72 protein-coding genes and 1 pseudogene are annotated in these 89,271 nt (G+C 73.7%); 34 read left to right on the top strand and 39 right to left on the bottom strand.

Features of this window, described 5'->3' with window-relative positions:
* The first annotated feature begins 130 nt into the window (after positions 1–130).
* Positions 131–1,381 (top strand): MFS transporter, encoded by a 1,251-nt coding sequence (locus tag ACIQU6_RS25840; protein WP_403484050.1) that lies wholly within the window; start codon positions 131–133, stop codon positions 1,379–1,381.
* A 97-nt stretch (positions 1,382–1,478) separates the two neighbouring features.
* On the opposite strand, the gene mgtA is transcribed toward ACIQU6_RS25840, so the two are convergent.
* The 6 genes from mgtA to ACIQU6_RS25810 form a co-directional block, all read right to left on the bottom strand.
* Entirely contained in the window at positions 1,479–4,223 is a 2,745-nt protein-coding gene (mgtA, locus tag ACIQU6_RS25835; RefSeq protein WP_403484049.1) for a magnesium-translocating P-type ATPase, read from the bottom strand.
* Between the two features lie 1,013 nt (positions 4,224–5,236).
* Positions 5,237–6,427, bottom strand: a complete 1,191-nt coding sequence (locus ACIQU6_RS25830; RefSeq protein WP_403484048.1) for an XdhC family protein — start codon at positions 6,425–6,427, stop codon at positions 5,237–5,239.
* Positions 6,428–6,461: 34 nt separating this feature from the next.
* Positions 6,462–7,928, bottom strand: a complete 1,467-nt coding sequence (locus tag ACIQU6_RS25825; RefSeq protein WP_403484047.1) for an NCS2 family permease — start codon at positions 7,926–7,928, stop codon at positions 6,462–6,464.
* Between the two features lie 252 nt (positions 7,929–8,180).
* Positions 8,181–10,571 (bottom strand): xanthine dehydrogenase family protein molybdopterin-binding subunit, encoded by a 2,391-nt coding sequence (locus tag ACIQU6_RS25820; RefSeq protein ID WP_403484046.1) that lies wholly within the window; start codon positions 10,569–10,571, stop codon positions 8,181–8,183.
* 4 nt (positions 10,572–10,575) lie between these two features.
* On the bottom strand, positions 10,576–11,166 hold the full coding sequence (locus tag ACIQU6_RS25815) for a (2Fe-2S)-binding protein (RefSeq protein ID WP_403484045.1): 591 nt from the start codon (positions 11,164–11,166) through the stop codon (positions 10,576–10,578).
* The gene (locus tag ACIQU6_RS25810) at positions 11,166–12,059 is read right to left on the bottom strand and encodes an FAD binding domain-containing protein (RefSeq protein ID WP_403484044.1); all 894 of its coding nucleotides are present in this window, start codon (positions 12,057–12,059) and stop codon (positions 11,166–11,168) included. Before ACIQU6_RS25810 ends, ACIQU6_RS25815 begins: the two co-directional genes overlap by 1 nt.
* A gap of 263 nt (positions 12,060–12,322) precedes the next feature.
* Between ACIQU6_RS25810 and ACIQU6_RS25805 the strand changes: the two genes are divergently transcribed.
* The 3 genes from ACIQU6_RS25805 to ACIQU6_RS25795 all read left to right on the top strand — a co-directional run bounded on the left by ACIQU6_RS25805 (position 12,323) and on the right by ACIQU6_RS25795 (position 16,378).
* Complete coding sequence (locus ACIQU6_RS25805) at positions 12,323–14,035, top strand: PucR family transcriptional regulator (protein ID WP_403484043.1); 1,713 nt, start codon at positions 12,323–12,325, stop codon at positions 14,033–14,035.
* A 366-nt stretch (positions 14,036–14,401) separates the two neighbouring features.
* Positions 14,402–15,229, top strand: coding sequence for a hypothetical protein (locus ACIQU6_RS25800; RefSeq protein ID WP_403484054.1), 828 nt, complete (start codon positions 14,402–14,404; stop codon positions 15,227–15,229).
* A 273-nt stretch (positions 15,230–15,502) separates the two neighbouring features.
* Positions 15,503–16,378, top strand: coding sequence for a hypothetical protein (locus ACIQU6_RS25795; RefSeq protein ID WP_403484042.1), 876 nt, complete (start codon positions 15,503–15,505; stop codon positions 16,376–16,378).
* Between the two features lie 32 nt (positions 16,379–16,410).
* Here the strand turns inward: ACIQU6_RS25795 and ACIQU6_RS25790 are convergent, their stop codons facing one another.
* Complete coding sequence (locus ACIQU6_RS25790) at positions 16,411–17,172, bottom strand: GntR family transcriptional regulator (RefSeq protein ID WP_403484041.1); 762 nt, start codon at positions 17,170–17,172, stop codon at positions 16,411–16,413.
* 195 nt (positions 17,173–17,367) lie between these two features.
* Between ACIQU6_RS25790 and ACIQU6_RS25785 the strand changes: the two genes are divergently transcribed.
* Positions 17,368–18,219: a (2Fe-2S)-binding protein gene (locus ACIQU6_RS25785; protein WP_403484040.1), complete on the top strand. Its 852-nt coding sequence runs from the start codon at positions 17,368–17,370 to the stop codon at positions 18,217–18,219.
* Between the two features lie 212 nt (positions 18,220–18,431).
* On the top strand, positions 18,432–19,511 hold the full coding sequence (locus ACIQU6_RS25780) for a DUF2637 domain-containing protein (protein ID WP_403484039.1): 1,080 nt from the start codon (positions 18,432–18,434) through the stop codon (positions 19,509–19,511).
* Between the two features lie 42 nt (positions 19,512–19,553).
* On the opposite strand, the gene ACIQU6_RS25775 is transcribed toward ACIQU6_RS25780, so the two are convergent.
* Positions 19,554–19,964 (bottom strand): ATP-binding protein, encoded by a 411-nt coding sequence (locus tag ACIQU6_RS25775; protein WP_403484038.1) that lies wholly within the window; start codon positions 19,962–19,964, stop codon positions 19,554–19,556.
* Between the two features lie 327 nt (positions 19,965–20,291).
* Here ACIQU6_RS25775 and ACIQU6_RS25770 point away from each other — a divergent pair, with 327 nt between their 5' ends.
* Positions 20,292–23,417 carry an alpha-mannosidase gene (locus ACIQU6_RS25770; protein WP_403484037.1) on the top strand — a complete coding sequence of 1,042 codons (3,126 nt, stop codon included), beginning with the start codon at positions 20,292–20,294 and terminating at the stop codon, positions 23,415–23,417.
* A 34-nt stretch (positions 23,418–23,451) separates the two neighbouring features.
* Here the strand turns inward: ACIQU6_RS25770 and ACIQU6_RS25765 are convergent, their stop codons facing one another.
* Both ACIQU6_RS25765 and ACIQU6_RS25760 read right to left on the bottom strand, forming a co-directional pair.
* Positions 23,452–25,194: a pyruvate dehydrogenase gene (locus ACIQU6_RS25765; protein ID WP_403484036.1), complete on the bottom strand. Its 1,743-nt coding sequence runs from the start codon at positions 25,192–25,194 to the stop codon at positions 23,452–23,454.
* Positions 25,195–25,329: 135 nt separating this feature from the next.
* Positions 25,330–26,694 carry a protein phosphatase 2C domain-containing protein gene (locus ACIQU6_RS25760; protein WP_403484035.1) on the bottom strand — a complete coding sequence of 455 codons (1,365 nt, stop codon included), beginning with the start codon at positions 26,692–26,694 and terminating at the stop codon, positions 25,330–25,332.
* A gap of 186 nt (positions 26,695–26,880) precedes the next feature.
* Between ACIQU6_RS25760 and ACIQU6_RS25755 the strand changes: the two genes are divergently transcribed.
* The gene (locus ACIQU6_RS25755) at positions 26,881–27,363 is read left to right on the top strand and encodes a DUF456 domain-containing protein (RefSeq protein WP_403484034.1); all 483 of its coding nucleotides are present in this window, start codon (positions 26,881–26,883) and stop codon (positions 27,361–27,363) included.
* Between the two features lie 18 nt (positions 27,364–27,381).
* Here the strand turns inward: ACIQU6_RS25755 and rsgA are convergent, their stop codons facing one another.
* Positions 27,382–28,569, bottom strand: a complete 1,188-nt coding sequence (gene rsgA, locus ACIQU6_RS25750) for a ribosome small subunit-dependent GTPase A (protein ID WP_403484033.1) — start codon at positions 28,567–28,569, stop codon at positions 27,382–27,384.
* Between the two features lie 490 nt (positions 28,570–29,059).
* On the opposite strand from rsgA, the gene ACIQU6_RS25745 reads away from it, so the two are divergent.
* The 4 genes from ACIQU6_RS25745 to ACIQU6_RS25730 all read left to right on the top strand — a co-directional run bounded on the left by ACIQU6_RS25745 (position 29,060) and on the right by ACIQU6_RS25730 (position 33,302).
* Entirely contained in the window at positions 29,060–29,926 is an 867-nt protein-coding gene (locus tag ACIQU6_RS25745; RefSeq protein ID WP_403484032.1) for a nucleic acid/nucleotide deaminase domain-containing protein, read from the top strand.
* A 35-nt stretch (positions 29,927–29,961) separates the two neighbouring features.
* A complete protein-coding gene (locus ACIQU6_RS25740; RefSeq protein WP_403484031.1) occupies positions 29,962–30,555 on the top strand; it encodes an SUKH-4 family immunity protein in 594 nt (197 codons plus the stop codon).
* 96 nt (positions 30,556–30,651) lie between these two features.
* On the top strand, positions 30,652–31,512 hold the full coding sequence (locus ACIQU6_RS25735; RefSeq protein WP_403484030.1) for a nucleic acid/nucleotide deaminase domain-containing protein: 861 nt from the start codon (positions 30,652–30,654) through the stop codon (positions 31,510–31,512).
* Positions 31,509–33,302 (top strand): hypothetical protein, encoded by a 1,794-nt coding sequence (locus tag ACIQU6_RS25730; protein ID WP_403484029.1) that lies wholly within the window; start codon positions 31,509–31,511, stop codon positions 33,300–33,302. The genes ACIQU6_RS25735 and ACIQU6_RS25730 overlap by 4 nt, the downstream gene beginning before the upstream one ends.
* Before the next feature lie 59 nt (positions 33,303–33,361).
* Here ACIQU6_RS25730 and ACIQU6_RS25725 read toward each other — a convergent pair.
* The 4 genes and pseudogenes from ACIQU6_RS25725 to ACIQU6_RS25710 form a co-directional block, all read right to left on the bottom strand.
* Positions 33,362–33,736, bottom strand: a pseudogene (locus ACIQU6_RS25725) (MerR family transcriptional regulator); the annotation flags it as partial.
* Positions 33,737–33,862: 126 nt separating this feature from the next.
* Entirely contained in the window at positions 33,863–34,291 is a 429-nt protein-coding gene (locus ACIQU6_RS25720) for a hypothetical protein (protein ID WP_403484028.1), read from the bottom strand.
* 165 nt (positions 34,292–34,456) lie between these two features.
* A complete protein-coding gene (locus ACIQU6_RS25715; RefSeq protein ID WP_403484027.1) occupies positions 34,457–35,146 on the bottom strand; it encodes a response regulator transcription factor in 690 nt (229 codons plus the stop codon).
* A gap of 84 nt (positions 35,147–35,230) precedes the next feature.
* Positions 35,231–35,587, bottom strand: a complete 357-nt coding sequence (locus ACIQU6_RS25710; RefSeq protein ID WP_403484026.1) for an ArsR/SmtB family transcription factor — start codon at positions 35,585–35,587, stop codon at positions 35,231–35,233.
* A 69-nt stretch (positions 35,588–35,656) separates the two neighbouring features.
* On the opposite strand from ACIQU6_RS25710, the gene ACIQU6_RS25705 reads away from it, so the two are divergent.
* Entirely contained in the window at positions 35,657–36,772 is a 1,116-nt protein-coding gene (locus ACIQU6_RS25705) for a cation diffusion facilitator family transporter (protein WP_403484053.1), read from the top strand.
* On the opposite strand, the gene ACIQU6_RS25700 is transcribed toward ACIQU6_RS25705, so the two are convergent.
* The 3 genes from ACIQU6_RS25700 to ACIQU6_RS25690 all read right to left on the bottom strand — a co-directional run bounded on the left by ACIQU6_RS25700 (position 36,730) and on the right by ACIQU6_RS25690 (position 40,867).
* Positions 36,730–37,779, bottom strand: coding sequence for a sodium:calcium antiporter (locus tag ACIQU6_RS25700; protein ID WP_403484025.1), 1,050 nt, complete (start codon positions 37,777–37,779; stop codon positions 36,730–36,732). The genes ACIQU6_RS25705 and ACIQU6_RS25700 overlap by 43 nt on opposite strands.
* 282 nt (positions 37,780–38,061) lie before the next feature.
* Positions 38,062–39,498 (bottom strand): SufS family cysteine desulfurase, encoded by a 1,437-nt coding sequence (locus ACIQU6_RS25695; protein ID WP_403484024.1) that lies wholly within the window; start codon positions 39,496–39,498, stop codon positions 38,062–38,064.
* Positions 39,485–40,867 (bottom strand): family 2B encapsulin nanocompartment shell protein, encoded by a 1,383-nt coding sequence (locus ACIQU6_RS25690; RefSeq protein ID WP_403484023.1) that lies wholly within the window; start codon positions 40,865–40,867, stop codon positions 39,485–39,487. Before ACIQU6_RS25690 ends, ACIQU6_RS25695 begins: the two co-directional genes overlap by 14 nt.
* 430 nt (positions 40,868–41,297) lie before the next feature.
* Here ACIQU6_RS25690 and ACIQU6_RS25685 point away from each other — a divergent pair, with 430 nt between their 5' ends.
* On the top strand, positions 41,298–44,162 hold the full coding sequence (locus ACIQU6_RS25685; protein WP_403484022.1) for a SpoIIE family protein phosphatase: 2,865 nt from the start codon (positions 41,298–41,300) through the stop codon (positions 44,160–44,162).
* Positions 44,163–44,350: 188 nt separating this feature from the next.
* Positions 44,351–44,836: a hypothetical protein gene (locus tag ACIQU6_RS25680; RefSeq protein ID WP_403484021.1), complete on the top strand. Its 486-nt coding sequence runs from the start codon at positions 44,351–44,353 to the stop codon at positions 44,834–44,836.
* Between the two features lie 27 nt (positions 44,837–44,863).
* Here the strand turns inward: ACIQU6_RS25680 and ACIQU6_RS25675 are convergent, their stop codons facing one another.
* On the bottom strand, positions 44,864–45,403 hold the full coding sequence (locus ACIQU6_RS25675) for a hypothetical protein (RefSeq protein ID WP_403484020.1): 540 nt from the start codon (positions 45,401–45,403) through the stop codon (positions 44,864–44,866).
* Between the two features lie 552 nt (positions 45,404–45,955).
* On the opposite strand from ACIQU6_RS25675, the gene ACIQU6_RS25670 reads away from it, so the two are divergent.
* Positions 45,956–47,926, top strand: coding sequence for an amino acid transporter (locus tag ACIQU6_RS25670; RefSeq protein WP_403484019.1), 1,971 nt, complete (start codon positions 45,956–45,958; stop codon positions 47,924–47,926).
* Positions 47,927–47,962: 36 nt separating this feature from the next.
* On the opposite strand, the gene ACIQU6_RS25665 is transcribed toward ACIQU6_RS25670, so the two are convergent.
* Complete coding sequence (locus ACIQU6_RS25665; RefSeq protein WP_403484018.1) at positions 47,963–48,184, bottom strand: hypothetical protein; 222 nt, start codon at positions 48,182–48,184, stop codon at positions 47,963–47,965.
* Between the two features lie 299 nt (positions 48,185–48,483).
* Between ACIQU6_RS25665 and ACIQU6_RS25660 the strand changes: the two genes are divergently transcribed.
* Complete coding sequence (locus tag ACIQU6_RS25660) at positions 48,484–49,113, top strand: TetR/AcrR family transcriptional regulator (protein WP_403484017.1); 630 nt, start codon at positions 48,484–48,486, stop codon at positions 49,111–49,113.
* A 43-nt stretch (positions 49,114–49,156) separates the two neighbouring features.
* Here ACIQU6_RS25660 and ACIQU6_RS25655 read toward each other — a convergent pair whose 3' ends face one another.
* Positions 49,157–50,377, bottom strand: a complete 1,221-nt coding sequence (locus tag ACIQU6_RS25655) for an acyltransferase family protein (protein ID WP_403484016.1) — start codon at positions 50,375–50,377, stop codon at positions 49,157–49,159.
* Entirely contained in the window at positions 50,374–52,737 is a 2,364-nt protein-coding gene (locus ACIQU6_RS25650; RefSeq protein ID WP_403484015.1) for a glycosyltransferase, read from the bottom strand. Before ACIQU6_RS25650 ends, ACIQU6_RS25655 begins: the two co-directional genes overlap by 4 nt.
* Before the next feature lie 908 nt (positions 52,738–53,645).
* On the opposite strand from ACIQU6_RS25650, the gene ACIQU6_RS25645 reads away from it, so the two are divergent.
* Positions 53,646–54,281: a transcriptional regulator gene (locus tag ACIQU6_RS25645; protein ID WP_403484052.1), complete on the top strand. Its 636-nt coding sequence runs from the start codon at positions 53,646–53,648 to the stop codon at positions 54,279–54,281.
* 53 nt (positions 54,282–54,334) lie between these two features.
* On the opposite strand, the gene ACIQU6_RS25640 is transcribed toward ACIQU6_RS25645, so the two are convergent.
* Entirely contained in the window at positions 54,335–55,846 is a 1,512-nt protein-coding gene (locus tag ACIQU6_RS25640) for a nucleobase:cation symporter-2 family protein (protein WP_403484014.1), read from the bottom strand.
* A gap of 290 nt (positions 55,847–56,136) precedes the next feature.
* Positions 56,137–57,462 (bottom strand): streptophobe family protein, encoded by a 1,326-nt coding sequence (locus ACIQU6_RS25635; RefSeq protein WP_403484013.1) that lies wholly within the window; start codon positions 57,460–57,462, stop codon positions 56,137–56,139.
* Positions 57,463–57,726: 264 nt separating this feature from the next.
* Between ACIQU6_RS25635 and ACIQU6_RS25630 the strand changes: the two genes are divergently transcribed.
* The gene (locus ACIQU6_RS25630; protein WP_403484012.1) at positions 57,727–58,902 is read left to right on the top strand and encodes an Ig-like domain-containing protein; all 1,176 of its coding nucleotides are present in this window, start codon (positions 57,727–57,729) and stop codon (positions 58,900–58,902) included.
* 98 nt (positions 58,903–59,000) lie between these two features.
* On the opposite strand, the gene ACIQU6_RS25625 is transcribed toward ACIQU6_RS25630, so the two are convergent.
* From ACIQU6_RS25625 to ACIQU6_RS25590, 8 genes are all read right to left on the bottom strand, one after another.
* Entirely contained in the window at positions 59,001–59,573 is a 573-nt protein-coding gene (locus ACIQU6_RS25625; protein WP_403484011.1) for a hypothetical protein, read from the bottom strand.
* A gap of 122 nt (positions 59,574–59,695) precedes the next feature.
* Positions 59,696–60,763, bottom strand: coding sequence for an aldo/keto reductase (locus ACIQU6_RS25620; RefSeq protein ID WP_403484010.1), 1,068 nt, complete (start codon positions 60,761–60,763; stop codon positions 59,696–59,698).
* A gap of 120 nt (positions 60,764–60,883) precedes the next feature.
* Positions 60,884–62,941, bottom strand: a complete 2,058-nt coding sequence (locus tag ACIQU6_RS25615; RefSeq protein ID WP_403484009.1) for a phosphocholine-specific phospholipase C — start codon at positions 62,939–62,941, stop codon at positions 60,884–60,886.
* 266 nt (positions 62,942–63,207) lie between these two features.
* On the bottom strand, positions 63,208–63,765 hold the full coding sequence (locus ACIQU6_RS25610; protein ID WP_403484008.1) for an ATP-binding protein: 558 nt from the start codon (positions 63,763–63,765) through the stop codon (positions 63,208–63,210).
* Between the two features lie 171 nt (positions 63,766–63,936).
* Positions 63,937–66,051, bottom strand: a complete 2,115-nt coding sequence (locus ACIQU6_RS25605; RefSeq protein ID WP_403484007.1) for a xanthine dehydrogenase family protein molybdopterin-binding subunit — start codon at positions 66,049–66,051, stop codon at positions 63,937–63,939.
* 33 nt (positions 66,052–66,084) lie between these two features.
* Positions 66,085–67,071, bottom strand: a complete 987-nt coding sequence (locus ACIQU6_RS25600) for an FAD binding domain-containing protein (RefSeq protein ID WP_403484006.1) — start codon at positions 67,069–67,071, stop codon at positions 66,085–66,087.
* The gene (locus ACIQU6_RS25595) at positions 67,068–67,667 is read right to left on the bottom strand and encodes a 2Fe-2S iron-sulfur cluster-binding protein (protein ID WP_403484005.1); all 600 of its coding nucleotides are present in this window, start codon (positions 67,665–67,667) and stop codon (positions 67,068–67,070) included. The genes ACIQU6_RS25600 and ACIQU6_RS25595 overlap by 4 nt, the downstream gene beginning before the upstream one ends.
* On the bottom strand, positions 67,667–68,080 hold the full coding sequence (locus ACIQU6_RS25590; RefSeq protein ID WP_403484004.1) for a hypothetical protein: 414 nt from the start codon (positions 68,078–68,080) through the stop codon (positions 67,667–67,669). The genes ACIQU6_RS25595 and ACIQU6_RS25590 overlap by 1 nt, the downstream gene beginning before the upstream one ends.
* Before the next feature lie 195 nt (positions 68,081–68,275).
* On the opposite strand from ACIQU6_RS25590, the gene ACIQU6_RS25585 reads away from it, so the two are divergent.
* Entirely contained in the window at positions 68,276–69,103 is an 828-nt protein-coding gene (locus tag ACIQU6_RS25585; protein ID WP_403484003.1) for a lipase family protein, read from the top strand.
* A 29-nt stretch (positions 69,104–69,132) separates the two neighbouring features.
* Here ACIQU6_RS25585 and ACIQU6_RS25580 read toward each other — a convergent pair whose 3' ends face one another.
* Positions 69,133–69,729, bottom strand: coding sequence for an isochorismatase family protein (locus tag ACIQU6_RS25580; RefSeq protein WP_403484002.1), 597 nt, complete (start codon positions 69,727–69,729; stop codon positions 69,133–69,135).
* Between the two features lie 201 nt (positions 69,730–69,930).
* On the opposite strand from ACIQU6_RS25580, the gene ACIQU6_RS25575 reads away from it, so the two are divergent.
* From ACIQU6_RS25575 to ACIQU6_RS25565, 3 genes are all read left to right on the top strand, one after another.
* On the top strand, positions 69,931–71,148 hold the full coding sequence (locus ACIQU6_RS25575; protein ID WP_403484001.1) for a serine hydrolase domain-containing protein: 1,218 nt from the start codon (positions 69,931–69,933) through the stop codon (positions 71,146–71,148).
* Positions 71,149–71,264: 116 nt separating this feature from the next.
* Positions 71,265–71,516 carry a hypothetical protein gene (locus tag ACIQU6_RS25570; protein WP_403484000.1) on the top strand — a complete coding sequence of 84 codons (252 nt, stop codon included), beginning with the start codon at positions 71,265–71,267 and terminating at the stop codon, positions 71,514–71,516.
* 283 nt (positions 71,517–71,799) lie between these two features.
* On the top strand, positions 71,800–72,858 hold the full coding sequence (locus ACIQU6_RS25565; protein WP_403484051.1) for a PP2C family protein-serine/threonine phosphatase: 1,059 nt from the start codon (positions 71,800–71,802) through the stop codon (positions 72,856–72,858).
* Here the strand turns inward: ACIQU6_RS25565 and ACIQU6_RS25560 are convergent.
* The 4 genes from ACIQU6_RS25560 to ACIQU6_RS25545 all read right to left on the bottom strand — a co-directional run bounded on the left by ACIQU6_RS25560 (position 72,834) and on the right by ACIQU6_RS25545 (position 76,477).
* Complete coding sequence (locus ACIQU6_RS25560) at positions 72,834–74,036, bottom strand: 4-hydroxybenzoate 3-monooxygenase (RefSeq protein WP_403483999.1); 1,203 nt, start codon at positions 74,034–74,036, stop codon at positions 72,834–72,836. The genes ACIQU6_RS25565 and ACIQU6_RS25560 overlap by 25 nt on opposite strands.
* Positions 74,036–74,854 (bottom strand): 3-oxoadipate enol-lactonase, encoded by an 819-nt coding sequence (gene pcaD / locus ACIQU6_RS25555; RefSeq protein WP_403483998.1) that lies wholly within the window; start codon positions 74,852–74,854, stop codon positions 74,036–74,038. The genes ACIQU6_RS25560 and pcaD overlap by 1 nt, the downstream gene beginning before the upstream one ends.
* A gap of 319 nt (positions 74,855–75,173) precedes the next feature.
* Positions 75,174–75,770 (bottom strand): protocatechuate 3,4-dioxygenase subunit alpha, encoded by a 597-nt coding sequence (gene pcaG, locus ACIQU6_RS25550; RefSeq protein ID WP_403483997.1) that lies wholly within the window; start codon positions 75,768–75,770, stop codon positions 75,174–75,176.
* Positions 75,770–76,477, bottom strand: a complete 708-nt coding sequence (locus tag ACIQU6_RS25545; RefSeq protein WP_403483996.1) for a protocatechuate 3,4-dioxygenase subunit beta — start codon at positions 76,475–76,477, stop codon at positions 75,770–75,772. Before ACIQU6_RS25545 ends, pcaG begins: the two co-directional genes overlap by 1 nt.
* A gap of 236 nt (positions 76,478–76,713) precedes the next feature.
* Here ACIQU6_RS25545 and ACIQU6_RS25540 point away from each other — a divergent pair, with 236 nt between their 5' ends.
* On the top strand, positions 76,714–78,390 hold the full coding sequence (locus ACIQU6_RS25540) for an IclR family transcriptional regulator C-terminal domain-containing protein (protein WP_403483995.1): 1,677 nt from the start codon (positions 76,714–76,716) through the stop codon (positions 78,388–78,390).
* 18 nt (positions 78,391–78,408) lie between these two features.
* Here ACIQU6_RS25540 and ACIQU6_RS25535 read toward each other — a convergent pair whose 3' ends face one another.
* On the bottom strand, positions 78,409–79,380 hold the full coding sequence (locus ACIQU6_RS25535; RefSeq protein ID WP_403483994.1) for a YihY/virulence factor BrkB family protein: 972 nt from the start codon (positions 79,378–79,380) through the stop codon (positions 78,409–78,411).
* A gap of 18 nt (positions 79,381–79,398) precedes the next feature.
* Here ACIQU6_RS25535 and ACIQU6_RS25530 point away from each other — a divergent pair, with 18 nt between their 5' ends.
* Entirely contained in the window at positions 79,399–81,042 is a 1,644-nt protein-coding gene (locus tag ACIQU6_RS25530; protein ID WP_403483993.1) for an acyl-CoA dehydrogenase family protein, read from the top strand.
* 166 nt (positions 81,043–81,208) lie between these two features.
* Here ACIQU6_RS25530 and ACIQU6_RS25525 read toward each other — a convergent pair whose 3' ends face one another.
* Complete coding sequence (locus tag ACIQU6_RS25525; protein WP_274912675.1) at positions 81,209–81,625, bottom strand: hypothetical protein; 417 nt, start codon at positions 81,623–81,625, stop codon at positions 81,209–81,211.
* Positions 81,626–81,923: 298 nt separating this feature from the next.
* Between ACIQU6_RS25525 and ACIQU6_RS25520 the strand changes: the two genes are divergently transcribed.
* The 9 genes from ACIQU6_RS25520 to cysD all read left to right on the top strand — a co-directional run.
* Positions 81,924–83,324, top strand: a complete 1,401-nt coding sequence (locus ACIQU6_RS25520; RefSeq protein WP_403483992.1) for a GAF domain-containing protein — start codon at positions 81,924–81,926, stop codon at positions 83,322–83,324.
* 148 nt (positions 83,325–83,472) lie between these two features.
* The gene (locus ACIQU6_RS25515) at positions 83,473–84,357 is read left to right on the top strand and encodes an LLM class flavin-dependent oxidoreductase (RefSeq protein WP_403483991.1); all 885 of its coding nucleotides are present in this window, start codon (positions 83,473–83,475) and stop codon (positions 84,355–84,357) included.
* Between the two features lie 87 nt (positions 84,358–84,444).
* A complete protein-coding gene (locus tag ACIQU6_RS25510) occupies positions 84,445–85,035 on the top strand; it encodes a GNAT family N-acetyltransferase (RefSeq protein ID WP_403483990.1) in 591 nt (196 codons plus the stop codon).
* A 193-nt stretch (positions 85,036–85,228) separates the two neighbouring features.
* Positions 85,229–85,312, top strand: a complete 84-nt coding sequence (locus tag ACIQU6_RS25505; protein WP_383424235.1) for a putative leader peptide — start codon at positions 85,229–85,231, stop codon at positions 85,310–85,312.
* A 218-nt stretch (positions 85,313–85,530) separates the two neighbouring features.
* Positions 85,531–87,225 carry a nitrite/sulfite reductase gene (locus ACIQU6_RS25500; protein WP_403483989.1) on the top strand — a complete coding sequence of 565 codons (1,695 nt, stop codon included), beginning with the start codon at positions 85,531–85,533 and terminating at the stop codon, positions 87,223–87,225.
* Between the two features lie 28 nt (positions 87,226–87,253).
* The gene (locus ACIQU6_RS25495) at positions 87,254–87,478 is read left to right on the top strand and encodes a hypothetical protein (protein WP_403483988.1); all 225 of its coding nucleotides are present in this window, start codon (positions 87,254–87,256) and stop codon (positions 87,476–87,478) included.
* On the top strand, positions 87,475–88,161 hold the full coding sequence (locus tag ACIQU6_RS25490; RefSeq protein WP_403483987.1) for a phosphoadenylyl-sulfate reductase: 687 nt from the start codon (positions 87,475–87,477) through the stop codon (positions 88,159–88,161). Before ACIQU6_RS25495 ends, ACIQU6_RS25490 begins: the two co-directional genes overlap by 4 nt.
* A 23-nt stretch (positions 88,162–88,184) precedes the next feature.
* The gene (gene cysC, locus ACIQU6_RS25485; protein WP_403483986.1) at positions 88,185–88,718 is read left to right on the top strand and encodes an adenylyl-sulfate kinase; all 534 of its coding nucleotides are present in this window, start codon (positions 88,185–88,187) and stop codon (positions 88,716–88,718) included.
* The coding region (gene cysD, locus ACIQU6_RS25480) for a sulfate adenylyltransferase subunit CysD (protein WP_403483985.1) at positions 88,715–89,271 on the top strand (557 nt) is incomplete at its 3' end. The genes cysC and cysD, both read left to right, overlap by 4 nt.

Below are 89,271 nucleotides of genomic sequence, written 5' to 3'. Positions count from 1 at the left end.
GCGCGAGCCTGATGAGTCATCACAACCCAGACAACTCATAGAAACCACTCCATGTCCCCAACCGTGAGCAAGATCATCAATCGTGGGGCGACCCGATAGGTTTCCGCGGCCGCCCCCGCAGACTCCGGCCATGGACTCCCGGCCCGCCCGCACTCCCGCTCCCGCCTCTCCCCTCGCCCAGCCCGCCTTCCGCTGGTTCCTGACCGGGCAGGCGGTGTCGCTGCTGGGCAGCGCGATGGCCCCGGTGGCGCTGGCGTTCGCGGTGCTGGACGGTTCCGGCGGCCGGCCCGGCGACCTCGGTGCGGTGCTCGCCGCCCGGATGCTGCCGCTGCTGGCGTTCCTCCTGGTGGGCGGCGCCACCGCGGACCGGTTCCGGCGGCGGAGGGTGCTGGTGGCCGCGAACCTCGGGGCCGCGGCCGCCCAGGGCGCGGTCGCCGGGCTGCTGCTGACCGGCCGCTATGCGCTGCCGGCGGTCGCCGGGCTGGAGGTGTTGGGCGGGACCTGCGCGGCGTTCGCCACCCCGGCGCTGCGCGGGCTGCTCCCGGAGTTGGTCGGGGGCGCGGCGCTGCGGCCGGCCAACGCGCTGCTGGCCACGGTGCGGAACGTCGCCAAGGTGCTGGGGCCGAGCCTGTCGGGGCTGTTGGTGGCGGCCGCCGGCAGCGGGCCCGCGCTCGCCGGCGACGCGGTGAGCTACGCGGTCGCCGCCGGGTGCCTGCTGCGCCTGCGGGTCGGCGGCGGCCGGCCGGCGCACCGGCCGCGCTCGGTGTGGTCCGAAATCCTCGGTGGCTGGCGGGAGTTCCGGCGGATCCGCTGGCTGGGGCCGCCCACACTGGCGTTCTTCGTGATCAATCTGGTGCAGACCGGGACCTGGCAGATCCTGGGGCCGGCGCTGACCGAGCGGACCGCGGGGCGGGCGGCGTGGGGGCTGGTGCTCAGCGCCCGGGGCGTCGGGCTGCTGCTGAGCGGGGCGGTGCTGTACCGGCTGGCGGTCGGCCGGCTGTTGGCGCTGGGGCAGGCGGCGAGTGCGCTGGGGGCGGTGCCGTTGCTGGTGCTGGGCTGGCGGCTGGACGCGCCCTGGCTGGTCGCCGGCGGGTTCGCCGCCGGACTCGGGGTCTGCGTCACCGGCATCGCCTGGGACACCTCGTTGCAGGAGCACGTGCCCCCGCACGCCCTGTCCCGGGTCGCCGCGTACGGCGATCTGCTGTCCTACGCGGCCATCCCGGTGGGGCAGTTGTGCGTGGGGCCGCTGGCCCGGGCGTACGGCGGCTTCCGGGTGGCCGCGGCGGCCGGCGCGCTGGCGGCGCTCGCCGCGCTGCTGCCGCTGGCCTCCGGCGCGGTGCGCGACCTCCGGCACGCCCGGCCGACCGGGGACAGCCGCTGACGGCGCCGGCGAACGGCCAACGCCCGGGCCCGCGGCCCCGGTCCGCAACCGACCGGGGCCGCGGGCACCGGGCGCCGTCACTCCCGCTCGGCCCGGCTCACAGCCACTCGCCGAACCGGCGGACGTACCACCGCTTCACCCCCTGGGTCAGCAGGCAGTACGCGGCCAGCGTCGCGACCAGCCACGGGAAGTAGGCCAGCGGCAGCGCCTGCATGCCCAGCGCCCCGGCCAGCGGCGAGAACGGCAGCCACACGCCGACGGCCATCACCACCGCGGTCATCAACAGCACCGGCCAGGTGGCGCGGGACTGCACGAACGGGATCTTGCGGGTGCGCAGCATGTGCACGACCAGGGTCTGGGTCAGCAGCCCCTCGACGAACCAGCCGGACTGGAAGAGCGCCTGGTGCAGCTCGCTGTTGGCGCCGAAGACGTGCCACATCAGCGCGAAGGTGGTGATGTCGAAGACCGAGCTGGTCGGGCCGAGGACGAGCATGAAGCGGCCGATGCCCTTGGCGTCCCACTTGCGTGGGGTGCGCAGGTAGTCGGCGTCCATCCGGTCCCAGGGCGTGGCCAGTTGGGAGACGTCGTACATCAGGTTCTGCACCAGCAACTGGAGCGCCAGCATCGGCTGGAACGGGATGAACGCGGACGCGACGAGCACCGAGAAGACGTTCCCGAAGTTCGACGAGGCGGTCAGCTTCAGGTACTTGACGGTGTTGCCGAAGGTCAGGCGGCCGCGCAGCACGCCCTGCCCGAGGACGGTGAGGTCCTTCTCCAGCAGGATGATGTCGGCGGACTCCTTGGCGATGTCGACGGCGGTGTCGACGGAGATGCCGACGTCGGCGTCGCGCAGCGCGGCGGCGTCGTTGATGCCGTCGCCGAGGAACCCGACGGTGTGCCCGTCGGCCTGGAGGGCGCGCACGATGCAGGCCTTCTGCACCGGGTTGACCTTGGCGAACAGGGTTGCGGTGCGGGCCCGGTCGAGCAGTTCGAGGTCGTCGAGCCCGTCGACCTCGGCGCCGGTGACGGGTGTGCCGGGGTCGATGCCGACCTGCTCGCAGACCCGGACGGCGACCAGTTCGCTGTCGCCGGTGACGACCTTGACCGCGACGCCGTTGTCGGCGAGCGCCCGCAGCGCCTCGGCCGCGTCCCGCTTCGGCGGGTCGAGGAAGGCGAGGAAGCCGAGCAGGGTCAGCTCCGCCTCGTCGGTGACGGCGTAGCCCTCCCGGTCCGCGGGCAGGGTGCGGGTCGCCACCGCGAGCACCCGCAGGCCCTGCCGGCCGTGGTCCTCGGCGGTACGCAGCACCGACTCCCGCAGTGCCGCGGTGAGTTCGACCCGCTCGCCGGCGCGCACCACCCGGACGCAGCGGTCCAGGATCTCCTCCACGGCGCCCTTGGTGATCAGCAGGTGCTCGTCGGCGGGGCCGTCGAGGTCGTTGCGGCGCAGGACCACCGACATCCGGCGGCGCGCGAAGTCGAAGGGGATCTCGTCGACCAGCGTGAAGCGGGCGTCGACGACAACCTCCTCGGCCTCGTGCATCCGATCGATGACGGCCTGGTCCATCAGGTTGCGCAGACCGGTCTGGAAGTGGCTGTTGAGGTAGGCGTGTTCGAGGACCTCGGTGTCGGGCCGGCCGCGCACGTCGAGGTAGCGGTCCAGGACGATCCGGTCCTCGGTGAGGGTGCCGGTCTTGTCGGTGCACAGCACGTCCATGGCGCCGAGGTTCTGGATGGCGTTGAGCTGCTTGACGACGACCTTGCGGCGGGAGAGGGCGAGCGCGCCGCGGGCGAGGTTGGTGGTGACGACCATCGGCAGCATCTCGGGGGTGAGGCCGACCGCGACCGCCACGGCGAAGGTGAACGCCTCCGCCCAGTCTCCCTTGGTGAGCCCGTTGATCAGGAACACCACCGGGACCATCACCATCATGAAGCGGATCAGCAGCAGGCTGACCTTCTTGACGCCGGTGTCGAAGCTGGTCTCGGGGCGCTCGCCGACGAGCGCGCCGGCCATCGAGCCGAGGTAGGTGTCCGAGCCGGTGGCGACGACGACGCCGGTGGCGCTCCCGGAGGTGACCGAGGTGCCGGTCAGCACGAGGTTGTCGGCCTCGACCGGGTCGCCGGTGGCGTCCTGGCCACGGTCGGTGGCCAACCGGATGTCGGCCTTGGCGACCGGCAGCGACTCGCCGGACAACGCGGCCTGACTGACCATCAGGTCCTTGGCGGTCAGCAGCCGCAGGTCGGCCGGGACGAGGTCGCCGGCGGCCAGCTTGACGAGGTCGCCGCTGACGACGTCGGCCATCGGGATCTCGACGGTGGCCGGCATCCGACCGCGGCCGGCGCGGCGCTGCACCGCGGTGGTCGTGGTGACCAGGGCGCGCAGCGCGTCGGCCGCGGCACCGGAGCGGAACTCCTGCCAGAACCGCAGCCCGACGCTGATCAGCACCATCGCGCCGAGGATGGCGATCTTCGGGTCGAACGGCTCGGTGTCGGCGACCTGGAGCCACTGGCCGTACATCACGGCCACCAGCACCACGAGGACGAGGATGAACGGGTTCCGAAACGCCTTGGCCAACTGGACGTACCAGCGCGGCGGGCGCTCCTGGGCGATGGCGTTGGCGCCGTCGCGCTCCAGGCGGGCCGCCGCCTCGCGGTGGGTCAGGCCGGCCGAGGTGCCGCCGAGGTCCGCCAGGGCCTGCTCGGCGGGGCGGGCGCTGAACTCGATCAGCCGGCCTCCGACCCGGCGGGTGCGGGTGGCGAGCTCGGCGGCGCGGCGCTCCCGTCGAGCGCGGCGGCCCGGCGGGGCGAGGGTTTCGGGGGTGGGCGGGGTGGTCATCGTGCTCATGGCGAAACCTCCTGACGCGCACGCGGGCGGGCACGGCTCGGCCACCGCCGGAAGGCCCCGGAAGCCCCGGAGAAAATCCGGGAGGCGACGGAAGAAGACCGGAAGGGGCTGGTGGAAAATCGTTCGAAAACCGGGAGCAAACCCAGGGAGAACGCGCCGGAGAACGTGCCGGAAAACGCGGAACAACACCCCGGAGGGGAAAGTCCCGCGTCCGGAACGACATCCGGTGGATTCGTCCGCGGAATGCTTTCCGACAGGCCGAAAGAGCCGGTGCGCACGGGCGCTGAGAATGAGGGGGAATTACCGGTGCCAGATATTCATCGGTGAACCGGACCGCGAACCGGACCACACGGGAAAACCGTGGAGGCCCTTGGAGCGCAGGCGAACGGGCCGGACCCGGAGGGCGGCGGAACGCGCCCGGGATTCATCGGTGACGGCACACAGCGGGATGAAGAAGGAGCCCGGGATTCACGCGCTGAATGGCGTGATCAGCAATGGGCAGCGCTGCGGCAAGGACTTCCTTCGGGACTCATCCCGATCACCTCCTCGCTCGCGCGGACATCGCCGGGCACCCGCCAGAGGAGCGCCCTCGCGGCCCCATCCTGCCACACGTCAACCGACGCCTTCTCGTCCCATCGGCCATTTATTGCCCGTGGACGATGTGAGCTACGTCGCATTTTGCCCGCTATGCACGCCCTTCGGGCCGTTCATGCCCTTCGCGTCATCCCCGTTGTTCGCGCGCGATCCGGCCCCGGACGCGCGTCGGCACGGGCGCGGCCCCCACACCGTGCCGCGCCCGTGCCGTGACGGACGCGCGGTCCGCCCTCCCGCGGAACCGGCGGCGTCAGGTCCACCGGCTCCGTAGGTCTCGTAAGCGCCGTAGGTCTCGCGTCTCGTGACCCCGTAGGTCCCGAAGGTCTCGTACGTCCCCTCCATCCGCTACGTCCCGCAAGTTTCGTGCTCGCCCGCCCCGGTCGCCCAACGGGAGCCGGGCCGGGCCCCGTTGGCGCCCGTCAGGCGACCTCGCCGATCCGGCCCAGGCGCGGGGCGTCGCGGTGGATCGGGGTGTGGGCGCCGGTCAGCGGGGCGCCGGTGCCGCCGCGGCGGTTGGCGACGATCTCGGCGGCGATGGACAGTGCGGTCTCCTCCGGGGTGCGGGCGCCCAGGTCCAGCCCTATGGGCGAGCGCAGCCGGTTCAACTCGATCTCGGTGAGCCCGACTTCGCGCAGCCGCTGGAGGCGGTCGAGGTGGGTGCGGCGGGAGCCCATCGCGCCGACGTAGGCGACCGGCAGCCGCAACGCCCGTTCCAGCAGCGGGACATCGAACTTGGCGTCGTGGGTGAGGACGCAGAGCACCGCGCGGGAGTCCAGCTCCTGGGAGTCGAGGTAGCGGTGCGGCCAGTCGACGACGACCTCGTCCGCGTCCGGGAAGCGGGCCCGGGTGGCGAAGACGGGGCGGGCGTCGCAGACCGTGACGCGGTAGCCGAGGAACGTGCCGACCCGGACCAGCGCGGACGCGAAGTCGATCGCCCCGAAGACCAGCATCCGCGGCGGCGGGACGGACGACTCGACGAGCACCACGACCGGTTGTCCGCACCGCGCGCCCTCGGCGCCGATCTCCAACGTGGCGGTCCGGCCGGCGTCCAGCAGCGCCTGGGCCTCGCCTATGACGGTGCGGTCCAGGGCCGGGTGTCCGCCGAGGCCGCCGGTGTGGCTGCCGTCGGGGCGGACCAGGACGGCGCGGCCGAGGAGTTCGGTCGGGCCGTCGATGATCCGCGCGACCGCCGCCGCCTCGCCGGAGGCGGCGGCGGTCAACGCGGCGGCGAGCGGCGCGGCGTTGCTGTCCACCAGGCTCCCCGCGGGGCCGCCGCCGGCGACGGCCGCGGGGGTGCTCGCCCGTACCGGGGTGACGAAGATGTCGATGATCCCGCCGCAGGTCAGGCCCACCGCGAAGGCATCCTCGTCGCTGTAGCCGAAGCGCTCCAGGACCGGCCGACCGGTCTCCAGGGCCTCCCGGCACAGCTCGTAGACCGCCCCCTCCACGCAACCGCCGGAGACCGACCCGATCGCCGTGCCGTCGCTGTCGACGGCGAGCGCGGCACCGGGCTGGCGGGGGGCGCTGCCGTTGGTGGCCACGACGGTGGCCACGGCGAAGGTGCGTCCCTGCTCCATCCACCGGTTCAGCTCTTCGGCGAGGTCCAGCACGTCGGTCTCCTTATGGACGGGAGCAGGGCGGGCGCTACTTGACGCCCAGCCACTGCTCGATCGGATGGAGCGAGAAGTAGACGAGGAAGACGCCGGTCAGCACCCACATGAAGGCGCCGATCTCGCGCCACTTGCCCTGGGCCGCCTTGATGGCGGTGTAGGCGATGACGCCGGCGCCGACGCCGGTGGTGATCTGGTACGTGAACGGCATCAGGGTCACGGTAAGGAACACCGGGATCGAGGTCGCCCGGTCGCTCCAGTCCACATGCCCCGCAACACTCATCATCATCGACCCGATGACCACCAGCGCGGCGGCGGCGACCTGGGCCGGGACGAGCTGGGTGACCGGGGTGAAGAACAGGCAGGCCGCGAAGAGCAGCCCGGTGACGACGGAGGACAGGCCGGTCCGGGCGCCCTCGCCGACGCCGCTGGCCGACTCGATGAAGACGGTCTGGCCCGAGCCGCCGGCCAGGCCGCCGATCGCGCCGCCCGCGCCGTCCACGAACAGGGCCTTGGACAGCCCCGGCATCCGGCCCTTGTCGTCGGCCAGTTTGGCCTCGGTGCCGACGCCGATGATGGTCGCCATGGCGTCGAAGAACCCGGCCAGCACCAGGGTGAAGACGATCATGGTGACGCTGAGCACGCCGATGGAGCCCCAGCCGCCGAACTCGACGTGCCCGAAGAGCCCGAAGTCGGGCATCGCGACGGCCTTGCCGGTCAGGGAGGGCGGGGTGCCGCCCCAGTCCTTGGCGGTCAGCCCGCCCAGCTTGGTGGCGCCGATGGCGGCCGCGGAGCCGACGACGATGCCGACGAGGATGGCGCCGGGCACCTTGCGGGCCTGCAGCATGAAGATCAGCAGCAGGGTGAAGCAGAAGAACAGCACCGGCCAGCCGACGAGATGGCCGGAGAGGTCGCTGCCCAGGGTGACCGGACCGCCGGCGCCCTTGCCCACGAAGCCGGCCTTCACCAGGCCGAGCAGGGCGACGAACATCCCGATGCCCATGGTGATCGCGTGCTTCAGGGCGAGCGGGATGGCGTTCATGACCATCTCGCGCAGGCCGGTGACCACCAACAGGCAGATCACCACGCCGTAGACCACGCACATGCCCATCGCCTGCGGCCAGGTCATGTGCGGGACCACCTGGGTGGTCAGCGCGGCGGAGACGTTGAGGCCGGCCGCGAGGGCCAGCGGGACCTTGCCGACGAAGCCCATCAGCAGGGTGCAGACCGCCGCGCCCAGGGCGGTCGCGGTGACCAGGGCGCTGTGGTCGAGGCTGTCCTTGTGGACGTCCTGGACCGACCCCAGGATCACCGGGTTGAGCAGGAGGATGTAGCACATCGCCATGAAGGTGGTGATGCCGCCGCGGGTCTCCCGTGCGAGGGTCGAGCCTCTCTCCGAGATGTGGAAGTACCGGTCGAGCCAGGACCGGCCGGCGGGTTGGCGCGCGCCGTCGCCCGCGTCTTCCGCCGTGGTCCTCGGCTCGGTGGACTGCTGGGTCATGGTGCCTAACTCCCAAGGTTCAAAGGGACACTCGCCGAGGGGACGAGATTTGGGATGGATCTTCGGCTGCACGACCCGGGGGACGGCCCGAGACGAACGGGGTGCTGACTGCCCGGAGTTGGCGACAGATCAGCCTGTGGGTGGGGCGGTGAGGCTCCGGGCGGTGCGCGGGAGGACGGACAGGACACCCCTTGATGCGCACCGCCCGGAGGGCCGGTGGCCTGGGGAGGTGGCCCCAGGCGGCTTGCCGCGTTACGTGCCCGTCAGGTGCTCGGGACGTACCGGCGTCTTGGTGAGCTCCAGCCCGGTCGCGTTCCGGATCGCCGCGAGGACGGCCGGGGTGGACGACAGGGTGGGGGCCTCGCCGATGCCGCGCAGCCCGTACGGGGCGTGCTGGTCGGCGAGTTCGAGCACGTCGACCGGGATGGTCGGGGTGTCGAGGATGGTGGGGATGAGGTAGTCGGTGAAGGAGGGGTTGCGCACCTTCGCGGTCTTCGGGTCGACGACGATCTCCTCCATCACCGCCACGCCCAGGCCCTGGGTGGTGCCGCCCTGGATCTGGCCGACGACGGAGAGCGGGTTGAGCGCCTTGCCGACGTCCTGGGCGCAGGCCAGCTCGATGACCTTGACCAGGCCCAGTTCGGTGTCCACCTCGACGACCGCGCGGTGCGCGGCGAAGGAGTACTGGACGTGGCCGAAGCCCTGGCCGGTCTCCAGGTCGAACGCCTCGGTGGGCCGGTGGCGCCACTCCTCCTCGATCTCGACGGTCTCGGCCTCCAGCACGTCGACCAGGTCCGCGAGGACCTCGCCGCCGTCGGTGACGACCTTGCCGCCCTCCAGCAGGAGTTCGGCGGTGGCCCACGCCGGGTGGTAGCTGCCCATCTTGCGGCGGCCGATCTCCAGGACCTTCTCGCGCACCAGCTCGCAGGCGTTCTTGACGGCGCCGCCGGTGACGTAGGTCTGCCGCGAGGCGGACGTCGAACCGGCCGATCCCACCTGGGTGTCGGCGGGGTGGATCGTCACCTGGTGGACGCCCAACTCGGTGCGGGCGATCTGCGCGTGGACGGTGACGCCGCCCTGGCCGACCTCCGCCATCGCGGTGTGCACGGTGGCGACGGGCTCGCCGGCGATGACCTCCATGCGCACCTTGGCGGTGGAGTAGTCGTCGAAGCCCTCGGAGAAGCCGACGTTCTTGATGCCGACCGCGTAGCCGACGCCGCGGACGACGCCCTCGCCGTGCGTGGTGTTGGACAGGCCGCCGGGCAGTTGGCGGACGTCGGCGCCCTCACTGGACTCCCACTGGCGCTCGGGCGGCATCGGCATCGCCTTGACGCGGCGCAGCAGTTCGGCGACCGGGGCCGGGGAGTCGACCGGTTGGCCGGTCGGCATGATCGTGCCCTGCTCCATGGCGTTGAGCCGGCGGAACTCGACGCGGTCCATGCCCAGTTTGTCGGCCAGCTTGTCCATCTGCGCCTCGTAGGCGAAGCACGCCTGGACCGCGCCGAAGCCGCGCATGGCGCCGCAGGGCGGGTTGTTGGTGTAGAGGGCGATGGCCTCGATGTCGACGTCGTCGATCACGTACGGACCGGCCGACAGGGACGCGGCGTTGCCGACGACCGCCGGGGAGGCGGAGGCGTAGGCGCCGCCGTCCAGGACGATCCGGCACTTCATGTGCGTGAGCTTGCCGTCCTTGGTGGCGCCGTGCTCGTAGAAGAGCTTCGCCGGGTGCCGGTGAACGTGCCCGAAGAACGACTCGAACCGGTTGTAGACGATCTTGACCGGCTTGTTGGTGCGCAGCGCGAGCAGGCACGCGTGGATCTGCATCGAGAGGTCCTCGCGACCGCCGAACGCGCCGCCGACGCCGGAGAGCGTCATCCGCACCTTGTCCTCGGGCAGGCCGAGCACCGGGGCGATCTGCTTGAGGTCGGAGTGCAGCCACTGGGTGGCGACGTACAGGTCGACGCCGCCGTCCTCGTCCGGCACGGCGAGGCCGGACTCGGGGCCGAGGAACGCCTGGTCCTGCATGCCGAAGGTGTACTCGCCCTGGACGATCACGTCGGCCCGCTCGGCGGCCGCGGCCGCGTCGCCGCGGAGGATCGGCTGGCGGTGCACGATGTTCGGGTGCGGGACATGGCCGCTGTGGTGGTCGTCGCGGCCCTCGTGGACGAGGATCGCGTCCGGCGCCAGCGCGCTCGACTCGTCGGTGATGACGGGCAGTTCGCGGTACTCGACCTTGATCTTGGCGGCGGCGCGGCGCGCGGTCTCCGGGTGGTCGGCGGCGACCAGGGCGACCGGCTCGCCGTGGTGGCGGACCTTGCCGTGGGCGAGGACCGGGGTGTCCTGGATCTCCAGGCCGTAGTTCTTCACCTCGGTCGGCAGGTCCTCGTAGGTGAGGACCGCGTAGACGCCGGGGGTCGCGAGCGCCTCGCCGGTGTCGATGGAGACGATCTCGGCGTGCGCGACGGTGGAGCGCAGGATCTGGCCCCACAGCATGTCCTCGTGCCACATGTCGGACGAGTAGGCGAACTCGCCGGTGACCTTCAGGGTGCCGTCGGGGCGGAGCGTGGACTCACCGATGCCGCCCTGGGTCTGCGACCCCTGGGTGACCTTGGACGGGATGCCGGTGGTGCGTGTGTCGGCCATGGCGTCAGACCCCTTCGGGCTCGGACTGGCGGGCCGCGGCCAGGCGCACCGCGTCCATGATCTTCTCGTAGCCCGTGCAGCGGCACAGGTTGCCCGACAGCGCCTCGCGGATGTCCGCGTCGCTCGGGTTCGGGGTGCGCTCCAGGAGCTCGTCGGAGGCGACCAGCAGACCCGGCGTGCAGAAGCCGCACTGCACGGCGCCGGCGTCGATGAACGCCTGCTGGATCGGGGCGAGTCCGGCGCCCTCGCCGGTCTGCGAGTCGGTGCCCTTGGCGGACCAGCCCTGGGCCTCCTGGAGGGAGGTCCCACCGGCGCCACGACCCTCGTGACCGCCGCAGGCGCGGTTCCTGGCGAATTCGGCGAGGCCCTCGACGGTGACGACGTCGCGGCCCTCGACCTGTCCGGCGGCCACCAGGCAGGAACACACCGGCACCCCGTCGAGGCGGACCGTGCACGAACCGCACTCGCCCTGCTCGCAGGCGTTCTTGGAGCCGGGGAGGCCGAGCCGCTCGCGCAGCACGTACAGCAGGGACTCGCCCTCCCACACGTCGTCGGCTTCCTGCTTGCGGCCGTTGACCGTGAAATTGACGCGCATTACGCGACTCCCTCCGTGCGCGGGGCCCGGCCGCGGTACGACTCCCAGGCCCAACCGAGCGTGCGGCGGGCCATGATGCCGACCGCGTGACGGCGGTACGAGGCGGTGCCGCGCACGTCGTCGATGGGGTTGCAGGCGGCGGAGCACAGGTCCGCGAACTGCTTGGCGACCGACGGGGTGATCACCTTGCCGTTGTCCCAGAACCCGCCCTCTTCGAGCGCGGCGTTGAGGAACGTCTCGGCCTCCTTGGCCCGGACGGGCGTGGGCGCGGCCGAGCCGATGCCGGTGCGGACGGTGCGGGTCGCGGGGTGCAGCGCGATGCCGAAGGCGCACACCGCGATGACCATGGCGTTGCGGGTGCCGACCTTGGAGAACTGCTGCGGGCCGTCGGCCTTGGGCAGGTGGACGGCGCGGATCAGCTCGTCGGCCTGGAGGGCGTTGCGCTTGACGCCGAGGTAGAACTCGTCGATCGGGATCATGCGCACGCCGCGCGCGGCCGACTCGACCTCGACCTCGCAGCCGGCGGCGAGCAGCGCGGGGTGCGCGTCACCGGCCGGCGAGGCGGTGCCGAGGTTGCCGCCGACGCCACCGCGGTTGCGGATCTGCGGGGAGGCCACCGTGTGCGAGGCCAGGGCGAGGCCCGGCAGCTCGGCCCGCAGGTACTCCATGATCTTGGTGTAGGGGACGGAGGCGCCCAGGCGTACGGTCTTCTCCCCGACCTCCCACTCGTCCAGGTCGCCGATCCGGTTCAGGTCGAGCAGGTACTCGGGGCGGCGGTGGTCGAAGTTGATCTCGACCATCACGTCCGTACCGCCCGCGATGGGCACAGCGGTCGGGTGCTCTGCCTTGACGGCGAGCGCCTCCTCCCAGCTGGCGGGGCGAAGGAAGTCCATCGTTGGCCTCTTCTGAGAAATTTGGGTCGTCCGCTGCTCGCGGTGGGGACCTTGGGCCCTCGTTGCCGGTGAGCCGTTCATGACTCGTTAACGCGGTTGGGGTTAGTGAACGCGCCTGGCACCCACCCGGTGCAGTCACCGAAACCATGAAGCGGTTGGCTGGCCACGGTGCCCGTCTTGTAGATTCGAACGAAAGACGAGGGATCAAAACCTCGCGGCATTCCACCGGCAACACGAGACAGCACAGAACGGCGGGCGAGGTCATGCGGCTCCGCGCACTCCTGGACACACACTCTCTGGGCCTCACGCTACTCGGGGGCGACGAGGAGCTGGACCGCACCGTCCGTGGCGTGATGACCACCGACCTGCGGGACCCCAGCCGCTACCTCTCCGGCGGCGAGCTGGTGCTCACCGGGCTGGCCTGGCGCCGGGAGCCGGAGGACGCCGAGCGGTTCGTCCGCATCCTGGCGACCGCGGGGGTCGCCGGGCTCGCGGCCGGCGAGGCGGAGCTGGGCGCCATCCCCGACGACCTGGTGCAGGCGTGCGCCCGGCACCGGCTACCGCTGTTCTCGGTCGACGAGAAGGTGTCGTTCGCCTCGATCACCGAGCACGTCGTCCGGCAGGTCTCCAGCGAGCGGGCCGGCGATCTGGCCGCCGTGGTGGACCGGCACCGGCGGCTGATGACCTCCGGGCCGGCCGGCGGCGGCCCCGAGGTGGTGCTGGACCTGCTCGGCTCCGACCTGGACCTGCGGGCCTGGGTGCTCTCCCCCACCGGCCGGCAGATCGCCGGCTCCACCCTGGCCGGCGCCGGTCCCGAGCTGCCCGCTCCGCTGGCCGCCCGGCTGGCCGGCGAGCACCTGGCGGCCGCCCGCAGCGGGCGCCGCGGCCCGCACCGGATCACGCTCCAGGACACCGGTGCGCACCCGCTCGACGAGGGCCGGCCGGGCGACGGGCCGGGGGCGACCTACTCGCTCTTCCCGATCCGCCACGGGAGCCGTGACCTGCGGCAGACGCTGCTGAGCGACTGGCTGTTGGCCGTCGAGGCGGACGCCGGTGACTGGTCCGAGGAGCGCCTGGACCTGCTGCACGGCGTCACGCAGTTGATCGCCGTCGAGCGGGACCGCCGGGACGCCGCCCGCACGGTCCGCCGGCGGCTGGCCCAGGAGGTCCTGGAGCTGGTCCAGACCGGCGCGCCGCCGGCCGAGATCGCCGCCCGGCTGCGGGTGGCCGCCCCGGTCCTGCTGCCCGGGCTGGGCGCCGCCCCGCACTGGCAGATCGTGGTGGCCCGGGTCGAGTGGGAGGGCGGCGACGTGCCCGGCGGCCCGGTGGCGCAGAGCCTGCTGGAGGAGGTGCTGGTCGCCCCCGGCACGTCCGGCCCGGAGCCCGCGGACCGGATCGCGGTGGCGCACACCGGCGACGAGGCGGTGGCGCTGGTGCCGCTGCCGGCCGTCCCGGAGGACGCCGCCGACGCCGCGGCGGACGGCCTGCACGCCGACCAGCTGCTGCGCGTCATCCGGGAACCGCTCGCCCGCGGTCTGGCCGACGACGGCCGGCTGACCGTCGGCGTCAGCGCCTCGGTGCACTCCGCCGAGGGGCTGCGCGGCGCCCTGGAGGAGGCCCGGCACGCCCGCCGGGTCGCCGCCGCCCGCCCCGGCCAGGTCTGCGCCGCCGGCCACGAGGAACTCGCCTCGCACGTCCTGCTGTTGCCGTTCGTCCCGGACGACGTCCGCCGGGCCTTCACCGCCCGGCTCCTGGACCCGCTGCGCGACTACGACCGCCGCCACCGTGCCGAGCTGATCCCCACCCTGGAGGCGTTCCTCGACTGTGACGGCTCCTGGACCCGCTGCGCCACCCGCCTCCACCTGCACGTCAACACCCTCCGCTACCGCGTGGGCCGGATCGAGCAGCTGACGGGCCGTGACCTCTCGCGCCTGGAGGACAAGCTGGACTTCTTCCTGGCGCTCCGGATGAGCTGACGGGCCTTCAACGCGCCGCGCGGGGCCGCCGGTTCACCGGTCGCCCCGCCGGGCGCGGGCGGCCGCCGCGCGGCCTGCGCCGTCCGAGGTACCACGATCGGGCGAAGTCGGGTCAACGCCCTTGGTGCGCAGGGCGAACGACCCGCCCCGTGGCGCCGCCGAACCGCCGGTTACCAGCCACGCGAGCCGCCCCACCCGATTGTGAAATCTTTCACCCACCCCCTTGGCCCGGTGCCGGGATTCGTGCTGTGATGCGCCCCACAGCATCCTGAATTCCCGCTCAATGGCGCTCGGGGAGGCACTGTGGCGGACACCGCCATGCCCGGATCCGCGGATCCGGCGGATTCCATGAGTCCCGCGGATCGGATGGCGGTCCCGGCTCCACGCCCGGGCGCCGCGCCGGCGCCCGGCGGCGCCCCGGGGGACGATGATCCGCTCGACCGCGCCGTGTGGCGGCTGCGCTCCCGCGGCTGCTGGCTCGACGCCGCCGCCCTCCTGGCGCCGCACGCCGCCCGGCAGGCCCCCGCCGCGCTGCACCGCGCCGCGCTCCTGGTGGAACGCTGCATGTTCACCGCCACCGGCTGGGCCGAGGCGGAGGACGCGCTGCGCACCGCGGAGGCGCTCGCCGGCGACGACGACGAACGCGGCGGAGCGGCCTGCGAACGCGGCCAACTCGCCTACGCCTCAACGGTGTTGGGCGTCCGCGACCGCGCCGACGAGGCGCGCTCCGCGCTGGGCCGGGCCGCCGCGCTGCTCGCCCCGGGCACGCCGGGCCGCCCACTGCTGGACTACCGACGCGGCCTGATGGCCGAGCACCTCGCCGACAGCCCGGACGCCGCCCGCGCCGCCTACCGCCGCGCGCACGCCGGTGCCGCCGCCCACGGCGACAGCCTGCTGCTCTCCTTCACCTGGCGCCACCTGGCCGGACTGGCGCTGCGTGACGGGGAGTTGGCGGAGGCCCGGCACGGCTTCGCGGAGTCCCTGCGGATCCGCGAGGAGCTGGGGTTCCTGGTCGGCACCGCGCCGGCGCTGGCCGCGCTGGCGGAGGCCGTCCCCGAGGACGAGGCGGCCCGGCTGCGCACGGAGGCCGCCCGGCTGTTCCGTCTCATGGGCGGCGTGCCCACCTGGCTCGCCGGCCAGCTCCCGCAGCCCTCGCCGGAGCGGCCCGCGGAGGCCGGGGAGCCCGCCGGGTAGTCGCCGCGCCGGCCGACGGCGCCTCACCGGCCGTCAACCACCCGACATCGGCCATGCCGCGCCCCGCGCCGTTTGGCCGGAATATGACCCCACCGGTCGCGGATCGGCCGGGCCGCGGTGGCTGCCGCCGCCGCACAGTCCACCGACCGGGCGGTAGCGCGGCACCCCTGCGACCACGAGAATGGCCACAAGTCGCACTGCGACGGGGCGGCCGCGGCCTGGATCCTGGTCCGGGTCCAGCTCCCTCTGGCAGCGCCTTTCAGGAGGCCCACCGTGGCAGGAGTCACTCCCACGAGCACCGGAACCGACTGGGGCAAGGCACATTTCGAGTCGATCTACAACTGCCCTGATCCGCGCCGCTACTTCGACACGCTCCACCCGCTCGCGTACCAGATCCCGCACCACGGCCAGGCGGTGTTCCGCGCGCTGGCCGACGCCCTACGGCGCCGCCGCGGCGACCGACCGCCGCTACGCGTCGTCGACCTCTGCTGCTCCTACGGGGTCAACCCGGCCCTGCTCAACCACCGGGTCACCCTCGACGACCTCTACCACCACTACGTCACCACCGACCCGCACGCCCTCAAGGGCGACGCCCTGGCCCGCGCCGACCGGGCCTATTACGCCGCCCGCCGGCTGCCCGGCGCGGCCCGGGTGACCGGCATCGACGCCGCGGACCGCGCGGTCGGCTACGCGGTGGCCGCCGGCCTGCTCGACCACGGCTTCGCGGAGAACCTGGAGCGCGACGCCGCCAGCCCCGCGCTGCACCAGGCGCTGGCCGGCACCGACCTGATCACCGTCACCGGCGGCGTCGGCTACATCACCGCCCGCACCTTCGCCCGGCTCTTCGACTGCCTCGCCGAGCCGCCCTGGGTGGCCGCGTTCGTGCTGCGCACGGTGTCGTACCGGCCGATCTCCGCGCTGTTGGCGCGGGCCGGGCTGGTGACCGAGCGGGTCACCACGCGCACGTTCCGCCAGCGCCGGTTCGCCGACGAGGCCGAGCGCCGGGCGGCGTTCGAGGCACTGGCGGCCCGTGGGCTGCCCGTCGGCGGCAAAGAGGCCGACGGCTTCTACCACGCCGAGTTGTACGTCTCCCGGCCCGCCGCCGACGTCGCGGCGCTGCCCCTGGCGGAGTTGCTGCCCGCCTTCTGACGCCGGCCGTCGCCGCACGGCCGGCCCCGCACTCAGTGCGGCCGCGGCGCCGCCGAAAGGTGCGCCCGGGCGATCCGCTCCACGACCGCGTGCTCCTGGGCGATCAGCGCGTCCAGCAGAGCGGTGTGCTCGGAGGCGTCGGCCAGCAGCTCGGCCGTGCGGAGGCGGGAGCCGCCGCCCGCCGACCACTGTGCGCGGCGCAGCAGTTCGCCGGCGACCTCGGTGAGCCGGCGGTTCCCGGTCAGCGAGATCAGCGCCTCGTGGAAGGCGTGGTCGGCGTCGGCGTACCCGACCCGGTCGCCCCGGGCGGCGGCGGCCACCCCGTCGTCGGCCAGCGGCCGCAGCTCCTCCCAGCGGTCCGCGGGCACCGCCCGGGCCAGCCGCAGCAGCGCGGGCACCTCCAACATGGTGCGGACCTCGGCGAGTTCGGCGAGGTCGCGGGAGCTGCGCTCGCGGACCCGGAAGCCGCGGTTGGGCACCACCTCGACGGCACCCTCGCCGGCGAGCTGCTGCATGGCCTCGCGGACCGGGGTCGCGGAGACGCCGTACCGCTCGGCGAGGGCCGGCGCGGAGTAGACCTCGCCGGGGAGGAGTTCCCCGGCGGTCAGCGCGCGGCGCAGGGCGGTGAGGACCTGGCCGCGGACCGAGTGCCGGCGCGGTCGCTGCCGGGGCAGGCGCAGGCCGGCGGCGGCCGCCTCCGGGTCGCCGTCGCCGACACCACGCGGTGCGCCGCAGGTCGGTGCGGGCGGCCACGCCCCGGCCTGCGGCCGCGGTTCCGCCGTGCCCTGCTCCATTGACGCTCCTCCTGCTGACGACTGCCGACGATCGGGAACCCGGTCGACACCGGGGCCGGGTGGCCGGTCGGGGCCGGACGATCGAGCTAGCACTCTAAGCGGCCAAAGCCGCGGTTCACACGCCCGCGGGGGCGGGTAGGGATGTCGGATAAGGTAAGGCTTACCTGTTAACGATCGCGATTCGGTGGTCCCCGCATGCCTTCTGCCACTGCCGCCGCGCCTGCCGTCCCCTTCGCCGGCCACCCGGCCGAGGACGCCTACGCCCGGCTCGCCGAGGTCTTCCCCGACCTCCGGGTGACGCTCTGGGACGACGAGCCGCCCGCCGGCGACGGCTGGTGGGCGGCGTCCGCGCTGGCCGTCGGCGACCCGGTGTTGGACGCCTTCCTCGCCGACGAGGCGACCCGCATCACCACCGAACACGGCCGCCCCGCCCGCCCCGACGTGGTCGCCAGCTTCGCCCTGCACCGCTACGCCTGGCCGGTCTGCCTGCTGATCACCGTCCCGTGGTTCCTGCTCCGGCGGGTGCCGCACCTGCCGGTGGCGGACGTCCGCTTCCACCGCGGACTGGGGCAACTGGCCGTGCGCACCGCCTCGTTCAGCTGCCTCCCGGACGACCCGGCGGCGGCCCTGCCCGGCGCCCGGGTGGTGCCGGACGAGGAGGCCCTGCGCGCCGAGGTCCGCGCGGCGGTCGCCGACCATCTGCGGCCCGTCCTGGACGGCTTCCGCACCCGGGTGCGGCGCGGGCCGCGGGCACTGTGGGGGATGGCGTCCGACGAGATCGTCGAGGGGCTGTGGTACGTCGGGCAGTTGCTGGGCGAAGGGCCGCGCGCGAGGGCCGAGTTGGCACGTCTGCTGCCGGGGGCCACCGCGCCGTACGCGGCCGGCGCCGGGTTCCGCGAGCTGACCGGGCCGGACGGCGCCGCGCTGCCGACCCGGGACCGCGCCAGTTGCTGCATGTACTACACACTGCGCCCCGAGGACACCTGCGCCACCTGCCCGCGCACCTGCGACGCGGAGCGCATCAGCCGCCTCACGGCAACCTCCTGACCCATCGGCCGCCCACAAGAGCGAGCGTTTCTCGCACACAACTCCCCTGTCAGGCATGGGAGTTCGATTTCCCGGCCGCTGAGCCGTACACCCCGGCACCCCTTGGCGTGCTCTTGCGCGGAAACCCGGTACGTCCGGAGCCGGTTCCGTCAGGATGGCGCGCGCGCTCGCCGATTCGCGACAGCGCGGCAATTTGAGCAAGGGGTCCCGGAATGAGAACGACCGATATATCGCTTAATTGGCTGGTTCCGGCGCTTCTGCTGCTCGCCGGGGTCCTGGTCACCGCCGTCCTCGTGCTGCGCGGCAAACGCGCGCACCGACAGGCCGGCACCGACGACTCCTGGGAACGCAGCGAGGAGCGCCGCCGTCGCAAGGAGACCGTCTTCGCCTCGGCCTCCTACGTGTTGCTGTTCTGCTGTGCCGCGGTCGCCGCGGCGCTCTCCTTCCACGGGCTGGTCGGCTTCGGCGTCCAGAACCTCGGCCTGTCCGGGGGCTGGGAGTACCTGGTGCCGTTCGGGCTCGACGGCGCGGCGATGTTCTGCTCCGTGCTGGCGGTGCGCGAGGCCAGCCACGGCGACGCGGCGCTCGGCTCCCGGATGCTGGTGTGGACGTTCGCCGGCGCCGCCGCGTGGTTCAACTGGGTGCACGCGCCGCGCGGTATGGCCCATGCCGGCGCCCCGCAGTTCTTCGCCGGTATGTCGCTGTCGGCCGCGGTGCTCTTCGACCGGGCGCTGAAGCAGACCCGTCGGGCGGCGCTGCGCGAGCAGGGCCTGGTGCCCCGTCCGCTGCCGCAGATCCGGATCGTGCGCTGGCTGCGGGCGCCCCGCGAGACCTTCGCCGCCTGGTCGTTGATGCTGCTGGAGGGCGTGCGGACGCTGGACGAGGCGGTCGAGGAGGTCCGCGAGGACAAGCGGGAGAAGGCCCAGAGCCGGCTCCGCCGGCGGGAGCAGGGCAAGTTGGACCGGGCCCGCATCAAGGCCCTCAACCGGCAACACCGCTCCTGGGGCAGGCGCGGCACCCGCCAGGTCGCCGTCGCGGTGGCCGCGCCGGCGCCCACCGCGGAGCCCGGCCCGGACGCCGCCGGGCCGGCCGACCCGGCGGCGCTGCCCCAGGGCGAGTCGACCAAGCGGCCCCGCCCGGCCCTCAAGGCCGTGACCGGCGCCGAGTCCGACGGGCCCGCGCCCGGACGTCGCGGCGCCATCGACCTCACCGCCGAGGACGACCCCCAGACCAGCCCCCGGCTGGACACCCTGGAGGAGAAACTCGCCGAGATCGAGCGGCAGTTCGGCTGATCGGTGGCGGACCGCGCCGGCCCCACACCCCCCGGCTGCGCGTCAGGCCGGTCCGCCTCCCAGCTCGAACCACACGCACTTGCCGACGCCCTCGGACCGGACGCCCCAGTCGTCCGCCAGGGCCTGGACCAGCGTCAGCCCCCGCCCCGACGCCCCGGTGACCGACGGGGCGCGCGGCTCGGGTATCCGGGTGGCGAAGTCGTGCACCTCCACCCGCAGCCGGTCGGTGACCCGCGCCGTCACCACCGCCCCGCCCTCGGTGTGCAGCAGGGCATTGGTGATCAACTCGCTGGTCAGCAGCACCGCCACCTCGGGGTCCGCCGGTGCGCGGCCATCCGGCGGCGCCCAGCGGCCGAGTAACTCCCGCAGCTCCCTGCGGACCTCGCTCACGGCCTTCAGATCGGCCTGTCGCACCTTGCGTTCCCACACCCGCGGCGGCCGCACCGCGACCATCCCGCGCCCGCTCCCCCCATCCCCTCGCTGCCGTCTGTCGCGCTCCTCGCACCGCACAGGCTGACGCATGCTCTCCCCCGCCCCCAACGAACCCAGCGTTCTGCCTCGAACAGCCTCACGGTCAGCATTCCCACCGGACCCGGCCCCATGCTTCCGCTTGCCGGCGGCCCGCCGGCGCGCCCACCCCGGCCGGACGGTGCCGGTCTGCGGTGGCCCGGCGGAACGGGCCGGGGCGGGCCGAGGTGGGTATACGTTCCGCGACCGCCCGGAGCGCGCCGGTCCGCGGGCCGGTGCCGGGCCCACCCGTACGAGCGTTGAGGAGCCGCCGTGCACGACGATCGACTGCTGGTGGAGGGGCGCCTGGCGCGGGCGCTCGAACAGCACATCCGCCCCGCCCAGTACGCGGCCCGCCGATCGCTGCGGCTCGCGGTGTGGCACGTGCCCGGCGAACCAGTGCCCGTCGCCGAGGCGTTGACCGCCGCCTACGAGGCGTTCGCCCTCGGGGACGCCTGGGGGCCGCCGTGGTCGACGAGTTGGTTCCGGCTGGCCGGCGAGGTCCCCCCGGAGTGGGCCGGGCGCCGGGTGGAGGCCGTCCTCGACCCGGGGTTCACGGGCGACGGCCCGGGCTTCCAGGCGGAGGGGCTGGTCCACGACGCCGCCGGCGTGCCCCTCAAGGGCATCCACCCGCGCAACCGGCACGTCCCCGTCGCGTCCCCGGCCCGCGGCGGCGAGGAGGTCCGCCTGCTGCTGGAGGCGGCCGCCAACCCGGCGGTGCTGCACGGCTTCCGCCCCACCGACCTCGGTGACGTCCGCACCGCCCCGCGCCGGCCGCTGTACCGCTTCGCCTCCGCCGACCTGGCGGTGCTGGACGAGACCGTCTGGCAGTTGCTCCTGGACATCGAGGTGCTGTCCGAGCTGATGGCGGAGCTGCCCGTCGACCGTCCCCGCCGGCACGGCATCCTGCGGGCCCTGGAGCGGATGCTGGACGCCCTCGACCCGTACGACGTCTGCGGCACGGCGGCCGCGGCCCGCGCCGAACTGGCGGACGTGCTCGGCGACCCGGCCGCCGCCAGCGCGCACCGGGTCTCCGCCACCGGGCACGCCCACATCGACTCCGCCTGGCTCTGGCCGCTGCGCGAGACCGTCCGCAAGGCCGCCCGCACCTTCGCCAACGTCACCCAACTGGCGGCCGACTACCCCGAGTTGGTGTTCTCCTGCTCGCAGGCCCAGCAGTACGCCTGGGTGCGGGACAACCAGCCGCACATCTGGGAGCGCATCAAGACGGCGGTGCGGCGGGGGAACTGGGCGCCGGTCGGCTCGATGTGGGTGGAGTCCGACGCCAACATGCCCGGCGGCGAGGCGCTGGCCCGGCAACTGGTGCACGGCAAGCGGTTCTTCCTGGACGAGCTGGGCGTGGAGACCGAGGAGGTGTGGCTGCCGGACTCCTTCGGCTACACCGCCGCCTTCCCACAGTTGGCCCGGCTGGCCGGCGCGAAGTGGTTCCTCACCCAGAAGCTGTCCTGGAACGACACCGACCGGATGCCGCACCACACCTTCTGGTGGGAGGGCATCGACGGGACCCGGGTCTTCACCCACTTCCCGCCCGTCGACACCTACAACTCCCAGCTCCACGGCCGCGAACTCGCCCACGCGGAACGGAACTTCGCGGAGAAGGGCCGGGCCACCCGCTCCCTGGTGCCGTTCGGCTGGGGCGACGGCGGCGGCGGACCCACCCGGGAGATGCTGGAGCGGGCCCGCCGGCTGCGCTCCCTGGAGGGCTCCCCGCGGGTCACCGTCGAACCGCCGGCCCGCTTCTTCGAGGCCGCGCACGAGGAGTACGGGGCCGCCGCCCCGGTCTGGTCCGGCGAGCTCTACCTCCAGTTCCACCGCGGCACCTACACCTCGCAGGCCAAGACCAAGCAGGGCAACCGGCGCTGCGAACACCTGCTGCGGGAGGCCGAGTTGTGGGCCGCGACCGCCGCCGTCCGCACCGCCGGGGCCGGCGCGGGCGCCTACCGCTATCCGTACGAGACGCTGGACCGCCTCTGGAAGACCGTGCTGCTGCACCAGTTCCACGACATCCTGCCCGGCTCGTCGATCGCCTGGGTGCACCGCGAGGCCCGCGCCACGTACGCCGCGACGGAGACCGAGCTGACCGCCCTGATCGAGGGGGCCCTCGCGGCCCTGGCGGACGAGGCGGGGGACGGTCAACCGCCCGGCACGGCCGTCTACAACGCCTCGCCCTACGACCGCGACGAGGTCATCACCCCGCCCGACGGCGCCGACGGGCCGCCGGTCACCGTCCGCGTCCCCGCGCTCGGCGCCGCCCCGCTCCCCGCTTCCCGCACCGACGCCCCCGCCCCCGTACGGGCCACCGCCGACGGCCACCACCTCACCCTCGACAACGGCCGGCTACGGGTGCGCATCGACCGCGACGGTCTGCTGACCTCCGTCCGCGACCTGACCGCCGGCCGGGAGGCGCTGGCCCCCGGCGCCCGCGGCAACCTCCTCCAACTGCACCCCGACCACCCCAACCAGTACGACGCCTGGGACCTCGACCGGCACTACCGCAACCGGCACACCGACCTCACCGACGCCGACGCCGTCGAACTGATCGCCTCCGGGCCGCTGTCCGCCACCGTGCGGGTCACCCGCGCCTTCGGCACCTCCCGCCTCACCCAGGACCTCACCCTGCACGCCGGCTCCCGCCGCCTGGACATCACCACCGACATCGACTGGCACGAGTCGGAGAAGGTCCTCAAGGCCGCGTTCCCGTTGGACGTGCACGCCGAACGCTCCACCGCCGAGATCCAGTTCGGCCATGTGCACCGCCCCACCCACGCCAACACGAGCTGGGACGCGGCCCGTTACGAGATCTGCGCGCACCGCTGGCTCCGGGTCGCCGAACCGGGCTACGGCATCGCCGTCCTCAACGACTCCACCTACGGCCACGACGTCACCCGCACCCCCCACGAGGACGGCGTCGGCACGACCGTGCGGCTCACCCTGCTGCGCGCCCCGCACAGCCCCGACCCGGAGACCGACCAGGGCACCCACCGCCTCCGCTACGCGCTGCTGCCCGGCGCCGACACCGGCGACGCCCTCGCCGGCGGCCTGGCCCTCAACCTCCCGCTGCGCACCGCCCCCGGCACCGGACGACTCACCCCGCTGGTGCGCGTCGACCACCCGGCCCTGACCGTCGAGTCGGTGAAGCTCGCCGACGACCGCAGCGGCGACGTCGTCGTCCGGCTCTACGAATCCCACGGCGGCCGCGCCACCGGAACCCTCGCGCCCGGCTTCCCCGTCGCCCATGCCACCGTCACCGACCTGCTCGAACGCCCCCTCCGGGACGAGGAGGAGGGCCCGACCTCGGACCTCACGCTCACCCTGCGCCCGTTCCAGATCCTGACCCTCCGGCTCCGGCCGCAGCTCCCGGCAGCGGCCCCGGAGTGAGGCGCGCCCGGCCCGCCGGTACGCCCGGCGGGCCTCAACCCCGCGGAATGTTCCGCAGGTTGGACCGGGCCATCTGGAGCATCCGCCCCACCCCGCCGTCCAGCACGATCTTCCCGGCCGAGAGCGCGAAGCCCGACACCATCTCGGCGCTGATCTTCGGCGGGATGGACAGCGCGTTGGGGTCGGTGACCACGTCGACCAGCGCCGGGCCCTTGTGCCGGAACGCGTCCCGCAGCGCCCCGCGCAACTGCTTGGGCTTCTCCACCCGCACTCCGAACGCCCCGGCCGCACCGGCGAGCGCGGCGAAGTCCGGGTTCTTGTTGGTGGTGCCGTACGAAGGCAGCCCCGACACCAGCATCTCCAACTCCACCATCCCCAGACAGGAGTTGTTGAACAGCACCACCTTCACCGGCAGGTCGTACTGGACCAGGGTCAGGAAGTCGCCCAGCAGCATCGTGAAGCCGCCGTCCCCGGACATCGAGACGACCTGCCGGTCGCGGTCGAGGAACTGGGCGCCGATCGCCTGCGGCAGCGCGTTGGCCATCGAGCCGTGGCTGAACGAACCGATCACCCGCCGGCGCCCGTTGGGCGTGAGGTAGCGGGCCGCCCAGACGTTGCACATCCCGGTGTCCACGGTGAAGACCGCGTCCTCGGCGGCCTCCTCGTCGAGCACCGAGGCGACGTACTCCGGGTGGATCGGCAGGTGCTTCTCCACCTTGCGGGTGTACGCCCTGACCACGCCCTCCAGCGCGTCCGCGTGTTTCTTCAGCATCCGGTCCAGGAACCTGCGGTCGGTCCTGGCCCGCACCCGCGGGGTCAGACAGCGCAGCGTCTCCCGGACGTCGCCCCAGACGGCGAGGTCCAACGCGCAGCGCCGGCCCAGGTGTTCGGGCCGCACGTCCACCTGGACGATCCGGACGTCGTCGGGGAGGAAGGCGGCGTACGGGAAGTCCGTGCCGAGCAGGATCAGCAGATCGCACTCGTGGGTGGCCTCGTAGGCCGCGCCGTACCCCAACAGCCCGCTCATCCCCACGTCGTAGGGGTTGTCGTACTGGATCCACTCCTTGCCGCGCAGCGCGTGGCCCACCGGCGACTTCACCCGCTCCGCGAACTCCATCACCTCGGCGTGCGCGCCCGCGGTGCCGCTGCCGCAGAACAGCGTGACCCGGTCCGCCTCGTCGACCATCCGGGCCAGCTCGTCGATCTCCCCGTCCCCGGGGCGGACCGAGGGCCGGGTGGTCACCAGGGCGTGCTGGAAGGCCCGTTCAGGCGCCGGTTCGGCGGCGACGTCGCCGGGCAGCGAGACCACCGCGACGCCGCTCTGCCCCACGGCGTGCTGGATCGCGGTCTGCACCACCCGCGGCATCTGCCTGGTGCTGGAGATCAGCTCGCTGTAGTGGCTGCACTCGGCGAACAGCCGGTCGGGGTGGGTCTCCTGGAAGTAGGTGGTGCCGATCTCGCTGGACGGGATGTGCGAGGCCAGCGCCAGCACCGGGGCCATCGAGCGGTGCGCGTCGTACAGGCCGTTGATCAGGTGCAGGTTCCCGGGCCCGCAGGACCCCGCGCAGGCCGCCAACTTCCCGGTGAGCTGCGCCTCCGCCCCGGCGGCGAAGGCGGCGGTCTCCTCGTGCCGGACCTGGATCCAGTCGATCCCGGAACGGCGGCGGATGGCGTCCACCACCGGGTTCAGGCTGTCCCCGACCACCCCGTAGAGCCGTCGGACACCGGCCCGCACCAGGATGTCGATGAACTGTTCGGCTACGGTCTGCTTGGCCACGGAACGAGCCTCCTCGGGGCGGTGCACGGGCCGACGGGCACTGCTGGCTGCTGGCTGGTCCTCCCATGTACCCACGGGACCCCCCGCGCCGCCTCCGGCGGCGTGCGATCGGGCGCGCGACCGGCGTCCGTCACCTCACGCCTCCCACACCCCCACCGCCGTGCGGTCCCCGACGTCCTCGGCGGCCCGCGGCCGGACGGCGGTGAGGAAGTCGGCGGGGTCGGGCGGGGCGGGCGGGGACCAGGCGGCGGCCAGCCGGGCGGCGGCATCCGGGTCGAGTCCGAGCCGCCCCGCCAGATCGCGGCCGCACAGCAGCAGCACGTCCCCCGCGCGCCCCGGCTCGGCGCGGAAGCGGAACGGCGTCCCGTCGCCGGGCTCCAGGTCCGTCCACCCGCCGTCCCGCAGCCGGAACAGCCCGCCGGCACCGACGCCGAAGAACACCCGGGTGCGACAGCCGGGGTCCGCGGACAGCAGGAGGCAGCGCAGTGCGGCGAGGGGTGGGCCGGGGGTGCCGGGCGGCTTGGTTGGCTCGGGTGTCCCGGTGGGCTCGGCCGTCTCCGGTGGCCCGGTGCGGAGTTTGCCGTGTGCGCGGTGGGTGAGGCGCTGTAAGCCCGCCCGGAGCGCGTCGGTCCGGCCGATGCGGAGGTCCCGCGCCAGTTGGGCGGCGCTGCGGCCGATGGCGCCGCCGAGCCAGGCGCAGGCGTCGCGGGCCGCGCGCGGGGCGGCGGGCGCCGCGGTGGCCACGGCGATCAGCAGCAGCGCGTCCCGGCCCGTCCCGAACCGGGCGGTGAGGAGCGCGGCCCCGCGGGCGGCACCGCGCCGACGGGCGTCGGCCCCGCGCCGGGCGACGGCACGGACCGTCGCGGAACCGAATGCGGCGCCCTCCAGAACGGTGTCCGGCACCAGTTCGTCCAGCGCGTCCGGATCGGCCTCGGGAAATCCGCAGGCGTCGGGAAGGGAACGGACCGCGCGCTCCCGGACGGTGGGCTGCCCGCCCGTAGGGCCGTCGGGCGGCCCGGATTGCGCTGCGGACGCTCCTACAGGAGACGAGGCAGGGGACGGGGCCGGGGGCGGGGACGCGGGGGCCGTGGGGAACGGCTGCGATCGGGCCGGCAGTTCCCAGGGGCGCGGCTCCCAACCGCTCGGCTCCCACGGCCGGGGCTCGAACGCTCCGAGAGCCGACTCCCCGGAGCCGGAGTCCTCCGATCCGGTCCCGGCGAAGGCCGTCCCCTCTGGGCGGCTCGGGTCAGCGGCGGTCGCGTCCGAGGCCGACGGCCCCGGCGACGCCCCCGCGGCCCTCGACGCTCCCCCGGCCCCCCGGTCCCGCCCCACCGTCCGCAGTGCCGACTCGATCCGGTCGTCGAGGGTGTCCGAGGCGTCGTCCGGCCGGGACCCAGCGGGCCGCCCGGCGTTCTCGGCCTCTTCCCCGGGACCGTCCCCGTACAGCTCGCGCCACCACCAGTCGTCCTCTCTGCCGCGGCCCGCCCCCTGCTGGTTCATGGGTCGCATTGTCCCGTTGCGCGCGCTCCCGAGACAGGGCGCGAAAAGGGCATTCCAAGAAGCGCCCCCGGTCCACGTCCGGCAGTCTTGGGCCATGCGGGCCCTGAGAGAGCGCAGCCTTCGAGCCGCAGCCGGGCGCGCGCCGCTCCGGACCCGGCCGGACGCCGGCGCCTCCGGGGCCGTGGCATGAACGTCGGGCAACTGATCGTCGTCGGGCTCGTCATGCTGCTCGGGGTGTTCGGCGTACTGATCCCGGGCATCCCGGGACCGCTGGTGGTGTGGGCGGGGCTGCTGTGGTGGACGACGGTGGAGCGGTCCTCGTCGGCGTGGACGGTGTTGATGGCCGGAACCGGCGTGCTGCTCCTCAACCAGGTGCTGAAGTGGCTACTGCCGACCCGCGATCTGCGCGCGGCGGGCGCCCCGTACCGCACCCTGGTCCTCGCCGGCGTGGCCGGGATCGCGGGCTTCTTCCTGCTCCCGGTGATCGGCTGTCCGCTGGGGGCGTTCGGCGGCCTCTACGTCCTGGAACGGGTCCGCCTCGGCAGCCACGGCGACGCCTGGGCCTCCACCCGCACGGCGCTGCGCGCCGTCGGCCTGAGCGTGCTGGTCGAACTGTTCGCCTGCCTGCTGGTGGTGGGCGCCTGGGTGGGGGCGGTGGTCGCGGGCTGAACCCCCGCGACCACCGCCCTAGCGACCCCGCCGGCGCTCCCGGCCCTCCGCTCCCTGCCCCCGCTTCCGTTCCGTCATGTGCCGCCCCAGCGCCTGCTTCTGCTTCCACTCGCGCCGGAGTTGGGCGCGCTGTCGGACGTCGGTCTTGGCCGCGATCCACTGGTTCTCGCGCCGCAGCTTGCGATGGCTCTCCAACCGGCGCGGCGCCAACTCGCCACGCGCCACGGCCTCTTGTACCGCGCACCCCGGCTCCGCCTCGTGGGCGCAGTCGTGGAACCGGCAGCGCCCGGCCAGTTCCTCGACGTCCGCGAACGCCCGGGCCAGCCCGGCCCCCGCGTCCCACATGCCGACGCCACGCAGCCCCGGCGTATCGATGAGGGCACCACCGGCGGGCAGCACCAGCAGGTCCCGGGTCGTGGTGGTGTGCCGCCCCTTGCCGTCCTGGTCACGGACCGCCTGGACATCCTGGACGTCGGCCCCCAGCAGCGCGTTGGCCAGGGTGGACTTGCCGGCCCCGGACCGCCCCACCAGGGCGGAGGTGGCGCCGGCGAGCAGCGTGGCCAACGCGCCGAGGCCGTCCCCGGTTGCCGCGCTGACCGCCAGCACCGGCACCCCGGGAGCGGCCGCCGCGACATCGGCCACCAGGTGGTCGAGCACGGCCGAATCGCCCACCAGGTCCGCCTTGGTGAGGACGACCAACGGGCGCGCCCCGCCCGCACCCGGCGACGCGGCCCCGTCCGCCGCACTGGACAGCGCCAACGCGAGGAACCGCTCGATGCGCCCGAGGTCCAACTGTTCCGCGAGCGACACGCAGATGACGATGCGGTCGATGTTGGTGGCCAGCACCTGGCCCTCGGAGCGCTTCGACGAGGCGGACCGGACGAAGGCCGTCCGCCGGGGCAGCAACGCCCGTACGACGCCGTCGAGATGGTCGCCGCTCCGGCCGTTCGCCAGGTCGATCGCAGCCCAGTCGCCGGTGCACGGCACCCGCATCGGGTCGGCGGTCGCCACCAGCGCGGTGTCCGCCAACACCGTCCGGACGCCGTCCCCTTCGGGCACCACGGCGTCCACCCGCCCGCGGTCCACGCGGACGATCCTGCCGGGCACGAACCCCTGCCCGGCGAAGGGGGTGAAACTCTCCGCGAAGCCGTCGTCCCAGCCGTAGCCGGTCAGCGGATGCGCAGCGGAGATAGCGAAGTCGAACAACGGGATGGCCCTTTCGGGAAATTCGGGCCCCGGCGCGGCGCACGGCACACGGGCGCGTACGCGAAAGGAGAGTCGGTCAGCCGGAGGCCACGGAGGGAGGAGTGATGGTCTGCTGCACGCGGGCAATGCCCGACACCACGACGACGGTCATCAGGTCTCACCTCCCTTTCCTCAACGGCTGCCAGCGACCCTAGCCCGGCCCCGCCCGACGCCGCCACGCATTTATCCGGCGCCGCTCGGCCCCCCGTCAATGCAGTAGCCAGCCGCTCCCACCGAAGCGTTAAACGGCCTCCCCTCCCCGCCAACTCCCCCTCCCCACCGCCCGATTCCTTATCGAACCTTTGCCCCCGCCTTGCCGTCAGCGGAACGGTCGTGCGCCACGCTGTCGACACGTCACGACTTGACGGGGGACTACCTTGAATGTCGAACTGCCAGGCCACATAGCCCGGTTACCCCGGCTCCGCGGCCACGGCGCGGGCGGGGGCTCCGCATGACGAACAGGATCGTCAAGGCGCTGGAGGACGGCGCCGGCAAACTGGCCAAGACCCTCGGCAAGGACGCCGGGAAGGCCGTCCAGGACCTCTACCACGACACCGGCAAGCGGCTGAAGCGGGTCGCCGACAACCATCTGGAGACCGACGCCAAGCACGCGGCGGAGATGGAGCGGATCGCCAAGCGCCCGCGCACCGAGACGCCGGTGTACCACCTCGACGACCGCGGCAACATCAGCCGGCTGCGCCACAACCCGGACGCCAAGACGCCGGAGGAGCGGTACAAGAAGGAGAAGCTGACCTCCGAGGACAAGGAACGGCTGGGGCTGCAGAGTTCGTCGATCGGGGCGCCGAAGGAAGGCGAGCGGCTCGCCCTCCTCAAAGACAAGAAGGAAGGGAAGGTCGACCCGCGGCCGACCTCGCCCTCCACGCAAGTGCCGTTGGGGAGTTCGGACCTTGGCAAGGCCACCCAGCTCGCCCGTCACGCGGACAACAGCTACGGCACGAGACGGAAGAAGTTCACCAGCAACAACTACGCGGCGGCCCGGGTCACCGGGGCGAACGGCAAGGGGGACTTCATCCTCGTCGGGCGCAGTCACCGGAACGACGGCGTGAATGTCGGCGCCCATTCGGAGCGCATGATAGGAACCCCCTTCCTGAGACAGGGGGAAGGGCACCGAATACAGGACCTGTATACGGAGCGCGAGCCCTGTACTTCGGCGCCGAACTGCTCGTCCTGGATGGCCGAGAGACTCCCTCACGTAAATGTCACGCATAGCGTCGAATACGGGAACACCCCGGCATCACGAGCCGCCGGCAATACGTCAATGAGGCAGTACCTCGACGGGCTGATGGCCAGTAGATAGACTCCCTACCCCCTACCCAGCGACAGGAACGGCGCATGACCACCAGCCCTGACGACCTCAGTCGCCAAGCGCTTGAGACCGTGTTCACCCCGGCCGAGCTGATCACCGTCCCGGAGGGTCAACTGGCCGACGTGGCAGACCCGGACGCCAGGGAGGTACTGCGCACGCTCGGCCTCCCGGTGGGGAAGAACCAGTTCTTCGGGCTCGACAACAAGATCGGGGAGCGGTTCCGGCGGATCGCGGAGGACTACGACTGGGAGCTCGTCGAGCGCTATTCCGAGGTGCCGCTGGGTGCCGACAGGTGGATTCCGCTCGGCATGATCCCCTACGACAGCATCGTCCTGGACCCCGAAACCGGTAAGGTCCACTGCCTTCCGCAGGACGGTGAGATCTACCTCTTCAACAGCACGCTCCGGCAATTCGTCCACTTCCTCTACATTCTGCAAGTCGAGCGCCCCGCATACGACATGGAATGGGAAGGCGACGACGACCTCTTCGACTCCGAGGGGGCGCGTTCCCGTGTCGAGGCGGCGATGCGGTCCATCGATCCCGCCGCCCTGGAAATTCCGGAATCGCGCTGGCACGACGTACTCGCCGGCATCGAAGACCCCGAATACGACCACTACTGACGGCCGCCACCGACAACCGCCGCCGACGGCCACCGACGCAATTGCCGACCAACCGCCCGGCAGCTACCGCATTCCCGCCCAAGGAGCCCCGATCCGGTGACTGAGGACACATCCCTGCGGACCTTCGGGCCGAGCGACCCCGAAGACCCCGCCGGCGCACCGGCGCACCACCTGGCCGGGGTGTCCGTGCCGTGGCAGGTCGGTCCCTATTTCGCCACCCGCGGCGACGATCCGGTCCCGCTGGGCGCCTACGCCGAGGCGAACGGGCACCGTCTCAGCCGGGCGGAATGCGCCGACTGGGCGCGGCTGGGCACCGACAACGGCTTCGAACTGTGCGCGGACGCCGAGGGTTCGGTGTGGGCGGTGCTGCTGGACTTCGAGGAGGACGACCGGTTCGTCAACTCCTCCCCGGAGGAGTTCGCCGCCGGCCTCGCGGCGCTCCACGAGGCCCTGCGGGTCATCCTGAGCACCGACCGGCCGGCGACCGCCGCCGCGGCCTTCGAAAAGCTGACGGAGCGTCTGAAGGCCGCGGATCCACGGGCGTTCGTGGACCGGGAGAGCTGGTGGCCACTGGTGCTGGACGACATCCGCGACACCGCGAGCGTCGAGAACTACGCGGCCTTCGAGTACGTCGACCCGGCCAGCGGCAAGCGGATCGTCACCCGCTCCGGCACTCTCGGCCTGCACCCCGAGGAGCGGTTGTGGGACGGGCTGCACGCGGCCGGGGTCGAGCCGGAGCAGGTCCTGCGCATCCACACCGACCTGGAGCCGTGTTTCCTGCCCGGCCACTACTGCTCGCTGTGGCTCGGGCAGGTCTTCCCGCACGCGGAGTTGACGCACAGCTTCCCCTACGGCGAGTCCGCCGCGTCACGGGAGGCCGGCGTCCGGGCCCTGCGGGAGAGCGCCGCCCAGGAGGACGGGCCGGGCGCTTCGGACGGTTCGGCGGCCGACCGGTGAGCGCCGCCCCCGCGCCGAGCGGTCCCGACATCGCCGCCTGGCCGCCGTTGGACCAGGTCACCGCGGCCCACGGACCGGCGCTGCTGGGCTGGGCGGCCGACACCTCGCCGGAACGCCCCCGGGTCTGTCTGGTGCGGGGAGCCCGGGGCAGCGGCAAGAGCCGGTTACTGGCGTGGTTCCTCATGGGCTCGCCCGCCCATCCCCGCACCGTCGTGCACGCGGCCGTCCTCGCGGAGGGACTGATCTCCGACGCCGCGGCCTGGGACGTGGGGCGGCAACTCGGCTACGGCCCGCTGTCGCCGGCCCGTTTGCTGGACCGGCTGCTGGTCGACCAACGGCCCCTGCTGCTGCTCGTGGCCGACCTCCACCGCGCCGGACGCGGCCCCGCCGACGGCCCGTTGGCCCGGCCCGCCGCCCTCGTCCGGGACCTGTTGCGGCCGCTGCTGGAGCTCCCGGGGACCCGCGCCGTCATCGAGGTCGGGGACGCCGATCTCTTCGGCGACGAGACCGAGGGCGTGGCCGTCGAGACCATCGACCTCGGCGCCGCGGCGCTCGGCCCCGTCGACGAGCCGGCGCCCATCGACCTCGCCACGCAGCTCCCCCGCACCGCCGACGGCCGCCCCCTGTGGGACCGGGCCCCCGAGGACGTCCGGCAGCGGGCACTGGACCAGGCACTGCTCGCCGACGACCCCGGGCCGGCCGTCCGCGCCCTGATCACCGACCCCGGGTTCCTGCTCCACGGCTCGCCGGTGTCGCTCGCGGCCTGCCTGGCCGACGACCGCGTCCCGGCCCCGCCGGGGCTCCGGGAGACCTGGCGACTGGCGGCTCCCCTGCTGTCGGACACCGAACCGACCGCCGCCGACCGCGCCGCCCTGCTCCACACCGCCGCGCTGGGCGCCAGCCCCACCCTCGCCCGCTATCTGCTGCCGCTCGCCGAGGCCCACCCGCTCACCGGCGTCTGGACCCGGCCCGGCGCGCCTCTCACCGCCCTGGCCCAACTCCCGGGCGTGGACGGCCAGTTGCTCGCCGCCGACCCGCTGGGCGACCTCGCCGTGCTCGACCCGACCACCGGCCGGAGCACCGGCCCCGCGCCCGTCCCGCCGGCCAGCGCCGCCCGTCCGCAGGGCATCGCCGCACGCCACGAGCGGTCTCTGCTCCTGCTCACCGACACCGGGGCGCTGCGCCCCACCGGCGACGACGCCGACGCCGACTTCGGTCACCTCGCGGCCCACCACGGCCGGGCCGCCCTCGGCGGTCCGGACGCCACACCCACCGCCCTCGGCCAGTGCCCCGACGGCGCCACCACGGTCGTCGGCGACGCCCAAGGCACCGTCCACGTCTGGCAGTTGAAGGACGCTCAGGCCGCCCCACTCTCCCGCGCGCTGCACCCGGCCCCCGTCTCCGCGGTGGCCTGCCTGGCCTTCCCCGACGCGGGCCGCACCCTGGTGGTGAGCGCCGGCATGGACGGCACGGTCCGGCTCTGGGAGACCTCCGCCGATCCGTTGCCGACGCCCATCGCCCAACGCCGCGCCCTGGTAACGGCGTTGGCCGCCGCGCACACCCCCCACGGCCCGGTCCTCGCGGTCGCCTGGAACGACGCGACGCTGGACCTGTGGGACCTCGCCGGCAGCCGCCTGCGCTCCGTCCCCCTCCTCCTGCCGGCCGCCACCCTCGCCTTCTCGCCCGGCCCCCGTCTGACCGTCGGCGGCCCGGACGGCGCCTACGCGCTCGCCCTCGACACCGCACGCCTCTGGGACGCGGCGGGCACGGCCCCGTCAGAAGCGCCCTGACACGCGGAACGGGCGGCCGACTCCTGGTCGCCGGCCGCCGCGTCCGTGCCGTCCGTTCCCGTCCCCTCCCCGCCGTCGTAGGCGAGGACCGCGTCGAGGTACTCGGCGATGGCGTCGCGGTTGCGGGTCAGGCAGGAGATGCGCTCGGTCATCCGGTCGCGTTCCCGCGCCAGGGTGTCGATCATCTCCGGGGTGGCGTCGGGGAAGTAGATGGTCCGGGGCTTGTCCAGGCAGGGCAGGATCTGCTTGATGATGCGGGTCGGCAGGCCGGCGTCGAGCAGCCCCCTGATCTGGAGCACGCGGTCCACGAAGCGCTCGTCGTAGTCGCGGTAGCCGTTCGGCGTGCGCGCGGCGACGATCAGCCCCTGCTCCTCGTAGTAGCGCAGCAACCGCCTGGGGGTGTCGGTGCGTTCCGACAGTTCTCCGATCCGCACGACCGTCCCTCTCCGTGAACCCGCGCCGCCGGATGCAGCATACGGGCGCGCCGGGGCGGACGGTGCGGGCGGACGTCAGCGCACGCGGGGGTCGGTGCGCATGACGCGCCGCCGAGTCGGTGTTCGTCAGTGCACCATCACGGTGACGGTGGAGGAGTGGGTCTTGCCGTGGGCGACCCGCAGCTTCTCCTTGCCCTTCTTGCTGAGCTTGACCTTGACGCTGTAGTAACCGCCGTGCTTCGTCTTGGTGTTGGCGTGCAGCGTGGTCCACTTGTCCTTGTTCATGTGTTGGACGGTGAGCTTGCTGTCCGTCTTGATGCCCTTGGTCCGACCGCTGAGGGTGACGGTCTCGCCGGCCTTGATGGACTTGGCGCTCGCCTTGACGCTGATCGACTCGTGCGACGTGGCCGTGGCGGCGGCGACGGTGGCGGTGTGCAGGTCCGGTACCGCGCTCGGCGCGGCGATGGCGGTGCCCGCGCCGCCGGCCAACAGGGCCGCGCACGCGGCACCGATGACCGCGGTCCGCAGGTGGTACGCCTTCTTGGTGGTCCCCATGGAATTCACCTCACCTGGGTTGCCTGGTTCCGGCTCGCCGGTACCCGCGGGCGTCGCCGCCCCTGCGGGCGCTCTGGGGCCGGAGCATTCCCGGCCCAGTATGCGGAGCGGTTCATGAGGCGATCGTGTGCCGCGGATGTGAGTCCTCACATGGTGGGCCGGCGGTCAACCGCTGGTCACGGGGACGGGGTTGAGCAGCCGGTATCCGGCGCCGCGGACGGTCTCCAGGTGGGACGCCCGGCCGCCCTGGTCGATCTTGCGGCGCAGATAGGCCACGTACTGGTCGACGACGTTGGAGACCCCGTCGCACGGGAAGTCCCAGACCTGCTCCAGGATCAGGGTCCGGGTCAGCACCTCCCCGGGGTGCCGCAGGAAGAGCTCCAGCAGGGCGAACTCCTTGGGCGAGAGCCGGAGTTCGGCGCCGGCCCGCCAGGCCCGCCGGCTGGCCGGGTCCAACCGCAGGTCGCCCACCGCGATCAGGGCCGGCCGGGCGCGCCCGCCGCGTCGGGACAGCGCGCGCAGCCTGGCGTACAGCTCGGCGAAGCTGAACGGCTTCGCCAAGTAGTCGTCGGCGCCGGCGTCCAGGCCCCGGACCCGGTCGGGGACCTCGTTGCGGGCGCTCAGCACCAGTACGGGCGACCAGCAGCCGCCGGCCCGCAGCCGCCGGCACACCTCGAAGCCGTCGAAGCCGTGCAGCAGCACGTCGAGGACGATCAGGTCGTAGGGCACCTCGTGGGCCCGCCAGACCGCCTCCGGGCCGGTCGCCGCCAGGTCGACGGCGTAGCCCTCCTCGGCGAGGCCGCGGCGCAGCAGCGCCGCCGTGCGGGGCTCGCCGTCGACCACCAGGACGCGCATTCCTCCACGGTAGGAGCTCCGCGGGCGGACGACATGTGGAGCGGCCGTGGGCGGCCTTCGGGCGCGGGCACCCCCGGGCGCCGGTCAGTCGTGCGGCGGCAGGTGCCGGACCTGGTGGTCGGCGACGCTGAGGGCCTCGTCGACCAGGCGCCGCAGATGCCCGTGGCGCAGCGCGTAGACGGCCCGGCGGCCGTCCTTGCGGACGGTGACCAGCCCGGCGAGCCGGAGGCGGGCGAGGTGTTGGCTGACGGAGGTGCGGGAGGCGCCGCAGACCTCGGTGAGGGTGGTGACGTCGGCCTCGCCCGCGCCGAGGCGCCGCAGCAGGGCCAGCCGGGTGCGGTCGGCGAGGAGCCCGAGGATCTCCACGGCGACGGTCAGCCGGGCGTCGTCGGCCGGCTCCTGCGCATCGTGCGCAGTTGATAGGTGCATGCGTGCGCTCATACGCACATAATGAGGGGCGAGGGCGGACGGCACAAGCCGCGCCCCGGACGGCGAAGAGGGGCGATGCCCATGGACGCGCAACTGCCGGTTCCCGAACCCCACTCCCACCCCGACCGCTCCGCGCACCACCACCCGCACCCCGCCGGTCGCTCCCGCGCGGCCCGCCTGCGGCACCGGCTCGCGCACGCCGTCACCCCGCACAGCCACGAGGCCCGGGACAAGGTCGACCCCGCGTTGGAGAGCTCCCGCGAGGGGCTGCGCACGCTCTGGCTCTCGCTCGCCGTCCTGGGTCTGACGACGCTGGTGCAGGCCGCCGTCTTCGCCCTGTCCGGCTCGGTCGCGCTGCTCGGCGACACCCTGCACAACGCCGCCGACGCGCTGACCGCCGTCCCCCTCGGCGTCGCCTTCCTCCTCGGCCGGCGCGCCGCCAACCGCCGCTACACCTACGGCTACGGCCGCGCCGAGGACCTGGCCGGCGTGGTCATCGTGCTGACCATCGCCGCGTCCGCGGTGCCCGCCCTCTACATGGCCGTCGACCGGCTGTTGCATCCGCGGGACGTGGCGCACCTGTGGGCGGTCGCGGCCGCCGCGCTGGCCGGCTTCGTCGGCAACGAGTGGGTGGCCCGCTACCGCATCCGCACCGGCCGCCGGATCGGCTCCGCCGCCCTGGTCGCGGACGGGTTGCACGCCCGCACCGACGGCTTCACCTCGCTGGCCGTGCTGCTGGGGGCGGGCGGCGCCGCACTGGGCTGGCGGGCCGCCGACCCCGTCGTCGGCCTGCTGATCACCGGGGCGATCCTGCTGGTCGCCAAGGACGCCGCCCGGGAGGTGTTGCGGCGGCTGATGGACTCGGTGGACCCGGCGCTGGTGGCGTCCGCCGAGGCCGTGCTGTGGGCGGTGCCCGGCGTGCGCGGGGTGGGCCAGCTCCGGATGCGCTGGATCGGCCACGCCCTGCGGGCCGAGGCGGACCTCGTCCTCGACCCGCGGCTGACCGTGGCCCAGGGCCACCGCATCGCGGTGGCCGCCGAACACGCTCTGATCCACGCCGTACCGCGCCTGACGGCGGCCACCGTGCACCTCGACCACACCCCGGAGGACGGCGCCCCGGACCCCCACGCGGCGCTGGCCCACCACACCGGCCGTCACCCGAGGATCGCGATCAGCCCCAGTCCGAAGACGACGTAGAAGCCGGCGGCCAGGGCCAGTCGGCCGGCGGTGAGGCGCTGCGTCCGCATCATCACCAACAGGTAGCCGATCGCCGCCATGGTGATCAGGCCGGACCACACCAGGGCGGCGTCGAAGTGCCAACTGGTGAAGAGCAGGCCGAGGCCGCTGGGGACGGTGGCCTGGATCATCATGGCGCCGGAGATGTTGGCCAGCGCCAGCTTGGTCTTGCCCTGACGCACCCAGATCACGGCGTTCATGATCTCGGGGAGTTCGGTGGCGATCGGGGAGAGCAGCAGCGCGGTGACCGAGGCGGAGAGTCCGAGCATCGGGCCGATGGCGTCCAGTTGGTGGACGAAGAGCTGCGAGGCGAAGAAGATCACGACCAGGGTGACCAGGGTCTGCGCGACCACTGCCCAGGTCGCCGGGGACGCCGCCCGCGGCTGGAACTTCAGCGGCTCCAGCTCGACGCCCTCCTCGTCCTCCTCGTGGTCGCCGCGGATCTCGCGCCAGAAGTAGACCGCGTACACCGCGAAGAACGCCACGCCCAGCACCGGCTTGAAGGCGAAGGCGACCAGACCGAGCGCGACCTTGACCAGGAAGACCGGCAGGAACCACGTCTGGTCCTTGGCCAGCCGCCGCATGTCCTTCGGCGTGCCGAGCTCCCGGGCCGGCTCCGGGGCGTCCCCGGCTGCGGGAGCACCGGCCGCGACCTGGGCGCGCCGCTTGCGCCGCTGGAGCAGCAGCATCGTGCCGGTCACGCCGTACGCCACGGTGGCCAGCGCCAACGGGCCGCCCATCGCGGCGCCGACACCGATGTCCTTGGCCTCCGGGGTGGCACCGGTGGTCACCGCCACCAGGGTCACCACGGACTCCGGCAGTGCGGTGCCGAAGGCGGCCAGGATGGTGCCCACCGCCGTCCGACCCACGTTGAGCCGCTCACCGAGCCATTCCACGGCGTTGACGAACCACTCGCAGGAGAGGTAGATCGCCACCGCGCAGGCGATGAGCAGAACGAAATGCAACACGCTGATCGTCAGCCTTTCCGCCCCGGCGGGCATCGAGGGCGACCGGCGTGGGAGCGTCGGCACGGCTTCGACCCCGCCGACGCGTCCTTGAAAGAATCGTCGACAAAGGGCCGAAGGTCTCGCCCGCCCGCACAGTGACTGCACGGGCCCGGCCACCGGGAACCGCGAGCGGCTCCAGTGTGTCGACGACCGGTTTGCGGGGCTACTCCCCTTCGCAGCCCCCCACCCTACACACCGCGGGTGCGGACCGACGTGCGCGGGACAACGGGAACGCCCGCTGCCTCAGCCGGACTTCTGGAGCCGCTGGAGCGACTCGACGAGCTGGTCCACCTCCTCCGGGGTGTTGTAGAGGGCCAACGAGGCGCGGGCCGCGCTCTGCACGCCGTAGTGGGCCAGCGCCGGCTGGGCGCAGTGGTGGCCGGCCCGGACGGCGATCCCGTCGCGGTCCAGCCAGTCCGCGATCCGCGCCGGGTCGTGGCCGGCCAGGGTGAAGGTCAGCACCGCGATCCGGTCCGGCGCCGAGCCGAGCAGCTCCAGCCCGGGGACGGTGGCCATGGCCTGCTGGGCGTAGTCGAGCAGCCCGGTCTCGTAGGCGGCGACGGCGGGCCGGTCGAAGCCGGTCAGCCAGTTCACCGCGGCGAGCAGGCCGACGACGCCGGCGATGTGCCCGGTGCCGGCCTCCAGGCGGTGCGGGACGGGCGCGAAGTCGGTCCGGTCGAAGGACACGGACTCGATCATGTTGCCGCCGCCCTGCCACGGCGCCATCGCTTCCAGGATCTCCGGCTTGGCGTACAGGGCGCCGATACCGGTGGGGGCGAAGAGCTTGTGGCCGGAGAACACGTAGAAGTCGGCGTCGAGGTCCTGCACGTCGACCGGGAAGTGGGCCACCGCCTGGGCGCCGTCGACCAGGACCGTGGCCCGGTAGCGGTGCGCCAGCGCGGTCATCTCCCTGACGGGCGGGACGGTGCCCAGCACGTTCGACGCCTGGCTGAGCGCCACCAGCCTGGTCCGCATGGAGAGCCGGTCCGCGTAGGCGTCGAGGTCGATCTGTCCGTCCGGGCGCAGCGGGATGGGCACCACTCGCGCGCGGGTCTCCTTGGCCACCATCTGCCAGGGCACGATGTTGGAGTGGTGCTCCAACACCGGGACGAGGATGTCGTCACCGGGGCCGAGGTTGGCCCGCCCCCAGCTCTGCGCGACGAGGTTGATCGCCTCGGTGGTGCCGCGGGTGAAGACGATCTCGTCCGGGGAGCCCGCGCCCAGGAACTGGGCGACCGCCGTCCGGCCCCCCTCGTACGCCTCGGTGGCCTCGCGGGCCATGGTGTGCGCCCCGCGGTGGATGTTGGAGTTGCCCGCCCCGTAGAAGCCGGACACCGCCTCGATGACCTGGCGGGGCTTCTGGGTGGTGGCCCCGTTGTCGAGCCAGACCAACGGCTTGCCGTTGACGGTCCGGTGCAGGATCGGCACGTCCCGGCGCGCCAACTCGGGCGAGAAGGACGGCTGTTGGGAGACTTGACGGCCCGTCATACCGGCACCGGGAGACGTGGCGCCCGGCGAGCTCGCGCCGGTGGCGTCCGGGGACGGGGTCGACGCGGGCGGGGGCACCGGGGAGCCGGTGTCCGACGCGGGCGCCGCGGTGGTGGGGACTCCCGTCGCACCCGTCAGGCTCCGCGCGCCCGACCCGGTCGACGGGAATCCCAGCAGGTCAGGCGTAGTCATGGTAACGGGACACCTCGACGTTCTGGAGGACCGCGAGGGAGTCCTCGACGAGGACGGCGGCGTTGAAGTACGCGGTCATCAGGTACGAGGTGATGCCCTTGTTGTCGACGCCCATGTTCCGCATGGCCAGGCCCGGTTCGATCTCGTCGGCGACCTTCGCCGGGCGCAGCCCGACCACGCCCTGCTCGGCCTCGCCCACCCGCATCAGCAGGATCTCGGTGGTGCCGGTCTCCGCACCGCCGGAGAAGCGCACCTTGTCGGACGGGAGCAGCGGCACCCCGCGCCAGGTCAGCAGCGGGCTGCCGAAGCTGGTGTCGATGACCGGGGGCACGCCCCGCCGGGTACATTCCCGCCCGAACGCGGCGATCGCCCGCGGGTGCGCGAGGAAGTAGCCGGGCTGCTTCCAGACCCGGGTGAGCAGCTCGTCCAGGTCGTCCGGGGTGGGCGCACCGGTGCGGGCCTGGACGCGCTGGCCGGGGGCGACGTTGTGGAACAGGCCGTACTCGGGGTGGTTGAGGAGGGTGGCCTCCTGCCGCTCGCGCAGCGCGTGCGCGGTGAGGTTGGCCTGGGCGCGGGTCTGGTCGATGGGGCCGTTGTAGAGGTCGGAGACCCGGGTGTGGACGCGCAGCACGGTCTGGGCGAGGTTCATGTGGTACTCGCGGGGCGCGTCCTCGTAGTCGACGTAGGTCGCCGGCAGGTCGGGCTCGCCGCTGTGCCCGGAGCTGAGGTCCAACGGCACCTCGCTGCCCGGCAGCACCCCGTCCGCCGCGAGGTAGGCGTCCATCGCGGCGCGCAGGGCCGGGGCGCGGTCGCCGAGCCGGGCGAGGGCGGCGCGGTCCAGGCAGAGCGCGGTGCCGGGGGTGACCGCGGTGACCCGGTACGGCATCGGCGCGGACCGGGTCCAGGCGTCGAGGTCGAAGAACTGGCCGTCGCCGACGACTTCGAGGAGCGCGTCCTCGCCGTACCGGCCGCGCGCCCGCTTCTCCGCCCGGCCCTGCACGATGACGAACAGACTGTCCGTCACCTCGCCGCTTTCGGCGAGGAGTTGACCGGTGTCGAAGGTCATCGTGGTGAACTCGCCGGCGAGTTCGGTCAGCAGCGCGTCGTCCATCTCGCGCAGGTACGGGAGTTCGCGGAGGTCACCGGGGATGACGCGGTGGGTATCGCCGTCCTGGTAGGTGCTGACCCGGTCGTCACCGAGGACGTAGGTGCGGCGGCGGTTGACGCGGAAGACACCGGATTCGACGTCCACCCAGGGCAGGGCGCGCAGCAGATAGCGCGGGGTGATGCCGCGCATCTGGGGCGTGGTCTTGGTGGTGGTGGCGAGTTGCCGTGCGGCATCCGGGGCGAGCGTCATCCGGTCGTTCACTGGGACCTCCTTGCGCGACAGCGGCATGCCGACCGGCCGGCGCACGGCCGGTGACACGCGGGACGTCGGGATCGTCGGACCCGGAAACGGCCGTCCGCAACGGCCCGTTGGCGACCCCTCGGCCGGAAACGCTCGGTGCCCCGAATCCACGCCGCCGGACGCCTGTGCGACTACCTTCAGTCGCACGGTCGCTACGCCGCGTGGAATCGGTGTTCGGCAAGCCACCCGTGAGGGTCAGGAAGCCCCCGTGCGGTGCCCGCGACAGCACACATCCGACCAAATTTGCCCTCATGAAGGCGCTTTGTCATTCCAAAAGGAAGGCTTATGACGGCGGCGCAGCCGATCGCCCCGCAAGGGGCCACAGTGCTACATATGGCGAGTGATGGAAATTTTCGGGCGAAAAGGTGAAGTAGGGCGCCGTCTTCGCTCGGTGCTGAACGTGCACAGCGTCGCGGGACAGGTGCTCGTGCTCCAGCTCGCGCTCATCGTGCTGCTGGTCGCGGCGGCCGGGGCGGCGCTCGCCCTCCAGGCCCAACAGGCGAGCCTCCAGGAGGCCAAACAGCGCTCGGCCGTCGCCGCGCTGGCCTTCGCGCACGCCCCCGGGACCGCCGCCGCCATGGAGTCCGCCGACCCCACCGCCCGGCTGCAACCCCGTACGGAGGCCGCCCGCCAGGAAGCCGGCCTCGACTACCTCGTCGCGTTCAGCCCGTCCGGCATCCGCTGGACCCACCCCAACCCGAACCTGATCGGCAAGCACGTCCCGGGCAACTACGCCCCGGCCTTCAACGGGCGGACGTACACCACCACCTCCGCCTCCCACTTCGGACGCGCCGTGGACAGCACCGTCGCCGTCAAGAACGCCGACGGCCGGGTCGTCGGCCTGATCGCGGCCGGCATCAAGGTGCAGCGCACCAACGAGTGGGCGCTGCAACGGCTGCCGCTGCTGATCGGCAGCGCCGCCGGCGCCCTCATCGTCGGGATCTCCGGGGCCGCCCTCGTCAGCCGCCGACTGCGCCGCCAGACCCACGGCCTGGACCCGGCCGAGATGACCCGGATGTACGACCACCACGACGCCGTGCTGCACGCCGTCCGCGAGGGCGTGCTCATCATCGGCGGCGACGGACGACTGCTGCTCGCCAACGACGAGGCCCGCCGGCTGCTCGCCCTCCCCCAGGACGCCGAACACCGCCGGATCACCGAGCTCGGCCTGGAACCCGACATGGCCGACCTGCTGGCCTCCGGCCGCGCGGCCACCGACGAGGTGCACCCGGCCGGCGACCGCCTGCTCGCCGTCAACATCCGCCCCACCGCTCCCTACGGCGGCCTCCCCGGCACCGCCGTCACCCTGCGGGACACCACCGAACTCCAGGCGCTCACCGGCAAGGCCGAGATCGCCCAGCGCCGCCTGAAGCTGCTCTACGACGCCGGGATGCGGATCGGCAGCACCCTGGACATCGCCCGCACCGCGGAGGAACTGGCCACGATCGCGGTGCCGCACTTCGCCGACGTGGTCTCCGTCGAGCTGCTGGAGCCGGTGCTGCGCGGCGAGGAACCGACCCGGTGGCCCGCCCCGATGCGGCGGCTGGCGGTCCGCGGCGTCCCCGAGGACTCCGCGGTCTACCGCGTCGGCGAGCGCATCCGCTTCGTCCCCAACAGCCCCGTCGCCGCCGGGCTCGCCGACGCCCGCGCGGTCGTCGTCCCCGACCTGCGCGCCGAGCACGAGTGGCGCGCCCAGGACCCCGGGGACACCCAGCGCATCCTCGACAACGGCATCCGCTCCCTGGTCGCCGTCCCGCTGCGGGCCCGCGGGGTGGTGCTCGGCCTGGTCAACTTCTGGCGCGCCGAGACCTCCGAGGTGTTCGGCGACGAGGACCTGTCCTTCGCCGAGGAACTCGCCGCACGGGCCGCCGTCTCCATCGACAACGCCCGCCGTTACACCCGCGAGCACGCCACCACCATCACCCTCCAGCGCAGCCTGCTGCCGCGCGCGCTGCCCGAACAGTCCGCCCTGGAGGTGGCGCACCGCTATCTGCCCGCCCAGGCCGGCGTCGGCGGCGACTGGTTCGACCTGATCCCGCTGCCCGGCGCCCGGGTCGCCCTGGTCGTCGGCGACGTCGTCGGCCACGGCCTGCACGCCGCCGCCACCATGGGCCGCCTCCGCACCGCCGTCCTCAACTTCTCCGCCCTGGACCTCCCGCCCGACGAACTCCTCGGCCACCTCGACGAACTCGTCAACCACATCGACACGGACGAGGCCCGCACCAATGGGCGGGGCGGGGGGAGTTGGGACGGGGAGACGGGACGGGGGAACGCTGTCGACGGGCTGTCGGGTGAGGGCGGGGCACGGGCCGCCGCGGGGGCCGACGGGACCGAGGGCCCCGTCCCGTCCCCGCCGTCCGCGTCCGAGACGGAGAGCTCCCTGGTCGGCGACAGCGGCGCCGGCATCACCGGCGCGACCTGCCTCTACGCCATCTACGACCCGGTGGACGGGCGAGTCACCCTGGCCCGGGCGGGCCACCCCGGCCCGGCCCTGGCCCTCCCGGACGGGACGGTCTCCTTCCCCGAGGTGCCGGTCGCCCCGCCGCTCGGCCTCGGTGGCGGCATGCCGGTGGAGACCGCCGAACTGACCCTGCCCGAAGGCTCCCGGCTCGTCCTCTACACCGACGGGCTCATCGAGAACCGCGACCGCGACATCGACACCGGCCTGGAGTTGCTGCGCACCGCCCTGGCCCGCGGCGGTCCGGACCGCTCGCCGGAACAGACCTGCGGCGACGTCCTGGAGGCCCTGTTGCCCCAGCGCCCCAGCGACGACATCGCCCTGCTGGTGGCCCGCACCAGACTCCTCGCCCCGGACCGGATCGCCGAATGGGAGGTCCCCTCCGACCCCGCGGCCGTCGGCCCGATCCGCTCCGCCTGTATGCGGACCCTGGAGTCCTGGGGGCTCGACGAGATCGGCTTCACCACCGAGTTGATCCTCAGCGAGCTGATCACCAACGCCATCCGCTACGGCGCCCAGCCCATCCGCGTCCGCCTGCTGCACGACCGCGCCCTGATCTGCGAGGTCTCCGACGGCACCAGCGCCTCCCCGCACCTGCGACGGGCCGCCACCACCGACGAGGGCGGCCGCGGGCTGTTCCTGGTCGCCCAGTTCGCACAGCGCTGGGGCACCCGCTACACCCCCGGCGGCAAGGTCATCTGGACCGAGCAGACCCTCGACGCGTCGCACCCGCGGGGCGGCCCCGACGACGACGGCGTCGACACCCTCCTCGCCCAGTGGGACGACCCGACCGCCTGACCACCGGGCCCCCGCGCACCGGATGCAGCCCCACCCGCCGCTCGCTAACCTCGTTCGAAGGGCAACGGGCCACCCACGGGGCCACCACCGGCCCGGGACCACCCCCGTCACGCACCCCGCGTCGCCGCCCGGCCCACGACGGCGCCCGTCCGCGCCCCTTCCCCTCCGTTCTGCCTCAGGAGGCCGCCATGATGCAGGTGCCCGAAGCGCGCGACATCGCCCCCCGCCTGGCCACCGGCGCGTTCATCCTGAACTCCGGGCTCACCAAGTGGGGTGCCGACCAGGAGACCGCCGACGCCGTGCACGGCATGGCGTGCACGGCGTACCCGTTCCTGTCGAAGCTGCCCGCGGAACAGTTCACGCGGCTGCTGGCCGCCTCGGAGATCGCCGTCGGCGGCGCGCTGCTCGCCCCGTTCGTGCCGACCCGGCTGGCGGGCCTGGCCCTGACCGGCTTCGCCGGCGGCCTGGTCGGCCTCTACCTGCGGCTGCCCGGCATGCGCGAACCGGGCAGCCTCCGCCCCACCCAGAACGGCATCCCGCTCGCCAAGGACACCTGGATGTTGGGCATCGGCCTGGGCTTCCTCGCCGCGCCGAGCTCCTCCAGGACCCGCCGCTGCCCCATCCCGTTCGCGGCGCGGTGCGCCCGCGGCCGCCGGCACCACTGCCACCGCTGACCGCCGGCCCTTCGGGGTGCGGTCGGGTCAGTCGGCGTCCCGGGGCCTGTCCGACGGGTCGGGTTCGGGCAGGCCCCAGCGCCGGGCCCGTCGTGTTCCGGCGGCGCGCGCGGCCGCCGCGCAGACCGCGCCGAGCAGGCCCGCGCCCGTAAGGACCCAGAAGCTCGTCCGGTCGGTCTGCTGCCAGCCGAGTTCCGCGTACCGGTGCACCACGAAGCCGTCGAAGAACATCCAGGAGACGAGGAGGACGGCGGGGACCACGCGGGGCCGGGCCGCGGCGGCGACGGCGACCGTCAGCAGCGCGAACGCCACGAGCGAGAACGCGAAGTGGGTGGCCTGGCCGGTCACCAGCAGGGTCGTGACCGCGACCGCGGAGGCGGCGGCGCCGACCGGGAGGGCGAGATCGCGCCCGAGGTCGTCGGCCGTCGGCGCCACACGCACCGACCGCCCCGCGAGGAGGCGCGGCCCTCGGGGGGCGGGGCGGGGAAAGCGCGGGGTGGGTGTGGCGGTGGGGGCGTTCGTGCCGGGTGGCGGATGGGCGGGGACGGGGTGGTGGAGCGCGGCCATGGGAACACCTCCGGGGGCCTGCCCCGGCGACGGGGCACGGGGCGGCGGGGGCGCGGGCGGGACCCGACGAGCGGGGGCTGGTGTCAGGGTGCGCGGGTTGGGGGGCCAGGGGTCGGATCGGCGCGGAACTTAACGCCGTGCGTATGGCGGGCGGAGGGTTTCTGACGCGGTCCTGACGCCGGGGGGATGGACACCGGCGGGCACGGGATGCCCCTGGACGCGCCCCTGGGGGCATGGCGCGCGGAAGCGTGTTGCATACTCGCTCCTCGTTGCCCGGGGGATCCCGGGGGACGACACGGGCAGGATGCGACAGGCGGCAACAAGAGGTGGCGAGTTGGGCGGAATCGACCCTTAGTGGACCCGTGTGCGCGCCTCACCCGGTTCGTGCCCCATCGGGCCCGCGCCTCGCCGGTCCCGCGACGCGACGCGCCGGGCCCGCCTCGCCGCTCCCCCCTACGCCTCTCCCCCACCCCCAACCCCATCAACCGAGCCAACCCACCGGCCGCCCACGGCAGTCGGTGGCACGCATGACGATCGGCAGGACGTGGCCGTATGACCAGTACCCAGGTGGACCCCACTCCACCGCCCGCTGTCGCCGCACCGAGGTGGCGGTCCTGGCTGCTGGACGGGCTGAGCGAACAGGCCGCCCGGCACCCCGGGCCGCACGGCACGCCGCCCGCCGAGCACAAGGGGCACCCCTGGTGGCGGGTGATGTGCCTGACGGGTGTCGACTACTTCTCGACGCTGGGGTACCAGCCGGGCATCGCGGCGCTGGCGGCCGGGCTGCTGTCGCCGTTCGCCACCCTGGTGCTGATCGCGCTGACGTTGCTCGGCGCGCTGCCCGTGTACCGGCGGGTGGCCAAGGAGAGCCCGCACGGCGAGGGTTCGATCGCCATGCTGGAGCGGCTGCTGCCCTGGTGGGCGGGGAAGTTGCTGGTACTGGTGCTGTTGGGGTTCGCCGCCACGGACTTCGTCATCACGATGACGCTGTCGGCGGCGGACGCCTCCGCGCATGTCGTGGAGAATCCTTTCGCCCCCGCCGCGCTGCACGGCGCGAACCTGTGGATCACGCTGGTGCTGCTCGCCGGGTTGGGGGCGGTGTTCCTCAAGGGGTTCCGGGAGGCGATCGGGATCGCCGTGGCGTTGGTCGGCGTCTATCTGCTGCTCAACGTCGTCGTGCTGGCCGCGTCGATCTCACAGGTGCTGTCGCACCCGATCGCGATCGGCAACTGGTGGGAGGCGACGACCGCGCAGCACTCCTCGCCCCTGGCGATGGTGGCCGTGGCGCTGCTGGTGTTCCCGAAGTTGGCGCTGGGCATGTCCGGTTTCGAGACCGGGGTGGCGGTGATGCCGCAGGTGCGCGGAAGCGCCGGGGACGACCCGGCCAAGCCGGCCGGCCGGATCCGGGACACCCGTCGACTGCTCACCACCGCCGCGCTGATCATGAGCGGCTTCCTGCTGCTGTCCAGTCTGGCGACCACCATCCTGATCCCGCAGAAGGAGTTCGCCCCCGGCGGGGCGGCCAACGGGCGGGCGCTGGCGTATCTGGCCCACCAGAACCTCGGTGAGGCGTTCGGGACGGTCTACGACGTCTCGACCATCGCGATCCTGTGGTTCGCCGGGGCGTCCGCGATGGCCGGCCTGCTCAACCTCGTGCCGCGCTATCTGCCGCGGTACGGCATGGCGCCGGAGTGGACCCGCGCGGTGCGCCCGCTGGTGCTGATCTTCCTGGCCATCGCGTTCGTGATCACGATCGTCTTCGACGCCAGCGTGGACGACCAGAGCGGCGCGTACGCGACGGGCGTGCTGGTGCTGATGCTGTCGGCGTCGTTCGCCTCGACCGTCGCCGCGCGCCACAGGGGGCACCGGGGCGCGACCATCGGGTTCGGGGCGATCACCCTGGTCTTCGGGTACACCCTGGTCACCAACGTCATCGAGCGGCCGGACGGTTTGAAGATCGCGCTGCTGTTCATCGTCGGCATCCTGCTGACCTCGTTCGCCTCGCGGGTGCACCGGGCCTTCGAACTGCGCGCCGCGGACGTGGTGTTCGACGCGACCGCGGAGCGGCTGATCGAGGAGGCGATGGCGGCCGGCCCGCTGCGGGTGATCGCCAACGAGCCGGACGAGCGGAACGAGGAGGACTACCGGGCGAAGGAGTACAGCCAGCGCGAGGAGACCCATATCCCCGACGGCGGGCCGGTGTTGTTCCTGGAGGTGCTGGTCGAGGACTCGTCGGACTTCTCCGCCGAACTGCACGTACACGGCGTGGAGCGGCACGGGACCCGGATCCTGCGGGTGGCCGGCGCCGGGGTGCCGAACACCATCGCGGCGGTGCTGATGCGGCTGCGGGAGCGGACGGGCCAGGTGCCGCACATCTACTTCAACTGGACCGAGGGCCATCCGTTCAGCCATCTGCTGCGGTTCCTGGTGTTCGGTGACGGGGAGGTCGCGCCGGTCACCCGCGAGGTGCTGCGGCGGGCCGAGCCGGATCTGCGGCACCGGCCACGGGTCCACGTGGGCTGACGTCGCCCGCTCCCCCGCCCGCACTCGGCCGCCGGATCACTTCCGGCGGCCGAGTGCTTTGGCGCGGGTGTGGGACCAGCCGGTGAGCAGGACGCCGGCGGCGGTCACGGCGAGGTAGGCGGTGAGCAGCACCGGGAAGCCGGCGCCGAGCCAGCCGAGCAGACCGGTGTCGCCGTGGTCGAGGAGCAGCCGGACGGCGGCCTGGGCGGAGGTCACCATCAGGGCCATGCCGGCTATCTGGAGAACGTCGTACTTCATGGCGCTCCTTGAGGAGGGGAAGAAGAGGGCAGGCCGGCGCGGCCGGGGCGAGGGCGCCTCCGGGGCCGGACGTTACGAACGTACCAACGGCTACGGCGTCGTATTAGGCTCTGTGGATGCCGAGTTGGCTTTACGTCACAGTATTTGCGAGGTGCCGGGTGGGGGCGGGGCGGGTGGAAAAGGGGCGTTCGTGTGTGGTGTGCGGGGCGGCGTTGGCGCCGGCGGGGCGGGGGCGGCCGGCGGTGTACTGCTCGCGCAGTTGCCAGGGCCGGGCGTATCGGCGCCGGAGGAATCCGCCGGTGCCGCCCCCTCCGGCGCGGAGCGGGGCGGCGGGCACGCCCGGGGCCGCGGCGGCGGCGAAGCGCCGGCGGATCATCGAGGCGGTCTGGCGGATCGCGGCCGAGCGCGGGCTGCACGCGGCGAGCATCCGGGAGGTGGCGGCGGAGGCCGGGGTGTCGGTGCGGGCGGTGCAGTACCACTTCACGGACAAGCACCGGCTGTTGGTGGACGCGCTGCGGCACCTGCACGCGGAGAACGAGCGGATCGCGCGGGCCCGGATCCGCTTCGATCCGGCGGATCCGCGGGCGCTACTGCGCGACGTGTTGGACGAGTTCCTGCCGTTGGACGCCCAACGAACCGCGGCGCTGCGGGTGTTCGCGGCGTACTACGCGCGCAGCCTGACCGATCCGGCGCTGGCGCGGGTGTTCCTGCCCGGGGAGCATCCGCTGGAGGAGTTGGTGGCGTCGCTGCTCGGCAGGGCGCGGGCCGACGGGCGACTGGCGCCGGGGTTGGACCTGCAACTGGAGGCCGACCTGCTGGTGGCCGCGGCGGTGGGGCTGGGTGGTGACGCACTGCACGGGCGACGGTCGTTGGCCCAGGTGCGACGGGCGCTGGAGTACCGGCTGGGGACGCTCTTCACAGGGGCGTAGGGGCCGCGCCGCGGATACGGCGCGGCCCCGACGTGCCGCTGACTCACCGCAGGGCCGGCTCCGGGTAGAAGTTCCGCGGCCGCCCCTGGGCGTCCTTGAGGCGTCCCAGCAGGCTGGCCGGGTACTCGATGAGCCAGTAGCTGGCGGTGGCCGCGACGAGCGCGGCGGCCAGGACGACCAACAGGGCCCAGGGGAAGCCGGCCGCGCCCGGCGGCAGCAGTCCGACGGTGTGCAGCACGAGCATGACCGGCTCGTGCCAGATGAACAGGCTGTAGCTGATCAGGCCGACCGGGGTGAGCCAACGGGCCGTCAGGAAGCGGTTCCAGAAGGTCCGTTGGCTGATGTGGAGGGTGCTGAAGAGGAGCAGCAGCCACAACGCGGAGGCGATGGGGTGGTAGTAGGTGAAGGTGAAGCCCTCGGCGTCGGACTGGAGCGAGAGGCCGAGGAGCCCGGCCAGGGCGAGGGCGGTGAGGGTGAGCGCGGCGCGCGGGGCGAGGCGGGCCCGGTCGCCGAGGGCGGCCAGGGTCACCGCCAGCCCCATGCCGGCCGCGAAGCCGCCGAAGCGGGCCTGCGGGCCGAAGTAGGCGACCCAGTCGGTGTGCGGGATGCCCAGGGTGTAGTGCGCGACGGTGATCCAGGCCAGCGGCGCGGCGAAGAGGAGGAGGCAGCCGGCCGCGCAGAGCGCCACCCGGCTGCCGCGGCGGCGCAGGCGTCGGCAGGCGCGGACGGCGAGCGGGCCGAGGCCGACGAGGACGAGGTAGAAGAGCACCTCCAGGGAGAGCGACCAGGTGGGGCCGAGGGTGTAGAAGATCCGTTCCTGGTCGAAGACGTGGGTGAAGGTGAGGTGCTCGAAGAGGTCCTGCCAGTTGCCGGGGAGGGTGGGGTTGCGGGTGGCCCAGACGACGAGGACGGCGAGGACGTAGAGCGGCAGGATGCGGATGGCCCGGCGGAAGAGGAAGGACCGTGCCGGGCGGGTGGAGCCGCCGTCGATCGCGGCGCGGGCGTAGGAGAGGGTCAGCAGGAACGCCGACAGGACGAAGAAGAGGTCGATGACTTCGAGGGAGAGGACGGCGTTGAGGAGGGGGTTGTCGACCGGCGGGTGGGTGCCCCCGGCGTCGTAGGAGCTGTACTGCTGCCAGACGTGGAACGCGACGGTGCTGAGGGCGGCCAGGCCGCGGAAGCCGTCGATGTCGCCGGGGGGACGGCGGCGCGGGGCGCCCTTGCGGGGGTGCGCCTGGAGGGGCGGGGCGGTGGCGGTGGTCATCGGCGGGCCACCGCCTTCGTGGCCTGGGCGCGGGGGGTGACGCGCCACTGCCGGTCGCCGAGCGCCTCCTTGAGGTGGGCCTGGCGGGCGACCATGTTCTTGAAGTGGCTGTAGAAGACGGTCGACACCAGGAGGTAGGACCAGAACCAGCGGCGGCGGGCGCGGAGTTCGGGGACGGCCAGGCGCCAGGCGAAGAGGGCCTGGACGGGGCCGGCGCCGAGGGTGAGGAGCAGGGCGAGGACGCAGACCGGGACCGCCCAGTTGAGGTGGTCGATGCCGCCGGCCTTCCAGGACGCGTAGAGCAGGATCGGCAGGATCTGCAGGGTGAGCCAGGGTTGGATCTCGCGCCAGCCCAACAGCACGAGCAGGCCGAATTTTTGACGTACCGTCAGTACGGGTGACCGTAGGCCGCGCCAGAGGTGTTTGAGGGAGACCTGGAGCCAACCCTGGGCCCAGCGGGAGCGCTGGTTCCACAGGGCGGTGAGGGTGGTGGGGGCGAGTTCGCGGGAGAGCAGGGTGCGGTCGACGGCGATGCGCGAACCGCGGGTCAGGGCACGGAGGGTGGAGTCGATGTCCTCGGTGAGCATGGAGCCGTGCATCCGGGTGCGGGCGAGCAGGTCGGCGCGCCAGAAGCCGTTGGAGCCGCCGAAGACACCGAAGTCGTGGAGCCGGGTGCGGCCGGGGTGGCTGACCGCGTAGATCGCCTCGAACTCGACGGCGACCAGCCTGGCGATGCGGGAGCTGTCGCCGTTGCGGATGACGCAGTGGCCCTGGACGACGTCGTAGCCGTTGGAGAGCCAGTGCCAGGCGTCGCGAAAGGCGTGCGGGGCGGGGTGGTGGTCGGCGTCGAAGATGCCGACGAACTCGCCGCGGACGCGGCTGACGGCGGCGTTGACGTTCTGCGCCTTGGAGGTGCTGCCGGCGACCGGCAGCAGGACCAGGCGGGGATCGCGGGCGGCGATCTCGCGGAGGGTGTCCTCGACGGGCAGGGGGTGCGGGGTGTTGTAGGCGAGGACGATCTCCAGGCCGCCGGGGTAGTCCTGGCGCAGGAACGATTCGACGGTCTCGACGATGGTGGCGGCCTCGTTGGGGAGGTACGCGGCGATCACCGCGCTGGCCGGCGGGTAGGGGGCGCCGGGGCGTTCCGGGCGGGCCGGGGCGTCCAGCGCGTAGAGGCATTCGAGGATGATCAGCAGCGCGGAGAGCACCAGTCCGGCGACCACCACCCAGTACATGACCGAGCCGAGGTCCCAACCGGCCAGGTACGCCTGCTGGTAGAGGGCGAACGGCACGCCGATGCCCAGGAGCAGCGCCAGGACCGGGGAGAACGCGGAGAGCGCGGGGCGGAACAGGGCGCGCAGCGGGGGCCGGCGGTGGCGGTTCGGGCTCTCCCGCATCCAGGGGGCGTAGCGGACGGGGCGCAGGTCGCGGTGGCGGAGCGCCTCGCGGGCCGCGTCGCGGGCCTGGCCTGTGGCCTCGGCGGCGTCGGTGGCGTGGGTGAGCGGGAGCCAGCCGATGGCGGGGGTGAGACGGACGTTCTCGTCGGCGACGACGAAGCGGGTGCCGGCTGCGGTGGTGGCGAGGGCGTCCAGGCTGCGCAGGGCGGCCTCCTCGTCGACGCCGGGGAGCAGCATCAGCAGGTGGCCGTCGTCGTCGCGGCCGAGGCGGTCACAGACGCCGCCGAGCCGTTCGGCGACGCCGGCCAGGCGTTCGGCGACCTCGCGGCGGGTGCGGGGGCCGAACCGGTCCTCCAGGGCGGCGAGTTCGGCGACGCCGATGACGGCGAGGACGCCGCCGTGCCGGGCGGCTCCGGGGCGCCTGAGCTCGCGGTCGAGCTCGTCGAGGAAGTGCGGACCGGAGTAGAGGCCGGTGCGGGGGTCCCGGAGCAACTGCTCCACGGGGACGGGGACGCGACGGAGCTTGGCCTCGATGCGGGCGGAGAGTTCGTCCGGGTCGGAGACCTCGGGTATGCAGTCGTCGGCACCCTGACGCAGCAGGTCGGCGACGCCGGAGGGGCCGGGGGTGCCGGTCACCATCAGGAGCGGCAGGGCCCGGCCGGCGGGGACGGTGCGGACCTCGCGGATGACGTCGGCGGCGTGCCGGGCGTCGGGTTCGTCGAGGGCGACGACGGCGTCCGGGGGCGTCTCGCGGACGCGGGGGCCGGCCTCGCCGGGCGGGGCGTGGCTGACGTCGTGGCCGGTGGTACGGAGGGTGTGGGCGAGGCGTTCCAGACGGGGGCCCGGGGTGCCGACGACCAGGACGTGGCCGGCGGGTGGGGCGACGGGTGGGGTGGGGTGGTCCGTTCCGCCGAGCAGGGCGGTGGGTGCGCCCTGGGAGTCTGCGTGGTGCGAAGTGAGCACCTGGCGTGGTCCTTTCTTGGCTGCGGGGCACGCGGAGACCGGCGCGCGGTGGCCGGCACGCGGCGTCCCTCGGGCCGGTGGGGCCGTCCGGTCGCATGGCGTGGCGACCGGGGGCGTCGGCGGTCCGTGGGGCGTCGGTCCCGGTGGCCGTGCGCGGGCAGGGCGGAGCAACCGCCCTGGTGCGGCGGCGGGTTGGGGCGCCGTGGGCCGGCTGGTCAGGCCGGCGGCTCCGGGTGCGCGCGGGGTGGGGACGGTGGCAGTCAGGCGGGGGTCGGGCGGCGGTCGCGTGGGGCGCGCCGCATCACCGCGCGGTGATTGTCAGATGCATGACAGTCTGAGCTGCACCGGCGTGCGTCTTCTCGCGGCGGAACGGACGGCGGCACGGCGGAGCGCGGCCCCGGCGGGCGCGACCGGCACGGCGAACTGCGGGCACCGGACCGCACGGTGGCGGTCGAGCGTGTATCGCATAAGTGAGGGTCCCATCCTGATCGGATTGTGGGGGGAGGACCGAATGTCAGGTGTACACCGACCGGCCCCGCTCGGCAAGGCCCATCGGCACCCGCCAGCCTCGGGGATCACTGTGACACCGCACCTTCATCCACGTAACACCTTCATTACGTCCCGCCGCCGAGCGGGCTTCGTCGGGCGCTACCACCCGGTAGATGCCGGCCCATCGGCCATACCCGGTACGGGAGTTCTGACCTGGAGGTTCGTACCTCTCTCTGGTCTGTTAATCTGCCCGCCCCTGGATGTTCCTCCATGTCCGCTCCCTTCCTCATCCCCAGCACCCCCTTCCTCGCCGGGTGCAGCGAGGTGTCGCGTACGTGAACAGCGTTCCGTTCTCCCCCGTTCAGGCCCGATCCGCGCGGGCCCGGGTGGGCCTGACCACGCTTCAGGTCGCCCAGTCCATGGCGGCGTGCGGTGCGCCGGTGCACCCCGAGGCGATCGAGGCGTGGGAGTACGGCTCCCTGACGCCCACCGAACCGCAACTCTTCGCGCTGGCCGATGTGTTGTGGTGCCCGCCGGCGGTTCTGATGGGGGTGCAGCCGCGGTCGCTGGCCGAGCACCGGATGGCCCGGCAGGTGAGCGTGGAGCGGCTGGCGCAGTGGGTGGGGATGGACCCGGACGCGTACCGGGCCGCGGAGGCGGCCAACCAGTGGCACGGCGACTACCGGCAAACCAAGGCCCTGGTGGAGGCGTTGGGCCTGTCGCTGCGCGAACTGATCGGCGTCATGGGGCAGGTGGAGGAGTTGGCCGGACACCTGCGGGCGGCCATCGAGGGGCGCTGGAAGTCGCACGTCGCCCCGATCACCGAGATCACCACGTTGAACCGGACGCGGGTGAGCGATGCGCTGCGCACCATGCACGGCGAGTTCGCGGACTTCTCCGAGCGGTACATGGGGCATGTGGTGGGGCGGAGCGGCGACGCCCGGCTGAAGGAGATCGCGGCCGAGCGGTCGGCGTATCTGCGACGACTGGTCGACCACTTCTGGGAGCTGATCGGGGAGGCGGGCGAGGCGCCGCCGTTCAACTCGGTGCGCTGAGGCGGCGGGACGGCGGGCGGGGCGGTGGTGCCGCCCGCCGTCCGGCCGTCGGGTCAGTACGCGCCCGGGGCGTGCGGGGCGGGCCCGGGACCGGTCGGCGCGTGCGCCCCACCGGCCTCGAAGCCGCCCCCGGCCCGGACCCCACCCTCGCCCTCGTCCCCTCCCCCGCCTTCGTCCTCGGTGAACTCGTCCCAGTCGATCTCCAGCGACCTGCGGCGGGTGAAGACGTTGAAGAGGAGGTTCAGGGCGATCGCGGTCACGCCGCCGAGGGTGATGCCGCTGTCGAGCACCGCCCGCACGCCCTGCGGCATCCGCTCGAAGAACGGCGCGACCGCGGTGGGCAGGAACGCGGCGCCCAAACTGACCGCCAGGATCAGGGCGTTGCGCTCCTCGCGCAGGTCCACCTTGCCCAGGATCTGGATGCCGACCGCGGCGACCATGCCGAACATGGACAGCGCCGCGCCGCCGAGCACCGGGTGCGGGATCGCGGCGACCACCGAGCCGGCCTTGGGCAACAGTCCCAGCACGATCATGAATCCGCCGGCCGCGACCACCACGAACCGGCTCATCACCTTCGACATCCGTACCAGGCCGATGTTCTCGGCGAACGCCACATAGGGAAAGGAGTTGAAGATCCCGCCGAGGACGGTGGCGACGCCGTCGGCGCGCAGCGCCCGGGCGACGGTGTCGTTGCCGACCGGCTTTCCGGTGATCTCGCCGATGGCGTAGACGTCGCCGGTGGTCTCCACCATCGTGATCAGCATGACGACGACCATCGCGAGGATCGGGAACGGCTCGAACTTGGGCATTCCGTAATGGAACGGGGTGCTGACGCCGAACCAGTCAGCATACCCCACCGCACCGAAGTCGGCGTCGCCGAGCAGCCAGGCGACGGCGGTGCCGCCGACCAGTCCGAGCAGCACCGCGACGCTGCTCAGCAGCGGCTTTCCGATCCGCACCAGCACGAGAATGAACAGCAGGGTGCCCAGCGCGTATCCGAGGTTCTTCAGGTCGCCGAATTCCGGCTCGCCCCTCAACTGGGCGCCGCCGGCCGCGTCCTGGAGCGCCTGCGGAATGAGCGTCAGGCCGATGATGGTGAGGATCGTGCCGATCACCACCGGCGGGAAATACTTCACCAACTTGCTGAAGAACGGGGCGAAGAGGAACGTGGCGATGCCGGCGGTGATCACCGCGCCGTAGACCACCAGCAGCCCGGCGGTGCCGCCGCCGGCGCCCAGCCCGATGGCGATCATCGGGGAGACCGCGGTGAAGGTGACGCCCTGGACGAGCGGCAGTCGGGCACCTATCTTCCAGATGCCGAACGCCTGGATGACGGAGGCGATTCCGCAGGTGAAGAGGTCGGCGTTGATGAGGTAGACGAGTTGCTCGCGGGACAGCCCGAGGGCGTTGCCGAGCATGATCGGGACGATGACCGCGGCGGCGTAGAAGGCGAGGACGTGCTGGAATCCGTAGAGGGCGAGTTTCCCGAACGGGAGGACGGTATCGACCGGATGGGTCCGCTGCCGGGGAATGCGTTGGGGGGATTGTCGCGCGAGTCGTGCCATCTCTGCCTTGCCTTCACGAGGTAGGTGAATAAGAGGGAGCCCGGGCCCTGGTCGGGGCGCTCACCCTAGTTGACCTGTGCCGTTCCGCGCGAGTAACCGGCCTTCTGGCAAAGGGAATTGGCCGTAAGCTCGGAAATGTGGCCGAGCGGCCCGATGCGTCCAGCGCGCCCGAATTACCGGTCGAATGCGGTGGGTTGGCCGGGTCGGGGCCTGGACGGCCGCACCGCGCGCGGTGACGGCACCGTCGGCTCGCGGCGGCGGCACCGCTCCCCCACGGCGTCCCGCGGGCCTCAACCGCCCGGCGGCCGCGCCCGGGAGGCGTCTTGGACCTCTCCGGGGTGCCGGGCCCGACGCGCCGCCAGGGCGCCGACGAACCCGGTGACCAGCCCCCAGGCCACGCCCACCGCCACCAGCCGCCCGAGCTGCGGCACCAGGGTGACCGAGTCGCCCAGGTCCCCGCCGAGGTCGCCGACGCCGATCAGGGAGAGCCCGTAGTGCGCGTCGATCCGGGTCAACAGCCCGACGGCGAGCAGGGTGAGCGCGAGCGCCACCGCCATCTGCAGGGCCTGTCGCCAGGCGGGCGTCCGGGCCGGGGCGCGGACCGCCGCGGTGTACGCGGCGCCGAGCAGCACCACCACGGCCACCGCCACCAGCAGCCAGTACCGCCCGTCCTGGGCGCCGAGCGAGCCGAGGTCGAGGGTGCGCTCCCCGCGGCCGCGCAGCGCCTGCTCCAACACGTGCGGCAGCGGCAGCCCGAGGGCCGCGTCGACGTGCCCGGTCCAGGCGCCGCCGGTGCCGATGCCCAGCGCGAGCCAGGCCAGGTTCGGCAGCCCGAGCAGGATCGCCGCGAGGGTCCGCGCCGGGTCGCCGCGGGTGATCAACTCGACGATGCCGACGGCCAGTCCGAGCGCGACGTAGACCAGCAGCGTCAGCACCATCGCGAAGGCCGGCGGGCGGACGGAGTCCTGGAAGCGGAGCAGCCGCGGGGAAAGCGGGGCCTTGCGGGAGACCAGGAGGGTCAGCACCAGGACGGCGAGCAGCCACAGCAGCCCGTAGCCGAGGGTGGCGGGGATGTCGGCGCGGAAGCCGACGGTCGGGGTGGTGCCGAGGAGGGCGCCGATCCGGTCGGCGATCTCGTTGCCGACGCTGATGGTGAAGCTGTGCCGGGCGGCGAGCGCCAGCAGGAGCAGCAGGACCAGCCAGCACACCGCGGTCCGCACGATCCTGGCGAGCAGTTCGCCGGCCGGGGCGAGCGCGCGGTGGCGCAGCGGCCACAGGAAGACGACGGCGGTGACCAGGGCGCCGGCCAGGGTCACCGACAGCGGTACGGCGTCGACGGCGGCATGGGCCTGGGCGATCACCCCGGCGTTGCCGGTGGCGCCGAGCGAGCCGCCGGCCGCCGCGACGACGACGGCCGCGACCACCGAGGGGAAGGCGCCGTTCGGCAGCCCGGCCGCGCCCGCCGCCCACAGGCCGAGCGCGGCGATCAGCACCATGGTGAGCAGGCCCGCCACGGCGGTGCCGAGGGCGTCCGCCCAGCCGCGGAGGGCGGACGGGGCGCCGTGCGGTGCCGGGTTCCGGGAGCCGGCCGCAGCCGGGCCGCGCATCTGGCTCACGCTGTCTCCTGCGGGGCGCGGGGCCGAAGTGCCCTTGAGACCACGGTACGCACGGAGCCCGCACGAGAGCACGCGGAAGGACCGGTCGGGGCCGGGAGGCGGGCACCGATGTCGCGTTCCCGCCGTAGCCCCGCTTCGATATCGAACTGTGTCCTAATAAACCGATGCACCGCACAACCGCTGAAGCGGACAAACCGTCTACATCAGTGCGGCGGATGCCACGGGCTCCGCCGCTGTCCGTTGCCCAGTTTTGGAGGGACCCTCGTGCACGCCGGAACACGTCGCCACACCGCCCGGTTGATACCCGCCGCGCTCGCCGCGGGGCTGTTGCTGACCGCGTGCGGGAACGGCGCCGACTCCTCCCGGGCGGCGGAGCCGGCGGCCAAGGTGACCGTCACCCCGGCCGGTGGCAGCACCGCCGCGAAGCTGGGCTCGCCGATATCCGTCAAGGCCGACGGGGGCAAGCTGACCGCGGTCGACGTCAAGGACGACAAGGGGGCCAAGGTTCCCGGCAAGTTGGCCGCCGACGGCGGGTCCTGGACGTCCGAGGGCAAGGTCCGGCCCAAGACCACCTACACCGTGCAGACCGAGGCGAAGTCGACCGGCGGCAAGGAGTCCAAGGCCACCGCGACCTTCACCACCGAGCAGCCGGACAAGGTCAACAAGCTCACCAACACCCCGGGGAACGGACAGACGGTCGGCACCGGCATGCCGGTCTCGATCAAGTTCGACCACAAGATAGCCAAGGACAAGCGCGCCGAGGTCGAGAAGGCGCTGACGGTCAACAGCCAGCCGAAGGTGGAGGGTGCCTGGGGCTGGGTGACGGACTGGGACGGCAAGGACCGGATCGACTGGCGGCCCAAGGACTACTGGCCGAGCGGCACGAAGGTCTCCGTGCGGGGTGCGCTGGGCGGGATAGATTCCGGCGACGGCCGCTACTTCGCTCGGGACTACGACTTCGACTTCAAGATCGGCGCCGACCACAAGGCCGTCATCGACGTGCCCTCGCACAGCATGACCCTGTACGAGAACGGCAAGCCGGTCGACACCATCAAGGGCTCGGCGGGCTCCCCGGAGGCCCCCACCCGCAACGGCGTCCACACCGTCCGCAGCAAGAACGCCGCCGAGACCATGGACTCCGCCACCATCGGCTACGGCAGCCAGTGGATGCTGGACTCGAAGTGGGTCACCCACCTCACCGCGTCCGGCACCTTCCTGCACTCCGCGCCCTGGAACAAGTCCATCGGCGTGGTCAACAACAGCCACGGCTGCTTCGGCATGACGACCTCGGACGCCAAGAAGGCGTACGACTTCCTCACCATCGGCTCCACGGTCGAGGTCAAGGGCAGCAGCAGCACCGCGAAGACCGACGTCGGCAACGGCCTGGAGGTCTGGCAGGAGAACTGGCAGCAGTGGCAGCAGCGGAGCGCCCTGAAGTAGCGCCCGCGGGCCCGCGCCACGACCCGCGGCCCCACCTCCAAAGCCCCCGGCCCGGTGACGAGTTGCTCGTCACTGGGCCGGGGGCTTCGTCGTCGCGGTCAGTGCCCGCCACTGGGGCCGGCGCTCGGTACCGGCTTGGTGATCCGGTCGCCCGAGGGGGCGAGGACGTACCACTTCCCGCCGTGGTCGTCCGCGCCCTGGCCCTTGGCGTCGCCGGGCCGCTTGTCCCCGTCGAAGTAGTAGAGCGGTCGCCCGTCATAGGCGACCTCCCGGCCGCCGTCCCGACGGGTGATCGTCCCCAGCAGTTCCTTCTGCACCCCGGCGCCGGCCGTCGGCGCCCCGCTCACCAGCACCGGCGGCCAACGGTCGGCGCAGGCGCCGTAGCAGGTCGACTCGCGCTCCCCGTCCGCCTCGAAGAGGTAGAGGGTGCGGCCCTGTCCGTCGACGAGGAGGGTGCCGAGCGGCCCGGAGCGGGCGTGCACCGCGACCGGCCCGGGGGGCGGGGTGGTCGGCGCGGCGCTGGTGGTGACCGGGCCGGTGGCCGACGGCGTCTGGGTCCGCGAAGGGGCCGTCCCGCCGCCCTGGTTGGCGCATCCGCCGAGCGCCGCGGCGACCAGGGCGACGACGGCCGCGACGACGGCGGGGCCGGCCGCGCTGACGGGGTTCCTCATCGCACGACTCCTTCGGCACACGGGGCGGGCGGCGTCCGACCGCCCACCGTCACTAGACAGCAGCCGCCTGGGCCGGGCATCCGGGCGGGCGCGTTCGGCGTAGCCGGGGGCGGGCGGCGGCGTCAGCGGATGTCGTGGACGGTGCGCCGGTAGGTGGAGCGGCGGTCCTCGATGTCCGACCAGCGGTCGCCGTAAACGGTCTGGGTGATGCCCGGTTCGCGGAGGAAGGCGTGCGGGAAGCCGAGCGGGACCGCGCTGGTGGCGTCCAGTCGCGCCAGGGCGTCGGCGTCGAGCACCACGCCGATGCTGCCGAGGTTGTCGGCCAGTTGGTGCTCCTTGGTGGCGCCGATGATCGGGACGATGTTGCCGGGGCGCTGGCGCAGCCAGGCGAGCGCGACCTGGGCGGGGCTCCACCCGCCCTGTTCGGCGATCTCCAGGACGGCGGTGACGGTCTCCTCCTCGTTGTGGTCGGCGCGGTTGTCCCCTTCGTCGACGTCCCGACCGTCGAGCCGGCCGGACTCGCCGCGCCGGTACTTGCCGGTGAGCTTGCCGGCGGCGAGCGGGGCCCAGGCGAAGACCGCCTGGTCGAAGGCGCGGGCCTGCGGCAGCAGTTCGCGCTCCACGGTCCGCTCCAGCAGGTTGTAGCGGAGCTGCGAGCCGGCGAAGGTGGTCCAGCCGCGCAGCTCGGCCAGGGTGTTGGCCTGGGCGATCTCCCAGGCGGGCCAGTCCGAGACGCCGAGGTAGAGCACCTTGCCGGACCGCACGAGGTCGTCGAGGGCGCGCATCACCTCCTCGACGGGGGTGAAGTTGTCCCGGGCGTGCACCCACAGCACGTCGAGCCGGTCGGTGTGGAGCCGGCGCAGGCTCGCCTCGACGGACTGGACGAGGTTCTTGCGGTGGTTGCCGGCGGCGTTGACGTCGCCCTCGGCGGTGGCGCAGGTGTACTTGCTGGCCAGCACGAAGCGGTCCCGGCGGCCGGCGAGCAGCTCGCCGAGGATCGTCTCGGAGGTGCCGCCGGTGTAGTTGTTGGCGGTGTCGAGGAAGTTGCCGCCGGCGTCGGCGTAGGCGTCGAGGAGGCGCGCGCTGGTGTCCTTGGCCGCGCCCCAGCCCCAGTCCTCGCCGAACGTCATGGTACCCAGGGCCAGTTCGCTCACCCGCAGGCCGGTCTTGCCGAACAGTGTGTACCGCACGCGGTCCCCTTCGGTCGGTGGTGGCCCACACGCTAGGAGGTGGAGCGCGCTCCAAGGCAAGGCGACATCGGCGCGGCCGGGTGGCCGGGAGGCGGGCGGGCGCCTCCCGGCCGGGGCGGGTCAGCCGGTGCGGAGCGCCGGGTCGCTGACGCCGGGCTTGCCGGTCTCGACGTGGCCGGCGAGGCGGCGCAGGAAGCCGGCGTCGGTGTCGGCGGTGATCGTCAGGTCGTACCAGCGCTTGCTGGCGGTGAGGTCGACGCGCTGGGTGACGGTGCCGCCGGGGTCCACCCGGACGGTCTGCTTGGCGCCGCCGTAGGCGTTGACGATGGTGAGGTTGCAGGGGGCGGTGCCCGGGTTGCCGAGCGAGAGCTCGATGCGCCCGGAGGCCGCGTCGTGCCGGGCGGTCACCTCGGGGACGGCCTTCTTGCCGGGGCCCTTGAAGGTGCGCAGGAAGCCGTTGGGGCCGTGCACCGTCAGGTCGTAACTGCCGTGGGAGTAGGCGGTGTTCCAGGTGTCGGAGAGCGTCTTGCCGGCCTCGGTGGTGTACGTCCAGGGGCCGTCGGTGCGGTTGCCGGAGGTGACCAGGAAGCAGGCGCCGGCGGCGCCGCCACCGCTGAGGGTGAGGGTGTAGCGGCCGCCGGCGACGTCCCCCTTGCCGTCGGTCAGCGGGACGTAGGGCAGCGGGCGGCTGGGCCGGGAGCCCGGCTCCTGGGTGGGCAGGACGGGCGTGGCCGGCGGCTTGGGGACATAGCTGTCGTGCCGCTTGTGGTCCGGCGGCTGGAAGCCCTTGGTGTCCGGGAGCGGGGCCGGCTTGGCGTTCTCCAGGGAGAAGTCGAAGGCGGAGGTGAGGTCGCCGCAGATGGCGCGGCGCCAGGGCGAGATGTTGGGCTCGTGGACGCCGAAGCGGCTCTCCATGAACCGGATGACGGAGGTGTGGTCGAAGACCTCGGAGCAGACGTAACCGCCGGTGCTCCAGGGGGAGATCACCAGCATCGGGACGCGCTGGCCCAGGCCGTAGGGGCCGGCGGCGTACGTGAGGTTGCCGCCGAAGTGCTCCAGGGCGGTGTCGACGGTGGACTTGCCCTGGTTGGCGGAGGCGGGCGGGAACGGCGGGACGACGTGGTCGAAGTAGCCGTCGTTCTCGTCGTAGGTGAGGAACAGCGCCGTCTTGCTCCACACCTCGGGGTTGGAGGTCAGCGCGTCCAGGACCTGGGAGACGTACCAGGCGCCGTAGTTGGCGGGCCAGTTGGGGTGCTCGGAGAAGGCTTCGGGGGCCGCGATCCAGGAGATCTGGGGCAGCTTGCCGGCCTTGACGTCGGCCTTGAGCTGGTCGAAGTAGCCGTCGCCCTGCTTGGCGTTGGTGCCGGTGCGGGCCTTGTCGTAGAGCGGGTTGCCGGGCGCGGCGTTGCGGTACTGGTTGAAGAACAGCAGGGAGTTGTCGCCGTAGGTGCCGCGGTAGGCGTCGTCGATCCAGCCCCACTTGCCGGCCGCGTCCAGGCCGTCGCCGATGTCCTGGTAGATCTTCCAGGAGATGCCGGCCTTCTCCAGGCGCTCGGGGTAGGTGGTCCAGCCGTAGCCGGCCTCCTCGTTGCCGACGACCGGGCCGCCGCCGGTGCCGTCGTTGCCGACGTAACCGGTCCACATGTAGTAGCGGTTGGGGTCGGTGGAGCTCATCAGCGAGCAGTGGTAGGCGTCGCAGATGGTGAAGGCGTCGGCGAGCGCGTAGTGGAACGGGATGTCCTTGCGCGTCAGGTACGCCATGGTGCCGGTGCCCTTGGCGGGGACCCACTGGTCGTACTTGCCGTTGTTCCACGCCTGGTGGCCGCCGTGCCAGTCGTGGTTGAGGCCCTCGATGAACTGCATGCCGAGGTCCTTGGCGTCCGGGTGGTAGGGCAGCAGGTCCTTGGTGCCGTCGGACTGGTGCCACACGGGCTTGCCGCTGGGGAGCGTCACCGGGCGCGGGTCGCCGAAGCCGCGGACGCCCTTGAGCGAGCCGAAGTAGTGGTCGAAGGAGCGGTTCTCCTGCATCAGGACGACGATGTGCTCGACGTCCTTGATGGAACCGGCGCTGCGCCGGGCGGGGATGGCCGCGGCGCGGGCGATGCTGTTGGACAGCGCGGCGGCACCGGCGGTGGCGCCGGCTATCTGGAGGAAGCGCCGGCGGTTGATGTCAGCCATGTGTCTGGGGACCTCGTAGGTGGGGGGGATCGGGGGGTGGAGCGGGTGCGGAGGGTGCTGCGGGCAGAGTGTTCCAAGAGGAACGAGGAACAGGGAAGAGGAAGTGTCCCGGCCGTGACACTTCACCGTACGGTGGGCGAACTCCCAGGCCACGCGCGGCCCCGGCACGACGAACGGCCGGCGGGCCACGGCAGTTGTGCCGTGACCCGCCGGCCGTGCGGGGTCGCTCCGTAGCGCCGGCTCGGCGGCGCCCCGGGACCGGGTGGCTAGACCAGCGACGCCTCCGACGGGGACGGTCCCGGGGCGACGGCCGGGCCGGGGGCGGTGGCGGGGGCGGGGTCCGCGGTGGACTCGCCCTCGGTGGCGGGCGGTTCGGCGGCGGGCGCGGGCCCCACCACGTCCGGCACGCCGCGCGGCGGGACCGGCGGGGTCTGAGGCGCGGTGCGGGCCGCCTCGACGCGGCGGGTGAACCAGATGACCTTGCCGTCCGCGGTGCCGCAGGTGCCCCAACTGTCGCTGAGCGCCGCGATCCTGGCGAGCCCGCCACCGGCCGCGCCCTCCAGCCGCGGCAGCCGGGGGCCCTCGTCGGCGACCGAGGCGGTCACATGGCTTCCGCTCCACCGGAGTTCGAGCACGCAGCGGGCGTCGGGGCCGATGTGGCGATGGACGTTGGTCAGGAGCTCGGCCACCCCCTCGCACACCGGCGCGATCTCCAACTCAAGGCGCCAGTAGCGCAGATGGGCGGCGACGATCCGCCGGATCTGGGGGACCCGCTCCGCCGAGGCGGGCAGTTCGACCGTGTAGTGCCGGTGTGGTGGTGTCATGTCGAGGCTCCTCACCGCGAGGCTCACGCCCTTCACCTCGTTGCACCAACGAACCCCGAACACGAGGAGTGAGCTTCCGTCACGAATGGCTGGAGTGCCATGCTGACCCGGCGGTTACCGGCCCGCAACAGGGAGCGATCCGTTTGAGGTGACCCGCTCTCAGGTGAGCGGCTACGCCAGCGCCGCCAGGATCTTGTCGGGGGTCAGCGGTAGCTCGCGCAGCCGGACGCCGGTGGCGTGCCAGACCGCGTTGCCGAGCGCCGCGGCGGTGCCGACGATGCCGATCTCCCCGATGCCCTTGCTGCCCATGGGGTTGAGGTGGGGGTCCTCCTCGTCGAGCCAGTACGCCTCGACGGCCGGGACGTCGGCGCACGCCGGGACGTGGTACGTCGCCAGGTCGCAGGCGGTGAAGTCGCCGAACGCGGGGTCGACCTCGCTGCCCTCGGTGAGGGCCATGCCCAGGCCCATGGTCATGCCGCCGATGAACTGGGAGCGCGCCGTACGGGAGTTGAGGATCCGTCCGGCCGCGTACTGGCCGAGCAGCCGGCGGGTCCGGACCTCGCCGGTGCGGGTGTCGACCTGGACCTCGGCGAAGACGGCGCCGAAGGCGTGTTGGGCGTACGGGGAGGGCTCGGCGGTCTCCTCGCGGGTGTCCCGGGTGACCGTGAGACCCTCGGCGGGGAGCGGCCCCTCGTGGTCGCGGAGCCGGTCCAGCAGTGCGGTGCACGCCTTGTGGACGGCCCAGCCCCAGGAGGCGGTGCCCATGGAGCCGCCGGCGAGCACGGCGGGCGGCAGATCGCTGCTGCCGATGTCGACATGGACGCGGTCCTCGGGGGCGCCGAGCACGGCGGCGGCGATCTGGGTCAGGACGGTGCGGGCGCCGGTGCCGATGTCGGTGGCGTTGACCCGGATCCGGTAGCCGCCGTCGGGGGCGGCGTGTGCCTGGGCCGTGCTGGCGCTGGCGAAGGTGGGGTAGGTCGCCGAGGCCACGCCGGTGCCGAGCAGCAGGTCGCCCTCGCGGCGGACGGCGGGGCGCGGGTCGCGGGTCGCCCAGCCGAAGCGTTCCGCGCCCCGGTGCAGGCACTCGACGAGGTGCCGACTGCTGAACGGGCGGCCGGTGTCCGGCTCGGTGTCGGTGTCGTTGCGCACCCGCAGTTCGACGGGGTCCAGGCCGAGGGCGACGGCGAGTTCGTCGAGCGCGGACTCCAGCGCGTACATGCCGGGGGCCTCGCCGGGGGCGCGCATCCAGGAGGGGGTGGGGACGTCGAGGGCGGCGACCCGGTGCACGGTGCTGCTGTTGGGCGAGGTGTACATGATGCGGGCCGGGATCGCGGCCTGTTCGACGAACTCGACGAGGGTGGAGGTGTACGAGACGCTCTCGTGGCCCAGGGCGGTGAGCACGCCGTCGGGGCCGGCGCCGAGCCGCACCCGTTGGATGGTGGGCGTCCGGTGACCGACGACGGCGGCCAACTGCCGGCGCGGCAGGGCGAGTTTGACGGGGCGGCCGGTGTACCGGGCGGCCATCGCGGCGAGCACCACCTGGGGGCGGGGCGTCCCCTTCGAGCCGAAGCCGCCGCCGACGTGCTCGGAGACCACGGTGATCTCGTCGGTGCCGAGCTTGAACAGCGCGGCCAGGTCCTCGCACACCCTGGTGGCGCCCTGGCTCGCGTCGTGGACGGTGAGGTGGCCGTCGGTCCACTGGGCGGTGGCGGCGTGCGGCTCCATGGGGTGGTTGTGCAGCGGGGGCACGGTGTAGGTGACGTCGACGGTGGTCGGTGCGGCGGCGAACGCCGCGTCGAAGTCGCCGCGTTCGCGGGCCCCGGGGCCGCCGAAGACCTCGTCCGGTACGTACAGCCCGGGGTGGTCGGCGGTGAGCAGCACGTCGTGGCCGTCGGTGGCGTAGCTGATGCGGACGGCCTCGGCGGCGTCCCGGGCGGTCTCCAGGGTGTCGGCGACGGCGAGCGCGACGTACCAACCGCGGTGCGGGACGCGGTCCTCCTGGAGGAGCGCGAGGGTCGCGTCCTCGGTGGCGCCGAGGCGGGGCGCGTTCTCGTGGGTGAGGACGGCGAGGACGCCGGGCAGGGCCAGCGCGTCGCGGGTGTCCACGGCGGTGATCCGGCCGCGGACGACGGTGGCCGGGACCGGCCAGGCGTAGGCGCAGCCGGGCGGGGTGTGTTCGGCGGCGTAGCGGGCGGCGCCGGTGACCTTCTCGCGGCCCTCGCGGCGGACCAGGGGGGCGCCCAACGGGAGAGGCGGCGTCGACGGCTCCGGGGTTTCGTGGCGCATGGCGCGGGTCCTTGGGGTCGGGGGCGGGCGGGGTCAGCCGGGGGCGGCGAGGTCGGCCAGGACGCCGACGGCGAGGGCGCGGGCCAGCGGCACCTTGAAGCCGTTGTCGCGCAGCGGTGCGGCGGCGGCGAGTTCGGCGTCGGCGGCGCGGGCGAAGGTCTCCTCGGTGGCGGGCGCGCCGCGCAGCACGGCCTCGGCGGCGCGGGCCCGCCAGGGGCGGTGGGCCAGCCCGCCGAAGGCGAGCGCGGCGTGCTCGACGGTGCCGTCGCGGACGGCCAGGACGGCGGCGACGGAGGCCAGCGCGAAGGCGAACGAGGCGCGGTCGCGGGCCTTGCGGTAGCGGGAGTGCGCGCCGGGGCGGGCCGGCGGCAGCTCGACGGCGGTGAGCAGTTCGCCGAGCCGGATCTCGGTGTCCCGTTCGGGGGTGTCGCCGGGCAGCCGGTGGAACTCGGCGGCGGGGACGGCGCGTTCGCCCTCGGGGCCGCGCAGGTGCACGGTGGCGTCCAGGGCGGCGAGGGCGACGGCCATGTCGGAGGGCTGGGTGGCGACACAGTGCGCGGAGTGGCCGAGGACGGCGAGGTCGCGGTGGGCGCCCTCGATGGCCGGGCAACCGGAGCCGGGCTGCCGCTTGTTGCACGGTTTGGCGGTGTCCTGGAAGTAGGTGCAGCGGGTGCGCTGGAGGAGGTTGCCGCCGGTGGTGGCGGTGTTGCGCAGTTGCCCGGAGGCACCGGCCAACAGGGCCTGGGACAGCACCGGGTAGCGGTCGCGGACGGCGGGGGCCGCGGCGAGGTCGGCGTTGCGGACGGTGGCGCCGATGCGCAGCCCGCCGTCCGGGAGTTCCTCGATGCGGTCCAACGGGAGCCGGCTGACGTCGATGAGGGTGCGCGGCGCCTCGACGCCGAGCTTCATCAGGTCGACGAGGTTGGTGCCGCCGGCCAGGAACTGGGCGCCGGGCTGCCCGGCGGCGGCCCGCACCGCCTCGTCGACGCTGTCGACCCGGAGGTAGCCGAACGGCCTCATGCGCCGCCCACCTCCGCCCGTACGTCCGGCACTCCGGCCGCGTCGGCGACCGCCTCGACGATCCGGGGGTAGGCGCCGCAGCGGCACAGGTTGCCGCTCATCCGCTCGCGGATCTCGTCGGCGGTGAGCGCGACCGGCGCCCCCGAGCGCGCGGTGTGCGGGGTGACGTGGGAGGGGAAGCCGGCGGCCGCCTCGGCCAGGACGCCGAGCGCGGAGCAGATCTGGCCGGGGGTGCAGTAGCCGCACTGGAGGGCGTCGCGGTCCAGGAAGGCTTCCTGGAGGGGGTGCAGACGGTCGCCGTCGGCGAGGCCCTCGATGGTGGTGACCCGGCGGCCGTCGTGCGCCACGGCCAGCAGCAGGCAGCTGTTGGCGCGCCGGCCGTCGACCAGGACGGTGCAGGCGCCGCACTGCCCGTGGTCGCAGCCCTTCTTGGCGCCGGTGAGGCCGAGGTGCTCGCGGAGCAGGTCCAGGACGGTGGTGCGGTGGTCCAGGATCACGGTGTGCGGGGTGCCGTTGACGGTGAGGGTGAGTTCGGAGCGGCGGCCGTTGACCGGGCGGGGGCCGCCGGCGTCGTCCCCCGGTTCACCGGACGGCATCAGGGGGCGCCCTTGGTGACGGTCTGCGGCAGCGTCGCCAGCCGCAGTTCGACCTCCTTCTCCTGGTCGCCGGCGGCCGTGCCGAGGACGTCGACGGTGAAGGCGGACTTCAGGCCGGCGCAGAGCTGGTCCACCGCCCAATAGCCGCCCTGGAGGGAGACGGTGACGGGGGCGGACAGCCGGCGCGGTTCGGGGGTGCCGCCGCGCTCGCTGACGTCGACGGTGGAGGTCCACACCGTCGCGCCCGGCCCGGCCACTTCGGTGGGGACGTCGTCCGCGGCGCGGTCGGAGTGGAAGGCGGTGCGCAGGACACCGAAGACGGCGTGCGCGTCCTCGGTGCTGCAGCCCTCGACCTCCACGACGACCTCGGCCGCTACGTGTTCCGCGTGTGACGCCTGTTCCGCGCTGTTCACTGTGGGCCCTTCCCTCGGGTTGCCGGACGCTTCCAGGCTCGCCCGGCGTCCCGGAGCCGGCGACCCGAGGCTCGAAGGAGTGGTTTAAACGGGCGCACCGACCCGCCACACCAGCCCGAGGTTACTTTGTGTAGTCAGGGCGTGCTCTCCGTAATCGCCCTGTCGCCCCTGCCGTCAGCACCCCCAGGAGACCCGTTGACCAGTCCCCTCGTCGACCAGCAGGCCACCGGCTACAGCCTCCGCCACGCGCTGCGCATGGTGCGCGCCGCCGCACTCGCGCACCAGGACGAGAAGACGATCGAGACCACCGCCCGGGAATGGGGGTTCGACCGGGTGCGCCACCTCCACACCGCGTTCTGCCCGCCGTTCCCCCTCGACGAGGCCCGGGCGTACACCCTCGGCGGACGGCACGCGATCGTCACCGCGTTCCGCGGCGCCGAGCCCGCCGCGCTGCGGGGCTGGCTGTCGGCCGCCGCCACCCCGCCCTGGCCGGGCCCCGGCGGCCGGGGGTACGTCCACCACGGCTTCGCCGAGGTCCTGGAGTCGGTCTGGCCGCAGATCCTCACCGCGGTCAAGGAGCTCCGGGACGCCGACCAGGCGGTCTACTTCACCGGGCACGGCCTGGGCGGGGCGCTGGCGATGCTGGCCGGTGCCCGGCTGCACTTCGAGGACCCCCGCCTGACCGCCGACGGCGTCTACACCTTCGGCCAGCCCCGCACCTGCGACCCGGGCCTGGCCGGGGAGTTCAACGCCGCCTTCGCGGACCGGATGTACCGCTTCGTGAACCACCACGACCTGCTCCCCCAGCTCCCCGCCGAGCCGGCCTTCCGCCATGTCTCCGCGCTGCGCTACATCGACCCCCGGGGCGCGGTGCACAACACCATGCCGCTGCTCGGCGGCGCGCTGGACCGCGGCCGGGGCCTGACCGCCGAGCTGCTCGCCCCCACCTCGGACGGCATCCGCGACCACGCCCTGGCCGCCTACGTCACGGCGCTGGAGAACGCGGCGCGCGAGCAGGGCTGAGCCCCAAGTCGCCCAGCATCACGCCGGGTTCACCCCGCCTGGTGCACCGCCCCGGTCGGGGCGGTGAAGGGGACGGCGGCGGCGTGCGGGACGATCTCGACCTCGTCGCCGAGGGCCCACTCGGCGGCCCGGGAGGACATCGCGTGCGGGACGGTGTCGCTGATGCCGGGCGCGGCGGGGATGTCGTAGGTGGCGTGCGCGTCGTGCGGCAGGACGACGCGGTGGCCGCGGTCCAGGGCGGCCCGTGCGGTGGCCGCGACGCACATCTCGGAGAGCACCCCGCACACCGTCAGCTCCGTCACGCCCGCGTCGTCGAGCAGGGCGTCGAGCGGGGTGTCGGCGAAGCCGTCGTCCTCGGTCTTGCGGACCACGTGCTCGCGGGCGCCGGGTGTGACGGGCAGGTGGAGCTCCCAACCGGCGGTGCCCGGCTCGTCGACGGTGCCCGGCTCGCCGTCGTTCTGGAGGTGAACGACGAGGGCGCCGGCGGCACGGGCCCGGGCGAGCAGGTCGCGGGTGCGGTCGAGGACCCGGGCCGCGTCGGGCACCGCTTCCCCGCCGGAGACGAACGCGCTCTGCACGTCGACGACGAGGAGTGCCTGGACGGGGCGTAGCTGTGCGTCGGTCATGGTCTCCATGATCCATGGGCGCGGCGCTGGGCCGGTCGGGCGGGAACGCTTCCGGCCGGGCACGCATGGTTGCCACAGGCATCGACCGGGCGGATCATCCGTAGGTGCTCCACGGTCGTACGTGACTCGCGTCCCCGCGTGGGCGCCGGGCCGGTGGGGCACGGCATCCGATCCGCACCGCGACGACGCGAGGAGAGCACCGTGGAAGCTGTCACCGTCAACGGGCACTGCGCACCGGGGTACGAGGGGGTACGGGCCGCCTTCGAGCGGAACTTCCGTGACCAGGGCGAGGTCGGGGCGGCGGTCGCCGTGCTGGTGGACGGGGCGCCGGTGGTGGACCTGTGGGGCGGGCACGCGGACACGGCCGGGAGCCGGCCCTGGGAGCGGGACACCCTGGTCAACGTCTACTCCACCTCCAAGGGGATGGCCGCGCTGTGCGCCCATCTCCTGGTGGACCGGGGCGAGTTGGACCTGGACGCGCCGGTCGCGCGGTATTGGCCGGAATTCGCCCGGGCCGGCAAGGAGGCCATACCGGTGCGCTGGCTGCTCAGCCACCGCGCCGGACTGCTGGCGCCCCGCGAGCCGCTGGCCGAGGGCCGGGCCTACGACTGGGAGTACGTCTGCGACGCCCTGGCGGCGACCCCGCCCTGGTGGGAGCCGGGGACCCGGCAGGGCTACCACGCGGTGACGTTCGGGTATCTGGTGGGTGAGGTGGTCCGGCGGATCACCGGGCGGTCGCTGGGCACGTTCCTGCGCACGGAGATCACCGGGCCGCTCGGCGCCGACGTGTTCATCGGCACCCCGCCCGACGAACAGCCGCGGTGCGCCGACATGGTCGGGCAGCTCACCACCGACCTGCTCCGCGAGCGCTTCCCCGACCTGCCGACGCCGCCGGTCCGCGGGCTCGCCGACCACCCCCGGGCCGGCGTCGCGCTGGCCCTGACCTACATCCCCACCGGCGACGTCAACAGCGCCGCCTACCGCGCGGCGGAGATCCCGTCCGGCAACGCCCACGCGTCGGCTCGCGGCCTGGCCGCCGTCTACGGGGCGCTGGTCGGCGGCGAACTGGTGCGGCCCGCCGTCCTGGAGGCGATGCGCAGCCCGCAGAGCCGCCCGGACGAGCCGGACCTCACCCTCGGCGCGCTCACCCTGGACGGCACCGCCGACGCGTTCCGCTGGGGGCTGGGCTACATGCTCAACGAGCGGGGGCAGGCGGGCCCCAACCCGCGGGCGTTCGGGCACGGCGGCGCGGGCGGTTCGTACGCCTTCGCGGACCCGGAGAACGGGCTGGCGTACGCCTACGTCATGAACCGCTTCGGGGGCGGGACCAGCGGCGAGGACCTGCGCAGCCGGTCACTGGTGGAGGCGGCGTACGCGGCGCTGGCGGAGGCGCGCGGTCAGGAGGCTGCCGGCGGCTGAGGGGGCCTCCGGGCCGCCGCCTTTCGCCCCGGGTGGAGCGATAATGGGGGGGGCGGCATGGATCCGTCCGGCGCCGCCGCGGATGACGACGGCCCCGGGGAGAGGGCGTGGTGGCCATGGAAAGGGACACCGAGACGATTCACGAGGCGTACTCGTTCGTGTGTCTGCACTGCGGGCACGGGTGGGAGGAGGAGTACGAGATCCGGCACACCACCGATCTCGCGGGCCGTCGGCGCGCCGACTACTTCAACCACGGCCATCGGGTGCCCTCTCCGCTGACCCGCGCGGACTGCCCGGACTGCACCCGCGGACCGATCCGGATCCTGCGGCCCGGCCGGGTCAAGAACGCCCGGACCTACCTCGCCTGACCTGCCCGCACGGGGGTGCCCGGACCCGCTGCGATTCGGTAACGGAGGCCCGCACTCCGTCATTCAGCCCGGCAAACGTTGCATATGCTCAGGTCGGGGGCCCGGCGGTCGGTTTCGGACGGTGCGAAGCGGTCGGCGGCCGGGGCCTCGCGACCGATCGCCTCTCAGGGACCGCCTGGCTGGCCTGCCCTGAGCCTGGAAGACGCCGGAGTGGACCTTGACCGTGCAGAAGGGGGAGCCGCGCCCCCGTTCCCGTGCGCTCTCCGCGCTTCCGTACCTGGTCATGGCCGCGGTCAGCGCGGTGGACATCACCGCGGGCCCGGGCGTCGGCTTCCTGCCCCTGGTGTCGCTGGGGCCGGCGTTCGCCGGTCTGGTCGGCGGCTGGCGTCGGACGGCGCTGATCGGGCTGACCGCGGCCGTGCTCTGCGTGGGGCTGGGGGTCCACAGCGGGCTGTTCGAGAGCCGGCGCGGGCTGACCGCGCTGCTGTCGGTCGCGGGCGTGACCGCGGCCGGCGTGGTGGCCGCGGTGATGCGGCAGCGCCGGGAGGCCGAGCTGGCCAACGTGCGGTCGATCGCCGAGGTCGCCCAGCGGGTGCTGCTGCGGCCGGTGCCGCGCAGCGCCGGTCCGCTGCGGATCGCGGTCTCGTACACCTCGGCGGTGGCCGAGGCCCGGATCGGCGGTGACCTCTACGAGGTGGTGACCTCGCCGGCCGGGGTGCGGATCATCGTCGGGGACGTGCAGGGCAAGGGCCTGGAGGCGGTGGAGAGCGCCGCGGTGGTGCTCGGCGCGTTCCGGGAGGCGGCGCACGACGAGGCGGACCTGTCGGCGGTCGGCGCCCGGGTCGAGCGGGCGCTCAACCGCCATCTTTCCGGGGAGCGGTTCGTGACCGCGGTGCTCGCCGAGATAGGCCGTGGCCGCGACGCCACGCTGCTGAACTTCGGCCACCCCGCCCCGCTGGTCGTCCGCCCGTCCGGCGCGGTCGGCTACGCGCCGCCGCCGGAACGGGCGCTGCCGCTGGGCCTGATGGAACACCGGCCGGACGCGCCGGTCCCGTACCGGGTGCCGTTCGCCCCCGGCGACCAACTGCTCTTCTACACCGACGGGGTCACCGAGGCCCGGGACTCGGCGGGCTGGTTCTATCCGCTCGACGAGCGGGCGACGCTGCTGAAGGACCCCGACCCGGAGGCGGCGTTGCGGGCGGTCCGGGAGGACGTCGTCGACCACGCGGAGGGGCCGCTGCACGACGACGCGGCCATGCTGCTGGTGCGGTACCGGGTGGGGCACCGGGACCCGGAGCGGCCGGGCCCCGGCGGCGGTCAGGGCAGCGGCAGCCCGGTGTAGTTCTCGGCGAGTTCGGCGGCGGCGTGCCGGGAGCCGGCGATCCGGTCGAGCTGGGAGAGCTGGAGCCGGGTGTCGAAGTCGCTCTGGTCCGGGGCAGTGTGCAGGGTCGTGGTCATGAAGTGCGAGAAGTGCTCGGCGCGCCAGACCCGGCGCAGGCAGGTCGCGGAGTAGGCGTCGAGCGGTTCCGTCGAACCGGTGCGGTGCCACTGCGTCAGGGCGCGGGCCAGGACGGTGACGTCGGCGACCGCGAGGTTGAGGCCCTTGGCGCCGGTGGGCGGGACGATGTGGGCGGCGTCGCCGGCCAGCAACACCCGGCCCCAGCGCATCGGTTCGGTCACCGCGCTGCGCAGCGGGAGGACCGCCTTGGCGGTGAGCGGGCCGCGGGCCAGTTTCCAGGGGACGGTGTCGACGGCGGCGCGGGCCGCCAGTTCGTCCCAGATCCGGTCGTCGGGCCAGTCGTCCGGGTCGGTGCCGTTGGGGACCTGGAGGTAGAGCCGGCTCACCGTCGGGGTGCGCATGCTGAGCAGGGCGAAGCCGCGGGACGAGTGGGCGTAGACCAACTCGTCCTGGGAGGGCGGGACGTCGGCGAGGACGCCGAGCCAGGAGTAGGGGTAGGTGCGGGTGTAGGTCCGGCGGGCGGACTCCGGGATCGCCTCTCGGGCGACGCCGTGAAAGCCGTCGCAGCCCGCGACGTAGCGGCAGGTGAGGGTGCGTTCGCGGCCGTCGTGGGTGTAGTGGATGCGGGGCCGGTCGGTGTCGGCGCCGGTCACCGCCCGCGCCCGGGCCTCGAACAGCAGCGGTGAGCCACCTCGGAGTTGGAGCGCTATCAGGTCCTTGACGACCTCGGTCTGGGCGTAGACGGTGACCCGGCGGCCGTCGGTGAGCGCCGGGAAGTCCAGGCGGTGGGCGCGCCGGTCGTAGCGCAGCTCGATGCCGTCGTGGACCAGTCCCTCGCGGTCCAGCCGCTCCCCCGCCCCGCAGGCCCGCAGGACGTCGGTGGTGCCCTGTTCGAGGATGCCGGCGCGCTGCCGCTGCTCGACGTAGGCGCGGTCGCGGCCCTCCAGGACCACGCAGTCGATGCCGGCGCGGTGCAGCAACCGGGCGAGCAGCAGTCCGGCGGGGCCGCCGCCGACGATGCCGACGGTGGTCTCGTCCGGTGCGGTGGCGGTGCCGGGCATCAGTAGTCCGTTCCTGGGGCGGGCTGGGCGTGCAGCGGGGCGAGGTGGGCGAGGAGGGCGGCGAGGACCTCCGCGGGGCGTTCGACGCCGGCGAGGTGGGCGGCGCCGGACAGTTCGACGAGGTTGGCGTCCCGGATGCCGTCGGTGAGTTCGCGGGCGTGCGCGGGCGGGGTGGCCGGGTCGGCGCGGCCGGCCACGACGAGGGTGGGGGCGGCGATCCGCGGCAGCGTGGAGCGCAGGTCGTAGGCGGCGAGGGCGTCGCAGCAGGCCGCGTAGCCCTCGGGCGAGACGTCCTGGCGGAGGGCGGTGACCAGGGCGGTGGCCTCCGGTGTCGTGGCGAAGGCGGGGGTGAACCAGCGGCCGGCCGCGCCGTCGGCGACCTGGTCCAGGCCCTTGGCGCGGACCAGCGCGGCCCGCTCCCGCCAGCCGGCCGGCTCGCCGAACCGGGCGGAGGAGCAGATCAGGGCGAGCGCGCTGATCCGGGTGGGGTGGTGGGCGGCGAGCCAGGCGCCAACCGCGCCGCCGAGCGAGACCCCGGCGTAGGCGAAGGCGTCCAGGCCGAGGGAGTCGGCGAGTTGCAGGACCAGGCCGGCGAGTTCCGGGATGGTGGTGGTGCCGGGGGTGGCCAGGACGTCGGTGGGGGTGCCGCCGTGGCCCGGGAGGTCCCAGCGGACGACGTGGAACCGGCGGGCCAGGGCCGGGAGTTGGGGCTCCCAGAGGGCGAGCGAGGTGCCGACGGAGGGGCCGAGGATCAGCGGCGGGGCGCCGGGCGGGCCGTCGGCGGTGTGGTGCAGTGCGGGGGCGGCGGGGGGTGTCATGGTGCTCCTGTTCTGACTTCCCACGTTGTCGGCTCTCCCGCCGTGGGCTGCGCGAGCTACTTCCCACGTCGTCGGCTCTCCCGCCGTGGGGTTGCTGTGTGCGCCTGCGGCGCGGGGGTTGTTGGGTGCGGTGGCGGGGTTCCGGGGTGGGGTGTCCGGACTGCTCCGCTTGACGACCGGACACCCCACCCCGGAACCCCGCCACCTCCCGTGAGTGGGTGGGAATTGGGCGGGTGGGGGCGTGCGTATCGAGGTTGTATCGCATCGGGGGTGTGGGGCCCGTAGGTCCGCGGTCGGGTCGGCGCGTCCCGGGTGGGGGTCAGTGGAAGGCGAGGAACACGGTCTCCTCGGGGGTGTCGTTCGGGGGCTGTTGGAGTTGCACGTCGAAGCGGTAGCGGGCGGGGCCGTCGGGGCGGGCCAGCAGGGTGGCGGCGCGTTGCGGGGGCAGCGTCGAGAGCAGCGGGTCGGCGGCGTGGGCCGCGGTGTGCTCGGGGAAGTAGACGCGGGTGAACAGGTGGTGGAGCAGGCCGCGGGCGTGGACGATGACCGCGAGGTGGGGGGCGGCGTCCGGGCGGCCGGGCGGCGCGGCCGGGGACAGGGTGTGGAGCGCGTAGTGCCCGTCGGCGTCGGTGGGGACCCGGCCGAAGCCGGTGAAGCGCGTGCCGTCGCGGTGCAGCGAGCCGGGCTCGCGGGGCGGGCGGCCGTCGGGGCCGGGTTGCCAGAACTCCAGCAGGGCGTCGGCGACCGGTGCGCCCGCGCCGTCGCGGACGTGGCCGTGCACGGTGAGGGTGTCGGGGTGGCCGTCGGGCGCGATCCGGGCGCCGTCGGGGAAGGGCAGGGCGTGGCCGAAGAAGGGGCCGAGGGTCTGGGCGGGCGTGGGGGCGGGCGGCCCGCTGCGGTCGGCGGCGGCCGGCATCAGCGGCTCCCCTCGGTCCGGGTGGCGGCGGGGCCGTCCAGGACGACGTCCCAGCGGTAGGCCAACGCGCCGCCGGGGACGGACCGTTGGTGGTCGTAGGCGGCGATCAGGCGGTGGCGGTCGGCGGCGTCCGGGACCACGGCGAGGACCTGGTCGTACGGGAGGAGCGGGTCGCCGGGGAAGTACATCTGGGTGATCAGCCGCTGGGTGAAGGCGGTGCCGAAGAGCGAGAAGTGGAGGTGGGCGGCGCGCCAGGCGCTCTCGTCGGGGAGGGGGTAGGCGCCGGGTCTGACGGTGGTGAAGGCGTAGCGGCCGTGGTCGTCGGTGAGGCAGCGGCCGACGCCGGTGAAGTTGGGGTCCAGCGGCGCCCGGTGCCGGTCCCCGCGGTGGGCGTACCGGCCGGAGGCGTTGGCCTGCCAGACCTCGACGAGTTGGCCGCGGACGGGGCGGCCGGCGCGGTCCAGGACGTGGCCGGCGACCGTGATGCGCTCGCCGAGCGGGGCGCCGGGGTGCTGTCGGGTGAGGTCGGCGTCCAGGGCGTCGACGTCCGCGGGGCCGAAGACGGGGGCGGTCAGCTCGACCGCCTCGGGGTCGGTGGCGACGGCGAGGGGGTGACGGGGCCGCCGGGGGTGGCGCTCGGGGGCTCCGCGGTACGGCTCGGGGTCCGGGGTGGGGAGCGGCGGGGCGGAGGAGGGCGGTGCGGTCATGGTGCCCTTTCCTGCGGTGGACGGGTACGGACCGGTGGGCCGCCGGCGGCTCTCCGGCCGTGTCGGCGGACCGACTCCCTTTCAACTCCCTTCTGTGAGAAGGTCGTTCGCCTGGTGAACCGAAGTTCACACGGGCGACCGTCCCGAGTCTGGCCCCGGCCCGGGGACGTGTCAACGGTCCGCCCGGTACGGTTCCGCACTGCCGTGGACCGCATCGCCGCACCGTGGAGGGTCCCTTGCCGCCGTCCGTCCGCACCGCACCGCCCGCCCCGTCGCCGCCACCGGAGGCGGTGGCGCCGCTGATCCGCGCGCTGGCCGTGCTGCGCGCGCTGACCGCGGCCGGCGGGCGGGCGGCGGTGAGCGATCTGGTCCACGCCACCGGCCTGGCGCGCGCCACCGTGGACCGCGTGCTGAGCACCCTCGCGGCCCTCGGCCATGTCCGCGCCGAGGGCCGCGACGCGGTGCTCGCCCCGGGGTTGCTGGAGCTGGGCAACGCCTACCTGGCCGCCACCGGCCTGCCCGACCGGCTCGGCCCACTGGCCGACCAGCTCGCCGACGCACTGGACGAATCGGTCTCGCTGGCCGTCCCCGACGGCGACGGGGTGCGCTTCGTCCACCAGGCGACCCGCCGCCGCGCGATGTCGCTGGCGTTCCGGATCGGCGACCTGCTGCCGGCCGAACGGGGCGCGCCGGGCGCCCTGTTCGCGGCGGGCTGGGGCACGGCACAGTGGCGCCGCTGGCGGGCGCGGCGGGCCGCGGACCCGGCCGACGCCGGCTTCCCCGCGGTACCGCGGCGGGGTCGGGACGAGGCCGCCCCGGCCGGCGCCCGGCGGATAGCGGCGGACTTCACCGCGCGGGTGGCCGCGGCGCGGGAGGCCGACTGGTCCGCGGACGACCAGCTCATCGAGCCGGGCCTGATCGCGGTGGCGATGCCGGTGCGGGGGCCGGCCGGCGCGGCGGTCTGCGCGGTGAGCGTGGTCAGCCACACCAGCCGGCACGCCCCGGTCGCGCTGCCGGACGCGGTCCTCCCCCGGCTCCGCGGCACGGTCGCCGCCATGGAGGACGCACTGAGCGCACCGCGCGCCCCGGCGACCGGGGACGCCGGCCGCCCGGCCGACCGGCACCTGGCCGCGAAGCGGCAACTGGGCCCCGGCTTCGTCGTGTCGGTGGCCCGCGGGCTGGCCGTGCTCACCGCGTTCGGCCCGGGCCGGGAGGAGTTGACGCTCTCCGCCGTCGCCGGGGCCACCGGGCTCCCCCGCGCCACCGCCCGGCGGGCCCTGATCACCCTGGAGCACCTCGGCTACACGGCGTCCGGCGACGGGCGCTTCCGCCCCACCCCCAAGGTGCTGGACCTCGGCTTCGCGCAGCTCTCCGGGCTGACCCTGCCGGAGCTGGCCCGGCCCCAACTGGCCGCGCTGGCCGACCGGGTCGGGGACTCGGCCTCGTTGGCGGTGCTGGCCGCCGACGGCGGCGGCGCCGTCCGGTACGTCGCCGGGGTGCCGGCCGGGCGCATCATGAGCGTGACCGTCACGCCGGGCGCCCGGGTACCGGCGCACGCCACCGCCCCGGGCCGGGTCCTGCTGGCGGGGCTGTCGGCGGCCGAGCGGGCCGCCCGCCTGGGTGGCGCCACGGCCGCCGAACGGGCCGGGCTGCCCGCCCTGCTGGACCGGGTCCGCGCCGAGGGCCACGCCCTGGTCGACGACGAACTGGAGGCCGGGCTGCGCTCGTTGGCGGTCCCGGTGCACGACCGCGCCGGGCGCGTGCTCGCCGCGGTGGGCGTGGCCGGCCACGCGGCCGGCCGGCCGCCGGAGGCCACCGCGGCCGCCGTGCTGCCGGCGCTCCACGCATGCGCCGCCGCGATCAGGGACGAGGTGCGGGTGGCCGGGCGCTATCTGCCGCTGCCGGTGCCCTGAACTCCCCGGTGCACCGCGTCACTCGGCGGCGCGGCGCCGTTCGCGCTCCGCGCGGGCCGCGGCGGTGGCGACCGACGGCCACACCCGGTCCAGGGCGGCGTTCATGGCGGCGCCGACCAGCACCGCGAAGGCGGAGACGCCGATCCACAGCAGGACCGCGACCGGGGCGGCCAACGAGCCGTAGATCGTGGGGCCCTCGACGGTCGCGGTCAGGTAGAGCCGGAGCAGGAAGCTGCCCAGCAGCCACATCGCCAGGGCGACGATGGCGCCGGGGATGTCCTCGCGCCAGGGCGAACGGACCGGCACCGAGAGGTGGTAGAGGGTGGTGAGGAAGCTGATGGAGAGGATCACCACGACCGGCCAGTACAGGACGCGGATGGCGTCCCCGCTGGCGGGCAGCCAGCCGACGACGACATCGGGTCCTGCGACCATCAGCGGCAGCGCGATCGCCCCGGCCACCAGCGCGGCGAGGTAGAGCACGAAGGCCAGCAGCCGGGTCCTGACGATGCCGCGGCGGCCGTCGAGCCCGTACATGATCGTGATGGTGTCGACGAAGACGTTGAGCGCGCGGGAGCCGGACCACAGGGCGATGGCGAAGCCCAGGGAGATGACGTCGGGGCGGCGGGCGGTGAAGACGTCGTTGAGCAGCGGGCGGGCGATCTCGTCGACGCCGCGGCTGGAGAGCACGGTGCCGGCGGCGCGCAGCATGTGTGTGCGGAAGCTGTCGAGGGTGGCGTGGCCGATCCACGGTTCGGTGTAGCCGAGGATGCCGACCAGGCCCAGGATCAACGGGGGCAGCGAGAGCAGGCACCAGAAGGCGGCCTCGGCGGCCAGGCCGGTGACGCGGTAGCGCATGCAACTGCCGACGATGTCCTTGAGCAGCAGCCAGACGAGCCGGCGGGTGGAGACGTTGCGGTACAGGGCGCGGGCGCGGGTGAGGGGCCCGCGGGGCGGTCCCTGCGGTGCGTTCGGTTCGTTCGGCGGCGGCACCTCCTTACCGTATCGGGCATGGCAGCTACCACTCATACCGTGACGAACCAACCCCCGCCGCTGACCGGGTACGACGTCTTCGCCGCCGATCCGGCGCTCACCGAGGGGGTCGCCCGGTACGTCGCCGAGGAGCACCTCCACGACGTGCGGGAGGAACTCGGCCGGCTGGGGCGGGCGGCCGGCTCGACCCAGGCGCAGCGCTGGGGCGAACAGGCCAATGCCCACCCGCCGGTGTTGCGCACCCACGACCGCTACGGCCACCGCGTCGACGAGGTGGAGTTCCACCCGGCCTGGCACCGGCTGCTCGGCCACGCGGTGACGGCCGGGCTGACCGACGCCTGGTCCCGCCCGCACGGGCACGTCCGGCGCGCCGCGGGCTTCCTGGTGTGGACCCAGGTGGAGGCGGGGCACGGCTGCCCGCTGTCGATGACGCACGCGGCGGTGCCGGCGCTGCGGGCCGAACCGGAACTCGCCGCGGTGTGGCAGCCGCTGTTGACCTCGCGGGTGTACGAGCCGGAACTGCGGCCGGTCACGCGGAAGGCGGGGGCGCTGGCCGGGATGGCGATGACGGAGAAGCAGGGCGGCAGCGACGTGCGGGCGAACACCACCGTCGCCCGGCCGCTGGCGGCGGCCGGGGAGTACGCGCTGACCGGCCACAAGTGGTTCTGCTCGGCGCCGATGTCGGACGCGTTCCTGGTGCTGGCCCAGGCGCCCGAGGGGCTGACCTGCTTCCTGCTGCCGCGGGTGCTGCCGGACGGCACCCGCAACGCGTTTGGCCTCCAGCGGCTCAAGGACAAGCTCGGCAACCGCTCCAACGCCTCGGCGGAGGTGGAGTTCGACGGGCACACCTGGGCGCGCCGGGTCGGCGAGGAGGGGCGCGGGGTGGCGACGATCATCGAGATGGTCGCGGCGACCCGGCTGGACTGCGTGACCGCGTCGGCGGCGGTGATGCGGCAGGCGGTGGCGCAGGCGCTGCACCACGCCGCGTATCGGGAGGTGTTCGGCCGCCGGCTGGTCGAACAGCCGCTGATGCGCAACGTGTTGGCCGACCTGGCGCTGGAGTCGGAGGCGGCGACGACGCTGGCGCTGCGGCTGGCGGCGGCGTACGACGGCGGCACCGAACGGGACCGGGCGTTCCTGCGGCTGGCGCTGCCGGCGGCCAAGTACTGGGTGACCAAGCGGTGCACGCCGCTGGTGGCGGAGGCGCTGGAGTGCCTGGGCGGCAACGGCTACGTGGAGGAGTCGGGGCTGCCGCGGCTGCTGCGGGAGGCGCCGCTGAACTCGATCTGGGAGGGCGCCGGCAACGTCCAGGCGCTGGACGTGCTGCGGGCGCTGCGCCGCGAACCGGCGGCGCTGAACGCCTACTTGACGGAGATCGGCGCCGCGCGGGGCGCGGACCACCGGCTGGACCGGGCGATCCGGGGGCTGTTGACCGAGCTCGCGGACCTGGAGGGCATGGAGGCGCGGGCCCGGCGGCTGGCCGAGCGGCTGGCGCTGGTGCTCCAGGGCTCGCTGCTGGTGCGGTTCGCGCCGCCGGCGGTGGCCGATGCGTTCTGCGCCGCCCGGCTCGGCGGCGACGCGGGGGCGGCCTTCGGCACGCTGCCGCACACACTGGACCTGGCGGCGGTGGTGGACCGGGCGCGACCGGTGGTGGTCGGGTAGCACGCCAACGTGCGTGTCACGTAAGGGAGTTAGCGGCGCGACGGCGGTTCCGTACCCCCGGCCGGAACCGTCAGCAAGCCGGCTCCGGCCGGGGGACGGACAGGGGATAACCGCCGCCGCGCCGGGTGGGAGCGGCACCGCGCCGACTCGGCACCGTTCCCGGTCTTCAGGGCCATCGCGGCGGCTGCGGCGCGGTGCGTCCGCGCAGCGCCGCGTCGATGACCACGATGATCTCGACGTCCGGCACGTCCGGCCGGAAGCCGACCAGGACCCCGCGCGCCTCGTAGTACCGGATCACGCGATAGGCGTCGTCCGCGCCGTCCTGTCCCGCCTCGCGCAGGTGCACGACGAGGTCGGCGAAGGCCGGTACGGGCAACGGACCGCCGAAGCGCGCGACCCGGTCGAGGAGTTGCGGCGCGCCGTCGATCACGTAGCCCCCGGTCGGCAGGGGCTGACGTCTGATCAGGACGTCGACCGCGGACAGCCGGGGCACGCCGTAGTGTCCGGCCAGCCGGGCGGCCCGGGCGCTCCGGCCTCCCTCGCCGGTGCCGATCACCACGACACGCGGGGCGGCGGCCACCATGGTGAGCCCCCTCCCACACCGTGCCGACGACGTGGGCGGTCGATCGCGTCCCCGGCATCCATCGGAGGTCCTCCGTCGGGTGGCCGGTGAACGTCCGATGGGGGTCCCCGCGCCTTGGGGTGCGGGGGAAGAACGCCATCGACCGCCGGGGTTCAGGCTTCCCTGCGGGCGTCATAGGCCACAACGGTTGCATTCCGTTGCACCCGTTCTGCTCAATATCCTTCCCTGGCCGGCTGCTGACGGCACGATGGGCAGGGACCTGGAGCAGGCCGGACGCATGGGCGCAACGGAGAGCAGTGTGAACGACAGACCGATCGAGAGGGCCGGCGGACGAGCCGGTGACCGGCCGGCCGAGCGACCGTTGGAGAGCGCCGTCCGGTCGGCCCAGGACATCCGGGAGACCGCGCGGCGACTGTCCGGCGTCCACGAGGCGGCACTGACCGGCGAGTTGGCGTCGGAGGCGCCCCGGGACGCACCCCGCACGGTGATCGGGGAGTCCTGGCAGCGGGTGCTGGACCGCGGGGTGGACCCGGAGCGAGCCTCGGACCAAAACCTCCTGTCCGTCGCGGAGTTGGAGCACCGGCGGCAGCGGTCACGGCTGACGTCGGTGCTGCCGATGCTCGGCGGCGAGCTGCTGCCGTCCGCCGACGCGGCCCAGCAGATCATGGTGGTCACCGACGCCGAGGGCCGGGTGCTGTGGCGGGACGGCAGCGCGCCGATCCGGCGGATGGCCGACCGGCTGGGCTTCGACAAGGGCGCGGACTGGACGGAGGGGGCGGTCGGCACCAACGCGATCGGCACCGCACTGGTGGCCGGCAGCCCGGTGCTGGTGCACTCCGCCGAGCACTTCCTGCGCAGCCACCACCAATGGACCTGCGCCGCGGCGCCGTTGCACGACCCCCGGGACGGGCGGCTGCTCGGCACCGTCGACCTCAGCGGCCCGGCGCACTCGTTCCATCCGACGACGCTGGCGCTGGTCTCCGCGGTGGCCCGGCTCGCCGAGGGCGAGCTGCGCACCCGGCACCACGCGTCCCTGGACCGCCTGCGGGCCAGCGCGGCACCGGTGCTGGCCAGGATCGGCGGGCGGGCGCTGGCGGTGGACCCGCACGGCTGGACGGCGGCGGTGACGGGGATGACCCCGCCGGACCGGGTGGCGCTGCCCAGGGAACCGGAGGCCGGGCCGCTCTGGCTGCCGCGGTACGGGATGTGCACGCTGGAGCCGTTGCCGGGCGGCTGGTTGATCCGGCTCGGCCGCCCGGAGCCGGTGCCGGGGCCGCACCGGGTGGTGCTGGACCTCGGCGGGGCGGGCGGTCCGGTGGTGACGGTGACCGGCCCGGCGGGCAGTTGGTCGCACGCGCTGACCCCGCGCCACGCCGAGTTGCTGTTCCTGCTGGCCGCCCATCCGCGCGGGCGCAGCGCGGCCGAGCTGGCCCGGGACGTGTTCGGCGACGGCGGACGGACGGTGACGGTCCGGGCCGAGCTGTCCCGACTGCGGCGCCATCTCGCCGGGGTGCTGGCCCATCGGCCGTACCGCTTCGCGGACGGGGTGGAGGTGGAACTGCGGCTGCCGGCCCGGCCGGTGGAGCTGCTGCCGCACTCCACGGCGCCGGGGGTGCTGGCGGCCCGGCGGTCCGGGGACGGGCGGCCCGGCGGGCCGCCGCCGGAAAACCCGGTGCGCGGGCGCACCCCCCTCCTCTAGGGTGGGCGCACTCTGACACAGCTCTCCAGAAAGACGTCGCAGAACGGGAGCGGACGGCGCGCGGGAGCGCGCGCCGGGCCAGACGAGCGGGCGACACGACCATCCGCGTTTCCGCATGCCCTCGGCATGCCGTTCTGGAGGATCCTCCGTGTCCGTAGGTCTCGGCCTTCCCATCGGCGACCCCGCACAACTGCTGGGCTGGGCGCGGCGCGCCGACGCCGCCCCCTTCTCCACCGTCGCGCTGCTCGACCGGCTCGTCTACGCCAACCCCGAACCCCTGGTCACCCTGGCCGCGCTGGCCGGCGCGACCTCCCGGGTGCGGTTGCAGACCGAGGTGCTGCTGGCCCCGCTGCACCGCACCGCACTGCTCGCCAAGCAGGCCGCCACGCTGGACCTGCTGTCCGGCGGCCGGTTCACGCTCGGCATCGGCCTCGGCGGGCGCGCCGACGACTACCTGGCCGCGGGGGTGGAACTGCGCACCCGGGGCCGCCGGTTGGACGGGCAGATGGCGACGCTGCGTCGGCTGTGGGCCGGTGAGCCGCTGTCCGCGGACGTCGGTCCGGTGGGGCCGGCGCCGGCCCGGCCCGGCGGTCCCGAGGTGCTGTTCGGCGGGTTCGTGCCGGCCGTGGTGGAGCGGGTGGCCCGGTGGGGCGACGGCTTCCTCGCGGCGGCCCTGCCGTCCCAGCAGATGGACGGGATGTTCCGGGACGTGGAGGCCGCCTGGGCCCGCGCCGGCCGGTCCGGCCGCCCCCGGCTGCTGGCCCAGGTGAACGTCGCCCTCGGCCCCGACGCCGTGCTGGACCGCGCCCGGCGCGAGCTGCGCGCGTACTACGGCGCCTCCCCCTCCACCGACCACGTCGTGCGCGGTCTGCTCACCACCCCGGCGGCGGTCCGCGAGGCGGTGGCCGGCCTGCTGGCCATCGGGTCGGACGAGGTGATGCTGTACTGCTGGTCGCCGGACCCGGACCAGGTCGGGCGGCTGGCGGACGCGGTCTTCGCACCGGAGGGCGACTGGCCCGGCATGGCGGGCTGACCACCGCGGACCGGGCGACGGCGGCGGGCGGCGTCCCGTCTGCCGGACCGGCGCCCGGCTTCTCGCCCGTTGTGATGTGCTGGCCGCATGAGCCACCCCGTCACCACCTGGTACCTGGAACAGACCTCGCCCGCCGACCTCGCGCCCGCGACCGCGCCGCCGGCGGAGCAGGGGGTGCGGATCGCCCGTTCCGAGACGCCGTCGCCCGAATTCAGCCGGTTCCTCTACACCGCGGTCGGCGCGGACATCCTGTGGACCGACCGGCTGGGGTGGTCGTACGCGCGGTGGACCGAGCACCTCGGAGCGCCGGGGACCGAGACCTGGGTCGCGTACGAGCGCGGGACGCCCGCCGGGTTCATCGAGCTCCAGGCGCAGCCGGAAGGGGCGGTGGAGATCACCTACTTCGGGCTGCTGTCGGCGTTCCGGGGCCGACGGATCGGCGGGCAGTTGCTCACCCACGGGACGGCGCGGGCCTGGGACCTGGCCGAGCGGTGGCCCGGACTGCGGGAGACCGAGCGGGTGTGGGTGCACACCTGCAGCGACGACGGGCCGCACGCGCGGGCCAACTACGCGCGGCGCGGCTTCCGGCTGTACGACACCGAGGCGAGCGAGGAGCCCGTCGTCGAGACGCCCGGACCGTGGCCCGGCGCGGGCCCGGTGCCGACCGCCGCCAACTGACCCGAAGCCCCCTCCCCGCTCCATCAGGCCACCCTCCGCGGGCCCTTCGCCGCTCCCCCGACGACGCCCGACCGCGCAGCCGCCGCTCACCCGTCGCGTGACGAACGCCACACCGTCTCGCCATTCAATACATACGCGTCCACATCTTGGATGACGGTGGACTGTCCGAAGAATCGCGTGCCACGCTTCCGTCATGTCTGAAGCTGGAATTGCCTTGGTGAGTCGGCGGCACGTCGACCTCGGCCGCATGTCCAGCGCCATTTGTCGGGCGGGCTGAGGCCGCGCGTGCCGGGACCGCCGCCGCGCCCCCGGACACCACTCAGCACCACCGTTCTCGCACGCCGTCCCCATCGTCGCGGACGCGCTGCACCCCCGACCCGCAAAACCGCCCCGAAGTGCGCCGCCGTGCGCCGCGTTCGGCATGTCCGCGCAGGTCACCCGGGGTCCACCGCAGCCGTCCGCAGCCCCTTTGAGCCGCCCAGAAGGACGTAAACCATGGCCGCCAACCCGGACCTCCCCACCGCCACGACCCGCCGCAAGGCCGGCCGCCACCGCGGCGAGGGCCAGTGGGCCGCTGGGCACTTCACCCCGCTCAACGGCAATGAGCAGTTCAAGAAGGACGACGACGGTCTCAATGTGCGGACACGCATTGAGACGATCTACTCCAAGGCCGGTTTCGACTCCATCGACCCCAACGACCTGCGGGGACGGATGCGTTGGTGGGGCCTCTACACCCAGCGCAAGCCCGGCATCGACGGCGGAAAGACCGCGATCCTGGAGCCGGAGGAGCTGGACGACGAGTTCTTCATGCTGCGGGTCCGGGTCGACGGCGGCCGGCTGACCGTCGCCCAGCTGCGCACCGTCGGCGAGGTCTCCGAGCGGTACGCCCGCGGCACCGCGGACATCACCGACCGCCAGAACATCCAGCTCCACTGGATCCGCATCGAGGACGTCCCCGCCATCTGGGAGAAGCTGGAGGCGGTGGGACTCTCCACCACCGAGGCGTGCGGCGACTGCCCGCGCGTGATCATCGGTTCCCCGGTGGCCGGCATCGCGGCGGACGAGATCATCGACGGCTCCCCGGCCGTGGACGAGATCCACGAGCGCTACATCGGCAGCAAGGAGTTCTCCAACCTGCCGCGGAAGTTCAAGACCGCGGTCTCCGGCTCGCCCCTCCAGGACGTGGTGCACGAGATCAACGACGTCGCCTTCGTCGGCGTCGTCCACCCCGAGCACGGCCCGGGCTTCGACCTGTGGGTCGGCGGCGGCCTGTCCACCAACCCCAAGTTGGCCCAGCGCCTGGGTACTTGGGTGCCGCTCTCCGAGGTCGCCGACGTCTGGGCCGGCGTGGTCGGCATCTTCCGCGACTACGGCTACCGCCGGCTGCGCAACCGCGCCCGGTTGAAGTTCCTGGTGGCCGACTGGGGCACCGAGAAGTTCCGCCAGGTGCTGGAGGACGAGTACCTCAAGCGGAAGCTGGTGGACGGCCCGGCGCCGGAGCAGCCGGTCGCCCAGTGGCGCGACCACGTCGGCGTGCACCGGCAGCAGGACGGCCGCTTCTACGTGGGCTTCGCCCCGCGCGTCGGCCGGGTGGACGGCACCACCCTCGCCAAGATCGCCGAACTCGCCGCCGAGCACGGCTCGGACCGCCTGCGTACCACCGTCGAGCAGAAGCTGCTCATCCTCGACGTGGCCGAGGACCGGGTCGACTCGCTCGTCGCGGGCCTGGAGGCGCTGGACTTCCAGGTCAGCCCCTCGCCGTTCCGGCGCGGCACCATGGCCTGCACCGGCATCGAGTTCTGCAAGCTGGCGATCGTCGAGACCAAGGGGCGCGGCTCCTGGCTCATCGACGAACTGGAGCGCCGGATGCCGGACTTCCAGGAGCCGATCACCATCAACCTCAACGGCTGCCCCAACGCCTGCGCCCGCATCCAGGTCGCGGACATCGGCCTCAAGGGCCAGTTGGTGCTGGACGAGAACGGCAACCAGGTCGAGGGCTACCAGGTGCACCTCGGTGGCGCGTTGGGCCTGGAGCCGGGCTTCGGCCGCAAGGTCCGCGGGCTGAAGGTGACCGCCGACGAACTGCCCGACTACGTCGAGCGGGTGCTGCGCAACTTCCAGGAACAGCGCGCGGACGGCGAGCGGTTCGCCACCTGGGCGGCGCGCGCCGAAGAGGGTGCGCTGAAGTGAGCCGGACCGCGACAGTTGGGGAGACATCGTGAGCGAACGCGCCGCGCCGTTCTACTGCCCGTATTGCGGGGACGAGGATCTGCGTCCGTCGGAGGGCGGATCGGGGTCCCCCCAGGCCGGGCCGGGCCGAGGGCCCGGAGGAGGGGCATGGGAGTGCCGGGCGTGCAGCCGCGGCTTCCGGCTCGCGTTCCTGGGCCTGTTAGCCCCGGGAGCCACTGGGCCCCGGTCCGCTTCCGACGGAGGTACGCCGTGACGCCCACCGACCTCCAGCGGCTCGCCGAACAGGCGGGCCGCGACCTGGAGGACGCGTCCGCGCCGGAGATCCTCCGGTGGGCCGCGGAGACCTTCGGCAGCCGCTTCTGCGTGACATCCTCGATGGAGGACGCGGTGGTGGCGCACCTGGCCTCCCGGGCGTTCCCCGGCGTGGACGTGGTGTTCCTGGACACCGGGTACCACTTCCCGGAGACCCTCGGCACCCGGGACGCGGTGGCGGCGGTGATGGACGTCAACCTCCTTACCCTGACGCCACGTCAGACGGTGGCGGAGCAGGACGCCGCGTACGGGCCGAAGTTGCACGAGCGCGATCCGGACCTGTGCTGCCGGCTGCGCAAGGTCGAGCCGCTGAAGGCCGGCCTGGCGCAGTACGACGCCTGGGCGACCGGGCTGCGCCGGGACGAGTCGCCGACCCGCGCCGACACCCCGGTGGTGGGCTGGGACGCCCGACGGCAGAAGGTCAAGGTCTCCCCGATCGCCCGCTGGACGCAGGACGACGTGGATGCCTATGTCACCGAGCACGGGGTACTCACCAACCCGTTGCTGATGGACGGCTACGCCTCCGTCGGCTGCGCCCCCTGCACCCGCCGGGTGCTGGCGGGTGAGGACGCGCGGGCCGGCCGCTGGGCCGGCACTAACAAGACCGAGTGTGGACTGCACTGATGGCGGAGATTCAGGAGAGAGAGATGACGGGCGCCACGATCTGGCTGACCGGTCTGCCGAGCGCGGGCAAGACCACCCTCGCGCGCGAGCTGGCCGACCGGCTGCGCGGCGAGGGCCACCGCGTCGAGGTGCTCGACGGTGACGAGATCCGCGAATTCCTTTCCGCGGGCCTCGGCTTCGGCCGCGCCGACCGGCACACCAACGTCCAGCGGATCGGCTTCGTCGCCGAACTGCTGGCCAGCAACGGCGTGAAGGCCCTGGTCCCGGTGATCGCCCCGTACGCGGACAGCCGGGAGGCGGTGCGCAAGCGCCACCAGGGCGAGGGCACCCCGTACGTGGAGGTGCACGTCGCCACCCCGGTCGAGGTCTGCTCCGAGCGGGACGTGAAGGGCCTGTACGCCAAGCAGGCGGCCGGCGAGATCTCCGGTCTGACCGGCGTCGACGACCCCTATGAGGCGCCGGCGGATCCGGACCTGCGGATCGAGTCGCACACCCAGACCGTCCAGGAATCCGCGGCGGCGCTGCACGCGCTGCTCGTCGAGAGGGGGCTGGCGTGACGACCGTCGCTTCTGTCACCGAGGAACTGCACGACCCCTACGCGCTGTCCCACCTGGATGCGTTGGAGTCGGAGGCGGTGCACATCTTCCGTGAGGTGGCGGGGGAGTTCGAGCGGCCGGTGATTCTGTTCTCCGGTGGCAAGGACTCGATCCTGATGGTGCATCTGGCGTTGAAGGCGTTCGCGCCGGCGCCGGTGCCGTTCGCGTTGTTGCACGTCGACACCGGTCACAACTTCCCCGAGGTGATCGACTACCGCGACCGTGTCGTGGCCCGTCACGGGTTGCGTCTGCACGTCGCCTCCGTGCAGGACTTCATCGACCGCGGCGAGGTCCGCGAACGCCCCGACGGCACCCGCAACCCCCTGCAAACCGTCCCCCTCCTGGACGCCATCGACTCCCACCGCTTCGACGCCGTCTTCGGCGGCGGCCGCCGGGACGAGGAAAAAGCCCGCGCCAAAGAACGCGTCTTCTCCCTACGCGACGAGTTCGGCGGCTGGGACCCCCGCCGCCAACGCCCCGAGTTGTGGCAGCTCTACAACGGCCGACACTCCCC

Origin of the sequence: Streptomyces sp. NPDC090442 (assembly GCF_044769405.1) — a bacterium.
Taxonomy (GTDB): Bacteria; Actinomycetota; Actinomycetes; order Streptomycetales; family Streptomycetaceae; genus Streptomyces.
The sequence above is the reverse complement of the archived record's forward strand: the minus strand, read 5'-3'. Positions and strand labels throughout refer to the sequence as shown.

Bases quoted from the DNA above. Each gene is read 5' to 3' on its own strand.
- ACIQU6_RS25740 (WP_403484031.1), top strand. From the start codon at position 29,962: ATGACCACCAGCCCTGACGACCTCAGTCGCCAAGCGCTTGAGACCGTG.
- ACIQU6_RS25790 (WP_403484041.1), bottom strand. From the start codon at position 17,172: ATGGAGCAGGGCACGGCGGAACCGCGGCCGCAGGCCGGGGCGTGGCCG.
- ACIQU6_RS25580 (WP_403484002.1), bottom strand. From the start codon at position 69,729: ATGACCGACGCACAGCTACGCCCCGTCCAGGCACTCCTCGTCGTCGAC.
- ACIQU6_RS25525 (WP_274912675.1), bottom strand. From the start codon at position 81,625: ATGGTGGCCGCCGCCCCGCGTGTCGTGGTGATCGGCACCGGCGAGGGA.
- ACIQU6_RS25720 (WP_403484028.1), bottom strand. From the start codon at position 34,291: ATGGGGACCACCAAGAAGGCGTACCACCTGCGGACCGCGGTCATCGGT.
- ACIQU6_RS25570 (WP_403484000.1), top strand. From the start codon at position 71,265: ATGGAAAGGGACACCGAGACGATTCACGAGGCGTACTCGTTCGTGTGT.
- ACIQU6_RS25645 (WP_403484052.1), top strand. From the start codon at position 53,646: ATGGCGGCGTGCGGTGCGCCGGTGCACCCCGAGGCGATCGAGGCGTGG.
- ACIQU6_RS25505 (WP_383424235.1), top strand. From the start codon at position 85,229: ATGTCTGAAGCTGGAATTGCCTTGGTGAGTCGGCGGCACGTCGACCTC.
- ACIQU6_RS25715 (WP_403484027.1), bottom strand. From the start codon at position 35,146: ATGCGCGTCCTGGTGGTCGACGGCGAGCCCCGCACGGCGGCGCTGCTG.
- ACIQU6_RS25605 (WP_403484007.1), bottom strand. From the start codon at position 66,051: ATGCGCCACGAAACCCCGGAGCCGTCGACGCCGCCTCTCCCGTTGGGC.
- cysC (WP_403483986.1), top strand. From the start codon at position 88,185: ATGACGGGCGCCACGATCTGGCTGACCGGTCTGCCGAGCGCGGGCAAG.
- ACIQU6_RS25675 (WP_403484020.1), bottom strand. From the start codon at position 45,403: ATGGCCGCGCTCCACCACCCCGTCCCCGCCCATCCGCCACCCGGCACG.
- ACIQU6_RS25655 (WP_403484016.1), bottom strand. From the start codon at position 50,377: ATGACCACCGCCACCGCCCCGCCCCTCCAGGCGCACCCCCGCAAGGGC.
- ACIQU6_RS25610 (WP_403484008.1), bottom strand. From the start codon at position 63,765: ATGACACCACCACACCGGCACTACACGGTCGAACTGCCCGCCTCGGCG.
- ACIQU6_RS25810 (WP_403484044.1), bottom strand. From the start codon at position 12,059: ATGGACTTCCTTCGCCCCGCCAGCTGGGAGGAGGCGCTCGCCGTCAAG.
- ACIQU6_RS25670 (WP_403484019.1), top strand. From the start codon at position 45,956: ATGACCAGTACCCAGGTGGACCCCACTCCACCGCCCGCTGTCGCCGCA.
- ACIQU6_RS25560 (WP_403483999.1), bottom strand. From the start codon at position 74,036: ATGCCCGGCACCGCCACCGCACCGGACGAGACCACCGTCGGCATCGTC.
- ACIQU6_RS25615 (WP_403484009.1), bottom strand. From the start codon at position 62,941: ATGGCTGACATCAACCGCCGGCGCTTCCTCCAGATAGCCGGCGCCACC.
- ACIQU6_RS25510 (WP_403483990.1), top strand. From the start codon at position 84,445: ATGAGCCACCCCGTCACCACCTGGTACCTGGAACAGACCTCGCCCGCC.
- ACIQU6_RS25565 (WP_403484051.1), top strand. From the start codon at position 71,800: ATGGCCGCGGTCAGCGCGGTGGACATCACCGCGGGCCCGGGCGTCGGC.
- ACIQU6_RS25815 (WP_403484045.1), bottom strand. From the start codon at position 11,166: ATGCGCGTCAATTTCACGGTCAACGGCCGCAAGCAGGAAGCCGACGAC.
- ACIQU6_RS25680 (WP_403484021.1), top strand. From the start codon at position 44,351: ATGATGCAGGTGCCCGAAGCGCGCGACATCGCCCCCCGCCTGGCCACC.
- ACIQU6_RS25800 (WP_403484054.1), top strand. From the start codon at position 14,402: ATGGCGGTCCCGGCTCCACGCCCGGGCGCCGCGCCGGCGCCCGGCGGC.
- ACIQU6_RS25595 (WP_403484005.1), bottom strand. From the start codon at position 67,667: ATGCCGTCCGGTGAACCGGGGGACGACGCCGGCGGCCCCCGCCCGGTC.
- ACIQU6_RS25545 (WP_403483996.1), bottom strand. From the start codon at position 76,477: ATGACCGCACCGCCCTCCTCCGCCCCGCCGCTCCCCACCCCGGACCCC.
- ACIQU6_RS25760 (WP_403484035.1), bottom strand. From the start codon at position 26,694: ATGAACCAGCAGGGGGCGGGCCGCGGCAGAGAGGACGACTGGTGGTGG.
- ACIQU6_RS25775 (WP_403484038.1), bottom strand. From the start codon at position 19,964: ATGGTCGCGGTGCGGCCGCCGCGGGTGTGGGAACGCAAGGTGCGACAG.
- ACIQU6_RS25665 (WP_403484018.1), bottom strand. From the start codon at position 48,184: ATGAAGTACGACGTTCTCCAGATAGCCGGCATGGCCCTGATGGTGACC.
- ACIQU6_RS25820 (WP_403484046.1), bottom strand. From the start codon at position 10,571: ATGGCCGACACACGCACCACCGGCATCCCGTCCAAGGTCACCCAGGGG.
- ACIQU6_RS25840 (WP_403484050.1), top strand. From the start codon at position 131: ATGGACTCCCGGCCCGCCCGCACTCCCGCTCCCGCCTCTCCCCTCGCC.
- ACIQU6_RS25625 (WP_403484011.1), bottom strand. From the start codon at position 59,573: ATGAGGAACCCCGTCAGCGCGGCCGGCCCCGCCGTCGTCGCGGCCGTC.
- ACIQU6_RS25600 (WP_403484006.1), bottom strand. From the start codon at position 67,071: ATGAGGCCGTTCGGCTACCTCCGGGTCGACAGCGTCGACGAGGCGGTG.
- ACIQU6_RS25705 (WP_403484053.1), top strand. From the start codon at position 35,657: ATGGACGCGCAACTGCCGGTTCCCGAACCCCACTCCCACCCCGACCGC.
- ACIQU6_RS25500 (WP_403483989.1), top strand. From the start codon at position 85,531: ATGGCCGCCAACCCGGACCTCCCCACCGCCACGACCCGCCGCAAGGCC.
- ACIQU6_RS25785 (WP_403484040.1), top strand. From the start codon at position 17,368: ATGCCTTCTGCCACTGCCGCCGCGCCTGCCGTCCCCTTCGCCGGCCAC.
- ACIQU6_RS25745 (WP_403484032.1), top strand. From the start codon at position 29,060: ATGACGAACAGGATCGTCAAGGCGCTGGAGGACGGCGCCGGCAAACTG.
- mgtA (WP_403484049.1), bottom strand. From the start codon at position 4,223: ATGAGCACGATGACCACCCCGCCCACCCCCGAAACCCTCGCCCCGCCG.
- ACIQU6_RS25825 (WP_403484047.1), bottom strand. From the start codon at position 7,928: ATGACCCAGCAGTCCACCGAGCCGAGGACCACGGCGGAAGACGCGGGC.
- ACIQU6_RS25640 (WP_403484014.1), bottom strand. From the start codon at position 55,846: ATGGCACGACTCGCGCGACAATCCCCCCAACGCATTCCCCGGCAGCGG.
- pcaG (WP_403483997.1), bottom strand. From the start codon at position 75,770: ATGCCGGCCGCCGCCGACCGCAGCGGGCCGCCCGCCCCCACGCCCGCC.
- pcaD (WP_403483998.1), bottom strand. From the start codon at position 74,854: ATGACACCCCCCGCCGCCCCCGCACTGCACCACACCGCCGACGGCCCG.
- ACIQU6_RS25755 (WP_403484034.1), top strand. From the start codon at position 26,881: ATGAACGTCGGGCAACTGATCGTCGTCGGGCTCGTCATGCTGCTCGGG.
- ACIQU6_RS25710 (WP_403484026.1), bottom strand. From the start codon at position 35,587: ATGAGCGCACGCATGCACCTATCAACTGCGCACGATGCGCAGGAGCCG.
- ACIQU6_RS25780 (WP_403484039.1), top strand. From the start codon at position 18,432: ATGAGAACGACCGATATATCGCTTAATTGGCTGGTTCCGGCGCTTCTG.
- ACIQU6_RS25805 (WP_403484043.1), top strand. From the start codon at position 12,323: ATGCGGCTCCGCGCACTCCTGGACACACACTCTCTGGGCCTCACGCTA.
- ACIQU6_RS25695 (WP_403484024.1), bottom strand. From the start codon at position 39,498: ATGACTACGCCTGACCTGCTGGGATTCCCGTCGACCGGGTCGGGCGCG.
- ACIQU6_RS25530 (WP_403483993.1), top strand. From the start codon at position 79,399: ATGGCAGCTACCACTCATACCGTGACGAACCAACCCCCGCCGCTGACC.